At 71.6% G+C, this 112,292-nt stretch carries 109 protein-coding genes and 1 pseudogene (2 of these 110 cut by a window edge); 50 read left to right on the plus strand and 60 right to left on the minus strand.

The window, feature by feature from the left end; genetic code table 11:
* Positions 1-524: the 5' portion of an APC family permease gene (locus tag OG746_RS35290; RefSeq protein ID WP_266722189.1), read on the minus strand. It extends 1,447 nt beyond the left edge of the window; 524 of the gene's 1,971 nt are visible here — the first part of the coding sequence; its start codon is at positions 522-524; its stop codon lies off the left edge, out of view.
* A 159-nt stretch (positions 525-683) separates the two neighbouring features.
* On the opposite strand from OG746_RS35290, the gene OG746_RS35295 reads away from it, so the two are divergent.
* The 3 genes from OG746_RS35295 (at position 684) to OG746_RS35305 (ending at position 5,691) form a co-directional block, all read left to right on the plus strand.
* Positions 684-1,304 carry a YigZ family protein gene (locus tag OG746_RS35295; protein WP_266722191.1) on the plus strand — a complete coding sequence of 207 codons (621 nt, stop codon included), beginning with the start codon at positions 684-686 and terminating at the stop codon, positions 1,302-1,304.
* Between the two features lie 77 nt (positions 1,305-1,381).
* The gene (locus OG746_RS35300; RefSeq protein WP_266722193.1) at positions 1,382-2,548 is read left to right on the plus strand and encodes an exonuclease SbcCD subunit D; all 1,167 of its coding nucleotides are present in this window, start codon (positions 1,382-1,384) and stop codon (positions 2,546-2,548) included.
* Complete coding sequence (locus tag OG746_RS35305) at positions 2,545-5,691, plus strand: AAA family ATPase (RefSeq protein ID WP_266722195.1); 3,147 nt, start codon at positions 2,545-2,547, stop codon at positions 5,689-5,691. Before OG746_RS35300 ends, OG746_RS35305 begins: the two co-directional genes overlap by 4 nt.
* A 22-nt stretch (positions 5,692-5,713) precedes the next feature.
* Here OG746_RS35305 and OG746_RS35310 read toward each other — a convergent pair whose 3' ends face one another.
* The 3 genes from OG746_RS35310 to OG746_RS35320 all read right to left on the minus strand — a co-directional run bounded on the left by OG746_RS35310 (position 5,714) and on the right by OG746_RS35320 (position 9,098).
* Positions 5,714-6,811: a cobalamin B12-binding domain-containing protein gene (locus OG746_RS35310; RefSeq protein ID WP_266722197.1), complete on the minus strand. Its 1,098-nt coding sequence runs from the start codon at positions 6,809-6,811 to the stop codon at positions 5,714-5,716.
* 43 nt (positions 6,812-6,854) lie between these two features.
* The gene (locus OG746_RS35315; RefSeq protein WP_266722199.1) at positions 6,855-8,405 is read right to left on the minus strand and encodes a PP2C family protein-serine/threonine phosphatase; all 1,551 of its coding nucleotides are present in this window, start codon (positions 8,403-8,405) and stop codon (positions 6,855-6,857) included.
* Between the two features lie 243 nt (positions 8,406-8,648).
* Positions 8,649-9,098: a hypothetical protein gene (locus OG746_RS35320; RefSeq protein WP_266722201.1), complete on the minus strand. Its 450-nt coding sequence runs from the start codon at positions 9,096-9,098 to the stop codon at positions 8,649-8,651.
* Positions 9,099-9,161: 63 nt separating this feature from the next.
* Here OG746_RS35320 and OG746_RS35325 point away from each other — a divergent pair, with 63 nt between their 5' ends.
* Positions 9,162-10,013, plus strand: a complete 852-nt coding sequence (locus OG746_RS35325; protein WP_266722203.1) for an SDR family oxidoreductase — start codon at positions 9,162-9,164, stop codon at positions 10,011-10,013.
* Positions 10,014-10,016: 3 nt separating this feature from the next.
* On the opposite strand, the gene OG746_RS35330 is transcribed toward OG746_RS35325, so the two are convergent.
* Together OG746_RS35330 and OG746_RS35335 are read right to left on the minus strand one after the other, a co-directional pair.
* On the minus strand, positions 10,017-11,705 hold the full coding sequence (locus tag OG746_RS35330; protein ID WP_266722205.1) for a DUF885 domain-containing protein: 1,689 nt from the start codon (positions 11,703-11,705) through the stop codon (positions 10,017-10,019).
* A gap of 20 nt (positions 11,706-11,725) precedes the next feature.
* Positions 11,726-12,223: an Lrp/AsnC family transcriptional regulator gene (locus tag OG746_RS35335; RefSeq protein ID WP_266722207.1), complete on the minus strand. Its 498-nt coding sequence runs from the start codon at positions 12,221-12,223 to the stop codon at positions 11,726-11,728.
* Between the two features lie 51 nt (positions 12,224-12,274).
* On the opposite strand from OG746_RS35335, the gene OG746_RS35340 reads away from it, so the two are divergent.
* The gene (locus OG746_RS35340; protein WP_524540516.1) at positions 12,275-13,552 is read left to right on the plus strand and encodes a trans-sulfuration enzyme family protein; all 1,278 of its coding nucleotides are present in this window, start codon (positions 12,275-12,277) and stop codon (positions 13,550-13,552) included.
* Here the strand turns inward: OG746_RS35340 and OG746_RS35345 are convergent.
* The 3 genes from OG746_RS35345 to pdxR all read right to left on the minus strand — a co-directional run bounded on the left by OG746_RS35345 (position 13,452) and on the right by pdxR (position 18,000).
* Positions 13,452-14,753 carry a GNAT family N-acetyltransferase gene (locus tag OG746_RS35345; RefSeq protein WP_266722211.1) on the minus strand — a complete coding sequence of 434 codons (1,302 nt, stop codon included), beginning with the start codon at positions 14,751-14,753 and terminating at the stop codon, positions 13,452-13,454. The genes OG746_RS35340 and OG746_RS35345 overlap by 101 nt on opposite strands.
* A gap of 101 nt (positions 14,754-14,854) precedes the next feature.
* Complete coding sequence (locus tag OG746_RS35350; protein ID WP_266722213.1) at positions 14,855-16,435, minus strand: alkaline phosphatase D family protein; 1,581 nt, start codon at positions 16,433-16,435, stop codon at positions 14,855-14,857.
* 125 nt (positions 16,436-16,560) lie between these two features.
* Positions 16,561-18,000 (minus strand): MocR-like pyridoxine biosynthesis transcription factor PdxR, encoded by a 1,440-nt coding sequence (pdxR, locus tag OG746_RS35355; RefSeq protein ID WP_266722215.1) that lies wholly within the window; start codon positions 17,998-18,000, stop codon positions 16,561-16,563.
* A 115-nt stretch (positions 18,001-18,115) separates the two neighbouring features.
* Between pdxR and OG746_RS35360 the strand changes: the two are divergent.
* Positions 18,116-18,952, plus strand: a pseudogene (locus tag OG746_RS35360) (EamA family transporter); the annotation flags it as partial.
* Positions 18,953-19,012: 60 nt separating this feature from the next.
* Here the strand turns inward: OG746_RS35360 and OG746_RS35365 are convergent.
* Entirely contained in the window at positions 19,013-19,843 is an 831-nt protein-coding gene (locus tag OG746_RS35365) for an alpha/beta fold hydrolase (RefSeq protein ID WP_266722217.1), read from the minus strand.
* 158 nt (positions 19,844-20,001) lie between these two features.
* Here OG746_RS35365 and sigJ point away from each other — a divergent pair, with 158 nt between their 5' ends.
* Both sigJ and OG746_RS35375 read left to right on the plus strand, forming a co-directional pair.
* Positions 20,002-20,883, plus strand: a complete 882-nt coding sequence (sigJ, locus tag OG746_RS35370; RefSeq protein ID WP_266722219.1) for an RNA polymerase sigma factor SigJ — start codon at positions 20,002-20,004, stop codon at positions 20,881-20,883.
* 225 nt (positions 20,884-21,108) lie between these two features.
* Complete coding sequence (locus tag OG746_RS35375; protein ID WP_266722221.1) at positions 21,109-21,870, plus strand: GntR family transcriptional regulator; 762 nt, start codon at positions 21,109-21,111, stop codon at positions 21,868-21,870.
* Positions 21,871-21,951: 81 nt separating this feature from the next.
* On the opposite strand, the gene OG746_RS35380 is transcribed toward OG746_RS35375, so the two are convergent.
* The 3 genes from OG746_RS35380 to OG746_RS35390 form a co-directional block, all read right to left on the minus strand.
* Entirely contained in the window at positions 21,952-23,109 is a 1,158-nt protein-coding gene (locus tag OG746_RS35380; RefSeq protein ID WP_266722223.1) for an ROK family protein, read from the minus strand.
* Positions 23,110-23,239: 130 nt separating this feature from the next.
* Positions 23,240-23,890, minus strand: coding sequence for a response regulator (locus OG746_RS35385; RefSeq protein WP_266722225.1), 651 nt, complete (start codon positions 23,888-23,890; stop codon positions 23,240-23,242).
* 47 nt (positions 23,891-23,937) lie between these two features.
* Positions 23,938-25,155, minus strand: a complete 1,218-nt coding sequence (locus OG746_RS35390) for a sensor histidine kinase (protein WP_266722227.1) — start codon at positions 25,153-25,155, stop codon at positions 23,938-23,940.
* 108 nt (positions 25,156-25,263) lie between these two features.
* Between OG746_RS35390 and OG746_RS35395 the strand changes: the two genes are divergently transcribed.
* From OG746_RS35395 to OG746_RS35405, 3 genes are all read left to right on the plus strand, one after another.
* Positions 25,264-26,187 carry an ABC transporter ATP-binding protein gene (locus OG746_RS35395; protein ID WP_266722229.1) on the plus strand — a complete coding sequence of 308 codons (924 nt, stop codon included), beginning with the start codon at positions 25,264-25,266 and terminating at the stop codon, positions 26,185-26,187.
* Between the two features lie 12 nt (positions 26,188-26,199).
* Positions 26,200-26,943, plus strand: coding sequence for an ABC transporter permease (locus OG746_RS35400; RefSeq protein ID WP_266725630.1), 744 nt, complete (start codon positions 26,200-26,202; stop codon positions 26,941-26,943).
* A gap of 86 nt (positions 26,944-27,029) precedes the next feature.
* A complete protein-coding gene (locus OG746_RS35405; protein WP_266722231.1) occupies positions 27,030-27,827 on the plus strand; it encodes an SAM-dependent methyltransferase in 798 nt (265 codons plus the stop codon).
* Between the two features lie 9 nt (positions 27,828-27,836).
* Here the strand turns inward: OG746_RS35405 and mug are convergent, their stop codons facing one another.
* Positions 27,837-28,385, minus strand: coding sequence for a G/U mismatch-specific DNA glycosylase (mug, locus tag OG746_RS35410; RefSeq protein WP_524540548.1), 549 nt, complete (start codon positions 28,383-28,385; stop codon positions 27,837-27,839).
* On the minus strand, positions 28,382-29,821 hold the full coding sequence (gene purB / locus OG746_RS35415) for an adenylosuccinate lyase (RefSeq protein ID WP_266722232.1): 1,440 nt from the start codon (positions 29,819-29,821) through the stop codon (positions 28,382-28,384). The genes mug and purB overlap by 4 nt, the downstream gene beginning before the upstream one ends.
* Before the next feature lie 164 nt (positions 29,822-29,985).
* Between purB and OG746_RS35420 the strand changes: the two genes are divergently transcribed.
* From OG746_RS35420 to OG746_RS35430, 3 genes are all read left to right on the plus strand, one after another.
* A complete protein-coding gene (locus OG746_RS35420; protein WP_266722233.1) occupies positions 29,986-30,615 on the plus strand; it encodes a helix-turn-helix domain-containing protein in 630 nt (209 codons plus the stop codon).
* 56 nt (positions 30,616-30,671) lie between these two features.
* Complete coding sequence (locus tag OG746_RS35425) at positions 30,672-32,159, plus strand: peptide MFS transporter (RefSeq protein ID WP_266722234.1); 1,488 nt, start codon at positions 30,672-30,674, stop codon at positions 32,157-32,159.
* Between the two features lie 81 nt (positions 32,160-32,240).
* On the plus strand, positions 32,241-33,347 hold the full coding sequence (locus OG746_RS35430) for an NAD(P)/FAD-dependent oxidoreductase (protein WP_266722236.1): 1,107 nt from the start codon (positions 32,241-32,243) through the stop codon (positions 33,345-33,347).
* Between the two features lie 45 nt (positions 33,348-33,392).
* On the opposite strand, the gene OG746_RS35435 is transcribed toward OG746_RS35430, so the two are convergent.
* Positions 33,393-34,316 (minus strand): LysR substrate-binding domain-containing protein, encoded by a 924-nt coding sequence (locus OG746_RS35435; protein ID WP_266722238.1) that lies wholly within the window; start codon positions 34,314-34,316, stop codon positions 33,393-33,395.
* A gap of 169 nt (positions 34,317-34,485) precedes the next feature.
* Here OG746_RS35435 and OG746_RS35440 point away from each other — a divergent pair, with 169 nt between their 5' ends.
* The 5 genes from OG746_RS35440 to OG746_RS35460 all read left to right on the plus strand — a co-directional run bounded on the left by OG746_RS35440 (position 34,486) and on the right by OG746_RS35460 (position 39,893).
* Complete coding sequence (locus OG746_RS35440; RefSeq protein ID WP_266722240.1) at positions 34,486-35,496, plus strand: aldo/keto reductase; 1,011 nt, start codon at positions 34,486-34,488, stop codon at positions 35,494-35,496.
* A 35-nt stretch (positions 35,497-35,531) separates the two neighbouring features.
* Complete coding sequence (locus OG746_RS35445) at positions 35,532-35,951, plus strand: SRPBCC family protein (RefSeq protein ID WP_266722241.1); 420 nt, start codon at positions 35,532-35,534, stop codon at positions 35,949-35,951.
* A gap of 92 nt (positions 35,952-36,043) precedes the next feature.
* Positions 36,044-37,051, plus strand: a complete 1,008-nt coding sequence (locus tag OG746_RS35450; protein WP_266722242.1) for a LacI family DNA-binding transcriptional regulator — start codon at positions 36,044-36,046, stop codon at positions 37,049-37,051.
* Positions 37,052-37,174: 123 nt separating this feature from the next.
* Positions 37,175-38,494 carry a histidinol dehydrogenase gene (gene hisD, locus OG746_RS35455; RefSeq protein ID WP_266722244.1) on the plus strand — a complete coding sequence of 440 codons (1,320 nt, stop codon included), beginning with the start codon at positions 37,175-37,177 and terminating at the stop codon, positions 38,492-38,494.
* A gap of 43 nt (positions 38,495-38,537) precedes the next feature.
* A complete protein-coding gene (locus tag OG746_RS35460) occupies positions 38,538-39,893 on the plus strand; it encodes an MFS transporter (protein WP_266722245.1) in 1,356 nt (451 codons plus the stop codon).
* 6 nt (positions 39,894-39,899) lie between these two features.
* On the opposite strand, the gene OG746_RS35465 is transcribed toward OG746_RS35460, so the two are convergent.
* The 6 genes from OG746_RS35465 to OG746_RS35490 form a co-directional block, all read right to left on the minus strand.
* On the minus strand, positions 39,900-40,526 hold the full coding sequence (locus OG746_RS35465) for an RBBP9/YdeN family alpha/beta hydrolase (RefSeq protein ID WP_266722246.1): 627 nt from the start codon (positions 40,524-40,526) through the stop codon (positions 39,900-39,902).
* Positions 40,523-41,767 carry an MFS transporter gene (locus OG746_RS35470; protein WP_266722248.1) on the minus strand — a complete coding sequence of 415 codons (1,245 nt, stop codon included), beginning with the start codon at positions 41,765-41,767 and terminating at the stop codon, positions 40,523-40,525. The genes OG746_RS35465 and OG746_RS35470 overlap by 4 nt, the downstream gene beginning before the upstream one ends.
* Positions 41,768-41,814: 47 nt before the next feature.
* The gene (locus tag OG746_RS35475) at positions 41,815-42,681 is read right to left on the minus strand and encodes a TauD/TfdA dioxygenase family protein (protein WP_266722250.1); all 867 of its coding nucleotides are present in this window, start codon (positions 42,679-42,681) and stop codon (positions 41,815-41,817) included.
* Between the two features lie 39 nt (positions 42,682-42,720).
* Complete coding sequence (locus tag OG746_RS35480) at positions 42,721-43,692, minus strand: quinone oxidoreductase family protein (protein ID WP_266722252.1); 972 nt, start codon at positions 43,690-43,692, stop codon at positions 42,721-42,723.
* Positions 43,692-44,762, minus strand: a complete 1,071-nt coding sequence (locus OG746_RS35485; protein ID WP_266722254.1) for a beta-keto acid cleavage family enzyme — start codon at positions 44,760-44,762, stop codon at positions 43,692-43,694. Before OG746_RS35485 ends, OG746_RS35480 begins: the two co-directional genes overlap by 1 nt.
* Before the next feature lie 94 nt (positions 44,763-44,856).
* Positions 44,857-45,933 (minus strand): AraC family transcriptional regulator, encoded by a 1,077-nt coding sequence (locus tag OG746_RS35490; protein ID WP_266722256.1) that lies wholly within the window; start codon positions 45,931-45,933, stop codon positions 44,857-44,859.
* Positions 45,934-46,131: 198 nt separating this feature from the next.
* Between OG746_RS35490 and OG746_RS35495 the strand changes: the two genes are divergently transcribed.
* On the plus strand, positions 46,132-47,610 hold the full coding sequence (locus tag OG746_RS35495) for a long-chain-fatty-acid--CoA ligase (RefSeq protein ID WP_266722258.1): 1,479 nt from the start codon (positions 46,132-46,134) through the stop codon (positions 47,608-47,610).
* On the opposite strand, the gene OG746_RS35500 is transcribed toward OG746_RS35495, so the two are convergent.
* Complete coding sequence (locus OG746_RS35500) at positions 47,607-48,437, minus strand: aldo/keto reductase (RefSeq protein ID WP_266722260.1); 831 nt, start codon at positions 48,435-48,437, stop codon at positions 47,607-47,609. The two genes, OG746_RS35495 and OG746_RS35500, sit on opposite strands and share 4 nt — an antisense overlap.
* Positions 48,438-48,570: 133 nt before the next feature.
* Here OG746_RS35500 and OG746_RS35505 point away from each other — a divergent pair, with 133 nt between their 5' ends.
* Positions 48,571-49,497: an NADP-dependent oxidoreductase gene (locus OG746_RS35505; RefSeq protein WP_266722262.1), complete on the plus strand. Its 927-nt coding sequence runs from the start codon at positions 48,571-48,573 to the stop codon at positions 49,495-49,497.
* Positions 49,498-49,536: 39 nt separating this feature from the next.
* On the opposite strand, the gene OG746_RS35510 is transcribed toward OG746_RS35505, so the two are convergent.
* Positions 49,537-50,328 carry an SGNH/GDSL hydrolase family protein gene (locus OG746_RS35510; RefSeq protein ID WP_266722264.1) on the minus strand — a complete coding sequence of 264 codons (792 nt, stop codon included), beginning with the start codon at positions 50,326-50,328 and terminating at the stop codon, positions 49,537-49,539.
* A gap of 135 nt (positions 50,329-50,463) precedes the next feature.
* Here OG746_RS35510 and OG746_RS35515 point away from each other — a divergent pair, with 135 nt between their 5' ends.
* On the plus strand, positions 50,464-50,754 hold the full coding sequence (locus OG746_RS35515; RefSeq protein WP_266722266.1) for a holin: 291 nt from the start codon (positions 50,464-50,466) through the stop codon (positions 50,752-50,754).
* On the opposite strand, the gene abc-f is transcribed toward OG746_RS35515, so the two are convergent.
* The 4 genes from abc-f to OG746_RS35535 form a co-directional block, all read right to left on the minus strand.
* Positions 50,709-52,352 (minus strand): ribosomal protection-like ABC-F family protein, encoded by a 1,644-nt coding sequence (gene abc-f / locus OG746_RS35520; protein WP_266722268.1) that lies wholly within the window; start codon positions 52,350-52,352, stop codon positions 50,709-50,711. The two genes, OG746_RS35515 and abc-f, sit on opposite strands and share 46 nt — an antisense overlap.
* A gap of 64 nt (positions 52,353-52,416) precedes the next feature.
* Positions 52,417-53,430: a hemolysin family protein gene (locus tag OG746_RS35525; protein ID WP_266722270.1), complete on the minus strand. Its 1,014-nt coding sequence runs from the start codon at positions 53,428-53,430 to the stop codon at positions 52,417-52,419.
* Positions 53,427-54,875, minus strand: a complete 1,449-nt coding sequence (locus tag OG746_RS35530; RefSeq protein ID WP_266722272.1) for a hemolysin family protein — start codon at positions 54,873-54,875, stop codon at positions 53,427-53,429. The genes OG746_RS35525 and OG746_RS35530 overlap by 4 nt, the downstream gene beginning before the upstream one ends.
* Positions 54,876-55,107: 232 nt before the next feature.
* A complete protein-coding gene (locus OG746_RS35535) occupies positions 55,108-56,007 on the minus strand; it encodes a LysR family transcriptional regulator (protein WP_266722274.1) in 900 nt (299 codons plus the stop codon).
* Positions 56,008-56,220: 213 nt separating this feature from the next.
* On the opposite strand from OG746_RS35535, the gene OG746_RS35540 reads away from it, so the two are divergent.
* A complete protein-coding gene (locus OG746_RS35540; RefSeq protein ID WP_266722276.1) occupies positions 56,221-57,450 on the plus strand; it encodes a serine hydrolase domain-containing protein in 1,230 nt (409 codons plus the stop codon).
* Positions 57,451-57,551: 101 nt separating this feature from the next.
* Entirely contained in the window at positions 57,552-57,971 is a 420-nt protein-coding gene (locus OG746_RS35545; RefSeq protein ID WP_266722278.1) for a GNAT family N-acetyltransferase, read from the plus strand.
* A gap of 26 nt (positions 57,972-57,997) precedes the next feature.
* Here OG746_RS35545 and OG746_RS35550 read toward each other — a convergent pair whose 3' ends face one another.
* From OG746_RS35550 to OG746_RS35565, 4 genes are all read right to left on the minus strand, one after another.
* Positions 57,998-58,888, minus strand: coding sequence for an LLM class F420-dependent oxidoreductase (locus OG746_RS35550; protein ID WP_266722280.1), 891 nt, complete (start codon positions 58,886-58,888; stop codon positions 57,998-58,000).
* Between the two features lie 52 nt (positions 58,889-58,940).
* Positions 58,941-61,505: an ABC transporter permease gene (locus OG746_RS35555; RefSeq protein WP_266722282.1), complete on the minus strand. Its 2,565-nt coding sequence runs from the start codon at positions 61,503-61,505 to the stop codon at positions 58,941-58,943.
* Between the two features lie 2 nt (positions 61,506-61,507).
* Positions 61,508-62,284, minus strand: a complete 777-nt coding sequence (locus OG746_RS35560; protein WP_266722284.1) for an ABC transporter ATP-binding protein — start codon at positions 62,282-62,284, stop codon at positions 61,508-61,510.
* A gap of 106 nt (positions 62,285-62,390) precedes the next feature.
* Complete coding sequence (locus tag OG746_RS35565) at positions 62,391-63,623, minus strand: RNA polymerase sigma factor (protein WP_266722286.1); 1,233 nt, start codon at positions 63,621-63,623, stop codon at positions 62,391-62,393.
* A 141-nt stretch (positions 63,624-63,764) separates the two neighbouring features.
* On the opposite strand from OG746_RS35565, the gene OG746_RS35570 reads away from it, so the two are divergent.
* Entirely contained in the window at positions 63,765-64,004 is a 240-nt protein-coding gene (locus OG746_RS35570) for a toxin-antitoxin system HicB family antitoxin (RefSeq protein ID WP_266722288.1), read from the plus strand.
* Positions 64,005-64,065: 61 nt separating this feature from the next.
* On the plus strand, positions 64,066-64,404 hold the full coding sequence (locus OG746_RS35575; RefSeq protein ID WP_266725634.1) for a fic family toxin-antitoxin system, toxin component: 339 nt from the start codon (positions 64,066-64,068) through the stop codon (positions 64,402-64,404).
* Between the two features lie 24 nt (positions 64,405-64,428).
* On the opposite strand, the gene OG746_RS35580 is transcribed toward OG746_RS35575, so the two are convergent.
* From OG746_RS35580 to bioB, 4 genes are all read right to left on the minus strand, one after another.
* Positions 64,429-65,127, minus strand: coding sequence for a class I SAM-dependent methyltransferase (locus OG746_RS35580; RefSeq protein ID WP_266722290.1), 699 nt, complete (start codon positions 65,125-65,127; stop codon positions 64,429-64,431).
* A gap of 217 nt (positions 65,128-65,344) precedes the next feature.
* Positions 65,345-66,079, minus strand: a complete 735-nt coding sequence (gene bioD, locus OG746_RS35585; protein WP_266722292.1) for a dethiobiotin synthase — start codon at positions 66,077-66,079, stop codon at positions 65,345-65,347.
* A gap of 8 nt (positions 66,080-66,087) precedes the next feature.
* Positions 66,088-67,386: an adenosylmethionine--8-amino-7-oxononanoate transaminase gene (gene bioA, locus OG746_RS35590; RefSeq protein ID WP_266722294.1), complete on the minus strand. Its 1,299-nt coding sequence runs from the start codon at positions 67,384-67,386 to the stop codon at positions 66,088-66,090.
* Positions 67,379-68,527, minus strand: coding sequence for a biotin synthase BioB (gene bioB, locus OG746_RS35595; protein WP_266722296.1), 1,149 nt, complete (start codon positions 68,525-68,527; stop codon positions 67,379-67,381). The genes bioA and bioB overlap by 8 nt, the downstream gene beginning before the upstream one ends.
* 184 nt (positions 68,528-68,711) lie before the next feature.
* Between bioB and OG746_RS35600 the strand changes: the two genes are divergently transcribed.
* Positions 68,712-69,881 carry an 8-amino-7-oxononanoate synthase gene (locus tag OG746_RS35600; RefSeq protein WP_266722297.1) on the plus strand — a complete coding sequence of 390 codons (1,170 nt, stop codon included), beginning with the start codon at positions 68,712-68,714 and terminating at the stop codon, positions 69,879-69,881.
* Here the strand turns inward: OG746_RS35600 and OG746_RS35605 are convergent.
* Positions 69,865-70,074 carry a DUF397 domain-containing protein gene (locus tag OG746_RS35605; RefSeq protein ID WP_266722299.1) on the minus strand — a complete coding sequence of 70 codons (210 nt, stop codon included), beginning with the start codon at positions 70,072-70,074 and terminating at the stop codon, positions 69,865-69,867. The two genes, OG746_RS35600 and OG746_RS35605, sit on opposite strands and share 17 nt — an antisense overlap.
* Before the next feature lie 50 nt (positions 70,075-70,124).
* On the minus strand, positions 70,125-70,976 hold the full coding sequence (locus tag OG746_RS35610; protein WP_266722301.1) for a helix-turn-helix domain-containing protein: 852 nt from the start codon (positions 70,974-70,976) through the stop codon (positions 70,125-70,127).
* Positions 70,977-71,260: 284 nt separating this feature from the next.
* On the opposite strand from OG746_RS35610, the gene OG746_RS35615 reads away from it, so the two are divergent.
* On the plus strand, positions 71,261-71,698 hold the full coding sequence (locus OG746_RS35615; RefSeq protein WP_266722303.1) for an ATP-binding protein: 438 nt from the start codon (positions 71,261-71,263) through the stop codon (positions 71,696-71,698).
* On the opposite strand, the gene OG746_RS35620 is transcribed toward OG746_RS35615, so the two are convergent.
* The 4 genes from OG746_RS35620 to OG746_RS35635 all read right to left on the minus strand — a co-directional run bounded on the left by OG746_RS35620 (position 71,682) and on the right by OG746_RS35635 (position 74,166).
* A complete protein-coding gene (locus tag OG746_RS35620) occupies positions 71,682-72,155 on the minus strand; it encodes a DUF6328 family protein (protein ID WP_266722305.1) in 474 nt (157 codons plus the stop codon). The two genes, OG746_RS35615 and OG746_RS35620, sit on opposite strands and share 17 nt — an antisense overlap.
* 48 nt (positions 72,156-72,203) lie before the next feature.
* Complete coding sequence (locus OG746_RS35625; protein ID WP_266722307.1) at positions 72,204-72,677, minus strand: C40 family peptidase; 474 nt, start codon at positions 72,675-72,677, stop codon at positions 72,204-72,206.
* 539 nt (positions 72,678-73,216) lie between these two features.
* Positions 73,217-73,525, minus strand: coding sequence for a hypothetical protein (locus OG746_RS35630; protein WP_266722309.1), 309 nt, complete (start codon positions 73,523-73,525; stop codon positions 73,217-73,219).
* A 5-nt stretch (positions 73,526-73,530) separates the two neighbouring features.
* Entirely contained in the window at positions 73,531-74,166 is a 636-nt protein-coding gene (locus tag OG746_RS35635) for an ATP-dependent Clp protease proteolytic subunit (RefSeq protein WP_266722311.1), read from the minus strand.
* Between the two features lie 77 nt (positions 74,167-74,243).
* Between OG746_RS35635 and OG746_RS35640 the strand changes: the two genes are divergently transcribed.
* From OG746_RS35640 to OG746_RS35675, 8 genes are all read left to right on the plus strand, one after another.
* Positions 74,244-74,534: a type II toxin-antitoxin system Phd/YefM family antitoxin gene (locus tag OG746_RS35640; RefSeq protein WP_266722313.1), complete on the plus strand. Its 291-nt coding sequence runs from the start codon at positions 74,244-74,246 to the stop codon at positions 74,532-74,534.
* A gap of 212 nt (positions 74,535-74,746) precedes the next feature.
* Complete coding sequence (locus OG746_RS35645; RefSeq protein ID WP_266722315.1) at positions 74,747-75,049, plus strand: urease subunit gamma; 303 nt, start codon at positions 74,747-74,749, stop codon at positions 75,047-75,049.
* A gap of 16 nt (positions 75,050-75,065) precedes the next feature.
* Positions 75,066-75,377, plus strand: a complete 312-nt coding sequence (locus OG746_RS35650; protein WP_266722317.1) for an urease subunit beta — start codon at positions 75,066-75,068, stop codon at positions 75,375-75,377.
* Positions 75,370-77,091 (plus strand): urease subunit alpha, encoded by a 1,722-nt coding sequence (locus OG746_RS35655; RefSeq protein WP_266722319.1) that lies wholly within the window; start codon positions 75,370-75,372, stop codon positions 77,089-77,091. The genes OG746_RS35650 and OG746_RS35655 overlap by 8 nt, the downstream gene beginning before the upstream one ends.
* Before the next feature lie 31 nt (positions 77,092-77,122).
* Positions 77,123-77,797, plus strand: a complete 675-nt coding sequence (locus OG746_RS35660; RefSeq protein WP_266722321.1) for an urease accessory protein UreF — start codon at positions 77,123-77,125, stop codon at positions 77,795-77,797.
* A gap of 172 nt (positions 77,798-77,969) precedes the next feature.
* Positions 77,970-78,647, plus strand: coding sequence for an urease accessory protein UreG (gene ureG / locus OG746_RS35665; RefSeq protein WP_266722323.1), 678 nt, complete (start codon positions 77,970-77,972; stop codon positions 78,645-78,647).
* Positions 78,644-79,408 carry an urease accessory protein UreD gene (locus OG746_RS35670; protein ID WP_404081802.1) on the plus strand — a complete coding sequence of 255 codons (765 nt, stop codon included), beginning with the start codon at positions 78,644-78,646 and terminating at the stop codon, positions 79,406-79,408. The genes ureG and OG746_RS35670 overlap by 4 nt, the downstream gene beginning before the upstream one ends.
* A gap of 132 nt (positions 79,409-79,540) precedes the next feature.
* Positions 79,541-81,175: an alpha/beta fold hydrolase gene (locus tag OG746_RS35675; protein ID WP_524540517.1), complete on the plus strand. Its 1,635-nt coding sequence runs from the start codon at positions 79,541-79,543 to the stop codon at positions 81,173-81,175.
* Positions 81,176-81,194: 19 nt separating this feature from the next.
* Here the strand turns inward: OG746_RS35675 and OG746_RS35680 are convergent, their stop codons facing one another.
* Positions 81,195-82,229 carry an NAD-dependent epimerase/dehydratase family protein gene (locus OG746_RS35680; protein WP_266722329.1) on the minus strand — a complete coding sequence of 345 codons (1,035 nt, stop codon included), beginning with the start codon at positions 82,227-82,229 and terminating at the stop codon, positions 81,195-81,197.
* Between the two features lie 75 nt (positions 82,230-82,304).
* Positions 82,305-83,021, minus strand: a complete 717-nt coding sequence (locus OG746_RS35685) for a lysophospholipid acyltransferase family protein (protein WP_266722331.1) — start codon at positions 83,019-83,021, stop codon at positions 82,305-82,307.
* A gap of 244 nt (positions 83,022-83,265) precedes the next feature.
* Here OG746_RS35685 and OG746_RS35690 point away from each other — a divergent pair, with 244 nt between their 5' ends.
* Entirely contained in the window at positions 83,266-83,676 is a 411-nt protein-coding gene (locus OG746_RS35690; protein WP_266722333.1) for a subtilase-type protease inhibitor, read from the plus strand.
* Between the two features lie 19 nt (positions 83,677-83,695).
* Here the strand turns inward: OG746_RS35690 and OG746_RS35695 are convergent, their stop codons facing one another.
* The 5 genes from OG746_RS35695 to OG746_RS35715 form a co-directional block, all read right to left on the minus strand.
* Positions 83,696-83,854 (minus strand): hypothetical protein, encoded by a 159-nt coding sequence (locus tag OG746_RS35695; RefSeq protein WP_266722335.1) that lies wholly within the window; start codon positions 83,852-83,854, stop codon positions 83,696-83,698.
* A gap of 101 nt (positions 83,855-83,955) precedes the next feature.
* Complete coding sequence (locus OG746_RS35700) at positions 83,956-84,909, minus strand: cytochrome c oxidase assembly protein (RefSeq protein ID WP_266722337.1); 954 nt, start codon at positions 84,907-84,909, stop codon at positions 83,956-83,958.
* Positions 84,910-85,034: 125 nt separating this feature from the next.
* The gene (locus OG746_RS35705; protein WP_266722339.1) at positions 85,035-86,060 is read right to left on the minus strand and encodes a 6-phosphofructokinase; all 1,026 of its coding nucleotides are present in this window, start codon (positions 86,058-86,060) and stop codon (positions 85,035-85,037) included.
* Positions 86,061-86,237: 177 nt separating this feature from the next.
* The gene (locus OG746_RS35710; RefSeq protein WP_266722341.1) at positions 86,238-86,969 is read right to left on the minus strand and encodes a type 1 glutamine amidotransferase; all 732 of its coding nucleotides are present in this window, start codon (positions 86,967-86,969) and stop codon (positions 86,238-86,240) included.
* Positions 86,970-87,009: 40 nt separating this feature from the next.
* On the minus strand, positions 87,010-88,248 hold the full coding sequence (locus OG746_RS35715; protein WP_266722343.1) for a Mur ligase family protein: 1,239 nt from the start codon (positions 88,246-88,248) through the stop codon (positions 87,010-87,012).
* 141 nt (positions 88,249-88,389) lie between these two features.
* On the opposite strand from OG746_RS35715, the gene def reads away from it, so the two are divergent.
* A complete protein-coding gene (gene def, locus OG746_RS35720) occupies positions 88,390-88,944 on the plus strand; it encodes a peptide deformylase (protein ID WP_266722345.1) in 555 nt (184 codons plus the stop codon).
* Between the two features lie 13 nt (positions 88,945-88,957).
* Here the strand turns inward: def and OG746_RS35725 are convergent, their stop codons facing one another.
* Positions 88,958-89,611 carry a TetR/AcrR family transcriptional regulator gene (locus tag OG746_RS35725; protein WP_266722347.1) on the minus strand — a complete coding sequence of 218 codons (654 nt, stop codon included), beginning with the start codon at positions 89,609-89,611 and terminating at the stop codon, positions 88,958-88,960.
* Between the two features lie 162 nt (positions 89,612-89,773).
* Here OG746_RS35725 and OG746_RS35730 point away from each other — a divergent pair, with 162 nt between their 5' ends.
* Entirely contained in the window at positions 89,774-91,000 is a 1,227-nt protein-coding gene (locus OG746_RS35730; protein WP_266722349.1) for an acyl-CoA dehydrogenase family protein, read from the plus strand.
* A gap of 82 nt (positions 91,001-91,082) precedes the next feature.
* On the opposite strand, the gene OG746_RS35735 is transcribed toward OG746_RS35730, so the two are convergent.
* Together OG746_RS35735 and OG746_RS35740 are read right to left on the minus strand one after the other, a co-directional pair.
* Positions 91,083-92,360: an SWIM zinc finger family protein gene (locus OG746_RS35735; protein WP_266722351.1), complete on the minus strand. Its 1,278-nt coding sequence runs from the start codon at positions 92,358-92,360 to the stop codon at positions 91,083-91,085.
* Entirely contained in the window at positions 92,357-95,227 is a 2,871-nt protein-coding gene (locus tag OG746_RS35740; protein ID WP_524540549.1) for an SCO1167/SCO6262 family helicase, read from the minus strand. Before OG746_RS35740 ends, OG746_RS35735 begins: the two co-directional genes overlap by 4 nt.
* A gap of 273 nt (positions 95,228-95,500) precedes the next feature.
* Between OG746_RS35740 and OG746_RS35745 the strand changes: the two genes are divergently transcribed.
* Positions 95,501-96,556 carry a fatty acid desaturase family protein gene (locus tag OG746_RS35745; RefSeq protein WP_266722355.1) on the plus strand — a complete coding sequence of 352 codons (1,056 nt, stop codon included), beginning with the start codon at positions 95,501-95,503 and terminating at the stop codon, positions 96,554-96,556.
* A gap of 146 nt (positions 96,557-96,702) precedes the next feature.
* Complete coding sequence (locus OG746_RS35750; protein ID WP_266722357.1) at positions 96,703-96,885, plus strand: tail-anchor membrane protein; 183 nt, start codon at positions 96,703-96,705, stop codon at positions 96,883-96,885.
* A gap of 60 nt (positions 96,886-96,945) precedes the next feature.
* On the opposite strand, the gene OG746_RS35755 is transcribed toward OG746_RS35750, so the two are convergent.
* From OG746_RS35755 to OG746_RS35765, 3 genes are all read right to left on the minus strand, one after another.
* On the minus strand, positions 96,946-97,770 hold the full coding sequence (locus tag OG746_RS35755) for a hypothetical protein (RefSeq protein WP_266722359.1): 825 nt from the start codon (positions 97,768-97,770) through the stop codon (positions 96,946-96,948).
* A gap of 177 nt (positions 97,771-97,947) precedes the next feature.
* Positions 97,948-98,235 (minus strand): hypothetical protein, encoded by a 288-nt coding sequence (locus tag OG746_RS35760; RefSeq protein WP_266722360.1) that lies wholly within the window; start codon positions 98,233-98,235, stop codon positions 97,948-97,950.
* Between the two features lie 149 nt (positions 98,236-98,384).
* Complete coding sequence (locus OG746_RS35765) at positions 98,385-98,987, minus strand: class I SAM-dependent methyltransferase (protein ID WP_266722362.1); 603 nt, start codon at positions 98,985-98,987, stop codon at positions 98,385-98,387.
* Between the two features lie 230 nt (positions 98,988-99,217).
* Here OG746_RS35765 and OG746_RS35770 point away from each other — a divergent pair, with 230 nt between their 5' ends.
* The 5 genes from OG746_RS35770 (at position 99,218) to OG746_RS35790 (ending at position 104,015) form a co-directional block, all read left to right on the plus strand.
* The gene (locus OG746_RS35770; RefSeq protein ID WP_266722364.1) at positions 99,218-99,991 is read left to right on the plus strand and encodes an MHYT domain-containing protein; all 774 of its coding nucleotides are present in this window, start codon (positions 99,218-99,220) and stop codon (positions 99,989-99,991) included.
* Positions 99,992-100,059: 68 nt separating this feature from the next.
* Complete coding sequence (locus OG746_RS35775; protein ID WP_266722366.1) at positions 100,060-102,576, plus strand: sensor histidine kinase; 2,517 nt, start codon at positions 100,060-100,062, stop codon at positions 102,574-102,576.
* Positions 102,573-103,013 (plus strand): roadblock/LC7 domain-containing protein, encoded by a 441-nt coding sequence (locus OG746_RS35780; RefSeq protein WP_266722368.1) that lies wholly within the window; start codon positions 102,573-102,575, stop codon positions 103,011-103,013. Before OG746_RS35775 ends, OG746_RS35780 begins: the two co-directional genes overlap by 4 nt.
* A gap of 17 nt (positions 103,014-103,030) precedes the next feature.
* A complete protein-coding gene (locus OG746_RS35785; RefSeq protein WP_266722370.1) occupies positions 103,031-103,426 on the plus strand; it encodes a DUF742 domain-containing protein in 396 nt (131 codons plus the stop codon).
* On the plus strand, positions 103,407-104,015 hold the full coding sequence (locus OG746_RS35790; protein ID WP_266722372.1) for a GTP-binding protein: 609 nt from the start codon (positions 103,407-103,409) through the stop codon (positions 104,013-104,015). The genes OG746_RS35785 and OG746_RS35790 overlap by 20 nt, the downstream gene beginning before the upstream one ends.
* A gap of 18 nt (positions 104,016-104,033) precedes the next feature.
* On the opposite strand, the gene OG746_RS35795 is transcribed toward OG746_RS35790, so the two are convergent.
* On the minus strand, positions 104,034-104,462 hold the full coding sequence (locus tag OG746_RS35795) for a PPOX class F420-dependent oxidoreductase (protein ID WP_266722375.1): 429 nt from the start codon (positions 104,460-104,462) through the stop codon (positions 104,034-104,036).
* A gap of 118 nt (positions 104,463-104,580) precedes the next feature.
* Here OG746_RS35795 and OG746_RS35800 point away from each other — a divergent pair, with 118 nt between their 5' ends.
* A complete protein-coding gene (locus tag OG746_RS35800; RefSeq protein ID WP_266722377.1) occupies positions 104,581-104,994 on the plus strand; it encodes a roadblock/LC7 domain-containing protein in 414 nt (137 codons plus the stop codon).
* Between the two features lie 143 nt (positions 104,995-105,137).
* Complete coding sequence (locus OG746_RS35805; protein WP_266722379.1) at positions 105,138-106,001, plus strand: DUF6397 family protein; 864 nt, start codon at positions 105,138-105,140, stop codon at positions 105,999-106,001.
* Between the two features lie 60 nt (positions 106,002-106,061).
* Here the strand turns inward: OG746_RS35805 and OG746_RS35810 are convergent, their stop codons facing one another.
* Both OG746_RS35810 and OG746_RS35815 read right to left on the minus strand, forming a co-directional pair.
* On the minus strand, positions 106,062-106,934 hold the full coding sequence (locus OG746_RS35810; RefSeq protein WP_266722381.1) for an acyl-CoA thioesterase: 873 nt from the start codon (positions 106,932-106,934) through the stop codon (positions 106,062-106,064).
* Positions 106,935-107,016: 82 nt separating this feature from the next.
* Entirely contained in the window at positions 107,017-109,671 is a 2,655-nt protein-coding gene (locus OG746_RS35815) for a DEAD/DEAH box helicase (protein ID WP_266722383.1), read from the minus strand.
* Positions 109,672-109,723: 52 nt separating this feature from the next.
* On the opposite strand from OG746_RS35815, the gene OG746_RS35820 reads away from it, so the two are divergent.
* Positions 109,724-110,518 carry a metal-dependent hydrolase gene (locus OG746_RS35820; RefSeq protein WP_266722385.1) on the plus strand — a complete coding sequence of 265 codons (795 nt, stop codon included), beginning with the start codon at positions 109,724-109,726 and terminating at the stop codon, positions 110,516-110,518.
* 29 nt (positions 110,519-110,547) lie between these two features.
* Here the strand turns inward: OG746_RS35820 and OG746_RS35825 are convergent, their stop codons facing one another.
* Together OG746_RS35825 and OG746_RS35830 are read right to left on the minus strand one after the other, a co-directional pair.
* Positions 110,548-111,201 (minus strand): cupin domain-containing protein, encoded by a 654-nt coding sequence (locus OG746_RS35825; RefSeq protein ID WP_266722387.1) that lies wholly within the window; start codon positions 111,199-111,201, stop codon positions 110,548-110,550.
* Positions 111,182-111,775, minus strand: a complete 594-nt coding sequence (locus tag OG746_RS35830; RefSeq protein ID WP_266722389.1) for an RNA polymerase sigma factor — start codon at positions 111,773-111,775, stop codon at positions 111,182-111,184. Before OG746_RS35830 ends, OG746_RS35825 begins: the two co-directional genes overlap by 20 nt.
* A 120-nt stretch (positions 111,776-111,895) precedes the next feature.
* Here OG746_RS35830 and OG746_RS35835 point away from each other — a divergent pair, with 120 nt between their 5' ends.
* Positions 111,896-112,292, plus strand: partial view of a COG4315 family predicted lipoprotein gene (locus OG746_RS35835; protein ID WP_266722391.1) — the 5' portion only. It continues 137 nt past the right edge of the window; the window shows 397 of its 534 coding nt (coding positions 1-397); the start codon lies at positions 111,896-111,898; its stop codon lies beyond the right edge, outside the window.

Here is a 112,292-nt window from a genome sequence, read left to right on the forward strand (position 1 = left end):
GCGAGCGTGATCCAGGTGTTCTCACCGTCCAGCCCGGCGGGCGCGAACGGGTTCTCCACGACGTGCGCCGCCGCGTCTGCCGCCGACAACGTCATCGTGATCATGAAGTCGGTTGCGGCGAAGCCGAGCAGCACGAGGACGAACAGCTTCCCCGCCCACCAGGGCAGCAGCCGCTCCAGCATCGCGATCGACCCCTCGCCGTGCGGCGACTCCTTCGCGACCCTGCGGTACACCGGCAGGGCGCCCAGCAGGGTGAGCGCGATCAGGACGAGCGTCGCGAGCGGAGACAGCAGTCCCGCGGCGAGCGCCGCGATGCCCGGCTGATAGCCGAGCGTCGAGAAGTAGTCCACACCCGTCAGGCACATCACGCGCCACCACTTGTGGCCCTTGTGCTCCTCGGGGGCGTGCCCGTGCGGCCCCTGGTGGCGGGCCGTCTGCTCGCTCAGCCCCTCCAGCAGCCAGGAGCGGAAACGGCTCGTGGAGGCGGCGGGGGCGGCCGGGCTCTCGGCCTGGATGCCGGTCATGTGCGGTGCTTCCTGTCGGGCGACTCGGGCGACTCGGGCGACTCGGGTGACGGGGGCGACTTGGGCGACTGTCTGTGACGACGAGCGAGTATCCACCACATCGTCACCTGTGCCCCGGGCGGGGGCGAGTCCTGTGTCACCTGCGCATACGCTGGTCCGATGCAGGACGAGTACCGCACGGTGGCCCGCGAGGGCGTGCACGAGACAGAGATCAGCCGCTCCCGGTTCCTGTGCGCGCTCGCGCCCGCCGCGACCGAGGAGGAGGCCCAGGCCTTCGTCGCGCGCGTCCGCAAGGAACACCCGTCGGCCAACCACAACTGCTACGCGTACGTCATCGGGGCCGACGCCTCCGTACAGAAGGCGAGCGACGACGGCGAGCCGGGCGGCACGGCGGGCGTGCCGATGCTGCAGATGCTCACGCGGCGCGACATGCGCTACGTCGTCGCCGTGGTCACCCGCTACTTCGGTGGCGTGAAGCTCGGCGCCGGCGGTCTCATCCGCGCCTACGGAGGCGCGGTGGGCGAGGCCCTCGACGCGCTCGGCACGGTGACGCGACGCCGCTTCCGCCTCGCCACCGTGACGGTCGACCACGCGCGCGCGGGCAAGATGGAGAACGACCTGCGGTCCACCGGGTGCGAGGTCCGTGACGTCCGCTACGGGGAGGCGGTCACCATCGAGATCGGCCTCCCGGAATCGGACATCGACCGCTTCCAGGGCTGGCTCGCGGACGCGACGGCGGGCACGGCGGGCTTCGAACTGGGCGGAGAGGCGTACGGCTGAGCCGCCACTCCCACCGCAACAGGCATCCCGGGCATAACCACCCGCCATGTCAGACCCACCCGTTAGCCTCGTGTGTCATGAGGCTGCTCCACACATCCGACTGGCACCTGGGCCGCTCGTTCCACCGCGTGAACATGCTCGACGCCCAGGCCGCCTTCATCGCCCACCTCGTCGACACCGCCCGCGAGCGCAGCGTCGACGCCGTGGTCGTGTCGGGTGACGTGTACGACCGCGCGGTCCCGCCGCTCGCCGCCGTGGAGCTGTACGACGACGCACTGCACCGCCTCGCCGAGCTCGGCGTGCCCACCGTGATGATCTCCGGGAACCACGACTCGGCCCGTCGCCTCGGCGTCGGCGCGGGCCTCATCGGCCGGGCCGGCATCCACCTGCGGACGGCACCGGCCCGGTGCGGCGAGCCGATCGTGCTGCCGGACGCACACGGCGACGTCGCGTTCTACGGACTTCCCTACCTCGAACCGGCCCTGGTGAAGGACGAGTTCGGGGTGGCGAAGGCCGGGCACGAGCAGGTGCTCGCCGCCGCCATGGAGCGGGTGCGGGCCGACCTCGCCGCGCGCCCGGCCGGCACCAGGTCCGTCGTCCTCGCGCACGCCTTCGTGACCGGCGGCGCGCCCAGTGACAGTGAGCGGGACATCACGGTGGGCGGCGTCTCGGCGGTCCCGTCCGGCGTCTTCGACGGGGCGGACTACGTGGCGCTCGGGCACCTGCACGGCAGCCAGGTCATCAGCGACCGGGTCCGCTACTCGGGCTCCCCGCTGCCGTACTCGTTCTCGGAGGCGGACCACCGCAAGAGCATGTGGCTGATCGACCTCGACGCCGAGGGCGCGGTCACCGCCGAGCGCCTCGACTGCCCGGTGCCGCGTCCGCTGGTCCGCCTCCGCGGCGACCTCGAGGACCTCCTCGCCGACCCGGACCTCGCCCGGCACGAGGAGTCGTGGGTGGAGGCGACGCTCACGGACGCGATCCGGCCGGACGACCCGATGGCCCGCCTCGCCGACCGGTTCCCGCACACCCTCAGCCTGCTCTTCGACCCGCTCCGCACGGACGACGAGGAGCCGGACGCAAGCTACGCCGAGCGCCTCAAGGGGCGCGACGACCACGAGATCGCGGAGGACTTCGTGACCCACGTCCGGGGCGCAGGGCCCGACGAGAGCGAGCGGGTGGTGCTGCGGGCCGCGTTCGACGCCGTACGCGCGGACGATGTGGTGCGCGAGGTGGCCAGGTGAGGTTGCACACACTCACGATCACGGCGTTCGGACCCTTCGGCGCCACGCAGAAGGTCGACTTCGACGACCTGTCGGCGGCGGGACTCTTCCTCCTCCACGGGCCGACAGGCGCGGGCAAGACCTCCGTCCTCGACGCGGTCTGCTACGCGCTGTACGGGTCCGTGCCCGGCGCCCGGCAGAGCGGCAGCGGCCAGGGGCAGAACCTGCGCAGCGACCACGCCGAGGCGGGCGTGCGCACCGAAGTGTCCCTCGACCTGACCGTCGCGGGCCGCCGCCTGGAGATCACCCGGCAGCCGCCGTTCGCCCGCCCCAAGAAGCGCGGCACCGGCTTCACCACGGAGAAGGCGCAGAGCTGGCTGCGCGAGTACGACGCCGTGGCGGCGAAGTGGAAGGACCTCAGCCGCTCCCACCAGGAGATCGGCGAGGAGGTCACGCAGCTGCTCGGCATGAGCAAGGACCAGTTCTGCCAGGTGGTCCTCCTCCCGCAGGGCGACTTCGCGCGCTTCCTGCGGGCCGACGCGGAGGCCCGCGGCAAGCTGCTCGGCCGGCTCTTCGACACGCACCGGTTCGCCGCGGTGGAGCAGCGGCTCGCCGAGGACCGCAAGGCGGCGCAGAAGCAAGTGGCCGCCGGTGACTCGGAGTTGCTGGCGGATGCCCACCGTATGCAGCAGGCGGCGGGGAACGTCGTGGAGCTGGACCCCGTCGACGCGACACCGGGCGACCCCGGCATCGCGGACGCCGTACTGACCTGGGCGGCCACGGCCCGCTCGACCGCGCGCGAACACTTCACGCACGCCCATCTCGCCCTGGACGCGGCCGAGTCGGCGCGGATCGCGGCGCAGCACGACCTGTCCGACGTGACGGAGACCCACCGCCTGCAACTTCGCTTCGCGCAGGCCCGCGAGCGGGAGGCGGCCCTGGAGGAGCGGGCCGGGGAGCACCGCGCCCTCCAGGACCGGATGGACCGCGCCCGCAAGGCGGCGACGGTGGAGCCGGCGCTGGCCCTCCGGGACGAGTCGGAGGCGGCACACCGGGAGGCGTTGACGGAGGACGGTCGGGCCCGGCGGGAGCTGCAGGCGGCGTGGCCAGGCGCCTCGGGCGTCGGCGACTTCGGCTCGGGGGAGCCGTACGCGGCCGATGCCGATGCCGCTGCCGGCTCCGACGTCGATGCCGACACCGAGACTGACACCGGCACCGGCACCGGCACCGGCACCGGCATCCCGACCTCGCCGGAAGCGCTCACCGAAGCCGCCCGGCGTGTCGTTCAAGAGCTCGGTGGGCTCGACGCGGCGCGGCGGGCCGAGCGGCGGCTCGGGGAGCTCACCAAGGAGCGCACCGACCTCGACCGCGAGGAGCGCGCCGACACCGACCTGCTCGCCGACACCGAAGGCTGGCTCGACGGCTGGGAGGCCCGCCGCGCCGACCTCCAGGCCCGGGTCGACGAGGCCCAGGAGGCCGCCACCCGCGCCGAACACCTCGCGGGACAACTGGAACCGGCCCGCAAGCAGGCCCGCGCCGCCGTCGAACGCGACCGGCTGGCCGAGCGCGCCGAGACCGCCGACGCCGACGCGCTGCGGGCCCGCGAGCAGTCGGCGACCGCCCACGAGCACTGGCTCGGCCTGAAGGAGCAGCGGCTGCGCGACGTCGCCGCCGAACTCGCCGAGGCCCTCGTCGACGGCGAACCCTGCACCGTGTGCGGCGCCAGCGAACACCCCGCGCCCATGCGGAAGTCCGAGGGGCACGTCGACCGGGCCGCCGAGGAGTCCGCGCTCGTCGCCTACCGCGCCGCCGACGAGCGCCGCACCCGGGCCGAGCGCGCCCTGGGCGACGTACGGGAGGAACTGGCGGCGGCGAAGGCCGCGGCTGGGGAGGCCCCCGCCACGCAACTCGCCGGGACCGCCCGCGAATTGGCGGAGCGACACGCCGAGGCGCACGCCCTCGCGTCCACCGCGCATCCCGCCCGGGAGACCCTCGCTCGCGCCGACGGCGAGCGCGACCGCCGTCTCGCCGCCCGCCAGGAGGCCGCGCAGCGCACCGCCGCCCGTACTTCACTGCGTGACGCCATGGACCGTGAACAGGCAGGCCTGGAGCGGGAGTTGGCGAAGGCGCGGGGCGCGGCCGAGAGCGTCGAGGCGCGCGCGGAGCAGTTGGAGCGGCAGGGTGCGCTGCTCACGGAGGCGGCCGACGCGGCGCGCGCCGTCGAGGACACGGCGCGGCGCCTCAAGGAATCGGACGCGCGACTCGCCGACGCGGCGTTCCGGGCCGGGTTCGACACGCCGGAGGCCGCGGCCGCCGCGCTGCTCGACGACGCGCACCACCGGGAACTCCAACACCGCCTGGACGCCCGGCAGTCGGAGGAGGCCACCGTACGCGCGGTGCTCGCCGAGGAGGACACCGCAGAGGCCGCCCAGAGGCCCGCGGCCGACGTCGCCGCGGCCCGGGCCGCCGCGCAGGCCGCCGACGCGCGCGTACGGACGGCCGGATCCGCGCGCGACGCGGCCCAGCGGCGCTGCGCCGAACTCGACCGGCTCTCGCGCCGCGTCGCCACCGAGGCCCGCCGCCTCGGCCCGCTGCGGGAGACATACGACCGGGTGGCCCGGCTCGCCTCCCTCGCGGCCGGCACCGCCGCCGACAACGAGCGCAAGATGCGCCTGGAGTCGTACGTATTGGCCGCCCGCCTGGAGCAGGTGGCGGCCGCCGCGACCGCACGCCTGCGCCGCATGTCCTCGGGCCGCTACACCCTGGTGCACTCCGACTCCCTTGCAGGGCGCGGCCGTTCGGGCCTCGGCCTGCACGTCGTCGACGCGTGGACGGGCCGCGAGCGCGACACGGCGACGCTCTCCGGCGGTGAGACCTTCTTCGCCTCGCTCGCCCTGGCGCTCGGCCTCGCGGACGTCGTCACGGACGAGGCGGGCGGCGTCCGCCTCGACACCCTCTTCATCGACGAGGGCTTCGGCAGCCTCGACGACCAGACCCTCGACGAGGTCCTCGACGTCCTCGACTCCCTGCGCGAGCGGGACCGCAGCGTCGGCATCGTGAGCCACGTCGGCGATCTGCGGCGTCGGGTGCACGCGCAGTTGGAGGTCGTGAAGGGACGCGAGGGGTCGGTGGTGCGTCAGCGCGGGACCACGGGGCCGGCTTAGGGACTGATCCAAACGGCAGGCTCTAGCCGTGGGCGGCGGTGAGGATGGCGCTGGTGCGGGGGAAGTCCTTGAGTTGGTTGAGGAGTGAGTCCAGAGCGGGGAGCAGGCACCGCGCCGGAACGCCACGGGCGGTCAGAATGTCCGCGGTCCACGTGATGAACCCGGTGAAGAGGTCGGGGTCGTCGACGTAGAGGGCGGTGGCGAGGTAACTGACGATGTGGTGGATGTCCTCGACGGTGCGCTCCCGCTGGTACGCGCTGTACTGGCGCATCTCGGGAAAGCCCGTCTCGACGTCGGCGAGGGCCTGCTTGACCAACTGCGGTTTCGTGCGGTGGACCATGCTGTACTCCTGGTCGTCCAGATGCGGCAGGTCCACAGCGGGCAGGCGGGCCGCGTGCGCACCGGGCTGCGCCGGGTTCCGGTCGAGCAGGTCGGCCGCGCCGGCCGCGTCCTCGGCCCACTCGGCCCGCATCAGCCGGGCGTAGCGGCCCTGCGGACCGAACGCCCGCCCGCCGGCGAGTACCGGAACGCCGGCGGCCTGGCAGGAGTTGATCGCGTTGTGGGCGCCGGGCAGCAGCGTCGGGATGGACGAGGACAGCAGCACCGCCTGAGTACGGGTGTGGTGCATGTGGGCGACCAGATGCTCGGTGGGGACCTGGGCGCCGAGGTAGTCGACGCGCCAGCCCCGCAGCCGCAGCACCTCGCCGACCAGTCGTGCGGGCAGGGAGTGCCACTCGCCGTCGACGCACGCCACCAGGACCCTTCCCTTCGGCGCGTCCCTGAGGGCGGGGACGGTGGCGTCGGCGACGGCCGCGGCGCACCGCTCGCTGATGGCCGTCGCGGCGTGCTCCTGCGCCACCGTGATGTCATTGGCCGCCCAGGCCAGGCCGATCCGCTCCTGAGTCGGCGCGATCAGTTCGAGCAGGACCCGCTCACCCGCGGCACGCAGCTGTGCGGCGGCGGCCGAACCGTCCGTGGTGGACGACGTCCGCTCGGGCTCTGCCGTGTCGAGCAGACGACGCACCAGCGTGACCGCGCGCGTCTCGTCACCGTCACCGACCGCCCGCCACAGTTGCTCACGCGGCTCGGCCAGGGAGTTCGGGCTCATGGTGTCGGTCATGCGGTTCACCTTTTCCGGGGTGACTCGTTCACGGTTGTCGGATTCACGGTTGTCGGACGTTGTCGTGGTGCGCGCCGATCGCCAGGACGGCCATGTCGTCGTGCCGGCGCTCTCCCACCCACTGGGAGGCGACCATCTGCACGCGTTCGGTGACCACTTCGGGCGGCATTCCGGCGCACTGGCTCAACACGGTGCGCAGCCTGTCCTCGCCGAACATCGTGTCGCCCAGCGGTCCGCCGCGCGCCTCGGTGATCCCGTCGGAGTACAGCAGGCAGGTCTCGCCCGGGTTCAGGGTGACCTCGGCGGTCGTGAGCTCGATGTCGGCGAACGCGCCGATCAGTGTGCCGCGGGTCGGGGCCTCCTCGACGCGGCCGGTGGTGCGCACGACGAGCGGGGCGGGATGGCCCGCGCTCGAGAGGCGCAGCCGTACGTACGCGCCCCGGCGGACGGCGGTGGCCAGGACCATCGTGACGAACGGGGTCCGGTTCGCGGACAGGAGTGCCTTGTTGAGCAGGGTGAGCACGCGGGTGTGGTCGGCGGCGAACGGCACCAGCGCCTGAAGCACGTGACGAACCCGGCCCGCTGTGACCGCGGCCTCCAGCCCTTTGCCGCACACGTCTCCCAGCACCGCGACGGTCTCGGCCTCCGGCGTATCGGCGGGGAACAGGTCGTAGAAGTCGCCACCGACGCGTTCGCCCGCCACGGAAGCGCGGTAGCGGCCGGAGAAGCCGATGCCGTGCACGCGGTCGAGTGCGGGTGGCAGCAGGTCGCTCATCAGGACTTCGGTGGTGTGTGCCTGTCCGGCGTACCAGCGGGCCGTGGACAGTGCGGCGCCGGCGCGTGCGGCGAAGAACTGGGCGAAGGACTCCTCGGCGGGAGTGAACACCGCCTCCTGGCGGCGGCGCAGCAGGATGAGGCCCCCGGCCGGCGCGCCGTGACCCGGCAGCGGCACCACGGCGACGGAACCGATGTCGGCGGCGTCGTCCACGAAACCGAAGGGAAGGGCCCAGGACGGCACCTGGTGGGGATCGATCCACTGGGAGGGCACCGCGGGAAGTCCCGTCAACACCTCTGCCAGGCCCGGCAGTTGCCCGGGATCCAGGGCGATCCGCTCCCGGGTCAACGTCCCGTCGGCGGTGCACCGCGTCACGGGGAAGCCGTGTCCGTCGTCCGTCCCGACGACGACGGCCGCGTCCGCCAGATGCCGCGCCGCCCGTTCCACGATCACCGCCGTAAGGTGCTCGACGTTCAACGAGGCGAGCAGGTCGGAAGAGAGTTCCTGCAGCAGATGCGCTTTCGCCCGTTCGCGCACCAACTCCTGCTCCACGCCCGCCTGGGCACGGTCACTGACCAGCCACCAGGTCACCGCGCCGTCCACGTCCGGGCCTGGGAGCGCCTTCACGTGGTGGCCGTCGATCCGGCCGCTCGCCCAGGTCGACAGCGTCTCTCCCGTACCCCCGGTGCGCCGTATGTGTGCCTCGGCCAGCCAAGCGGGCGCGACCTTGCCGAACGCGACACCGACGCCGACCTGCGCCAGCAGCGCCCCGGCCTGGTCGTTGTGGGACAGCACGATGCCGTCCGCGCCGACTGTCACCACTGGATACGGGGCGCAGGGCTGCGCGGCGGGCCCCGCACCGCATGAGTTTCTCTGCTCTGGCAAGGAGGTCATCGATCTGGGACACGCTCGTACGGACCCCGCCATCCGTCCACTGCGAAGGCAGGAGACGGTTACGTTACCGACGGCATATGACTACTGTCCGTACTTTTCCCGTATCGGTGATATCCCAACCGGGGTGCTGAAGAATGCGCCCTGCGCCTGCGCGTCGACGTACGGCGGTCAGCGGGCACGCTCGGCGCGCCTGCCGAGCGCGGCCAACCGGCGGACCATCAGCACCCGATGCGCACCCGAGTCGATCACCAGGAGCCGGTAGACGCGCCCGAGCGGGCCGGGGAACGCCGCGTACGTACGGGCGCGCACCAGGGTGCCGCCGGGGCGCTCGGCCAGGTCGAAGGTCAACTCGTAGCGCGAGTACAGATGCCGTCCGACCAGGCGCGCCGAGCGTCCGGTGACCGCCTCCACCACGGCGAAGCCCGGCAGCGTCGAGCCCTCGGTGAGCGGCGCCCCGCTGGACCGCAGCGGCTTCGCGCCGATGAACCGCGCGTACAGGTCGAAGAGTCGGCCGCTGCTCCCCCCGAACTCTGTGGCCAGCGCGGGCCATACGCGGTCGGCGGGCGCGGCGACCACGATCCGGTGCTCGTCGATGAAGGGCGGGCGGGCGGTCTCCATGAGGGCAGGATAGGCGCGTAATTCACAGGAGGCGGGAGGGCGCTGTCGGGCATGATCCATGGCATGCCGAAATTGCCTCACCCCACGTCCGCCGAACTCCGCCGTGACCCCCTCCCGCTGCGCGGCCGCACCGCCCTGGTCACCGGTGCGAGCCGGCGCGGTGGCATCGGGTTCGCCGTGGCCCGCAGGCTCGCCGCGTACGGGGCGGGCGTGTATCTGCACCACCACGTGGCGCACGACGAGGCCATGCCGTGGGGCGCGGACCGGCCCGCCGAGGTGGCCGACGCGGTGCGGGCCGTGCGTGGCGTGCCGGATGCCGTCGTGGCGCACGGACCGGCGGATCTCACCGAAGCCGACGCCCCCGCGCGCCTGATCCGGGACGCCGCCGAAGCGCTCGGCGGGCGGCTGGACATCGTCGTCGCCAACCACGCCCTCAGCGGCGGCGACGGCACGCTCGACACCATCGACGCCGCCATGCTGGACGCCCACTGGGCCGTCGACGCCCGCTCCGTGGTGCTGCTCGTCCAGGCCTTCGCCCGGCACCGGGCGAAGGCCGAGGAGCCCCAGGAAGGCGGCCGCGTCGTCATGATGACCTCCGGTCAGGACATCGCCGACGGCATGCCCGGCGAGATCGCGTACGCCCTGCAGAAGGGCGCGCTCGCGTCGATCACCCGCTCGCTCGCCACCACCCTCGCCCCGCAGTTCGTGACCGTGAACACCGTCAACCCGGGGCCCGTTGACACGGATTACCTCGATGGCGAGGCGTACGAATCCATCGCCGAACTGTTTCCCGCCAAGCGGTGGGGGATGCCCGATGACCCGGCGCGGCTCATCGCGTGGCTGGCCACGGACGAGGCCGCGTGGATCACCGGGCAGGTCATCGGCTCGGAGGGCGGCTTCCGCCGAACCTCCTGAGAGTCACAACTTGGAGAGCTCGTCCACCAAGTCGTCGAGCCCCAGCGACCCCTGCGACAGCGCCGCCATGTGCCACGCCTTCGCGTCGAAGGTGTCCCCGTGCGCGGCCTGCGCGCCCGCCCGGCCGAGCAGCCACGCCCGCTCGCCCAACTTGTAGCCGATCGCCTGGCCGGGGATCGACAGGTACCGGGTCAGCTCGCTCTCCACGAAGTCCGCGGGACGGCTGCTGTGCGCGCCGAAGAACTCCTGCGCCAACTCGGGGGTCCAGCGCTCGCCGGGGTGGAACGGCGAGTCCGCCGGGATCTCCAGCTCCAGGTGCATGCCGATGTCGACGATGACCCGGCAGGCCCGCATCATCTGCGCGTCCAGGTAACCGATCCGGGTCTCCGCGTCCGTGAGGAAGCCCAGTTCGTCCATCAGCCGCTCCGCGTACAGCGCCCAGCCCTCCGCGTTCGCGGAGACGATGCCGAGCGTCGCCTGGTAGCGGGACAGGTCACCGGCGACGTGCGCCCACTGCGCGAGCTGGAGGTGATGGCCGGGGACGCCCTCGTGGTACCACGTGGACACCAGGTCGTAGACGGGGAAGCGGGTCAGGCCCATCGTCGGCAGCCAGGTGCGGCCGGGGCGCGAGAAGTCCTCCGACGGGGGTGTGTAGTACGGCGCGGCGGCGCTGCCGGCGGGCGCGATGCAGGACTCCACCTGCCGTACCCGGTCGGCGAGTTCGAAGTGGGTGCCGTCGAGCGCGCCGATGGCCTCGTCCATCAGATTCTGCAGCCACTGCCGCACCTCGTCGACGCCCTCGATGTGCCGCCCGTGCTCGTCGAGGTGCGCGAGCGCCACCCAGGGCGTCTCGGCGCCGGGCAGGATCTTCTCGGCTTCCGTGCGCATCTCGGCGAGCAGCCGGTGGAACTCGCTCCAGCCGTACGCGTACGCCTCGTCCAGGTCGAGGTCCGTGCCGTTGTAGTAGCGCGACCAACGCGCGTAGCGTTCGCGGCCCACCACGTTCGGCGCGCCCTCGACGGCGGGGGCGTACACGTCCCGCATCCAGTCGCGCAGCTCGACCGTCGCGGCGTCCGCGGTGCGCGCCGCCTCGGTCAGCTCGGCGCGCAGAGACTCGGGGCCCGCGGCCGCGAAGTCCTCGAACCAGCCCTGCCACTCGGCGAGTTGGCCGATGAAGGTCTCCGTCGGTCGCGGCGCCGCGCGCAGCTTCCGGTCCAGGCCGAGCGCGAGCGTCTCCCGGTAGCCGGCGAACGTCGCGGGCACCGCGCGCAGCCGCTCGGCGATCGCCGCCCAGTCCTCGTCCGTGTCGGTCGGGGTGACCGTGAACACCTCGCGGGCGTTGTGGATCGGCGAGCCGAGGTTGGAGACCTCGCGCAGGTGCTCGTCCGCCTCGTGCACCGCGAGCGAGGCGGTCAGGCGCTCGCGCAGCAGCCGGGCGCAGCGCCGCTCGACGTCGCTGTCGGCGCCGGGCGCGCGCTCCGCCTCGTCGAGCTTCGCGAGGGTCTCGCGGGCGAGGTCCGCGACGGCGGTGAGGCCGGCGGGGGACAGGTCGGGCAGCTTGCTGTGGGCCTCCCGGACGCCCAGGAAGGTGCCCTCCACGGGGTCGAGGTCGACCATCGCGTCGACGTAGGCATCGGCGATCTGCCGGGGCAGTAGGGCTGCGGAGTGCTGAGAGCTCGGGATGTGTGGCATGCGACACATCCTCGTACGAGTCAGGGGGTCGCGTCACCATGATTCGCCGCGGGCGGAAGCAGTGGCCCGCACTCCCACTGCTGGAAGATCAAACGGGTCTCGACGCGGGCCACTTCGGGGCGCGCTGTGAAGGAATCGAGCACGAGCCGCTGAAGGTCCGCCATGTCATGGACGGCGACGTGCACCAAGTAGTCGTCGGGGCCGGTCAGATGGAACACGGTGCGCGCCTCGGGCAGCGCACGGACCCGCTCCACGAACGGCCCGACGAGCTCCCTGCGGTGCGGGCGCACCTGCACCGACAGCAGCGCCTCCAGACCGCGCCCCAGCTTCGCCGGGTCGAGCCGCAGCACATGCCCGAGGATCACGCCGCCGCGCCGCAGCCTGTTCACCCGGTCCAGGCAGGTGGAGGGCGCGACACCGACCTGCGCCGCCAGATCCCGGTACGTGGTGCGGGCGTCGTTCTGCAGCAGCCGCAGTATGTCCAGGTCGACCGGATCGAGTACGACGGAGTCGGTCATCTGCCGAACGTAGCACGGGAGTTGAACCACGAACCCCGCCCGTTGTTCAGGATGCCGACCATGGAACCGCACTGGGACACGAGCGGGGCCCGCACCCGCGCCTTCGCCACCGAGGCCGTGCACGCGGGCCGCGACGACCTCGCCGCTCTCGGACTGCACGCCCCGCCCCTCGACCTGTCCACCACCTACCCGTCCGCCGACACCCGCGCGGAGGCGGCCCGCGTCGACGCGTTCGCCGCCGACGGCGCCCTCGACGGCGGCCCGCCTGTCTACGGCCGCCTCGGCAACCCGACCGTCGCCCGATTCGAGACCGCCCTCGCACGCCTCGAAGGCACGGACAGCGCGGTCGCGTTCGCGAGCGGCATGGCGGCGCTGACGGCCGTGCTCCTCGTACGCGTCGCGTCGGGCCTGCGCCATGTCGTCGCGGTCCGCCCGCTGTACGGGTGCAGCGACCACCTGCTGACGGCGGGCGCGCTCGGCTCGGAGGTGACGTGGGTCGACCCTGCCGGGATCGCCGACGCGATACGGCCCGACACCGGCCTCGTCCTGGTAGAGTCGCCCGCCAACCCGACGCTCGCGGAGGTCGATCTCGCGGCCGTCGCGGGCGCCTGCGGATCGGTGCCGCTGCTCGTCGACAACACGTTCGCGACACCCGTGCTGCAGCGGCCCGCGCAGAGCGGCGCCCGGCTCGTCCTGCACAGCGCCACGAAGTACATCGGCGGACACGGGGACGTCCTCGGCGGCGTCGTGGCCTGCGACGAGGCGTTCGCGCGGGAACTGCGCAAGGTGCGGTTCGCGACCGGCGGGGTGCTGCATCCGCTCGCCGGCTATCTGCTGCTGCGCGGGCTCTCGACCCTGCCGGTACGGGTGCGGGCCGCGTCCGCGACGGCCGCGGAACTCGTCCGGCGGCTCGCCGGGGACCCACGCGTCACCCGCGTCCACTATCCGCGGATCGGCGGCGCCATGGTCGCCTTCGAGGTCGCCGGCGACCCGCACGCGGTGACCGCCGGGGTCGAACTGATCACCCCGGCGGTCAGCCTCGGCAGCGTCGACTCACTGATCCAACACCCGGCCTCGATCAGCCACCGCGTGGTCGCCGCCGACGACCGCAGGGCGGCGGGCGTCGGCGACCGGCTGCTGCGGCTCTCGGTCGGTCTGGAGGACGTCGAGGACCTGTGGGCGGACCTGGACCGGGCGCTGGGCGCCGGAGCCGGGCCCGCCCACCCGGTCAGCCGTGCTGCTCGGCCCGCTCGTACTCGTCCTCGTACGCGGACGGAAGCGCGGACGGAAGCAGGGACGCCACCGGTGCCGCATCGAGCCGGGCGGTGATCACCAACGTGCCCTCCTCGATCTGGTAGTCGAGGGGCAGGCCGAGGCCGCGCATCGCCGCGACCATGCCCGTGTTGGCCGACTGCGTCACCGCGTACACGCTGGCGCAGCCCGCCTCGACCGCCATCGCGACCAGGCGGCCGAGGAGTTCGGCGCCGATGCCGCGGCGCTGCCAGTCGTCCTCCACGAGCAGCGCGATCTCGGTCTCGTCGCCGTCCCACAGCAGATGGCCGAGGGCGACGATCCGGCCGGATGCGGTCTGCGCGGCGAGGGTGCGGCCGTAGCGGGGGCTGAGCAGGTGGTTCAGATAGCGGTCCGCGTCGGCGACCGGCCCGTGGTACCGGCGGGACAACGTGGCCTGGGAGCACCGCTCGTGCATCGCCCTCGACAGGTCCAGGTCGCCGATGTCGGCGCGCCGCACCGTGATGTCGTTGCCCTCGGGCAGCGTCAGGACGTCCTCGCCGTTCGGCACCCGCGGGCCGAGCCGGGTGTCCAGCTCCACGAGGGCGCGGGCACGCGCGAACTCGGTGGGCGTGAACGGCAGATACGGCCGCTCCACCGCGATGACCCCGCCCTCCGGGGTGCGAAGCCGCAGCACGGTGTCGTCGAAGCCGCTCTCGACCGGCGCGCCGCCGGAGGCGGAGGCCGCCTTCGCCGGCAGCGACCTGATCGTGCAGCGGCCCAGCAACTGGCGCAGGGCGAGCGGGAGTTCGGCGGCGTCGAGCGCCGTGCGGGTGGCGAGGCCGAGGATGCGGGTCGGGGCGTCCACCAGGTCGTGGGCGTCCGCCCGCTCGACCCAGGTGTCGGCGCCGCCCGCGCCCGCGACGGCCTCGGTCAGCGCGCCCGAGGTCAACTCCTCGGGCGTACGCAGCAGGAACTCGTCGACGGTGCCGTCGGCGAGCGGGTGCGTCTGCAGGCTCAGGATGTCGACCCGCTCGTGGGCGAGGACCGTGCACAGCGCGGCCAGCGAACCCGGCTCGTCCCGCACGGTCGTCCGCATCCGCCACAGCGTGCTGCTCGCCGGGTCGAGCGGCCCGGCCGCGGCCTCAGGAGAGGCGGGCGGCCGGGCGCCGGTATCCGCCGTGGGTGGCGCGTGCTCCTGGCGTCGTGACCAGAGCAATCGGAACCCGGCGGCGGACGTGGCGAGCAGGACCGCGGCACAGCACAGGACAACAGCGACAACATGCGTCTCGTTAGTCATGCATCCACTGTGCAGGACCGGTGTTGCGTGATCACAAACGCTTTGTGACCGGCGGGTTAAGCGTGCTTATGTCTGTTTTCGGGTGCTGGACGGTCGACGGGTCACTGCCCCACCCGTCCCGGCTGCAACGTCTGCGAGAACAGCACGTCGCCGCCCTCCTGCCGCAGCCGTACGGTGAGTTCCCCGCTGCCGCCGTCGATCTCGACCTTCCCGAAGTACGGCGGGGTCTCGGCCGGCGAGGTGTTGTTCCGGTCCGGCGCCTTGATGAAGACCTGCCGCGGGCCGAACGTCCCGTCCAGCTTCAGCGCCTTGAACCCGCCCGCCGCGAGCGGCCCCGACACGAACTCCCAGAACGGCTCGAAGTCCTGATACGCGGCGTTCGACGGCTCGTAGTGCTGCGCGGACGTGTAGTGCACATCGGTCGTCAGCCACAGGGTGCCGGTGATCCGCTCGTGCTTGATGTGCCGCAGCAGCTCGGCGAGCTGAAGTTCACGCCCGAGCGGCGCGCCGGGGTCGCCCTGCGCCACCGCTTCGAAGTTCGTGCCGTCCGGGACGACGAGGCCCAGCGGCATGTCGGAGGCGATCACCTTCCACACGGCGCGCGAGCGCGACAACTCCCGCTTCAGCCAGGCGAGTTGCTCGGCTCCGAGAATCCCGGTGGTGTCGTCGGTCTGCCGCCCCGGCGAGTTCGCGTTCCGATACGTACGCATGTCGAGCACGAACACATCGAGCAGCGGCCCCTGCCGCAGCACCCGGTACACCCTCCCGTCGGCATCACCCGGCGGCAGCGTCGAGACCGGGAAGTACTCGCTGAACGCGCGCAGCGAGCGGGCCGACAGCACGTCGACGTTCTTCTCGGTGTAGCGCTCGTCGCTGAGGATCTGGCCGGGGTACCAGTTGTTGTGCACCTCGTGGTCGTCCCACTGCGTGATCGTGGGGATCTGGGCGTTGAAGCGCAGCAGGTTCTCGTCGAGCAGGTTGTAGCGGAACGCGCCACGGAACTCGTCCAGCGTCTCGGCGACCTTGGACTTCTCCTCGGTGGTCACATTGCGCCACACCCGCCCGTCCGGCAGCGTCACGCTGGGCAGGATCGGGCCGTCGGCGTAGATGTTGTCGCCGCTGCACAGGAAGAAGTCCGGGTCGAGGGCGCGCATGTCCTCGTACACGCGGTAGCCGCCACGGTCCGGGTTGATGCCCCAGCCCTGCCCTGCGATGTCGCCGGACCACAGGAACCGCACCCCGTCCCGGCGCGACACGGACGCCGTACGGAAGGTCCCCTCGACGGGCTCGCCGGTGCGCCGCGGGTCGTCCGGGTCGGCGAGCCGCACGCGGTAGTGGATCTGCTCGCCGGGCGGCAGGCCGCGCAGCCGGGTCGTCCCGGTGAAGTCGGTGTCGGGGCCGATCAGCGGCCCCCGCCATCTGGTGACCTTCTTGAACGACTCGGTGGGCGAGGTCTCCACGACCATCCGCGCGGGCCGGTCGGAGCGCACCCACACGAGGCCCGAGTGCGCGCCCACGTCACCTGCCTGGACGCCCCAGCCCGCCTTCGGACGCCCGGAGAGCGCGAACGCGGGCGCGGCGGCCCCGCCGATCGCAGGCAGGGCCAGCGCCGCCGACGTGGCGAGCGCGCCGCGCAGCACCCCGCGGCGGCCGGGCTCGGAAGTTTGCGGACGGTCTGACATGGACGCCTCCAGTGACGGTCTCGACGACAGCGCGGTGCCATGGCCTGCGCGCGGCGCCGCGCTGCCACTCTTACTGCCGTGCCACGGCGCACACGCGAACCCCCAGTGAACAACTGCCCCCACCATCAAGGGAACCTGGCGCGCAGGGCGGCCTGTGCCATGAGGCGTACCCCTTCGGTGATGCGGGCCGGGGACAGATGCGCGTAGCCGATCACCAGGGACAGGCCGCCGTCCGCGCCGCCGCCGTAGTGGCCGAGCGGGCGGACGGACACCCCGGCGGCCGCGCAGCGGTCCAGGAGCTCCTGGTGCGGGCCGAAGCGGTCGGGGAGCGTGGCGATGGCGTGCAGGCCCGCCGCGATGCCGGAGACCTCGGTGCCGGGCAGGTGCTCGTGCAGTGCCGCCACCAGGGCGTCGCGGCGTTCCTTGTACGCGCGTTGGCAGCGGCGCAGGTGGCGGTCGTAATCGCCGCGCTCGACGAAGCGGGCGAGCACCGCCTGGTCGAGGGCCGGATTACCGAGGTCCATGTAGCGCTTGCGCGCGACGACGTCGTCGGTCAGCGCGTCCGGCACGATCAGCCAGCCGAGCCGCAGCCCCGGCGCAAGCGACTTGCTCACCGACCCGGTGTACGCGACGTGCTCGGGGTCGAGCCCCTGTAGTGCGCCCACGGGCGCACGGTCGTAGCGGAAGTCCCCGTCGTAGTCGTCCTCCACGATCAGGCCGCCCACCCGTCTGGCCCAGGAGAGGAGTTGGGTCCTGCGGGGCGCCGAGTACGCGATGCCCGACGGGAAGTGGTGCGACGGAGTGGTGATCACCGTGCGGACCCCGGACTCCCGCAGAGGCCCCATGGCGAGCCCCTCCTCGTTCATCGGAAGGCGAACCGCCCGCGAGCCCACCGTCGCGAACAGGTCCTCGAACTGCGGGCTGCCGGGGTTCTCCACGCCGATGGCGTGCTGCCCCCGCGCGCGGAGCACGATGCCGAGCAGCGTCACCGCCTGCGTCACCCCGGAACACACGATGATCCGCTCCGGGTCCGCCACCACGCCGCGCCGCCGGACGAGCAGCTCGGCGAGGGCCGTACGCAGGCGGGGGAGGCCGCGCGGGTCCGGGTAGCCGAGGGTGTGGTGCGGCAGGTCGAGGAGCACCGCGCGCTGCGCCGCCGACCACGCCGCGCGCGGGAACAGCGACAGGTCCGGGGTTCCCGCGACGAAGTCGGCCCGGGCGCCGGTCGAAGGGCGTGGCGCCAGGTCGCTCGCGCCCGGCGCTGCCGCCCGCGCCGCCTCACCCACCCATGTCCCTGCGCCCCGCCCGGCGCGCAGATACCCCTCGGCGGTCAACTGCTCGTACGCCTCCGTGACCAGGCCCCGCGACACCCCGAGGTCCCGGGCCAGGTCCCGGCTCGACGGCAACCGGGTGTCGGGTGCGAGCCGCCCCGAACGCACCGCGTCCCGCAGCGTGGACTGCAAGGCGCGACCACGCGCGCGTGCCGGGGCGGACGACGCGGGCAGCAGCAACTCCCAGGCGGGGGTGGGTGATTCGCGGCTTCCCGGAGCGGGCGGCTGTGTCATACCGGGACCCTACGGTGGCCTCCCGGGTGTCCGTGACCGGTCCGTGATTGGTCCCCGATACGGCCGCGCGAATGGACCTCGTGACGGACCACCCACCGTCCCTAACGTCGCCTCCATGAACGCCACTTCACTCCGAGGCTCCCTGCTCGCCACCCTCGCCTGCGTCCTCGTGGGCGGCTCCTTCACCGCCAACAGCGTCCTGGGCCACTACCCGTACGCCGGCGGCCAGTTCATCCGCTACGCCGTCGCGTGCCTGCTGCTCCTGCCGCTGCTCGGGAAGGGCGGCCTGCGCCCGCTGCGGCTGCTCACGCCGCGCCAATGGGGCCGGCTCGCGCTGCTCGCCGCCGTCGGCATGGTCGGCTTCAACCTCGCGGTGCTCGCCGCGGAACGCTCCGCCGAACCCGCGGTACCCGGCGTCTTCGTAGGATGCGCGCCCGTCGTGGTCGCCGTACTGATGCCTCTGTTGAGCAGGGCACAGCCACAACGGGCCGTGCTGTACGGGGCGTTGCTCGTGGCGGCCGGGGCCCTGACGGTCCAGGGATGGGGGCGTACGGACGTCGCCGGAATCGCCTTCTCCGTATGCGCCCTCGCGGGCGAAGTCGGCTTCGCGGTGCTCGCCGTGCCGGTGCTGCGCCCGCTCGGCCCCCGGCTGCTGGCCTGCACGGTGTGCGGAATCGCCGCACTGGAGGCCGCCGTCGTGGGGATCGTCGTGGACGGCGGTTCCTGGCTGCGCAGGCCGGACGGCGCCGAGTTCGCCGCCCTGGCCTGGCAGGCCGTGGTCGTCACGGTCGTCGGCTTCGTGTGCTGGTACATGGGTATGCAGCGGATCGGCGCCGAGCGGGCCACGCTGTTCTCGGGGCTCATCCCCGTCGCGGCGGCCTGCACCGCGCCGCTGGTCGGCTCCGGGACGTACGGCATCGCCCAGGGCGCGGGCAGCGTGCTCGTCGCCGCCGGTGTCGCCCTGGGCTCGGGGGTGTTCGGTCGGCTGTCCCGTACGTCAGAGGCTGCCGCCTCACCGGCTCCCGTCGAGGATCACCCGCGAGACGAGCGCCGGGTCGTCGTTCATCGGGACGTGCCCGCAGCCGGGCAGCTTGATCAGGCGGGCCTGCGGGATGACGTGCTTGGCGCGGATGCCCTGGCGGCGCACGAGGATGCGGTCGCTGGTGCCCCACGCGATCGTGACCGGCAGCTCCTGGATGTCGTCCTGGAACAGCACCGCACGACCGGCCTCCAGGGTCTCCCGGAACCCGGTGGCCTCCCGCAGGGCCAGCGTCTCCGCGACGACCGCCTCGGGTGAACGGCGGCCGGGCCGCGCGTAGATGGTGCTGGTGAGCGCCGCGCGCCCCGCCGCGGAGCGGGAGAGCCGCTCGATCACCGGCACCGGCATGGCCCGCGCGCCCGCCCGCATCGCGAGCAGCGTCCCGAACGCGTAGCGCCGCTCGGCCCCCGTCCAGAACCCGGCGGGGGAGAGCGCCGTGACGGACCGTACGAGCTTCTCCCGGCCGAGGTCGAGGGCGAGCAGCCCGCCCAGCGAGTTCCCCGCCACATGCGGCCGCTCGACCCCTATGTGGCGGCAGAACGCGTCGAGGACGGGGACCACGCCCGCCAGGTCGTACGCGAGCCCGTCCGGCAGCGCGGGCGACCTCCCGAATCCCGGCAGATCGACCGCGATCACGTCCCGCTCCGCCGCGAGGATCGGCAGCACCGGCTGCCAGGCCTCCCAGTGGTGCCCGATCCCGTGCAGCAGAAGCAGCGGCTCACCGGTGCCCGTGCGCTCGTACGCGAGGCGCACGGTGTGGGTCCCTCCGGCGCTCTCGATGCTGAAGGACGCCTCTGTCACCATGTCGCTCGCTCCCTGTCCCCGTCGCGCCGCGACGGTTTCCTTAGACTCCTTGTCAGCAACAATTACCGGTCAGTAGCCCGCAGTTCAAGGGGCACAGCCGAACCGAAGTGGCGGGGCGCCCGCTGGACAGCGCCCGACGCGTCCTATGGGATGGACGGGTGGCCACCGACACAGAGATCGATGACTTCGAAGAGCACCGCCCAGTCCTCATGGGCGTGGCCTACCGCATGCTGGGCCGGGTCGCCGACGCGGAGGACGTCGTACAGGACGCCTGGCTGCGCTGGTCCCGCGCGGACCGGGCCGACGTCCGCGAACCGCGCGCCTACTTGGTGCGCATCACCACCCGGCTCGCCATCGACCGGCTGCGACAGGCCCAGTCGCGCCGCGAGTCCTACGTAGGTCCGTGGCTGCCCGAGCCGCTCGTCACCGACTTCGGGCCCACGGTGCCCGACACCGCCGAGCAGGCCGTGCTCGCCGACTCCGTGTCGCTCGCGGTGCTCGTCGTCCTGGAGTCACTCTCGCCGCTGGAGCGCGCGGTGTTCGTGCTGCGGGAGGCCTTCGGTCTGTCCTACGCGGAGATCGCCGGCACGCTGGAGCGCGGCGAGGCCGCCGTGCGGCAACTCGCGGCACGCGCGCGTAAGCACGTGGACGAGCGCCGGCCCCGCTTCGACGTCGACCCGGTCCAGCAGCGCGACCTCACCGAACGCTTCCTGGCCGCCGCCACCGAGGGCGACCTCGACGGGCTGATGGCCATGCTCGCCCCGGACGCCCAGCTCGTGGGCGACAGCGGCGGCAAGGCCAGGGCGCCGCTGCGGGTCATCGAGAGCGCCGACAAGGTGGGCCGGTTCGTGCAGGGCGCCGTGCGGCAGGGCGGTGCGGAGGGCTTCGAGCTGCACCTCGTGGAGTTCAACGGAACGCTCGGCGTGCTCGTCACCGCGAACGGCAAGCCGGACGCCGTCCTCCAACTCGGCCTGGGCGAAGGCCGGATCCAGCAGATCTACATCGTGCGCAACCCGGACAAGCTCGCGGCGCTCGGCTAGCCGCCGCTCCGCACACCTGGTCAAGGCCCGCTCCCGTGACGCAAACGGGGGCGGGCCTTCCGCGTTCCGCCCTGTGTGCGCCGCGTTCCGCCCTGTGAGAACCGGAGGCCGATTGGTATTGACCAAGTTCCGAGAGCAGTCCTACGCTCGCAGGGATAAGGCAGGAACCTTTAATAAACAAGGGCGATAAAAACCTGCCAGGGCGCGGCTGTTGCGGAGGACAGGGTGGGGACCACGCAGTTGGAAGCGGCTCCGGAGCCGAAGTACTGGCACCTGAAGACCGTGCTGACCGATGCGCTCGACTCCGAGTTCGCGGTGGGCGAGATCCTGCCGAACGAGCGGGACCTCGCGGCCCGCTTCGGCGTCGCCCGCGCCACACTCCGCCAGGCCCTGGAGCAGCTGGAGCTGGAAGGCCGGCTGCAGCGCCGCCGCGGCGTCGGCACGACGGTCGCGCCGCCCCGCATGGGCGTCGCCGTCGCGTCGAACGACCGGGACTGGCCCGGTGGCAGCGCGGACGCGTGGCAGGCCGTCGACTCCACGTTCGAGGTTCCGCCGGGCACTGTCGCCGCGGCCCTGGAGACCGCGCAGGACACCGAGGTGCACGTCCTGCGCCGCACGCGGGTCTCGCACGGCCAGCCGGTCGCCGCCGAGCTGCTGTACGTTCCCGTGGGCTCGGCCCCCGACCTGACGGCCATCGACGCCGCGTCCGGCGCCGCACGCGCGCGTGCGGTCGTGCGGGAGCTGCAGCGCCTCGGGCTCGACGGGGAGGACCGCGCGGTCGAGCTGGGCTCGGCGCGCGCCGACGACGCGAAGGAGCTCGACCGGCTGCCCGGCGCCCCGGTCCTCGTCGTCACGACCCGCTACTTCAGCCGCGGCACGACCGCCGCCGTCTCGGTGGCGACCTACCGCGCGGACACCTGCCGGCTCACCTTCGGCGACACGGCGGGCGTGGAGATCCACCACGCTCCGCAGACGCGGGCTTCGTAAGGGTCGGGCTTCGTAGGGCTCGAGCTTCGTAAGGCTCGGACTTCGTAAATATGCGGGCTGCGGTACGCCGCCCGCCGGTGCCTACCGGCGGGCCGTAACCGTGCTCTCCGTAGCGAAGAGTTCCTCTTCCACGTGGTCGAGCGCCAGCCGCAACGCCCCCGTGGCCACCGCCGCCTCGCCCAGCGTCGACAACGCCACCCGCGGGGGCCGCAGACAGTAGCGCTCGAGCTCCCGCCGCAGCGGTTCGAGCACGCCGTCGAGCCCCGCGGCCCAGCCGCCCACGACGACCAGTTCCGGATCGAGCGCGAGCACCAGCGCCGCGACATCGTGCACGAGCCGCTGAAGGAACCGCTCGACCGCGGCGGACGCCCGGTCGTCGCCCTCGCGCGCCAGCGTGAACACATGCGCCACGGCGAGCTCGTCCAGCGGGTGCAGCGGTTCGCCCGTGGTGGACAGCAGCGTCTCGGGCCGCACCTCGCGGCCCAGCAGGTGCAGCGCGCCGATCTCCCCTGCGGCGCCCCCGAAGCCACGGTGCAGGCGGCCGCCGATCAGGGCGCCGGCCCCGGGGCTGAGGCCCGCGAGGACGAACACCATGTCGTCGGTGTCCGCCCCGGCGCCCTGCCAGTGCTCGGCCACGGCCGCCGCGTTCGCGTCGTTCTCCACGAGGACCGGGCACTTGAAGGAGCGCCGCAGCCGCTCGCCGAGCGGAAGCCCGGTCCAGCCCGGCAGCGCGGTGCCGAGCCGCACCGTCCCGTCCGCCTGCACGATCCCCGGGCTGCCGACGCCGACCGCCCACAGCGAGCCACGGGCCACGCCCGCGCGGCGCAGCAGATCGGCGACGGTGCCGCGCAGTTTTTCGAGTCGCTCGTCCACCGACGCGGTCTCTTCGACCTCCTTGGACGCCGAACCGAGCACCCTGCCGTCGAGCGCCGAGAGCACCGCGGTCACCCGGTGCGCGCCGATCTCCAGGCCGAGCAGATGCCCGGCCTCGGCCCGGAAGCGGAACTTGCGCGCGGGCCGGCCCTGCCGCCGCGCGCCCGGCTCCTCGACCGTGGTCTCCACGACGAGCCCGCCCACGATGAGCCCCTCGACGACGCCCTCCACGGTGGGCCGCGACAGGCCGGTGACGCGGGTGACCTCGGTGAGCGTCGCGAAATCTGTGGAACGCAGCGCGTGCAGCACCACCGCGGAATTGATCCGCCTGAGCAGAGAGGGATCCCCGCCGGTCAGCCGCCCCACCGTCGTCCTCCCCGCAGTCGCGCGTGTTCGCCGGATGGTACCCGCAGCCACCGATACCGGCGAGAGTCGGGTGCACCTCTGTGACGTACGTTGCTCAGCCGCGCGCGCCCGGAACGGTGCAGGTCGGGCCTCAACTCGGTGCCACGAACCCCGACTCGTACGCCGCGATCACGGCCTGCGTCCGGTCCCGCGCGCCCAGCTTCGTCAGCACCGCGCTCACGTGGGACTTGACCGTCTCGGTGCCGACGACCAGGTCCGCGGCGATCTCCGCGTTCGACAGGCCGCGCGCCATGAGCCGCAGCACCTGCTCCTCGCGTTCGGTCAGCGCCGCGCGCTCCAGGGCCGCACGGGCCACCGAACTCCCGTACTCCGCCGCCAACTTGCGGACCGCGGCCGGGAATAGGAGCGACTCACCCGCCGCGACGAGGCGCACCGCGTGCACGATCTCCTCGGGGCGTGCCCGCTTCAGGAGGAAGCCGTCGGCGCCCGCGCGCAGCGCCCCGTACACGTACTCGTCGTTCTCGAACGTGGTGATCACGAGGATCTTGGGTGGCCGCTCCGCGCCGCGCAGCACCGCGCGCGTGGCCTCGATCCCGTCGAGCAGCGGCATCCGGACGTCCATGGCGACCACGTCGGGCCGCAGCTCGCGGACCAGGGGGACGACCGCCGCGCCGTCCGCGGCCTCGCCCACCACCGTGATGTCCGGCTGCGCTTCGAGCACCGCGCGCAGGCCCGCGCGGACCAGCGGTTCGTCGTCTACGAGCAGAACTGTGAGCGGCACGCCGCCAGACTAGGGCCTCTCCGGCGGATCTTGTCCCAGGTCCTGGATCACGCGACCGGCAGTTCGACGTGAACCTGCCACTCGTCGTGGACCGGGCCCGTCCGGGCGTGGCCGCCGAGCAGCGCCGCACGCTCCCGGATGCCGCGCAGGCCGCTTCCCGTGCCGCCATGTCCGGACCCGCGTTCCGGCGGCAGCGGATTGCGCACCTCCAGGACGAGGTTCTTGTCCGCGACCTGGAGGGTCACGGTGACCGGCACGGTTCCGCAGTGCCGCAGCACGTTCGTGAGCGCTTCCTGAAGGATGCGGTAGCCCTCGCGGGACACCGGCCCCGGCACCGTCTCCAGCGGGCCCGACACCGTCACCTCCACCTTCGCACCCGAGGCCCGCGCCGAATCGAGCAGCCGGTCCGCCTCCTGGAGGGTGGGGCGGCTGCCCGCCGGCTGCTCCGCCTCGCGCAGCACCAGCAGCACCCGCTCCAGATCCTCCAGGGCGGCCCGGCCGGTCTCCTCGATGGCACCGAGGGCCCGGTCCGTGAACGCCGGATCGCCCGCCGCCCGCGCCGCACCCGCCTGCACGACGGCGACGGTGAGCGCGTGGCCGATGGAGTCGTGCAGTTCGCGGGCGATGCGATTGCGCTCAAGGAGCTGCTCGGTGCGCTCCTCCAGGGCGGCGAGCCGCTCGGCCCCGGACGGGCCGAGGAGCACCAGGGCCGTGCGGGCCGTCAGCCACCCCGCGCCCGCCACCACGTACACCAGGAAGAGCAGGGCGAAGGGGATCGCCGCCGCACACAACCAGGGCGCCTCCGGCACCGGCAGCACCGACAGCTCGTCGACTCGCTCACCCATGGCCGCGCCCGTCAACTCCAAGGCCAGCGCGAACAGTTGACCCGAGAACAGGGCGACCGACAGCCCCAGGAACAGCCGGAACACCAGCCAGGCCGACGTCCTGCCGCGGTCCCGCCACGATGCCGAGGGCGCGACCGAGATCTCACGCTCCGCACCAGTGCCGGCCACGCGCGCGTGCTTCCCGGGAAACAGCATCATCCGCGCCTGCAGCCCCTCCGAACGCCGCATCACCGGAATCGCGCCGAGCACCAGGAGCAGCGGTGCGGGTATCACGTAGATGAGCACCCAGGCACCCACGGAGGGAGAGGAGAGCCCCGGGTAGACCATCGCGAACACGAAGGCGATCACCGACGAGCACAGCAGGTGCAGCCAGCGGGTGTAGGTGACCGCGCGCGCGAGCGGCCTCAGGAAGCGGGGCATACCGTCATCGTGCCAGCCGCCCCGCGCCCGACGGCTCCCCCGCACGGGGGAGGCGAATTCCACGGGCGGGGGAGGCCCGAGCCCCCTGGCGCGGACGATTCTGAGGTCATGACCAGTATCGACGTCCAGGACCTCACCAAGGAGTACGGGACGACGCGTGCCGTGGACGGGCTGACCTTCCAGGTCGGACCCGGCCGCGTCACCGGCTTCCTCGGCCCGAACGGCGCCGGCAAGTCCACCACGATGCGCCTCGCCCTCGGCCTCGACCGCCCCACCTCCGGGGCCGCGCTCGTCGGGGGCCGCCCGTACGCCACGTACGACGAACCGCTGCGCGTCGTGGGCGCCCTGCTCGACCCGCAGGCGGCGCACGGCTCCCGCACCGCGCGGGAGCACCTGCGGGCGCTCGCCGTCAGCAACCGGATTCCGGTGAAGCGGGTCGACGAAGTGCTTGAGCAGGCCGGGATCGCCACCGTCGCGAAGAAGCGCGTCAAGACGTTCTCGCTCGGCATGCGACAGCGGCTCGGCATCGCGGCGGCGCTCCTCGGCGACCCCGAAGTGGTGCTGCTCGACGAGCCGTCCAACGGCCTCGACCCCGAAGGCATCATCTGGATCCGGGAGTTGATGCGCGACCTCGCGCGCGCCGGACGCACGGTGCTGGTCTCCAGCCACCTCATGAACGAGACCGCGACCTTCGCCGACCACCTCGTCGTCCTCGGCCGCGGGCGGCTCCTCGCCGACACCCCGATGCCGGACTTCATCGCCGCGCACAGCGCACGCCGCGTACGGGTGCGCTCCACGGACCCCGCCCGCCTGCGCGCCGCACTCGTACGCGCGGGACACACGGTGACGCTCGCCGACGACGGCCGCTGCGACGTGGAGGGCGTCACCGCCGCCGACGTGGGCGCGCTCGCCGCCGCCGAGGGCGTCCCCGTCCTCGAACTCGCCGACGAACAGGCCTCGTTGGAGCAGGCCTACCTCGCCCTCACCGCGAACGACGCCGAATTCGCCGCCGCGCCCCTCCAGGAGGCCTGACCCATGACCGGCATGTCCGCCACGTCGACCACCGCCGTACTGCACTCCGAGTGGATCAAGATCAGATCGCTGCGCGGCAGCTTCGGCTCGCTGCTCGCCGTCTTCATCGCGACCCTCGCCGTCACGACCCTCGCCTTCGCGACCGTCGGCCAGGCCGAGGCCGACAACGGCGAGGACCTCTTCTTCGGCGCCTTCTATGCCCTCAACTTCGGCCAGATCGCGGTGCTCGCCTTCGGCGCCACGGCCGTCTCCTCCGAGTACCTGAACAACGCGCTGCGCGTCTCGCTCGCCGCGGTGCCGAACCGGAACCTCTTCTACGCCGCGAAGATGGCGGTCATCGGCGGCTGCGGGCTCGTCGTCGGCCTGCTCACGAGCTTCACCGCGTTCCTCGTCGGCCAGGCGTTCATGGGCCCGTACACGCTCGGCCTCGGTGATCCGGGGGCGCTGCGGGCCTGCGTCGGAGGCGGGGTGTATCTGGCGCTGATGGCACTGTTGGCGGCGGGGCTCACGGCCGTGCTGCGCAGCGCGGTGGCGGTGCTGAGCATCCTCGTGCCCTTCCTGCTGATCGTGTCCTTCGTCGTCGGGGACATCGCGGGCTCGGTCGCCGACTTCCTGCCCGACCGCGCGGGTCAGCAGGTCCTCTACCAGCACGCGGAGGGCTCCCTCGGTCCTTGGGCAGGGCTCGCCGTGACCGCGCTGTGGGCGGCGGCCGCGCTGCTCGCCGGATGGTGGGCGGTGCGGCGCAGGGACGCGTAGCGCGGCGGGCCCGTCGCGCACATCATCGAACTCCCGTGCCACTATGGGATCTTGAGTGGAGCCCAGCAACGTACGAGGGAGATCGCATGAGTGACGCCGACGGGAACCAGCCGGAGCAGCGGATCTCCAGCCACGTCGCGCACAACGCGCGCGTGTGGAACTACTGGCTGGGCGGCAAGGACCACTACGAGGTCGACGAGAAGGTCGGCGACATGGTGACGTCCATGTATCCGAGCATCGGCGAGGTCGCCCGCGCCGACCGCGCGTTCCTGGGGCGCGCCGTCGGCTTCCTCGCAGGCGAGGCGGGCATCCGCCAGTTCCTCGACATCGGCACGGGCCTGCCGACCGTGGAGAACACGCACGAGGTCGCCCAGCGGATCGCTCCGGACGCGCGCGTCGTCTACGTCGACAACGACCCGATCGTCCTCACCCACGCCCGCGCGCTGCTCACCAGCTCCGCCGAGGGCCGCACCAACTACGTGGACGCGGACGCCCGCGACCCGAGGGCGATCATCGAGGCGGCCTCCGAGACCCTCGACCTCGACCGCCCGGTCGCGATCATGCTCCTGGGCATCCTCAACTTCGTGCTCGACACGGAGGAGGCCACGTCCATCGTCCGTGAGCTCGTCGACGCCGTCCCCTCGGGCAGCTACGTCGTCCTCACCCACCCCACCCTCGAACTGGGCGGCGAGGGCAACACGGAGGCCATGGCGTTCTGGAACGAGAACGCGAAGCCGCCGATCACCGCCCGCACCGGCGCCGAGGTGGCGGCGTTCCTCGACGGCCTGGACCTCGTGGAGCCCGGCCTCGTCTCGTGCGCGCGCTGGCGCGACGAGGAGGGCACGCAGGTCGCCCAGTATGGGGCCGTGGCCCGCAAGCCGTGAGCCGAAAACCTAAGCGTCGGTGGCGGCCTCGCGGAGGCGTGCGTACTCCTCCGCCATGGTCGCCGCCGTCCAATGGGCGTTCAGACCACTGGGGTTGGGCAGCGCCCAGACCCGGGCGCCGCCGATCGTCCGCTCCTGCGGGCCGATTTGGGCCTTGGGCTCACCGAAGGCCGACCGGTACGCGGTCACGCCCACCACGGCGAGCCACGTGGGCCGCAGGAGCGCCACCCTCTCCTCCAGCAGCCGTCCGCCCTCCCGGTACTCCTCCGCACGCAGCTCGTCCGCCCGCGCCGTGGCCCGCGCGACGACGTTCGTGATCCCGAGCCCGTACGAGAGAAGCTCCTGCTGCTCGGACGGCTTCAGCTGCCGGGGCGTGAAGCCGGAGAGGTGAAGCACCGGCCAGAAGCGGTTGCCGGGGCGGGCGAAGTGGTGACCGGTCGCGGCCGTCATGAGGCCCGGGTTGATCCCGCAGAAGAGAACCCGAAGGCCGCTCGCGACGACGTCCGGAACCAGACGGTCGCGAGCGGCCTCCAGGTCCGCTTGAGTAATGCGGGTCAGAGGATCGCCCCCGGCGTGTAACCGGCGGCCTCCGGGTGCTGCTTCACGATCTCCTCGACGCGGGCCACGATCTGCGCGACCTGACCGGCGGCGGCGCCCGTGAACGACAGCTTGTCCGCCATCAGCTCGTCGAGCTGCGCACGGTCCAGCGGGATCCGGGAGTCGGCGGCCAGCTTGTCGAGCAGCTCGTTGCGCTCGGCGCCCTGCTCGCGCATCGCGAGGGCCGAGGCCACCGCGTTCTCCTTGATGGCCTCGTGGGCCTCCTCGCGGCCGACGCCCGCGCGCACCGAGGCCATGAGCACCTTCGTGGTGGCGAGGAACGGCAGGTAGCGGTCCAGCTCACGGGCGACGACGGCCGGGAAGGCGCCGAACTCGTCGAGCACGGTGAGGAACGTCTCAAGGAGACCGTCGAGCGCGAAGAACGCGTCCGGCAGCGCGACACGACGCACCACGGAGCACGAGACGTCGCCCTCGTTCCACTGGTCGCCCGCCAGCTCGCCGGTCATCGACGCGTAGCCGCGCAGGATCACCATGAGGCCGTTGACGCGCTCGCAGGAGCGGGTGTTCATCTTGTGCGGCATCGCGGAGGAGCCGACCTGGCCCGGCTTGAAGCCCTCGGTCACGAGCTCGTGCCCGGCCATCAGGCGGATCGTCTTGGCCGTCGACGAGGGGGCCCCGGCCAGCTGGACGAGCGCGGTCACGACCTCGTAGTCGAGCGAGCGCGGGTAGACCTGGCCGACGGAGGTGAAGGCCTGCGAGAAGCCGAGGTGCTGGGCGATCCGCTGCTCCAGGTCGGCCAGCTTGTCGGCGTCGCCGCCGAGCAGGTCGAGCATGTCCTGGGCGGTGCCGACCGGACCCTTGATGCCGCGCAGCGGGTAGCGGTTCAGCAGCTCCTCGACCCGGCCGTACGCGACGAGCAGCTCGTCGGTGGCGGTCGCGAAGCGCTTGCCGAGGGTGGTGGCCTGCGCCGCGACGTTGTGCGAGCGGCCGGCCATGACCAGCTCGCCGTACTCGCCGGACAGCTTGGCGAGGCGCGCGAGGACGGCGACGGCACGGTCGCGGACCAGCTCGAGCGAGAGGCGGACCTGCAGCTGCTCGACGTTCTCCGTCAGGTCGCGGGACGTCATGCCCTTGTGGACCTGCTCGTGCCCGGCGAGGGCGTTGAACTCCTCGATGCGGGCCTTCACGTCGTGCCGCGTGACCTTCTCGCGCTCGGCGATGGAGGCCAGGTCGACCTGGTCGAGCACGCGCTCGTAGTCGGCGATGGCGGCGTCCGGGACGTCGATCCCGAGGTCCTTCTGGGCCTTCAGCACGGCGAGCCAGAGCTGTCGCTCCAGCTTCACCTTCTCCTCGGGGGACCAGAGGGTGGCGAGCTCGACGGAGGCATAGCGGCCGGCGAGAACATTCGGGATACGGGGCTTTGCAGGCGCAGTCACGTGGAGGGAGTTTACCGGGCGTCCCTACAGGCTCCGAACCGTCGTCGGGATGTAGGAACGTACAGGTCAGGGGTCCTGCCGTGGGGCGGTGTCAAGCCCGTCCCGCTGTTTGGTATCGCTGTTTAGTATTGACGGCCTCTGTTTGGCGTGACTTAATTCCGCTCATGGTCGACAAGGAGCCGCCGGCGGAGCCGGTTGCCGGTGACGGCCCCAGCCGTCTGGTGGGGGCCGAGATCAAGCGGTTGCGCACCGAGCGCGGGCTGACGCTGCGGGTGCTCGCGGAACGCTGTGGGCTCTCGGCGGGCTTTCTCTCGCTGGCCGAGCGCGGCATCAACTCGCTCTCGCTCACCTCCCTCTTCGCGCTGGCCACCGCGCTGGACGTGGACGCGGTCGAACTGCTCGGCGCGGCCGGGCGGCGCGGCCGACAGGAGTACGCGATCGCCCGGCACGACGACGCGGACGTCGCGCGGCTGGCGATGGGCGAGCGCGAGTACCGGGTGCTCACGGCCGAACTTCCGGACCAGCGCATCGAGACGCTGGCCATGAAGGTGCGTCCGACCGCGGAGCCCTCGCCCGTGACACAGCACGAGGGCGAGGAGTTCTGCTACGTGCTCCGCGGTGAGCTGACATTCCTGCTGCCGGACGAGACCGCGGTGCTCGGTGCGGGCGACGCGATCCACTTCAAGTCCCGTGTCCCGCACGCCATTCACAACCGCGGCACCGACGTCGCGGAGGTGCTCTGGACGGTCGACCGCCCACTGTTGCGACGCCCCGACGGCACCACTCCCTGCTGATCCCTGCTGAACGCGCCTTCTGCCCTGTCGTGCACGCCACCCGTCGAGAGGCGGCCATGAGCGAACTGACGAAAGCCACGCAGGCTCCACCCGGCGACCGCGCCTTCTTCGGTCACCCGCGCAGCCTGGCCACCCTGTTCTCCCTGGAGATGTGGGAGCGGTTCTCGTACTACGGGATGTCCGCGATCCTCCTCTACTACCTGTACGACCGGACCTCCGACGGCGGGCTCGGCCTCGACAAGCCGACGGCCGCGGCCTTGGTGTCCGTGTACGGCGCGCTGGTCTTCATGTCCGGAGTCCTCGGCGGCTGGCTCGCCGACCGGCTGCTCGGCATGCGCCGCGCGGTGCTGGTCGGGGGCGTGGCCATCATGTGCGGCCATCTGGCGCTCGCCATACCCGGCGGGCTGCCCGCGCTGCTGGTGTCGATGCTCCTCATCGTGCTCGGCACCGGCCTCCTGAAGCCCAACGTGTCAAGCCTGGTGGGGGAGTTGTACGCCCCGACGGACAGCCGCCGCGACGCCGGGTTCTCCCTCTTCTACATGGGCATCAACCTGGGCGCCTTCATCGCTCCGTATCTGGTGGGCACCCTCGGCCAACAGGTCGACTACCACCTCGGGTTCGCCCTCGCCGCGGTCGGCATGGCCGCAGGGCTCGTGGGCTACGTCCGCGGACGGGCGCGACTCGGCGGGGCGGGGGAGGCCCCCACGAATCCCCTGCGGGCGGACGAGCGGCGCCAGTTGGTGCTCCGCGCGGCCGCGGGCGTCGCGGCGGTCGCCGTCGTGGTCGCGGTGCTCGGCGCCGCCGGCTCGCTGACCGTTGACGCTCTGATCAACGCGGTGTCCGTACTCGCGGTGCTGCTGCCGGCGGGCTACTTGGTCATGATGTTGCGCAGCCCGCACACCGACGCCGTGGAGCGGTCCCGGCTGATCGCCTACGTTCCGCTGTTCATCGGTGCCGTGTGCTACTGGGTGGTGAACGAGCAGACCGGTTCGGTCCTCGCCCAATTCGCCGACCAGCGCACCGACTTGGAGATCCTGGGCTTCGCGATCCCGTCGTCGTGGTTCCAGTCCCTGAACCCCATCGCCACGCTCGTCCTGGCCCCGCTCTTCGCCTGGCTGTGGATCAAGTGGGGCGACCGACAGCCGTCCACACCGCGCAAGTTCGGCACCGGACTGCTCCTCGGCGGCGCCTCGTTCGTGCTGATGGCCGGGCCCGGACTGCTGAACGGCGTGGACGAACCCGCCAGTCCGTGGTGGCTCGTCCTGAGCTACGTCGTGGTGATCTGCGGATCGATGTGCCTGTCGCCCGTCGGGCTCTCGGCCACCACCAAGCTCGCGCCGCGCGCCTTCCTGGCGCAGATGATGAGCCTGTGGTTCCTGGCCTCCGCGGCGGCGGGCGGCATCAACGCGCAGCTGGTGCGGCTCTACAGCCCCGCGACGGAGGTGCGGTACTTCGCCGGGGTCGGCGCGGTCGTCATGGGAGCAGGCATTGTCATGCACCTGATGACTCCGTGGGTGCGGAGGCGGATGGGAGGCGTGCGGTGAGCTTCGTGCGGTGAGCTGAAGCCGGTGGAGCGAGAAGTCGAACGGGAAGTCGAGCGAGAAGTCGAACGAGAAGGAGCAGGCATGCGCACAGTGATCGTCGGCAGCGGTATCGCCGGTGCGGCCGCCGGGTACGAACTGGCCCGGAACGGGGTCGACGTGACCCTGGTGGACTCCCGGATCGAGGGCCGCGCCACGTCCGCGGGCGCCGGCATCATCTGTCCGTGGTCGTCCCGGGTCGACGACCCGGACTGGTACCGCTTCGCGGTCGCGGGGGCGGATTACTACGAGGAACTGCGCGCAGCCCTCGCAGCCGACGGGGAGACCGATCTCGGGTACCGGAAGGTCGGCTCGCTGCGGCTCACCACCGAGGACGAGGCGGAGGACGTGCTGCGGCGCGTGTCCGAGCGTGCGGCCGGGTCCCCGCTGGCGGGCGACGTGGAGCTGGTCGACGCGGGCCGGGCCCGCGAGCTCTTCCCGCCGCTCGGGCACGAGGGCCCCGCCGTGCACATCCCCGGCGCGGCACGCCTCGACGGCCGCCTGGTGCGGGACGCGATGTGCCGGGCGGCGGCACGGCACGGCGCCCGGATCGTCGAGGGCACGGCCGCACTCGTCGTCGACGGGGCCGACGGAGCGGTGCGCGGCGTGCGGGTCGACGGAGAGACCATCGGCGCGGACTCCGTGATCGTGGCGGCCGGCGCCTGGGCGCCCGAACTGCTCGAACCGCTCGGCGTGCACGTACGGGTCGAGCCGCAGCGCGGCCAGATCATGCACCTGCGCCTGCCGGGCGCGGACACCATGAACTGGCCGGTCGTGCTGCCGATGTCCCGGCACTACCTGCTGGCCTTCGACGACTCGCGGGTCGTGGTCGGCGCCACCCGCGAGGACGGCGCCGGATTCGACCACCGGGTCACCGCGGCCGGTATGAAGGAGGTGCTCGACGAGGCGCTGGCGGTCGCCCCCGGCCTCGCGGACGCCACGCACGTGGAGACCCGCATCGGGTTCCGCCCGGTGGGACCCGACATCCGCCCGCTGCTCGGCGCGGTCCCGAAGGTCCCCGGCCTGGTCGTGGTCAACGGCCTCGGCGCGTCCGGCCTCACCATGGGCCCGTACGCGGGCTCGGTCGCGGCCCGCCTGGCGCGCGGGGCGGAGCCGGGGACGGACCTCACGGCGTTCGACCCGCTGCGCTGAGCGTCCCAACGGCCGTGCGGGGCCGCGGAGTTGACCGGCGGCACGTCAGTCGTCGGACTCCCCGGCCCCGGGCTCCCCGGCCCCGGTGGCCAGGACCGTCGTACGGAACGACGCGACGACCGGCCGCAGGTCGATCCGGTGCCACGTGGCCCACAGCCGAACGGACCTTTGGAACCAGGGGAGTTCGCGCACGGTGATCCCCGCCGTGCGGCCGGTCAGCATGCTCCGCTGGACGAACGCCATGCCGAGCCCCGACGCCACAAGCCCCACCGCCGTGAGCGGTTCGGGGGCCTCGAAGCGGATGTCCGGGGTGAACCCGGCGGCGGCGCAGGCCGCGACGAAGTCGTCCCGCCAGACGTGGTCCTGACCGTCCTCGACCGCGACCCACGGCAGGCCGTCGAGGTCCTCGGGCCGCACCTCGCCCGCTCCCGCCAGCGGATGGGTGCTGGGGACGGCCAGCAGCAGCGGGTCCTCCAGGAGGAGCGCGCTGCGCAGATCCGGATCGTCCTCGGGCGGCGCCTCCGGGGCCAGGGCGATGTCGAGGCTGCGCTGGCGCAGGCCCTCGAACTGCTCGTGCGCGGTCATGTCGTAGAGCGCGACGTGGATGCCGGGGCGCTCCTCGTTGAGGGAGCGCAGCGCTCTGGGCAGCAGGCCGGTGTGCATGGCGTCGCCGACGTAGCCGACGCACAGGCCGCCCTCCTCGCCGCGGCCGAGACGGCGGCCGAGGTTCTCCAGGCGGGCGGCGTGCCGCAGCAGGGCCGTCGCCTCGGTGAGGAAGACGCGGCCGTCGGAGGTGAGCCGGATGCGCTGCTGGCTGCGCTCGAACAGGGTCAGGCCGAGGCCCTTCTCCAGCTGAGCGATCTGCCGGCTCAGCGGCGACTGCGAGATGTGCAGCCGTTCGGCGGCACGGCCGACGTGCTCCTCCTCGGCCACGGCCACGAAATAGCGAAGTTGTCGCAGGTCAAGCATGTTGGACCTCGGGGGACTCAAGTATGTCCAAGTGAGTCTTGGACAGTCTTACCCATCGATCCTAACCTCGGAGGAGCAAGAGGCGCGGAGCAGGAGAAACCCAAAGAAATCTCCGCAAAGCCGCGCACACAGCAGTAGGCGTACAGCACCAAGGCAAGGAACGATCTCCATGGGTATCAAGTCCCTCCTCCCCGGCCGGCTCGGCTTCGGCACCGCTCCCCTCGGCAACATGTTCCGCGCGATCCCCGACGACGAGGCCCGCGCCACCGTCGAGGCGGCCTGGGACCACGGTATCCGCTACTTCGACACCGCCCCCTTCTACGGCGCGGGCCTGGCCGAGGAGCGTCTGGGCGAGGTCCTGTCCACCAAGCCGCGCGACTCCTACGTGCTGTCGACCAAGGTCGGCCGCGTCATCCTCGACGAGCACGAGACGGACGTCCCCGACTTCGGCGAGAAGGGCGGCCTGTTCGAGCACGGCAACCCGAACAAGATCCTCCACGAGTGGACCGCCGACGCCACCGAGCGCTCCATCGAGGGCAGCCTCAAGCGCCTCGGCACCGACCGCCTCGACATCGTCTGGGTCCACGACATCGCGCAGGACTTCCACGGCGACCAGTGGATCCAGAAGTTCGAGGAGGCCCGCACCGGTGCCTTCCGCGTCCTGTCCCGGCTGCGCGACGAGGGCGTCATCAAGGCCTGGGGCCTCGGCGTCAACAAGACCGAGCCCATCGAGCTGACCCTCGCCCTCGACGAGCCGCAGCCCGACGGCTTCCTGCTCGCCGGCCGCTACACCCTCCTCGACCACGAGCACGCCCTCACGCGCCTGCTCCCGATGGCCCAGGAGCAGGGCGTCGACCTGGTCGCCGGCGGCCCCTACAGCTCCGGGATCCTCGCCGGTGGCACCCACTTCGAGTACGCGGAGGCGCCCGCCGAGATCATCGAGCGCGTCGGCCGGCTCAAGGCCCTCACCGAGAAGCACGGCATCGGCATCAAGTCCGCCGCCCTGCAGTTCTCCCTGGCCCACCCGGCCTCCGCCGCCGTCATCCCCGGCGCCACCCGCCCCAGCCGCATCGCCGAGGACACCGCCGCCCTCGCCGAGGAGATCCCGGCCGCGTTCTGGACCGAGCTGCGCGCCGAGGGCCTCGTCAGCCCGGCCGCACCGCTCCCCAACGACGCCTGAACCCCCACCAGTTGACCGTGAAAGAGAGGCCCGCCATGGCTTCCACCACCGCATCCATCGACATCCCGCAGAGCCCCGACCGCGTCTGGCAGCTCATCGGCGGCTTCGACTCGCTGCCGGACTGGCTCCCGTACATCCCGAAGAGCGAACTCGGTGAGGGCGGCCGCGTGCGCCACCTCACCAACGCGGACGGCGGCGTCATCGTCGAGCGGCTCGTCGAGTTCAACGAGGCCGAGCGCCACTACAGCTACGCCATCGAGCAGGCCCCGTTCCCTGTCACCGGCTACCTCTCCACCCTGACCGTGCACGCCGTCCCCGGCCGCCCGGACGCCTCCCGCGTCGAGTGGTCCGGCTCGTTCACCCCGACCGGAGTGAGCGACGCCGAGGTCGAGGAGCTCTTCCACGGCATCTACGTCGACGGGCTGGCCGCGCTCCTGGAGACCGTCCAGGCCTGACGGACACGCAGACGCCGGGTGCCGGAGGCGGAATGCCTCCGGCACCCGGCGATCCGTATCCTTGCCTCGACCCGACCCGGAGGTAAGGACACATGGCGCGGCGGCCGACCGTCACCAGCGTGCAGATCGCCCGCGAGGCCGGAGTGGCGCAGTCGACCGTCTCCCGCGTCCTGAACGGCGGGAGCGTCGCGCCCGAGACGCGCCGCCGCGTGCTCGAAGTGGTCGCCAAGTACGACTTCCAGCCCAGCCAGGCCGCGCGCAGCCTCGTGGGCTCACGCTCCGGCCTGATCGGCGTGGTCATCCGCGATCTGACGAACCCGTTCTACCCGGTCATGGTCAAGGCGATGGAGCGCGTCCTGCACGAGCAGGGCATGCGCCTGACCCTGGTCACGGACGTGATGACCGCGGAGGAGGGGCTCGCGCAGCTGCGCCGCGAGGGTGTCGACGGGGTCGTGTTCACCTCGGCGCTGCAGGACGAGCCGCTGGCGCACCGCACCGCCGGGCACGGCATCCCCGTCGTGCTGGTCCACCGCACTCTCGACGACTTCCCCGCCGACCAGGTCGAGGCCGACAACCCGACCGCGGGCGAGCTGGCGGCCGAGCATCTGCTGGGCCTCGGGCACCGGCGGATCGCGATGGTCTGCGGTCTGGCCCGATCGAGCACGGCCCAGCAGCGCGGCCGCGGATTCCGCGACCGGGTGCGGGCCGCCGACGGCGTCGCCCTCACCGAGATCGACGGCGATTACGACTACGACACCGCCTACGCGGCGGTGCGGGCGCTGCTCGCCGCCCCCGAGCGGCCGACGGCGCTCTACTGCCACAACGACATCATGGCGTACGCGGCGCTGAACGCCGCCGCTGCCGAAGGCGTGGACGTGCCGGGGGAGTTGAGCGTGGTGGGCTGCGACGACGTGCCGCTCTCCGCGTGGGAGCGCATCGACCTGACGACCGTGCGCCAGCCGCTGGAGCGGATCGCGCAGGTCGGCGTGGAGCTGCTGCTCGGCCGGCTCGAGGACCCCGAGCTGCCGCACCGGCACGAGGTGCTGCCGGTGGAGTTCGTCGGACGCTCGACCACGGGCCCGGCGCAGATCCCCTCGTAGATCCCTTCCTGGATCTCTTCGTAAATCCCTCTTGAGAACCCTCTTGACCGTTCAACCCTTCGTCTTCCATTCTGTGGATACGTATCCAATGGATACGTATCCATCACGAGTGAGGAGCTGGGCGTGTCCCGCACCATCAAGGCCGCCACCACCCCGTCCACCGCGCCGTCCGGCAACGACACCGTCGGGCAGGCCGTCCGCGAGCTGATCGCCGACGTGCGCGGCCGCGGCGACGCGGCCGTCCGTGAACTGTCGGCGCGCTTCGACCGCTGGGAGCCGGAGTCCTTCCGCCTGGACGGCGAGCGGCTCACCGAGATCATCGGCACGCTCGACCCCCAGGTGATCGAGGACATCAAGACGGTCCAGGCCAACGTCCGCCGGTTCGCCGAGGCGCAGCGCGACTCGATGTCCGAGATCGAGATCGAGACCGCCCCGGGCGTCTTCCTCGGCCACCGGCACGTGCCGGTGCAGTCCGTCGGCGCCTACATCCCCGGCGGCCGCTACCCGCTGACCGCCTCCGCGCACATGACGATCGTGACGGCGAAGGCCGCCGGTGTGCCGCGCGTCGTCGCCTGCACGCCGCCGATCCGCGGCGAGATCCCCGCCGCGACCATCGCCGCCATGCACTTCGCGGGCGCCGACGAGATCTACGTCCTCGGCGGCGTCCAGGCGGTCGCCGCGATGGCCGTCGGCACGGAGACCGTCAAGCCGGTCGACATGCTCGCGGGGCCCGGCAACGCGTACGTCGCCGAGGCCAAGCGCCAGCTGTTCGGCGAGGTCGGCATCGACCTGTTCGCCGGGCCGACCGAGATCCTGGTCGTCGCGGACGACGCCGCCGACCCGTTCGTCGCGGCCGTCGACCTGCTCTCGCAGGCCGAGCACGGACCGGACTCGCCCGCCGCCCTGGTGACGACGAGTCAGCGGGTCGCCGACGAGGTGCAGCGGCACATCGACGAGATCCTGCCCGGCATGCAGACCGGCGACATCGCCGGCCCGGCCTGGCGCGACCACGGCCAGATCATCCTGGTCGACGACCTCGACGAGGCCTACCGCGTCGCCGACGGCTTCGCGTACGAGCACGTGCAGATCCTCACCGAGAACCCGCGCGAGGCCCTGGACAAGATGCACGCCTACGGCGCCCTGTTCCTCGGCGAGGGCACCTGCGTCTCCTACGGCGACAAGGTGATCGGCACCAACCACGTGCTGCCCACCCGCGGCGCAGCCCGCTACACCGGCGGCCTGTGGGTCGGCATGTATCTGCGCACCGTCACGTACCAGGAGGTGCGCGAGGAGAAGTCCTCCGCCGAGCTCGGGGAGCTGTGCGGCCGCGCGGCCCGCGTCGAGCTGTTCGAGGGGCACGCCCGCTCCGGCGACGTCCGCGCCGCCAAGTACGCCGGCGCCACGCTGCCGTGGACCGACCACTACGAGTCCGCCCGCTCCTGACCCCACAGGGCCGCCCCGCTCACCCCCGATCAACGGAGATCCCATGGCCACCGCCGCCACCCCGACACCGGAGCAACTCCGGCGCCGGTCACTGCAGTCCGGCACCATCGGCGCGATCGTCGAGTGGTACGAGTACACGATCTACGGCACCGCAGCGGCGCTTGTGTTCGGGCACCTGTTCTTCCCGAACCTGTCGCCCGGCATCGGCCAGATCGTCTCGCTCGCCTCGTTCGGCGTGGGGTTCCTGGCCCGCCCGATCGGCGCGTTCGTCGCCGGACACCTCGGGGACCGGATCGGCCGCAAGTCCACGCTGATCCTCACGTTCTCGATCATGACGGTGGCCACGGCGGCGATCGGCCTCGTGCCGACCTACGACCAAATAGGCGTCGCGGCACCGCTGTTGCTGTGCGTGCTGCGGCTCGCGCAGGGTTTCGCCGTGGGTGGCGAGTGGGGCGGGGCGGCCATCGTCGCCGTCGAGAACGCACCGAAGAAGCGGCGCGGCTACTTCGGCTCCTGGCCGCAGATCGGGGTCTCGGCGGGCCTGTTGCTGGGCACGGCCGCGGTGTCGCTCGCGTCGTGGCTCTCCGGTGACGCCTTCGACGAGTGGGGCTGGCGACTGCCGTTCCTGCTCAGCGTGATCCTCGCCGCCGTCGGCTTCTTCATCCGCCTGCGGGCCACCGAGAGCCCGGCGTTCCTCGAGGAGAAGCGCAAGATGGACGCCGAGCTGGAGCGCCGCAAGGCGCCCGCGGCGGTCGTCTTCCGCGACCACCGCAAGGCCCTGCTGATCACGATCTTCGGCCGCTTCGCGGAGGCCGGGAACTACTACCTGTTCACGACCTTCATCCTGTCCTACGTCACCACCACCCTCGGCGCGCCGAAGAGCTACGGCCTGACGGCGTCGATGATCGGCGCCGCGGTGAACATCGTGATGATCCCGGTGTTCGGGGCCGTCTCCGACCGCATCGGACGCGTCCGCACCTTCCTCATCGGCGGTGCGCTGATCGTGGTCACGACCTGGCCGGTCTTCGCGCTGGTGCACACCGGGCAGCTGTGGGCGATCGTCGCGGGAGTGGTGCTGTTCCTCGCCCTCGGCCACGCCATGGTGTACGCGCCGCTGCCCGCCCTGTACTGCGAGATGTTCCCCACGGCGGTCCGCTACTCGGGCATCTCCATCGGGTACCAGATGGCCTCGATCCTGCTGGCGAGCTTCACTCCGGCGCTGGCCGGCGCGATGGTGCTGTGGGCCGACGGGGGCCTCTGGATGGTGATCGCGTTCGCCATCGTGACGACGGTGATCGCCATGGTGGCCATCGCCTTCGCGCCGGACCTGCGGGACCGGGAGCTGGCGGAGGTCGGCGCGGCGCCGGAGCGGGACGCGCAGCCCGTGCCCGCGCACTGACCGGCCCTACGTGAAGGCCCTTTGCATGGCGCCGAGTTCGCTCAGCAGGTCCATGGAGCGGGGCCAACGTCCGTAACCGGAAGCGGGGTTGAGGTGGCCCACCGGGCCGAGGTCCACGAGGCGGCTGCCCCAGTAGGCGGCCAGGGAACTCGCCCGGTCGAAGGAGGCCAAGGGGTCGTTCCTGCTCGCGGCGACGATGCTGGGGAAGGGGAGCCGCTCGCGCGGGACCGGTGACCAGCCGTGCTCGCGCAGCTCCTTGCGGGAGGGGTAGCCGTCGGGCAGTTCGGCGTCGAAGTCGGGTGGGGCGGCGAGCAGCGCTCCGACGACGCGTGCGCGGTGCTGCCGTGCCCAGTGGACGGTGGTCAGCACGCCCGCGCTGTGCGCCACCAGGAGGACGGGTCCGGGCGTGTCCATCAACTCCCGTTGCAGTGCTGTCACTTGAGCGGCGCGGCCGAGGCGGTCGCGTTCCAGTGGTGGGACGGTGCGGGAGCGGGGGAGTTCGTGGGCGAGGTGGGTCTGCCAGTGGTCCGGGACGTGGTCCCGCAGGCCGGGGACGATCACCACGGTGGGCTGTTCCGGGTTGCTCATGCTGCTCAGGTTGTTCATGTTGCTCACGTTGCTCATGCTGTTCATGGGGAGGGCTCCAGGGAGGTCGGGCGGCGCAGGTCCTTCTCGTATGTGCTTCTGCCGATGGCGAAGGCCGTGGCGCCCAGGAGTGCGACCAGCGGGATCACGCGCAGCGCTCCGCCCAGGCCCAGGTGGTCGGCGAGCATGCCGGTCAGGGCGGGGCCGGGCGCCAGGCCGATGAGGCTGTTGGCGAGGGTGAGCGTGGCGAGCGCCGTCGCCGCGATGGCGGCGGGCGTCAGGCTCGCCACCATCGCCGCCGCGGGGCCCGACGTGCCACCCGCGAGCAGTGTGCCGAGGCCGACGAGCACGAGCTGTGCCGGTCCGGTCGGCAGCAGGAAACCGGTGGTCAGGAGGGTCAGTGAGCCGAGGCTGCAGACGATGGCCACGCTCCAGTTGCGGATCGGCGCCGCACGGCTGAGCCGGTCGGCGACGGCGCCGCAGGCGATCATCCCGATCCCGCCGATGAGGGCGAACACCCCCGCCGCCAGGCCCGCCTTGCTCGTCGGCAGCCCGTACGCCCGGTCCAGATAGCTGGGCATCCACGTCAGCAGCGCCATCGCCAGGAACATCTGCAGACCGCTGCCGACGTAGGCGCAGATGACCGAGACCGAGTTGAACAGGTGGGGCAACTGCGGGCGGACCGGCGCGCGTTGGGTGCGGCCGGAGCGCCGCTCGGTGCCGCCGATCCGGCGTTCCTTGACGACGAGTCCGTAGACGACCGCGAGCACGAGCCCGTACAGGCCCATCACGCCGAACGCCCAGCGCCAGCCGTGCGCCTGCGCCACGACGCCGCCGACCGAGACACCGAGGACGGACCCGAACGACCCCCCGGCCATGAACGCGCCGGCCAGCGTCGCCCGCAGGGCCACGGGGAAGACGCTGAGCACGACCGCGATGCCGACGCTGCCGTACGCCGCCTCTCCGATGCCGACCACGAAGCGGGCCAGGAACATCTCGCCGTAGCCCGCCGCGACGGCGCAGCCCAGGGTCGCCAGGCTCCACATCGACGCGGCCGCGACCAGGATCCGCACCCGCCCCCACCGGTCCGCGAGCAGGGACAGCGGGAACGTCAGCACGCCGACCATGAGGGCGACGACACCGCTCAAGGTGCCCAACTGGCCGTCGGACAGCAGCCATTGGGCCTTGAGCATCGGGAAGACGGCGTTGAGCACCTGCCGCGACATGTAGTCGGACAGCAGCAGCGCGAAACTCAGCGCGAACACCAGCCACGCGTAACGACGCGACACGACCGGAGGGGAGTCCACGGCCCCCGACGTCAGTACGGCCCCGGCCATCAGAACGGTCGGTCGCCGGTGATGCCGGCGCGCTCCATGCGGCGCACGGCGGGCCAGTAGTCCTGGACGGCGTAGTGCTGGGTCGAGCGGTTGTCCCAGATTGCGACCGAGTCCGGGCTCCAGCGCCAGCGCACCTGGTACTCGGGGACGGCCGCCTGGCTGATCAGATACCGCAGGAGGTCGGCGGCGCCGGGCGCGTAGTCCTGGCCGAAGCGCACGTTCTCGGGCCGGTGGTAGTTCACGAAGTGCGTGGTGAACGCGTTGACGAAGAGGATCTTCTCGCCGGTCTCCGGGTGTGTGCGCACCACCGGGTGTTCCGCGTCGGGGAAGCGTTCCTTGAGCGCGTGCCGCTCCGCCGTCGGCAGAGCCGCGCCGAACGTCGCCTCGATGCTGTGCCGGGCGCGCAGCCCCTCGATGCGCTGCTTGACCCGGTCGGGCAGGCGCCGGTACGCCTCGGCCATGTCGATCCACATGGTGTCGCCGCCGACCGCCGGGCCCTCGACGCAGCGCAGCACCGCACCCATGGGCGGGCACTCGCGCCACGTCGCGTCGCAGTGCAGGGCGTTCTCGTAGTGCTCGGGCTTGCTGTCGAGGTCCTTGTAGATGCGGACGAGACCGGGGTGCTCGGGGTCGCTGCCCGCCACCGGATGGTCCTCGAGCGGGCCGAAGCGAGAGGCGAAGGTGACGTGTTCGGCCCGCGACATGTCCTGGTCGCGCAGGAACAACACCTTGTACTGGAGGAGGAGTTGACGGATCTCGGCGAACAGCTCCTCGTCGCGGGCCGCGTCGCTGAGCTGAACGCCGTGCAGCTCGGCGCCGAGTGTGCAGGTCAGGGGTTCGACGGTGAGGGCGGTACGGACAGGCATGGGTACTCCCGGAGAAGCGCGGAGAGGTTCGGAGGAGGTTCAGAGGACGAAGACGGACGAGCCCGTCGTGCGGCCCGACTCCAGGGCGCGGTGCGCGTCCACCGCGTCCGGCAGCGCGAACCGCTGCGGGATCCGGACCGTGATCCGGCCGGCCGCCACGTGGTCGAACAACTCCCCGGCGAGGGCGGACCGTTCGGCCGGATCCGCGATGTAGTCGGCGAGCGCGGGCCGCGTCACGAACAGCGAGCCGTGGACGGCCAGTTGCATGGCGTCCAGCGGTGGCACACCCGACGCCGTGCCGAAGCACACCAGCAGTCCGCGGCGGCGCAGCGAGGCCATCGACGCCTCGACGGTGTCCTTGCCGATGCTGTCGAGGACGAGCGGAACGCCTTCTCCGTCAGTGAGTTCACGGACCCGCTCCGCGACGTTCTCGCGCCGGTACAGGATGGTGTGGTCGCAGCCGTGCTCGCGGGCGACGGCCGCCTTCTCCTCCGTGGAGACCGTGCCGATGACCCTGATGCCGAGCAGCTTCGCCCACTGGGTGAGGATCAGCCCGACGCCACCGGCCGCCGCGTGCAGCAGGATCGTGTCGCCCGCCTCCAACGGATGGATGCGGCGCAGCAGATACGCGGAGGTCAGGCCGCGCATGGTCATGGCGGCGGCCGTGTCGAAGCCGATCGCGTCCGGCAGTTTGATCAGGGACCCTGTGGGCATCACGCGCTCGGTGCTGTACGCGCCGAGCGGGCTTCCCGTGTACGTGACCCGGTCGCCCGCGGCGAACTCCGTCACGCCCGGCCCCACGGCCAGGATCACGCCCGCGCCCTCGACGCCGAGCCCCGCGGGCAGCGGCGCCGGGTACAGACCGGTGCGGAAGTAGGTGTCGGCGAAGTTCAGGCCGACCGCCTGATGCCGGATGCGCACCTCGCCGGGGCCCGGGGCGCCCACCGCGACCTGTTCCCAGCGCAGCACATCGGGGCCGCCGGTCTCGTGGAAGCGGACCGCGTACGCCATCAGTGCTTGCCCTCGGTCGCGACGGGACGCAGCATCGAACCCCGTTGTCCGGGGCGGCGGTTGGGCACCATGCCGAGCTGCGCGAGGGTCTCGTCCGTGCCGTCGTACCACTCGCCGAGCCGGTAGATCTCCCGCGCCTCGGGACCGGACGCCACCTCGCGGCCGACCGCGTCGGCGATCCGCACCATCTGCTCGACCTGCTGCACCGACGACATCCGCTCGCCCTTGCGGCTCCACAGGTTGTCCTCGTTGCCGACGCGGACGTGGGCGCCGAGCGCGATCCCGACCGCGTTCATGGGAGCCACCGCGCGCATCGACGCCTCGATGGTGAGCACGGCGCCGTCCGGCACGCGACGGATGAACTCGACCAGGTCGGCGGGGTGCCGGCCCGCGAACCCGCCGCCGATCGCCACGTAGTTGAGGACGAGCGGGCCGTGGTACTCGCCCTTGCGGATGAGGCGCTCGACCGTCTCCAGCTGGGACAGGTTGGCGAGTTGGAAGTGCGGCTGGATGCCGTTCGCCCGCAGCCGCTTCAGGTGCTCCAGATAGAACTCGGGGCCCGCCTCGACGACCATGTCCCGGTACGCCTTGTAGTAGCCCGGCTTGGCGATGGACGTGCCCTCGATGTCGGCGTCGTCGAAGATCTCGACGATGTTCATCTGGTTGGTGTTGATCGCGATGGTGACCTGGTCGGGGCTCGGCGAGACCTCCGCCAGCATGTGGCGGGTGTCGTAACTGAGCCACTGCGCGTCGCCGCCCTCGTCCTCGGGGGCGAAGGAGATCGAACCGCCGATCTGGAGCACCATGTCCGGTACGGCCTCGCGCAGCCGGCCCATCAGCTCGTTGAACATCGACAGGCGCTTCGAGCCGTGCCCGTCCAGTTCGCGTACGTGGATGTGCAGCACGGTGGCGCCGGCGTTGTAGCAGTCCACGGCGGCCTGAACGTGCTCGTCCATGGTCATCGGAAGGTCGTCGGCGTCGCCGGGCAGCCACTCGGGGCCGTACGGCGCCGCCTGGATCACCAGCTTCTGCTGGTTCTCGGGGTAGAGGGAATCATCGTGGAAATGCATGGTTTTACGCCCTTTCGGTGCGGTTTCTCGCCTACCACCGCCACGTTAAGGACGGGTTACGTGGCCCGCTTAACCGAAAGGGACAGCCAACTTGTCACTTGGGGACAGGAGTTGATCTCACCGCTGTTTCCGAACTTCCCGTAGGTTCCGAACTCCCCGTACGTTCCGAACTCCCCGTACGCCGGGCCCGCCAGGCCCGCGGCGTACAGCCGAACTGCTCGCGGAACCAGCGCGAGAAGCCGCTGGGCGCGGAGAAGCCGAGGAGGAGCGAGACCTCGGTCAGCGGATGGCGCGGATTCGCCACCAACTGCTCGGCGAGGCGGGCGCGGGTGGCGTTGAGCAGCGAGGAGAACGTGTGCCCCGCCGACGCCAGATGCCGGTGCACCGTCCTGCGGTCCACACCGAGACTGTGCGCGACCTCCTCGATGGAGCAGCGTCCCGTCGGCAGCAGCGCCTCGATCAGCTCCCGCACCTGGTCGACGAGGGCGGCCCCGCGCGGCTCGGTGACCGAGTCGAAGTACTGGCGGGCGTAGGCGTGCAGGAGCGGGTCCGAGTGCGGGTTGGGGGCGTCGAGGTCACGCGCGTGCAGCACCAGGCCGTTGAACGCGCGGCCGAACTCCACGGCGGGGCCGAACAGGCGGTGGTGTGTGCCGGGTTCGGTGGGCGCCGGGTGTGTGAAACAGATGGCGGCAGGGCGGCAGCGGTCGCCGAGGATCTCCCGTACGACGTGGTGGAAGACGCCCACGGCCAGCTCCGTGGCCTGCCGCGCGGGCGTCGGCTCACCCGATTCGAGCCACACCTTCAGCACCGACCGCCCCTCCGACTCGTCGAGCCGGCCGTGCAGCATCTCGTTGTACGCGTCCTCGTGGCGGATCAGCAGGTCGAGCGCGCTGCGCAGCGTCGGCTCCTCGCGCGCCACCAGGCTGATCGGTCCCAGGTTCGCGAACCGGCGCCGTCCGGCGAGCAGCAGCCCGAAGTCCTCGCGGCCCGCCACGGCGGCCGACCGTTCGAGCAGCCGGGTCACGGCGGGCCCGGGGATCCACCGGTCCTGTACGGAGAGTTCGGCGGGGCGCAGGCCCACCTCGCGCAGCAGCGGTTCCGGCGCGATGCCGAGCGAGCGGGCGAGCGGGACGTAGCCGCTGAGCGCGGCGCTGCGGACTCGGGGCTTCATGGGCACGCTCCTTGCCTGTCCCCGTTGGATAAGTCGCACGTCACGAGGAGGCAAGCGGGGGACCGGACCGCGACCTAGCGTTGCAGCGCCGCGACGGTCCCCGAGGCCACCCGGTCACGGAGTTACCGAACGCCAGGAAACCGGCCGGACAGCGCGTTGACAAGGCACCGGCCGAAGATCAGCCCTCGAAGGAGCCGCATGACCAACCTTGCCACCCTCCTCGTCGCAGCCGCCCGGGAGCACGGCGACCGGCCGGCCGTGCGGCAGGGCGGGGACCGTCTCACGTACGAGGAGCTGGGCGACGCATGTGCCCGGTTCGCCGCGCTGCTGGGGGAGAGGGGCGTGCGGGCCGGTGACCGGGTGGCCATGGCCGTGCCCAATGTCGTCGACTTCCCTGTCGCCTACTACGGCATCCTCGCCGCGGGCGCCGTGGTGGTCCCGCTGAACCCGCTGCTGAAGTCCCGGGAATTCGCCCACGTGCTGGGGGACTGCGAGCCCCGTGCCGTGGTGACGGCGGCATCGTGTGCGGCCGAGGTCGCTGCCGCCGCCGCGCCGACCGGCACCCCCGCTCTGACCGTGGGGACGGAGGAGTTCACCCAACTGCTGCGCGACACCGAGCCGTTGAGGGCGGTCGTCGAGCGCGCCGACCACGACACGGCCGTGATCCTCTACACCTCGGGGACGACCGGAGCGCCCAAAGGGGCCGAGCTCACCCATCGCAATCTCGCCGCCAACGCGCGCACCGTCGCGCGCGACATCCTCCGGATCGGCCGGGACGACGTGGTCTTCGGCGGGCTCCCGCTGTTCCACGCGTTCGGCCAGACCTGCGCGCTCAACGCCGCCGTGAGCGCGGGCGCGACGCTCACCCTGCTGCCCCGGTTCGACGCCGGGGCGGCACTGGAGACCATGGCACGCGACGGAGTCACGCTCTTCCTCGGTGTGCCGACGATGTACGCGGCCCTGCTCCATGGAGGCGTGGGGGTACGGCCCGGAAGGCTGCGGCTCGCCGTCTCGGGCGGCGCCTCCCTGCCGGTCCAGACGCTGCACGCCTTCGAGCGTGCGTACGGGGTGCCGATTCTGGAGGGCTACGGGCTGTCCGAGACGTCCCCGGTCGCCACGTTCAACCCGCCGGACGGGCCCCGCCGACCCGGCTCGATCGGGCTGCCGGTCGACGGCGTCGCGCTCCGCCTCCTCGACGACGCCGGGCAGCCCGTCGAGGCCGGCGAGGTGGGCGAGATCGTGATCCGCGGCGACAACGTCATGAAGGGCTACTGGAACCGCGCGGCGGCGACCCGCGAGGCCTTCACGGACGGCTGGCTGCGCACCGGGGACCTCGCCCGCGTCGACGACGACGGCTACTACTACGTCGTCGACCGGAAGAAGGACCTCATCATCCGCTCCGGCTACAACGTCTACCCGCGGGAGATCGAGGAAGTGCTCCACGAGCATCCCGCCGTCGCGGAGGCCGCCGTGCTCGGCGTCCCGCACGAGACCCACGGCGAGGAGGTCGTCGCCGTCGTCAGCCTGCGCGCCGGTGAGCGCGCCGAGGCCGATGCCATACGGGAGTTCGTCCGGGAACGGGTCGCCGCCTACAAGTACCCGCGCCGCGTGCGGATCGTGGCCGCCCTGCCGAAGGGGGCGACCGGCAAGATCCTCAAGCGCGAGCTGGCGGACTAGTTGAGCTCGTCCGGGTGCGGACCCGTGCGCAGGTCGCGGTCGAGGGTGGCGATGGAGGCAAGCTCGTCGTCCGTGAGCGTGAAGTCGAAGACGTCGAGGTTCTCGCGGATGCGGGCCGGCGTCACGGACTTGGGGATCACGACGTTGCCGAGCTGGAGGTGCCAGCGCAGCACGACCTGGGCGGGCGACTTGCCGTGGCGGGCGGCGATCGTGGTGATCGCCTCGTCGCCGAGGACCGCGCCCTGCGCGAGCGGGCTCCACGCCTCGGTGGCGATGCCGAGGTCGGCGTGCACGGCGCGCAGCTCGCTCTGCTGGAGGCCCGGGTGCAGCTCGACCTGGTTGACGGCGGGTACGAGCGGCGAGTCCGCGAGGAGCCGCTCGAGGTGCGCGGGCTGGAAGTTGGAGACGCCCGCGGCGCGGATCCGGCCGTCGGCGACCAGCTTCTCGATGGCCTTCCAGGTCTCGCGGTAGAGGTCGCGCTCCGGGGTCGGCCAGTGGATGAGGTACAGGTCGACGTAGTCGAGGCCCAGCTTCTCCAGCGAGGCGTCGAAGGCCGCGAGCGTGGCGTCGTAGCCCTGGTCGGCGTTCCACAGCTTGGTCGTGATGAACAGGTCCTCGCGGGCGATGCCGGAGGTGGCGAGCGCGCGGCCGACGCCGGTCTCGTTCCCGTAGATCGCCGCGGTGTCGATGCTGCGGTAACCGGCCTCGAGCGCGGCGGTCACGGCCGCGGTGGTCTCGTCGTCCGGCACCTGGAAGACGCCGAAGCCCAGCTGGGGGATCTCGACGCCGTTGTTGAGGGTGACGGTGGGGATGGTGGACGGTGCCATGGTGTGAGTGGCCTCTCGGGTGGTACGGGCCCTACGGGTGCTTACGTCGCCCGACGGTAATTGCAGGCGCGGGTTAAATGCAAACGCACGTATCACGGGCTTGCATTTACCGCCGTGTGCAACCATTGTCCGGATGAAGGCCATCACTCTGAACGAATACGGCGGCCCTGACGCGCTGCGGCTCACCGACCTCCCCGACCCGAAGGTCGCACCTGGTGAGGTGCTGATCCGGGTCCGGGCCGCCGGGGTCAACCCGGTCGACTGGAAGCTCGCCGCGGGCGGCCTCGACCCGATCATGGAAACGCACTTCCCCCTCGTCCCCGGCTGGGACGTGGCCGGAGTGGTCGAGCGCGTCGGCTTCGACGTCGAGGAGTACGCGCCCGGGGACGAGGTCTTCGGCTACATCCGCAAGGACGCCGCCCAGCTCGGCGCCTACGCCGAATACGTCTCCGCGCACGTGCGCATGCTCGCCCGCAAGCCCGCCGCGCTCTCCTGGGAGCAGGCCGCGGGCGTCCCGCTCGCCGGGCTCACGGCCTACCAGGCCATCAAGCGCGTGGGTGTCGGCACGGGTGACACGGTCCTGGTGCACGCGGCCGCGGGCGGCGTCGGCTCGTTCGCCGTCCAGATCGCAGTGGCGCTCGGTGCCCGCGTGATCGGCACGGCGAGCGCCCACAACCACGACTTCGTACGGGAGTTGGGCGCGGAACCCGTGGCCTACGGTCCCGGACTCGCCGACCGTGTCGCGGAGTCGGCGCCCGAGGGCATCGGCGCGGCGCTCGACTTCGTCGGTGGCGAGGAAGCCGTCGAGACCTCGCTGCGGCTGCTCGACCGGCCCGACCGGTTCGCCTCCATCGTCGAGGCGGAGGCCGCGGAGAAGGGCGGCCACTACGTGTGGGTCCGCCCGGACCCGGCCGATCTCACGGCGCTCGCCGACCTCGCCGACGCGGGGAAGCTGACCGTGCCTGTCTCGCGGGTGCTTCCGCTGGCCGAGGCGGCACAGGCCTGGCGGCTCAACGCCGAGGGACACACGCGGGGCAAGCTCGTGCTGTCCGTGGACTGAGCTGCTGCGCCGCGTTGAACCTCGGGGTCTGCGGGCCGCTTACGCGGTGCGGTCCCGCGGCTCGTCCGCGTACGGGGCCAGCTCCGCCCGCTTCGGTGCCCGGCCGTCGCCCGACGACCTTCCCGTCAGGCGGCGGCCGATCCACGGCACGAGGTGCTGCTTGGCGAAGCGGGCGTCGGCCACCCGGCGCTCCACCCAGTTCGGCGGGAGCGAGGGCGGCAGCTCGGCGCGCCAGTCGGACTCCGCCTCGTGGCCGAGGCCCTGCCAGATCGCCTCGGCGACCCGGCGATGGCCCTCCGCCGTGAGGTGCAGCCGGTCCACGTCCCACATGCGCTGATCGCCGAGGACCGGCGCCCCGTACAGGTCGACGACGAGGGCGTCGTGCTTCGCCGCCAGTTCGTCGATGCAGGTGAACAGCTCCTCCATGCGCGGCCGGAACCGCTCCATCACCGGGCCGTTGCGGCCGGGGCTGCGCATCAGGACGAGCTGCTCGCAGGACGGGGCCAGCGTCTCCACGGCCTGCGTGAGCAGATCGCGGACGCGGACCATGTCGCACTTGGGGCGAAGGGTGTCGTTGAGGCCGCCGACCAGGGTCACGACATCGGCCTTCATCGCGGCGGCGACATCGATCTGCTCGTCGACGATCTGGCCGATGAGCTTGCCGCGCACGGCGAGATTCGCGTAGCGGAAGTCCTCGGTGCGCGCGGCCATCCGGGCGGCGAGGAGATCCGCCCATCCTCGGTAGGAACCGTCCGGCAGCAGGTCCGACATGCCCTCGGTGAAGGAGTCGCCGACCGCGACGAGGCTGGTGTGGTGGGGGTTCGTGTGCATGACTGCCCAGATCGTATCCCGAGGCAACGAAGTGGTGGGCGCCGCGGGTCTGGGCAGCGGCGCCCGGCGGCGGTATGCCAGGAGCGCGTACCGGCTCGCCCGGTCGGGCGGGCGCGACGAACGGGGGAGCGGGTCATGTGGAGCATCGGATTCTGGAAGGCCACCGCCGAGCGGGCGATCCGGACGTTCGCGCAGGCGCTCGCGGCGGTGCTGGTCGCGGGCGCGACGAACCTGCTGGACGTCGACTGGGCCGCGGCCCTCGGCACCGCGGGGCTCGCCACGCTGCTCGCGGTTCTCACGGCGGTCGGCACCGCGCGCATCGGGCCGCACGGTCCCGGCATCCTGGAGGCCCCGACGCCGGAGCCCGCGGCGCCGCGCCCTCAGCCCAAGAAGCCCACGACCGACCCGCCCGCCACACGCACCTGACGGCCCTCGAAGCGGGCCCGCAGCCTGCGGTCGTGGGAGACCACGACGAGCGTGCCCGCGTAGCCGGCCAGCGCCTCGTCCAGGTCCTCCGCGAGCGCGGGCGAGACGTGGTTCGTCGGCTCGTCCAGGAGCAGCAGATCGGCGGGGCGGGTGACCAGGCGGGCCAGATCGAGGCGGCGGCGCTGGCCGACGGAGAGGTCCCGCACCGGCACGGCCAGGTCCTCCTCGCGGAAGAGGCCCAGCGCCAGCAGGGTCCCCGCGTGTTCCTCGGGCAGCCCGTCGAGCCCGGCCGCGAACGCGTCGAGGAGCGGCTGCGCGGTGCCGTCGTGCGCGACCTCCTGCGTCAAGTAGCCGATGCGGGGCGGGCGTTGGACCGTTCCGCGATCCGGCGCGAGGTGCCCGGCGAGCAGGGCGAGCAGCGTCGACTTGCCCGCACCGTTCGGCCCGGTCACCAGGGTGCGCGACCCGGGCTCCAGCACAAGGCGTTCGACCGTGAGCCGTCCCTCGACGGCGACGTCGGTCACCTCCACGGGGCGCAGGAAGGGGTGGTCGCCACCTTCCGGAGCTCCGCCTTCCGGGCCCCCGCCCACCCGGAACCGCAACGGCTCCGGCGGCTTCGGGACCGGGTCGGCGCGCAGCCTCCGCAGCCGCTCCCGCGCGTTGCGGACGACGCCGGAGACCTGGCCCTCCACGGAGCGCTGGTGCTTGGAGAACTTGGCGAACGCGCTGCTGTCCCGCATCCGCCAGCCGCCGGAGAGGCGGGCGGAGGCGTCCTCGGCGATCCGCTCCTGCCGGTCCACCTCGTCGGACCACGCCCGGTACCGCTCCTCCCAGCGGCGCCGCGCCGTGCCCCGCTGTTCCAGGTAGCCGTCCCAGCCGTTGCCGTAGCGGGCGACGGAGTGCCGGTCGCCGTCGACCTCGACGATCGCGCCGGCCACCCGGTCGAGGAAGACGCGGTCGTGGGTGACGGCGACGACGGTGCCGCGGTGTGCCCGGAGCCGCTCCTCCAGCCAGCTCAGCGCCTGGTCGTCGAGGTGGTTCGTCGGCTCGTCCAGGAGCAGCAGCTCGGGTCGCGGGGCGAGGACGCAGGCCAGGCCGAGCCGCGCCGCCTCGCCGCCCGACAGGGAGTCGAGCGTGCGGGTGCGCTCCAGGTGCGGGACGCCGAGCCCGTGCAGGGCCGCCTCCAGACGGGCGTCGGCGCGGTAGCCGTCGCGCGCCTCGAAGGCCGCCACCAGATCGGCGTACTCGGTCAGCGCGCCGGGCCCGGCCGAACCGAGGGCCGCCTCCGCCTCGGTGATCCGCCGCTCCAGGTCGCGCAGCTCGGCGAGCGCCGCGTCGACGGCATCCCGCACCGTGGCGTCGGGCGGCAGCGGCTGCGTCTGGGCGAGGTAGCCGGTGCCGCCGTCGGCGCCGACCACGACGGAGCCCTCCGAGGGGATCAGCTCGCCCGCGAGCAGCCGCAGCAGCGTCGACTTGCCGGAGCCGTTCTCACCGATGACGCAGGCCTTCTCGCCGGGCCGCACCGACAGCGAGATCCGGTCGAGTACCGGCCGGTCCGGGTATCCGTACGACACGTCCTTCAGGACGAGCTGACTCATGCCTCCCCTTTCCCGGCCCCGCGAGGTTCCTGGCCCCGCGAGGTTCCCGGCCCCCGTGAAGGGCTCACACCGGCTGGCCGAACAGCTCCCGCAGCACGTCCTCCATCGTCACGAGCCCGGCCAGCCGGCCGTCCGCGCCGAGCACCGCCGCGACGTGCGTACGGCTGCCGCGCATCGCGGTCAGCACGTCGTCCAGCGGCGTCGTCTCCCGCACGCGCGCGATGGACCGCATGTCCGGCACCCGGAACGGCAGGTCGCGCGGCATCGCGTCCAGGGCGTCCTTCACGTGGAGGTAGCCGACGATCCGCCGGCCCTCGTCCACCACGGGGAAGCGCGAGAAACCGGACTCGGCGGAGAGCCGCTCCAGCTCCTCGGGCGTGACGCCCACGCGCGCGTAGACGACCTTCTCGATCGGCAGGACGACGTCCTTGACGGGCCGCCGGCCCAGTTCGAGCGCGTCGTGCAGACGCTCCTGCGCGCGGTCGTCGATCAGGCCCGCGGCGGAGGCGTCCTTGACCATGCGGGCCAGCTCGTCGTCCGAGAACGTCGCCGTGACCTCGTCCTTCGCCTCCACGCGGAGCAGCTTGAGCAGCCCGTTCGCGAAGGCGTTGATCGCGAAGATCACCGGGCGCAGGGCGCGCGCGACGGCGACCAGCGGCGGGCCGAGCAGCAGCGCCGAGCGGACCGGCTCGGCGAGCGCGATGTTCTTCGGCACCATCTCGCCGAGCAGCATGTGCAGATACGTTGCCACGGTCAGCGCGATCACGAACGAGATCGGGTGGACCAGGCCGTGCGGCACGCCGACCGCGTCGAACGCGGGCTCCAGCAGATGCGCGATGGCCGGCTCGGCGACGATGCCGAGCACCAGCGTGCACAGCGTGATGCCGAGCTGCGCCGCGGCGAGCAGCGCCGACACGTGCTCAAGACCCCACATGACGCTGCGCGCGCGCCGGTCGCCCTCCTCGGCGTACGGCTCGATCTGGCTGCGGCGCACCGAGATCAGCGCGAACTCGCCGCCCACGAAGAAGGCGTTGACGAACAGCGTCGCCAGGCCGATGAGCAATTGGATCGCGGTCATCGGGCCGCCCCCTTCTCCTGAGAGGCCTTGTCGGCCTTGCTCGCGGCCCTGGCCTTCTCGGCCTTGCCCGCCGTCCTGGCCTTCGCGGCCGTCCGGCCGCTCCTCGTCTCCTCCGCCGTCCCGCTGTCCTCGGTGTCCGGGACCAGCGGCGCATGCAGCAGCACGCGGGCCGCGCGATGCCCGTGCGCGTCCACGACGTCGAGTCGCCACCCGGCGACGTCGACGCTGTCGCCGATGTCCGGGATCCGGCCCAGCTCCGTCGCGACGAGCCCGGCCAGCGTCTCGTACGGTCCGTCGGGCGCACGCAGTCCGACCCGCGCGAGCTGGTCGGTGCGGGCGGCGCCGTCGGCGGAGTAGAGCGTCCGGCCCTCCGGGTCGGTTCCCGCGGCCGCGATGTCGGGGGTCTCGTGCGGGTCGTGCTCGTCGCGGACCTCGCCGACGACCTCCTCGACGATGTCCTCCAGGGTGGCGACACCGGCCGTGCCGCCGTACTCGTCGATGACCACGGCCATCGTCCGCTTGCCGGAGAGCCGGTCGAGCAGCCGGTCCACGGTCAGCGTCTCCGGCACCAGCAGCGGCTCGCGCAGCAGATCGGTGACGCCCTTGCGGGACCGCTGCTCGTCGGGCACGGCGAGGACGTCCTTGATGTGCACGACGCCGACGACCGAGTCGAGGCTGCCGCGGTAGACGGGGAAGCGGGACAGTCCCGTGGCCCGCGTCGCGTTCGCCACGTCCTCGCAGGTGGCCTGGAGGTCGAGGGCCATGACCTGGACGCGCGGCGTCATCACGTTCTCCGCGGTCAGGTCGGCGAGGTTCAGGGTGCGCACGAACAGCTCGGCGGTGTCCGCCTCCAGCGCGCCCGCCTTCGCGGAGTGCCGGGCGAGCGCCATCAGCTCCTGCGGGCCGCGCGCGGAGGCCAGCTCCTCGGTCGGCTCGATGCCGAAGCGGCGCACGAGCCGGTTCGCGGTGTTGTTGAGGTGCGTGATGAACGGGCGGAACGCGGCGCTGAACCAGCGCTGCGGCGTCGCCACCTTCTTGGCCACGGCCAGCGGCGAGGAGATCGCCCAGTTCTTCGGCACCAGCTCGCCGACGACCATCAGGAACACGGTCGACAGGGCGGTGCCGAGGACCAGGGCGACCGAGGAGGAGGCCCCCTCGGACAGCCCGATGGACCCCAGCGGCCCCGCCAGGAGCTTGGAGATGGACGGCTCGGCGAGCATGCCGACGACCAGGTTGGTGACGGTGATGCCGAGCTGGGCTCCGGAGAGCTGGAAGGTCAGGTTCCGTACGGCCCGCAGGGCGCCGGCCGCGCCGCGCTCACCGCGCTCGACGGCCTCTTCGAGATCCGCGCGCTCGACGGTCGTGAGCGAGAACTCCGCGGCGACGAACGCGCCGCAGGCCAGCGACAGCAGGACTGCGACGGCGAGCAGCAGTACTTCGGTCATCGGGGCGTCACCTCCGTCCCATGATCGGCCAGGGCCGGGACGGATGCGCGCTCGCGGGGGCCGCGCGGGGGGACGGAGCAGGGAGGAGTCCCTGTCGGACTGGGAGGCTCGCCCATGGGCGGACGCTCACACCTTTCGTAGGAGTTCGGATGACTCATCCATGTTAAAGCGTCGGCAAAGGGTGTCGGTCCGTCGTACGGGTGCCCCCGCTCGCGGGCCCGTACGCCCCCGCTCACCGGCTGCCGTCACCCTCGGCGAGGGAGCGCAGCAGCTCGACGAAGGCCGGCACGAGCGGCGCCGGGGCGGCGGCGGGCAGCAGCACGCCGTAGTCAAGCGTCGGACCGTCCCGGAACGGAACGAAGGCGACGCCGGGCCGGGCGTGGTAGTCGGCGATGCGGGCCGCCACGATCGACGCGCCGAACCCGGCGGCGACCAGCACGGGGATCTCGTACCAGGAGGTGTAGGAGGGGCCGCGGGGGATGGGGCGGCCCATCGGTGTGGTCGGGGGGAAGTGGAAGTCCATCTGGGGTTTCGGATGGTCCCCCTGGAGCCGGAGCAGTGGCACCTCGGCCAGGTCCTCCAGGGACACGGTGTCGGCGTCGGCCATGGGGTGGTCGGCCGGCAGCATCAGCGCGCGACGTTCTTGCAGCAGCACCGGGCCTGCGGCGAGGCCCGGTTCGAACACGGGGAACTCGGTGATCTGCAGCTGGAGTTCACCGCGGTGCAGCGGACCGTAGAGATCGTTGAACTGGATCTCCTGGATCCGTACGGACCAGCCGGGGTGCCGGCCGCGCAGCTCCTGCGCGGCCCGCAGCAGCAGTTCGGCGCACCAGGGGCCGGAGTAGCCGACGCGCAGTTCGCCGGCCTCGGTCCGCCCCTCGGCGGCGGTCCTGTCGAGCGCCTGGAGGATGCGTCGGTGGGCCGGGAGCAGCTCGTCGCGCAGTCGTTGGCCGGGAGGGGTGAGCCGCACCGTGCGCGAGGTCCGCTCGAAGAGCTGCACGCCGAGCCGGCGCTCCTGCTTCTTGATGACATGGCTGACCCGGGACGGGGTGATGTGCAGCCGCTCGGCGGTCCGCCCGAAGTGCAGCTCGTCCGCCAGCGTCAGAAAGATCTCGATGTCCCGCAGCTCCATCGGCCCCCGCCTCCCCAGTGAGCGTGAACCTAGCGGTCAACTGTGCGGTGACACAATGCGCATTGATGCTTCGGAGGACAACACAGCCTTGCCGAACTCATTGTTGATCACCCGTCGGGCCCGGCGCAGGCTGAGGGCGAGGGGCCCGGACGTCTCCGGGCCTGCGAGCCGGACGAGAGCGGGCCGCGCGGGCGGGTCCGCGAGGGGTGGGCGATGGGACACATCAGCGGCGGTTTCTCCGAGGCAGGGCAGCGCAGGGTCCGTGACCTGCTGGCGCGGCACGTCGAGTCCGGGCGGATTCCCGGCGTGGTCGTGCTCTACAGCCGGGGCGAGGAGACGTACGTCGAGACGCTGGGGACGATGCGTCAGGACGGCGGCGATCCGATGCGCCGGGACACGATCTTCCGGATGGCGTCCACCTCCAAGCCGGTCTCGATCGCGGCGGGCATGGTGCTGCTCGACGAGTGTCGGCTGCGCCTCGACGACACGGTCGAGGAGTGGCTGCCGGAACTGTCCGACCGGCAGGTGCTGAAGCGGGTCGACGGACCGCTGGACGACACCGTCCCCGCGCGCCGGCCGATCACCGTGCGGGACATCCTGACGTCCACGTTCGGGCTCGGCATGGATATGACCGCGATCGGCACCCCGGTCTTCGGGGCGATCGCCGAGCGGGGGATCATCCCGAACCTCCCGGAGCCGATGCCCGAGCCCGACGAGTGGATGAAGCGCCTGGGCACGCTGCCGCTGATGCATCAGCCCGGAGAGTGCTGGCAGTACCAGATCGCCAGCGACCTCCTCGGCGTGCTGGTCGCCCGGGTTTCAGGGCAGTCGTTCGACACGTTCTTGCGCGAGCGCATCTTCGAGCCGCTCGGCATGAAGGACACCGGGTTCCACGTGCCCGCCCAGGACATGCACCGGCTCCCTCCGCTGTACGCCCCCGATCCGGCCACCGGCGAGTTCCAGGTCTGGGACGAGTCCGAGGGCGGACGCCACAGTGTGCCCCCGGCCTTCCCCGGCGGTGGCGGCGGTCTCAACTCCACCGCCGACGACTACCACGCCTACTTCCGGATGCTGCTGAACGGCGGAGTGCACGGCGGCGAGCGCGTCCTGTCGAAGCCGGCCGTGCGGCTCATGACCACCAACCGCCTCAACTCCGAGCAGCAGGCGGCCCGGACGGCCCTCGCCACCGAGAACGTCCATGTGTCGTTCGGACAGGCGCAACAGGGCGGCTGGGGCTTCGGCATGGCGGTGCGCACCTACATCGGCGACTACGCGCCGCTCGGCCAGTTCGGCTGGGACGGCGGCAGCGGCACCTCGACCTACGCCGACCCGGTCAACGATGTCACCGGCATCGTCCTCACCCAGGTCGGCGCGTCGGTGGGGCACGCGATCCGGCTGCACAACGACTTCTGGACCACGCTCTACCAGGTGATCGAGGACTGAGGCCGCCACCGAGGGGCCGGCCGCGGGGACGGCCATCGCCTCAGCCTTCGCCCGGCCAAAAGACCTTGGCCGGGCGGAGGCAGCCGTGTTCGAATCCGGGGGTGACTGATCTGAACATGCGCCCCGCGACCCCCGACGACATCGACGCGGTCCTCGCGTTCTGGCGCAAGGCGGCCGAAGGCACGAGCATCTCCGACGACCACGACGGGGTGGCGCGGCTCATCGCCCGCGACGCCGAGGCCCTCATCCTCGCGGAACGCGACGGGCAGCTCGTCGGCACCGTCATCGCCGGCTTCGACGGGTGGCGCTGCTCGGCCTACCGGCTCGCCGTGCACCCCGACCACCGTCGGAAGGGCATCGCGTCGGCGCTCCTGGAAGCGGCCGAACGGCGCTTCGCCGCGCTCGGCGGCCGTCGCGTCGACGCCATGGTCCTGGAGTCCAACACACGGGCGCACGGCGCGTGGTCCGCTTCCGGATACCACCGTGAGGACCACTGGCGCCGCTGGGTGAAGTCGCTGTAGCCCACGCGCCTTTGGCGTACCGGCTCTCAGCGCCCCCGCAGCGCCTCGATCACCGGCGCGAGCGCCTCCATGGACGGCTCCAGGACGGTGATGTACGAAAACCCGAACCGCTCGCGGCGCTCCAGCAGTTGCTCGGTGATCTGCTCGACCGTGCCGACGAGTAGCAGCGGGGAGTCGAGGGCCTGCTCCTCGGTGAGCTGCGGCAGATGTTCGAGGAGGGGCCGGACGGCGGCGGGCCGGTCGTCCGTCACCGCCACCATCTGTACGAGCAGGTTGAGTTCGGCGCTCTCCGCTCGGTCGGCGGCGAACTTCCGGTAGGTGGCCACCCGCTCCTCGAGCTCGTCGCCGGTCAGCGGTTCGAGTCCGCCCGCGTTCCCCGCCGGCGCGCGGGCCCCGGTGAACGCGGCGATGTCGGCGTGCTCGGCGGTGATCCGCAGCATCCGGTCGCCGTTGCCGCCGATCAGGAGCGGGGGCTTGGGGCCCTGGTCGGGGGCGGAGAGCAGCCGGTCGAGCTCCGTGACGGTGCGCACCAGGTGGTCGACGCGGCTGCCGGGCGTGCCCCACTCCAGGCCGGCCTGCTCGAACTCCTCGCGTACGTAGCCGGTTCCGAGGCCCAGTTCGAGACGGCCGCCGGTCAGGGCGACGGTGGTGGTGACCTCGCGGGCGAGCAGCACCGGGTTCCAGAACGCGCAGTTGAGCACGAACGTGCCGACCTTCGGCCGGCTCGTCGCGTCGGCCGCCGCCACGAGCGAGGGGAACGGCGACGGGGCGCCCAGATGGTCGGGCACGAGGATCACGTCGTAACCGATCTCCTCGGCACGCCGGCACTTGGCGCGCCACGCGTCGTCCGGCGCGGGGGTCACCAGATTGACGCCGAAGCGGAACGGGCGCGCCGCCTGGGAACCTGCCGTACTCATGAACTCTCCTCAGAACGTGGACAGTTGCCGCACCGACCCTACGTCCGGCCCGCTATTCGTGCGCGATCGCCGCCAGCACGTTCAGCCGCGAGGCCCGCAGCGCCGGCAACAGCGCCGCCGCGAGGCCCACGAGCACCGAGCCGACCACCACCGTGGCGATCGTCGTCCACGGGATCGCCAGCGCCTCCATGCCCTCCAGGGCCAGCACCCGCTGCGCGACCACGCCCCATACGAGCCCGAGCGCGAGCCCGAGCACCGCCCCGAACACGGCGATCACCACCGACTCCAGGCGGATCATGAGCCGCAACTGGCGCCGCGCGAGCCCGATCGCCCGCAGCAGCCCTATCTCCCGCGTGCGTTCCACGACCGACAGGGCAAGGGTGTTGACCACGCCGAGGACCGCGATGACGATCGCCAGGCCGAGCAGCGCGTACACCAGATACAGGAGCACCGCGATCTGCCCGTGGATCAGCTCCTTGTAGTCGGCGAGGTCGCGCACCTGCACCTGCGGATACGGGTCGAGCGTCTTCTCCAGGCGCTCGCGCAGCACGTCGGGTGAGGTGCCGGAGGAGGCGTTCACGTACACCGCCGAGTCCTGGCCGCCCGGCGCGTACTTCACCAGTGTGGACAGGCCCATCGCGAAGCCGCCGGTCATACCGAAGTCGTTGGCCTCCTGGTCGGTCAGGGCGCCCACGGTCAGCTCGGTGCGCTTCCCGCCGGGGAACTCCACGGGCAGCACGCTGCCGATCCGCGCCCCGTGCTCGGCCGCGAACTCCTTCTGCAGCAGCAGGCGTCGGGGTGCCAGGCCCGTGGCGCTGCTGCCCCGCGCGTACGTGACGTGCGCGACCTCGTCGACCCGCCGGTCCCACCCGGCAGCCGTCGTCTTCACCCGCTTCCCGTCCGGCATGCGCACGGCGAGCGCGCTGAACCGCTGGCGCACCACCAGACCCACGCCGTCCGTCGCCCGTATCTTCCGGGTGACCTCCTGCGAGAACGGCATGAAGTTGGCGTTCTGCACGGTGAAGTCGGCGCCCAGCGTCTTGTCGATCTGCTCGTCGAACGACTTGCTCATGGACGCGCTCGCCACGGACATCCCCGCCACGAGGGCAAGGCCCACCATCAGGGCGGCGGCGGTGGCTCCGGTGCGGCGCGGGTTGCGCAGCGCGTTGCGCTGGCTCATCCGGCCGATCGAACCGAACACGGCGGGGAACGCGCCGCCGAGGACCCGGATCACGGGCCGTACGAGCAGGGGCCCCGCGACGACCGTCGCGAGCAGCGTGAGGACGATGCCGAGGCCGAGCAGCGAGGACGCGGGCCCCGTCTCGTCCGCCATCCAGCAGCCGATCAGGGCCGCGGCGCCGGCCGCGCCGATCACCGAACCCACCAGCGCCCGCACCTTCAACGGCCGCCCCACACCCGCGATCTCGGCGTCGGCGAGCGCGGCCATCGGGGAGACGCGGGCCGCGCGCCGCGACGGCAGATACGCGGCCACGAACGTGACCCCGACGCCGACCACGAACGAAATCACGGGAGTGGTCCAACCCACCGCCATTTCCGTGGACTTGATGTTCATGCCGAAGACGCTCATCACCTTGATGAGCCCGACGGCGAGCCCCACGCCGAGGGCGAACCCGGCCGCCGAACCGACGAGCCCGAGCAGCACCGCCTCCGTCAGGACGGAGCGCCGCACCTGCCGACGGTCCGCACCGAGCGCCCGCAGCAGTCCCAACTCCCGGGTCCGCTGGGCGATCAGCATCGAGAACGTATTCACGATGAGGAACACGCCGACCAGGACGGCGATCCCGGCGAAGGCGAGCATCACGTACTTGATGACGTCGAGGAACCCGCCCAGGTCGTCCGTGGCCGACTTCGCGTCCTCGTCGGCCGTCTTCAACTCGTAGGCGCCGCCCAGCTCTTGGCCGATCCGCCGCTTGAGGGTCGTGTCGGCGACGCCCGGCGCCGCGTCCACCGCGATGCTCGAGGCGCGCCCGGTGCCGCCGAGCAGCCTGCGCTGCGCGGTGCCCGTGTCCAGGAAGACGAGGGCCGCGCCCGGGTTCGTCGTACGGAACGTGGCGATGCCCACGACCTCGACCTTGAACGAACCGGGCTCGGCGAGGACGGTGAGCGGGTCCCCGATGCCTACGTGCTTCTTGTCGGCGGTGTCCGCGTCGAGCAGCGCCTGGCGGGGTCCGCGCGGCGCGTGCCCCGACGTGAGGCGCAGCGGACTGCGGTCCGTAGGCTCCCAGTTGGTGGCGATCGTGGGCGCACCGGTGGTCGGTCCGACCGACTTGTTGTGCCGGTCGACGACGGTGATGTTCTCGACCCCGGCGTCGATGTGCGTGGCGGCCACGCCGTCGACCCGGTCGATCCGCCCGGCCAACGAGGCGGGCACCGTACGCACCGTGCCCGACGGCACGGACTCGTCGAAGTCGTCCTCCTGGGGTCCCACCCGCACGTCCGCCGACGTCGAAGCGAAGAGCCGGTCGAAGGTGCGCGACACGGTGTCGGAGAAGATCAGGCTGCCCGCGACGAACGCCACCGACAGGACGACGGCGAGCGCGGACAGGACGAGGCGCCCCTTGTGCGCCAGGAAGCTCCGTAAGGTCGCTTTCAACATGGCTAACCCCGGGGGCCGGGCTTTTCGGCGACAACCTGGCGCACGACGTCGAACTGTTTCATGCGCTCCAGGACGGACTCCGCGGTCGGTTCCCGCATCTCGTCCACGACGCGGCCGTCACCGAGGAAGAGGACCAGGTCGGCGTGGGCGGCGGCGCCCGGGTCGTGGGTCACCATGACCACGGTCTGACCCAGCTCGTCGACCGACTGGCGCAGGAATCCGAGCACTTCGAGCCCGGCCCGCGAGTCCAGGTTCCCCGTCGGCTCGTCCGCGAAGATCAGCTCGGGGCGCGCGGCGAGCGCCCGCGCGCACGCGACGCGCTGCTGCTGCCCGCCGGAGAGCTGAGCGGGGCGGTGCTTCAGCCGGTCCCGCAGGCCGAGCGTGTCGATGACCTGCTCCAGCCACTTCTCGTCCGGGTCCTTGCCCGCGATGTCCATCGGCAGCGTGATGTTCTCCGCCGCGTTCAGCGTGGGGATCAGGTTGAAGGACTGGAACATGAAACCGATGCGGTCGCGCCGCAGTCGCGTCAGTTCGCGCTCCTTCAGTCCCGTGATCTCCGTTTCCCCCAGCCACACCTGTCCCGCCGAGACGGTGTCGAGGCCCGCCAGGCAGTGCATCAGCGTGGATTTGCCCGAGCCCGAAGGGCCCATCACGGCCGTGTACCGGCCGCGCGCGATGTCCACGTCGACCGCGTCGAGAGCGAGCACCTGCGTCTCGCCGGAGCCGTACGCCTTCGTCAGGCCCCTGGCCCGCGCGGCGACGGCGGTCTCCTTGGCCACACCCGTTCCCCCCACCCCAACTCCCTTACCTAGTAAGCCAGTTGTGCATCGGGCTTCGAGGCTCGATATCGGGTCCGAGGATAGCCGGTCGCTCTGACAACGGGTCTCAGAGCGCGTCGGCGCCGCTCACCTTCCAGCCGTCGGAGGTGCGGCTCATGGTCATCCGGACCCGGTTGAGGTCCACGAGATCCGCGTGCTGCGGGTCGACGTCGTCTTGCGGTACTCGCCGCCGAAATCGCCGGTCTGTGCGTTCAGGTCGACGATCAACCGGCTGATGCAGGCGATCCGTACGGGGTCGAGGCCGGAGGGCTTCAACCGGCCCACGGGGGAGGGGCGGGCGATCCGTCGCGGCGGGGGCGGACTTCTTTCGGGCAGGTGCGGGTGACTGTGGTGGGTTGCTCCCAAGTGCAGGCAGCGACACCGTCACTCTCAGCACCGAAACGGACGGCAGCGCCACCGTCGGCAACCACCGCGTAGGACCCTCCTCGGTGGAACCCGAACGCTCCGGACCCGGCTCCGTGCGCAGGGGCGACGCGACGTCCCGGTGCTGCTCGCCCCGCGCCTCGCGCGCACGGGGAATCGCGGAACCGGAACCCGCATCGCCCACCGGCCGCACATCCCCCGTGTTCGCCCCGGCCACCCGCGACTCGGTCACCCGCGGCTCAGCGGCCCCGTGCTTCACGGCGTCCGGCACCACGAACCCCGCCACCACAAGCCCCGCCGTCGCGGACGACACCACGACGGCCTGCGCGGGCCCGCTCGCGACGAGCTTCCCGCGGCCCCACAGGAAGAGGGCGAGCCCCAGCGTCCCCGCCAAGGTGCTGCGCAAGGTGCGGCGGGCTCGCGCCAGCAGCGATTCGACGGTCCGATAGCCGAGCCGCATCCGCAGGGCGACCTCTCCCACGTCGAGGCCCTCGGCCTTCAGCCGCAGCGCCTCCGCCTGGCGCTCGGGCAGCCGGGCGCTGCGGGCGGCCAGCCAGCGCGCCTCGTCCCGGTCGCACACGGCCTCCTCGACGGGCACGGGGCCCGGGACCGTCAGCGTCGGGCTGCGGTGCACCTCGGCCTCCCGCGTGACCTGCCGGTGCCGGTCGACGCACAGCCGCATCGTCACCGTCGTGAGCCAGCCGCCGAGCCGCTCGTCATCCAGGCCCGGACGCTCCGCCGCGCGCAGCATCGCCTCGTGCACCGCGTCCTCGGCGTCCTCCGGGGTGACGGATCCGCGCCGGGCGACCCTGAGCAGCTCCTCCCGGTGGCTCCACACGCGCAGCCAGCGCTCGGAGTGCGTGCCACGGCCCGCGGCCGCGGCGACATTCGGTGTGTCCGGCATGTCCATCGGCATGAGGGCCCCTTCGCGCTCATCCGCCGGTCCTGTCCCGTCCGGCCCGCGAGAGTACAGCCGTAGATCAAAGGTGTGGAGAGGCGCAGACGATCGATCGTCCGCACCTTGCCGGTGCTAGCACATCGGCGCTAGCTTGGAGGCATGGCCAAGACGCAGCTGAACGTCAGGGTGGAAGAGGGCACCGCCCGCGCCGCCCGCGAGCGCGCGCTCGCCCAAGGGGTGAGCGTGAACCGGTACATCGAGGAGCTGGTGCGGCGTGACGCCGGCGAGCAGGGGCGGACGTTCGTCGACGCCGCCGCCGACTTCATGAAGCAGTACGAGTCGGTGTTCGCCGAGGAGTTCGGCTCGGACACCGAAGGCCGGCGTCGCCCCGTTGAGTGATTCGTCGAATGAACCGCTGAACGAACCGCCGCATCTCACCATCGACCTCGCCTGGCTGCTCATGGTCGCGGAGCAGAAGACCCCCGGTGATCCGCAGGTCACCGACTGGGGCGCCCTCGTGGGCGCCGTCGCCCGCCACCGGGCCGCGATCTTCGACGTGCCGGTCTACGACTCGGCGCACGCGCGCGCCGCGTCGCTTCTCCAACTCCTCATCCATGTACCGGCGTTGGAGCGCTCGAACGCGATGTACGCGACGGCTGTCGCCTACGCGTACCTCGTCGCCAGCGGGCTGAAGATCGTCACGTCGCCCGAGCAGATCCGCGATCTGGCGCGCCTGGTGAAGACGGGCACGGCGACGGTCCACGACATCGAGAAGGAACTCCGCACCTGGAGCCTGTGAGGCGGCGGCCCGGAGCCCGTGCGGCTACGCCTGGTCCCCGTCGCGTGCGGGCCGCCTGGCCGTGCCGAGCACGCAGTACGACATCGGCTGCCGGGGCCCGTGCCCCGGCATGGTCAGCGCCCGGTGGTCGCCGAGCTCGAAGCCGGCCGCGCGCAGCGAGCCGATGGCGTCCCGCCGCAGGTGGCAGCCGCCGACGCAGAGCGGCCACAGAGTCCGGTCGAGGGCGCCCTGGACGAGGCGCATGCCGCACCCCGGAGCCCGCACATGTTCGAAGAATCGCACCTCACCGCCCGGCCGCAGCACGCGCCACACCTCGCCCAGGGAGCGTTCCACGTTCCGTACGCTGCACAGCACGGTGCTGAGCACCACGGCGTCGTACGCCTCGCTCTTCACGGGCAGTGCCTCCGCGGCGCCCGGAACCACGTCGACCGGCACGTCCACGCGCTGCGCCGCGTCGACGGCGATCCGGCGCAGGGAGCGCTCCGGTTCGATGGCGACGACCTCGGAGACGGTGGTCGGATAGTGTCCGAAGCCGATGCCGGTCCCGGCGCCGATCTCCAGTACGCGTCCGGAGAGCCCGGCGACGAGCTCCCTCCGTATGGGGGCCATGACGGGCTCGACCCGCTCGACGACCTGCGCGTAGTACCGGGCGAACACGGGATGCCGCACGGCGTCCCGCCCACCGCGCCGGGCCGCTTTGCCGACCAACGATGCCTTGTCCACGACGGGGCCTCCTTCACTGGGCGCGCCCCCACCTCCAGTCTTCCCCGCCGCGGAGCCCTGGACCCTACGCCCGAGGCTCCGCCCCGGCCCCCGCGCCTCAAACGCCGGCGGGGCTTTAATTGCACGGCACCGGCCGCCCCCGCCTTGGGCAATCTGCCGCCTTGGGCGGCAGGGTGGGCAAGGCGGCCCCCGGTGCCGCGCGCCCCTCACGAAGGCGTCAACCCCGGAAAGCCTCGGGGCGCTCGCTCTCCGCAAACGCACCCCCGTCCCACACCCCGCCCAACTCCGGCCCCAGCCACCCCTCCGCCCCGGCCCGGAACGCCCCCGGTGACAGCGCCCCGGCCCCCGCCGGCACCGCCCCCAGCAGCTCCGCCCCCGCCACCACCGGCAGGTCCGCCACGTTGCAGCGTTCCGCGAGCCCCGGGTCGCGGGGCCAGCTGCCGATGACGACCCCCGCCTGGCGAAGGCCGCGCGACCGCAACGCCTCACCCGTCAACTGCACGGAGTTCAACGTCCCGAGCCCCGCCGCCGCGACCACCAGCACCGGCGCCCCGAGCAACCCCGCCACATCCGCCAACGTCGCGCCCTCCTCGTCGAAGCGCACGAGCAGCCCACCCGCACCCTCCACCAGCACGAGGTCGTGCGACGCCGCCAACTTCTCGACGGCGTCGGCCACTTGCCCCGGCCGCACCGGCGCAAGCCCGGCCCGCGCCGCCGCCGTCCCGGGCGCGAGCGGCTCCGGGTACCGCGCCAGCTCGACCCCCGTCACCGCGTCCCCCGCGAGCCGCACCACCTCGTCCACGTCTCCCGGCTCCCCGGGCGCGACGCCCGTCTGCGCCGGTTTGAGCACGGCCACCGAACGCCCGGCCCGCGCCGCGACGGCCGCAAGCGCCGCCGTCGTCACGGTCTTGCCCACCTCGGTCCCGGTCCCGGTCACGACCAGCACACTCATCTCGGCACTCACCTTTCACCTGAAGCGGCGGCAGCGACCGCGCACACCGCACGAGCGATCCGTGCCACGTCCTCGTCACTCGTGACGTACGGCGGCATCGTGTAGACGAGGTCCCGGAACGGCCGCAGCCACACACCCTCCGCGACCGCCGCCCGCGTCGCCGCCGCCATGTCGACCTCGCGATCGAGCTGCACGACGCCGATGGCGCCGAGGACGCGCACATCCCGCACCCCGGCCAGCTCCACAGCCCCCGCCAGCCCCTCGCTCAGCCCCGCCTCGATCCGCTTCACCTCACCGCGCCAGTCCTGCTCCAGCAGCAGATCGATCGACGCGCACGCGATCGCCGACGCCAGCGGGTTCCCCATGAACGTCGGCCCGTGCGCGAGCACCGGCACCTCGCCCCGCGAGATCCCCTCGGCGACCCGCGCCGTGCACAGCGTCGCCGCCATCGTCAGATAGCCACCGGTCAACGCCTTCCCGATGCACATCACATCGGGCGACACCCCCGCGTGCCCGGCCGCGAACAGCTCCCCGGTCCGCCCGAACCCCGTGGCGATCTCGTCGAACACCAGCAGCACATCGTGTGCGTCGCACGCCTCCCGCAGCACCCGCAGATACGCGGGGGAGTGGAACCGCATCCCGCCCGCGCCCTGCACCACCGGCTCCACGATCACGGCCGCCACCTCGTGCGCGTGCCGGCCGATCGCCTCCCGCAGCTGCTCCGCGTACGCCTCCTCGTAGGCGTCGAAGCCGCTCGGCGGCTCGGGCACGAAGATCTGCTCCTGCAACACGCCCGCCCACAGCCCGTGCATCCCGCCCTCCGGGTCGCACACGGACATCGGCTGCCAGGTGTCACCGTGGTAACCACCGCGCCACGTCAGCATGCGCCGCTTCTCGGGCCGGCCGAGCGAGCGCCAGTACTGCAGACACATCTTCAGGGCGACCTCGACCGACACGGACCCCGAATCGGCGAGGAAGACGTGCTCCAGGCCCTCCGGTGACATATCGACAAGGCGTTCCACGAGCCGTACCGCCGGCTCGTGCGTCAGGCCGCCGAACATCACATGGCTCATCCGATCCAACTGGCCGCGCGCCGCCTCGTCGAGCACCGGGTGGCCGTAGCCGTGGATCGCCGACCACCACGACGACATCCCGTCCACCAGCTCACCGTGCCCCGTGACCCGAAGCCGCACCCCGGCCGCCGACTCGACGACCAGGGGCTGTTGCGTTCCGGGCATCGGACCGTACGGGTGCCAGACGTGGCGCCGGTCCAGGTCGAGCAGTTCGTCCAGGTTCAGTTCAGGCATTGGGCGCGAGATCCGTCCCCGCACCCCGGCGACGTACGGTGACGAGATCGGTCCGCGCCTCATCGGGCCCGACCTCGGTGGCGGCCTCGCTCCCGGTCTCCGGCGAAGGCGCACAGGTCGACCCGCAGCCACCCCCGGCCCGGTGCTCCGGCAGCGTCACCTGCTCGGCGCCCTCCACCTCGAACCCCGCGTCCGCGATCATGTCGAGGTCGGCCTTCCCGGCCTGGCCCTCGCTCGTCAAGTAGTCACCCAGGAAGATGGAGTTGGCGATGTGCAGCGCGAGCGGCTGCATCGACCGCAGGTGCACCTCGCGGCCACCCGCGATCCGCACCTCCACGTCCGGGCACACGAACCGCACCATGGCCAGGATCCGCAGACACCGCTGCGGCGTCAGGTTCCACTCCTTGGCCAGCGGTGTCCCCTCGAACGGGATCAGGAAGTTGACCGGCACCGAGTCGGGGTCGAGTTCGCGCAGCCCGTAGACGACATCGACCAGATCCCCGTCGCTCTCGCCCATGCCCGCGATGAGGCCGGAGCAGGCGGAAAGCCCCGCCGCGTGCGCCTTCTTCACGGTCTCGACGCGGTCCGCGTACGTGTGCGTCGTGGTGATGTCGCCGTACGTCGCCTCGGAGGTGTTGAGGTTGTGGTTGTACGCGTCCGCCCCCGCGCCGCGAAGGCGCTCCGCCTGCCCCTCGTCGAGCAGGCCGAGGCAGGCGCACACCTCGACGTCCTCGTTCTCGGACTTGATCGCGTCGATGGTCTTCGCGACCCGGTCCACGTCCTTGTCCGTCGGGCCGCGCCCGCTAGCCACCAGACACACCCGCTTGGCGCCGCCCGCGACCCCGGCGGCCGCCGCCTTCGACGCCTCGTCGGGCTTCAGCCACGTGTACTTGAGGATCTCCGCCTTCGAACCGAGGCGTTGCGAGCAGTACGAGCAGTCCTCCGGGCAAAGCCCCGATTTGAGGTTCACCAGATAGTTGAGTTTCACCCGCCGCCCGAACCATTGGCGGCGCACCTTGCCGGCCGCGGCCACCACATCGAGCAGTTCGTCGTCCGACGTCGCGAGTACCGCGAGCGCCTCTTCACGGCTCGGCAGTTCGCGCCGAAGCCCCTTGTCCACCAGCGTGTTCAGCAGGTCCATGGGCCCTGATCCTTACCTATCCCGTGCTCTCGGGGAAAGGAGACTCTCTACAAAGGACGGCGCACGTCGTGTGGGTATTGCCACATCCTGCCCGAGTGGCGCGGGCGCTAGTGTCTGTGCATTACCTACAAAGCACCGCACCTACAAAGCACCGCTCGCCCATTGCCGGACTCGCAGAGGACTCATGGCCACGCCCCACACACCCGCGTTCGGCTGGATCGGCGAACAGCGGCGCGCCCGCGAGGCCGCCGGGCTCGTCCGTACCCTGCGCCCGCGCCCCGCGGACAGCCCGATGCTCGACCTCGCGAGCAATGACTATCTGGGCCTCGCCCGGCATCCCGAGGTCGTCGAGGGCGCGGCCGGGGCCGCGCGCAGGTGGGGCGGCGGGGCCACCGGGTCCCGTCTGGTGACGGGCAGCACCGAGCTGCACGCCCAACTGGAGCGGGAACTGGCGGAGTTCTGCGGTTTCGAGGCGGCCCTCGTCTTCTCCTCCGGATATGCGGCGAACCTCGCAGCCGTCACCGCGCTGGCCCCGCACGGATCACTGATCGTGTCCGACGCGGGCAACCACGCCTCGCTGATCGACGGCTGCCGGCTCGCCCGCGGGGCCACCCAGGTGGCTCCGCACGCGGACCCGGAATCCGTCCGCAAGGCACTCGGCACGCATGAAGGGGCGGCCGTCGTCGTCACCGACTCGGTCTTCTCGGTGGACGGCGACCGGGCGCCGGTCGTCGAACTTGCGCAGGTGGCACGGGAGTTCGGGGCGGGTCTGATCATCGACGACGCGCACGGGCTCGGCGTCGTGGGTACCGGCGGGCGCGGCGTTCCGTACGCGGCGGGGCTCGCGGGCGCGGCCGACACCGTCGTCAGCGTCACCCTCTCCAAGTCCCTCGGCAGTCAGGGCGGCGCGGTGCTCGGCCCCGCCCATGTCATCGACCATCTCGTCAACGCGGCCCGCACGTTCATCTTCGACACGGGCCTCGCCCCGGCCGCGTGCGGTGCGGCCCTCGCGGCGCTGAGGCTGTTGCGCCGCGAGCCGGAACGCGCCGCGCGCGCACGGAACGTAGCGACATCCCTGCATCAACTGCTGCAAAATGAAGGCCTGTTGGCCGTCCGTCCCGATGCCGCGGTCGTCTCCGTGCGTGCCCCCTCGCCCGATGCGGCGGTCCGCTGGGCGGCGGACTGCCGGGACGCGGGCCTTTCGGTGGGGTGCTTCAGGCCGCCTTCCGTGCCCGACGGCATCGCGCGGCTGCGGCTGACCGCCCGCGCCGACCTCACGGAGACCGAGGTCGCCGAGGCCGTCCGAGTGATCAGCCGCACCGCTCCCAACGGGGCTTCTACCGTAAGGAGTTGACGAACGTCCGCCAGCTCGTGGACGTGAACAGGAGCGCGGGCCCCGTCGTGCGCTTGGAGTCGCGGACGGCCAGCAGGCCGACCGGCGAACCCGGCCTCAACGAGGCTGTCTCCACGCAGTTGTTGGCGCCCGTGCTGCGGCTGCTGCGCCGCCATCGGACACCGCTCAGCGACGTACTGCGGGCAATGGCCATGATGCCTCCTCACGCGGTGCCGGCGCACGACGAGGTGTCGGCGTCCTCGCTTACCCGGCAATCTTCGCGATGAATTCGAGTGAATCCTCGGGTGACCTGGCATGGAGCAGAAGAGCGTCGAAGGCGTCGGTGTACGCCTTGAGGTCTTCTTTCCGTTCGAGGTAGAGGCTACTCGTCAAATGGTCGAGAACAACCACATCCAGATCAGATGTGTTCGGAAAAGAGAACACAACGAAAGGTCCCGTCAAGCCGATATGGCCACCCGACGAGAACGGAAGCACATGGATCCGGACATGTGGCATTGATGCGGCCTCGGCCAGATGTGCCAATTGCCGCCGCAGCACTCCGTTCCCGCCCACCTCCCTGCGCAGCACCGCCTCGTCGAGCACGGCGGTGAGCCGCAGCGGCGGATCGGCGCGCAGCACGTCCTGGCGCGCGAGCCGCACCTCCACCAGCGCGTCGATGTGCTGGTCCGGCGCCCCGTTCAATACCGAACGTGTCACCGCGTGCGCGTACTCGGGTGTCTGCAGAAGCCCCGGTACGACGCTCGTCTCCAGGGTCCTGATGCGGCACGCCTGGGACTCCAGGCTGATGAAATCGCGGTACGCGGGCGGCAGTAGACCGCGGTACGCGTGCCACCAGTGGTGTCCGCCCACCTCGTCCCCGCCGGCCAGTGCGACCACCAGTTCGCGCAGTCGGGGATCGCGGGCCTCGAAGGCGTCGAGCAGCCGCAGCACGTCCGAAGGCTTCACGCCGCTGCGTCCTGTTTCGATCCTGCTCACCTTCGACTGGTGCCAGCCGACGAGCCGTGCCGCCTCCCCGCTCGTGAGGCCGGCCTGGACGCGCAGCGTCCGCAATTCGGCACCGAGCTTGCGACGGCGTACGGCGGGACCGTATTTCATGGGGGACTCCTCGGGCTCCTCGCGCCACCCGGCCGGACTCCCTCCCGGCCCGCACGGGGCGCGTGTCTGAGCCGACGGTAGAGGACGGAGCGTGCCTCGGCCCAAATACGGTCCACCGTCGCAGAGTTCACCGCATCGAGCGACAGATATATGCATATCTTGGGGGATCGGCACCACAGTGGTACGTCCAAGTGGCAATCTGGCGCGAAGCAGTTGCCGGGGGCCGCGCGGGAGCGATCCGCGAGGCCGGACGAGCCACCTCGGCGGGAAAGGGACACGTCGCCATGGCAGACCACCAGGAAGCATCCGTCACGCTGCCGAGCGATCCCGCCTCGGTCTCGGCCGCCCGAAGGTATGTCGCCACCGTCCTCGCGGAGTGGGGCATGGCGGCGGGGACCGACGCGGCGGACACCATCCGCCTGATCGTGTCCGAGCTCGCGACGAACGCGGTGCAGCACACCCTCGGGCAGTCACCCACGTTCACCGTCGACATCGAGCTGGAGCGCGACGAGCAGCTGCGCATCGGCGTCACCGACAGCCACCCGCGCTACCCCAAGCGGCTGCCGGCCGCCGTCCAGCAGGACAACGGCCGGGGCATGGTGATCATCCGCTGCCTCATCAAGGAGTTCGGCGGCACGCTGACGGTGCGACCGACCCCCGAGGGCGGCAAGACGGTGCTGATCACGCTGCCCTGGGTGGCTCCGGTCACCCGACCCGCCTGAGAACCGCTCGCCGCAACAGCCACGGCAGCAGCCCCCACAGGCCCGTACAGACGCAGAACGTCCCCACGCCCGCCGCGATCCCGCCGGCCCTGCCGACCGTCACATCGACCACGAGCAGCACGGACCCGCTCAGCGCGAGCACGAGCGCCACCATCCCGTACGCCGCGAGCCGCGAGGACACCCGCACTATCTGCGGTTTCGCGCCCAGGCTGAACAGCATCCGGTGCACCGCGGCCGGCGCCGTGAACAGCGTGGCCGCGATGACCGTGAGGAGCAACGTCGTGACGTACGTGGTCCGTTGGACCGTGTCGAGCGACGGAAAGCGCGACGTGAACGCCAGGGTCAACAAGAACGCGAACAGGAACTGCACGCCGGTCTGGATGACCCGGAGCTCCTGAAGGAGTTCTCCGAAGTTCCGATCGGCGCGCTCCAGCGGCGTCTCGTTGCGCTCGTGCATCCCCTACGAGTATCCGCTCGCGGCACGCTCACGCGCGAGCGCTGCGGCTCACCGCACCCGGCCGTACGACACGCTGTTCGTCCAGATCCGCTCGAGACGTACCACGGCGCCGGTCTTCGGGGAGTGCCAGATGCGGCCCTTACCGGCGTAGATGCCCACGTGGTAGATACTCCGGCCGGAGCGGAAGAACACCAGGTCACCGCGGGTGCGGTGAGACCTTGAGATGTGCTTGGTCCTGTTGTACTGCTGGGCCGCGGTGCGCGGCAGCTTCTTGCCCGCCCGCTTGAACGAGTAGAGCGTGAGGCCCGAGCAGTCGAACCGGTGCGGCCCGGTGGCGCCCCACTTGTACGGTGCACCCTTCTTGGACGCGGCGACGTGCAGTGCCTTGACGGATGCCGTGGCCGCTGATGCCTCGGAAGCGGCGCCGGGGACCATGAGCCCCGCGCCGGCGACGGCGATGGAGAGGGCGGAAGCGGTACCCGCCCGGGTCAGCAGCGACGGAACACGATTCAGCGCAGTCATGCGCAACCCTTCGTCAGCCGCCTGTGAAGGATGACCTGTCGGGTTCGGGCCGGCGAAGTTGCCCGGCCGCAAGCTGCGGCTTCACCCCAAGGACCGTCCGTCGCGGCCTCTGACGAGGCGCGGCGGGGGCCCGTCGTGCTCGGGTCCTCCACTCCTGCCGATGCACTCCTGTCGACCTGGCATCCGCACGGCGGCAGGACTCGGCGTCCGTGCGGACCGCCCCGCCGCGGTGGCGGGGGCTTGTCGTCGCAACGGATCTTCACGCACGGCGGGGGCGAAAACCGAGGTGAACCGGCGGTAAGTGAGTCTCGTCACCCTTGACCCGTTCAGGTGGACGGTGCGGCTTTCGCCCCGGACCGACGAGCCCCGACGAGCCCCGCACCAGCGACGGAACGCCGAATTCCGACAGCCGCCTACGGCTCGTGCGCAACTTTGCCGGGCTCATCGACGGACCGGAGGTTGGGCCGTACGGGGTACCTCGTTCGGGGCGTTTGGATCGTGCCGTAGCGGTTCGGGATGTCCAGTGAACAGTCCCGACTTCAACTGATCGGTTCTGAGGGCAAAGTGACCCGCTTGGTGCGCCGCTCCCCGTCCAGGACGCGCAGCGCCCGCGCCAGCGTTGTCGCGTGCACCCGGCTCTCGCCCCGCTGGTGCATCAGGTTCAGCGCGTCCCGCAGCTCCACCGCCCGGCTCACCAGCGCCTGCGCCGCGCGCAGCCCGCTGTAGGTGTTGTCGCCCCGGGCCGGGTTGATGCGCGCGATGAGGTCGACCACCTCCAGATAGCGGTCCACGAGCTCGCACTCGGCGCGGGTCATCGCGGGCAGCGGCGGAAGTTCGGGCGGGTACATCGGCATCACCTCGCGTCGGGGGAGCGCAGGGTGGCGGTCCGGTTCTCCACGATGTGGTCCACCAGGCCGTACTCAAGGGCCTGTTGCGCCGTCAGCACGGTGTCGCGCTCGATGTCGGCGCCGACCTGTTCCTTGGAGCGGCCGCTGTGCAGGGCGAGGAACCCCTCCAACTGGTCGCGCATGCGCACCAGTTCGCTCGCGTAGATCTCCAGGTCGCTCGGCTGTCCCTGGGCCGGCTCGGGCAGTGAGGGCTGGTCGATCACCACGCGCGCGCCGGGCAGCATCATCCGCTTCCCCGGCGCCCCTGCCGCGAGGATGACCGCGGCCACGGACGAGCACTGCCCCAGACAGGTCGTCGCCACGTCGCAGCTGACGTACTGCATCGTGTCGTAGAGCGCGGTCATCGCACTGAACGAGCCGCCGGGAGAGTTGATGTACAGGGAGATGTCCTGGTCGGGCGCCAGGTACTCGAGGTACATGAACTGCGCCATCACATCGTTCGTCGAGATGTCGTCGATCGGTGTCCCGAGGAAGACGATGCGCTCTTCCAGGAGCTTCGAATACGGGTCGAAGGTGCGGCTCCCCGAACTGGTGCGCTCGGTGAACTCGGGCAGGACGTAGCGGCCGGACGGACGGGTCATGGTGCCTCCTCAAGGCGCTGCTGCGGGACCTGCTTCTCCAAAAATGTACAGGACGTACATGACGTACGATGGGGAGCATGGCCTACGAGATTCCGGTGACGCAAGCCAGGGCTGAGCTCGCCGACCTGATCAACCGCGTCGTGTACGGAAGTGAGCGCGTGGTCGTCACCCGGCACGGCAAGCCGCTCGTCGCCCTGGTCTCGGCCGCGGACCTGGAGCGACTCGAGGCGATGAGCGAGTCCGCCGGAGATGTCGTGGATGAACCGGTGATCACGTCCGTGTCACGAATTGGCACCCTGACGTCCGCTCCCGGCGAACAGCAAAGGTTTGGTATTGCCGCGGAACATCGCGGCCCCGAGATGAGGTAGCGCGCTCGGCGTTCAGCAATAAGACGGTCAAGCGTCGGTTAACGCCGTTGAAACTCCGCTGAATTACCCTCCAGTCCCAGGTCATCGGCCGCTTTTCGCGGCAGGGGTCGGCACGGATGTGCGCCTTTGTTGTGTGTTACATCTAGACCCGTCGCGGTGGCCGCGGCAGCCGGGCCCGCATGGCCCGGCGTGAAGGACTGTGAGGTGGATTCGTGCAACTGACCCCGCACGAGCAGGAGAGACTGCTCATCCATGTGGCTTCTGACGTCGCCGAGAAGCGTCGGGCCCGGGGTCTCAAGCTCAATCATCCCGAGGCGATCGCGCTGATCACTTCGCACATTCTCGAAGGCGCCCGGGACGGGCGCACGGTCGCCGAACTCATGGCATCCGGCCGCAAGTTGCTCACCCGCGACGACGTCATGGACGGCATCCCCGAGATGATCCACGACGTGCAGGTCGAGGCGACGTTCCCGGACGGCACCAAGCTCGTGACCGTTCACGAGCCGATCGTCTGACGGGGGAGCGGAAGTCATGATTCCCGGAGAAATACTCTTCGCCGACGAACCGGTCGCATACAACGAGGGCCGCGACGTCATCCGTATGACGGTGCTCAATGCCGCCGACCGCCCCATCCAAGTGGGTTCCCACTACCACTTCTACGAGGCCAACCCCGGCCTCGACTTCGACCGCGCCGCCGCCCGCGGCAAGCGGCTGAACATCGCCGCGGGCACCGCCGTTCGCTTCGAGCCCGGCATCCCCGTAGACGTCGAACTCGTAGCCCTCGCAGGCAATCGCATCGTCACCGGCCTGCGCGGCGAGACCGGAGGTGCCCTCGATGCCTGAGCTGTCCCGCGCCGCATACGCCGACCTGTTCGGCCCCACCACCGGCGACCGCATCCGGCTCGCCGACACCGATCTGCTCATCGAGATCGAGGAGGACCGCTCCGGCGGCCCCGGCCTCTCCGGCGACGAGTCCGTCTTCGGTGGCGGCAAGGTCATCCGCGAGTCCATGGGCCAGTCACGCGCCACCCGCGCCGACGGCACCCCGGACACCGTCATCACCGGCGCCGTGATCATCGACCACTGGGGCATCGTCAAGGCCGATATCGGCATCCGCGACGGCCGCATCACGGCGATCGGCAAGTCCGGCAACCCGGACACGATGTACGGCGTCCACCCCGACCTCGTCCTCGGCCCGGACACCGAAGTCATCGCGGGCAACGGCAAGATCGTCACCGCCGGCGGCATCGACACCCATATCCACTTCATCTCGCCGACCCAGTTCGACGAGGCCCTCGCCTCCGGCGTCACCACGCTGGTCGGCGGCGGCACGGGTCCCGCTGAGGGCTCCAAGGCGACCACCATCACCCCCGGTTCCTGGCACCTCGCCCGGATGTTCGCGGCGATGGAGAACAGCCCGGTCAACATCGGCTTCCTCGGCAAGGGCAACACCATGTCGAAGGAGTCCATGCGCGCCCAGCTGCGCGGCGGCGCCATCGGCTTCAAGATCCACGAGGACTGGGGCGCGACCCCGGCCGTGATCGACGCCTGTCTCGACATCTGCGAGGAGTCCGGCGTCCAACTCGCCGTCCACTCCGACACGTTGAACGAGGCCGGCTTCGTCCAGGACACCTTCGACGCGGTCGCCGGGCGCACACTGCACGCCTTCCACGTCGAGGGCGCGGGCGGCGGGCACGCGCCCGACATGATCACCGCGGTGTCGCTGCCCAACATGCTGCCGTCGTCCACCAACCCGACGCGGCCGCACACCGTCAACACCGTCGAGGAACACCTCGACATGCTGATGGTCTGCCACCACCTCAACCCGACGGTGCCCGAGGACCTGGCCTTCGCCGAGTCCCGCATCCGGCCCACCACCATCGCGGCCGAGGACATCCTGCACGACCTCGGCGCCATCTCGATCATGTCCTCGGACTCGCAGGCCATGGGCCGCGTGGGCGAGGTCATCATGCGGACCTGGCAGACCGCGCACGTGATGAAGCGCCGCCGCGGCTTCCTGCCCGGCGACACCCGCGCAGACAACGCGCGCGCCCGCCGCTACGTCGCCAAGTACACGATCAACCCGGCCGTTTCGCAGGGCATCGAGCACGAGGTCGGCTCGATCGAGTCCGGCAAGCTCGCCGACCTGGTGCTGTGGGACCCGAAGTTCTTCGGCGTGAAGCCGCAACTCGTCGTCAAGGGCGGACAGATCGCGTACGCGCAGATGGGCGACGCCAACGCGTCCATCCCCACGCCGCAGCCGGTGCTGCCGCGCCCGATGTACGGGGCGTACGGCAAGGCGCCGCAGGCCAACTCGGTCAACTTCACCAGCGAGTGGGCGATCGAGGACGGGCTGCCGGAGCGGCTCGGGCTCGGGCGGCAGTTCGTGCCGATCCACTCCACCCGCGGGCGCGGCAAGTCCGACATGGTCAACAACGACGCCCTGCCGCGCGTCGAGGTCGCCGCCGACTCGTTCGCCGTGACCATCGACGGCGAGCTCGTCGAGCCCGCCCCGGCCGCCGAACTGCCGCTCGCGCAGCGGTACTTCCTGTTCTGATGCGGGTGCTTACGAGCCGGGTGCGTACGTCATGACGCGCGCCGCACTGCTCGTCCTGGCCGACGGCCGCTTCCCCGCCGGAGGGCATGCCCACTCCGGCGGGGCGGAGGCCGCCGTCAAGGCGGGGCGCATCACCGGCGCGGCGAGCCTTGAGGACTTCTGCCGGGGCCGCCTGTACACCAGCGGCGCCGTGACCGCCGCCCTCGCCGCGGCGGCCGCGCTCGGCATCGACCCCGGCACGCTCGACGAGGCAGCCGACGCGCGTACGCCGTCGGCCGCGCTGCGGGTCGCTGCCCGCAAGCTCGGGCGGCAGATGATGCGGGCCGCGCGCGCCACCTGGCCGCATCCCGAACTCGACGCCCTGGCGCGGCAGTTCCCCAAGGGGGCGCATCAGCCCGTCGTGCTCGGGCTCGCCGCGCGGGCCGCCGGGCTCGGGGCGGAGGACGCCGCGTACTGCTCCGCGTACGAAGGGGTGGGTGGGGCGGCGACCGCCGTGGTGCGGTTGTTGAGCCTCGACCCGTTCGATGCGACCGGAGTTCTGGCGCGGCTTGCGCCTGAGGTGGACCGGGTGGTCGCGGATGCCGTGGAGGCGGCGCGGCGGGCGGTCGACCTGGGTGTCGATGCGTTGCCTGCCGGGTCGGCCCCGCTGCTGGAGATCGGCGCGGAGGCGCATGCGGCTTGGCCCGTGCGGCTGTTCGCGTCCTAGCGGGAGTCGCCCCCGCCGCCCCTTCCCATTCCCGACCCCTGGGGGCTTCGCCCCCAGACCCCCCTTGTCGGCCTGAACGGCCTCGTCCTCAAACTCCCCCAGCTAACGCTGGGGGTGCCCCCTGGACGGGCTGGATTGAACGGCCGATCAGACATCTGGAGCCGTGATTTCTATGCACCTTGGACACTCCCACGACGAAGCCTCCGCCGTTTCCGCCGACGCTCAGCGGCCCGACGGTACGCGGCGTGCCCTGCGGATCGGGCTCGGTGGGCCCGTCGGTTCGGGCAAGACTGCCACCGTCGCCGCGCTGTGCCGCGCGCTGCGCGAGGAGCTCTCGCTCGCCGTCGTCACGAACGACATCTACACGCGCGAGGACGCCGCCTTCCTGCTGCGCGAGGCCGTGCTGCCGCCCGAGCGGATCACCGCCGTGGAGACCGGCGCCTGCCCGCACACCGCGATCCGTGACGACATCTCCGCGAACCTGGAGGCCGTCGAGGACCTGGAGGACGAGGTCGGCCCGCTCGACCTGATCCTCATCGAGTCCGGCGGCGACAACCTCACCGCCACCTTCTCCAAGGGGCTCATCGACGCGCAGATCTTCGTGATCGACGTCGCGGGCGGCGACGACATCCCGCGCAAGGGCGGCCCCGGCGTCACCACCGCCGACCTGCTCGTCATCAACAAGACCGACCTCGCCCCGCACGTCGGCTCCGACCTGGCGCGGATGGAGGCCGACGCCAAGGAGGCGCGGGCCGAACTCCCCGTCGTGCTGCAGTCCCTGCGCTCCGAGGTCGGCGTCGGGGACGTCGCGGCCTGGGTGCGGGCGCAGCTCGCCGCGTGGACCGCGTGAGCGCCGGAGTCCGGTCCACCGCCCGGATCGTCGCGCGCGGCGACGGGCGGGGCGCGACCGCGCTGCCCGTCATGGAGGGCGAGGGCTCGTTCGCGCTGCGCCGTACGCGGGGCGCGAGCGCCGACGAGGCCCGCGTCATGCTCGTCGGCGCCATGAGCGGCCCGCTCGGCGGCGACCACCTCACCGTGGAGGCGCGCGCCGAGGAGGGAGCCCATCTGCACGTGGGCTCCATCGCCGCGACCATCGCCCTGCCGGGGCAGAACAAGGGCGAGGCCCACTACGACGTACGGCTCGACGTTGCCGACGGGGCCCGCCTCGACTGGCTCCCGGAGCAGTTGATCTCGGCGGGCGGAAGCGATCTACGGGTGAACACGCGCGCCGAACTCGCGCCGGGCGCGCGGCTCGTGCTCCGCGAGGAGCAGGTGCTCGGGCGCGTGGCGGAGGAGCCGGGTCGGCTCACCAGTCGGCTGACCGTGTACCGGGCCGGGCGTCCGCTGCTCGACCAGGAGCTGGCCTGCGGACCGGGCGCGCCCGGCGGCTGGGACGGTCCCGCCGTCCTCGCCGGCCATCGAGCCCTCGGCCAACTGGTCGTCGTACGCCCGGAGTTCGAGACGGAGAAGCCGTCCGCCGCCCTCCTCGACGAGGCCGGAACGGCCGCGCTCACGCCCCTCGCGGGCCCCGCCGTGCTGGTCACGGCGGTCGCGCCGGACGCCCTGCAACTGCGCCGGACACTCGACGAGGTGCTCGGCCGACTGGCCTGAACCGCTCACCGGGGCGAGTTATACCGTTTATCGGATTGGTAAAGAACGCCCGCTGTCCCTGTTGCCGGGGACCCCGCACGCGTCAGGATCCGCGTACCGATCAGCAACACGATCGACGTACGGATCGAATCGATGTGCGGGAGGCCTCACTTGAGACGGACCAGACAGACAGCGCGCGGCAGCCGAAAGGCGGTGATCGGCTCCGCGGGCGCGTTCGCAGCGGCGGCGCTGATAGCGGGCGCGGTCTCCGCCCCCGCCGCGCAGGCCGACGCATCCAAGTCCGGCAGCAGCACCGCCGACCGCCAGGCGCGCGGCGCGGCCTTCGCCGCTGCCAAGGCCGCGAAGGCCGGCGTCGACTGGAAGGACTGCCCCGAGGACTGGGGCCTCGCCAAGCCCATCCAGTGCGGTTGGGTCAGCGTGCCGCTCGACTACGCGAAGCCGAACGGCAAGCAGATCAAGCTCGCCGTCGACCGCATCGGCAACACCGGCACCAAGGGCGAGCGCCAGGGCTCCCTCGTCTACAACCCGGGCGGCCCCGGCGGCTCCGGCATGCGCTTCCCGACGCGGGTGACCACCAAGAACCCGATCTACGCCAAGATGGCGAAGGCCTACGACCTCGTCGGCTTCGACCCGCGCGGCGTCGGCCACTCCGCGCCGATCTCCTGCATCGACCCGCAGGAGTTCGTCAAGGCGCCCAAGGCCGACCCGGTCCCCGACAGCGAGGCGGACAAGCTCGGCCAGCGCAAGCTCGCCAAGGAGTACGCGGACGGCTGCTACGAGAAGAGCGGCGAGATGCTGCCGCAGATGACGACGCCGAACACCGCGCGCGACCTCGACGTCATCCGTGCCGCCCTCGGTGACAAGAAGCTCAACTACCTCGGCGTCTCCTACGGCACCTACCTGGGCGCCGTCTACGGCACGCTCTTCCCGGGCCACGTCCGCCGCATGATCGTCGACAGCGTGGTCAACCCGGCCAAGAGCAACATCTGGTACGAGGCGAACCTGAACCAGGACATCGCCTTCGAGGGCCGCTGGAAGGACTGGCAGGACTGGGTCGCCAAGAACGACGCGACCTTCCACCTCGGCGACACCCGCGCCAAGGTGCAGCAGCAGTGGGAGACCCTGCGCGCCGCCGCGAAGAAGAGCCCCATCGGCGGGGTCGTCGGCCCGGCCGAGCTGATCTCCTTCTTCCAGAGCGCGCCGTACTACGACTCCTCGTGGGTGCCGGTCGCGCAGACGTGGAGCAAGTACGTCGCCGGTGACACGCAGGCCCTGGTCGACGCCATCGCCCCCGACATGTCGGACACCGCGGGCAACGCCGCCTCCGAGAACAGCAACGCGGTCTACACCGCCGTCGAGTGCGCCGACGCCAAGTGGCCCACCAGCTGGTCCAAGTGGGACAGGGACAACACCGAGCTCCACAAGAAGTACCCGTTCATGACGTGGGCCAACGCGTGGATGAACCTGCCCTGCGCCACCTGGAAGACCAAGCAGCAGACGCCGCTCGACGTGAAGACCGGCAAGGGACTGCCGTCGGTCCTGATCGTGCAGTCCGAGCGCGACGCCGCCACCCCGTACGAGGGCGCCGTCGAGCTGCACAAGCGCTTCAAGGGCTCCCGCCTGATCACCGAGAAGGACGCGGGCTCGCACGGCGTCACCGGTCTCACCAACCCCTGCGTCAACGACCGGGTCGACAGCTACCTGCTCACCGGCAAGACCGACAAGAAGGACGTGACGTGCGCCCCGCACGCCACGCCCAAGCCGTAGTCGTAGCCGTTCAGTAGGCCTACGCGGCCGAGGACGCCAGCCAGGCGTCCTCGGCCGCGTAGTCGAAGATGCCGGTCGTGTACGAGGCGACCATCTTCGGGAAACCGGTCTCCCAGTCCTGCTCCCGCAGCCGCGCGGCCAGCCACTCGACCGTCTCCGGGAGCGCGTCGGCGTACGTCGTCACCGGCTTGTACCCGAGCTCCCGCTCGGCGGCCGACATGTCGAGGATCAGGGGGAGCGGCACCGACCAGGGGCTGTCCCCGACGTTCGGCGCCGGGGGAGGACCGTCGACGAGCACCGTCTCGGTCTCCACGCCCATCACCTCGTCGATCATCGCGCCGATCTCGGCGACCGAGGGATGGTCGGGGTCCGCCGCGTTGAGCACCCGGGATCCGGGCCGCGCCGCCGCGAGCCGCACCAGCTCCGCCAGGTTCCGGGCGCTCGCCGGATGGAAGCGGCTCTCACCGTTGTACGCGAGCAGGCGTGTACGCCGGCCGTCCAGGTTCCGCTTGACGAAGTACAGCTCCCGGGGCGTGCGGCAGTACGGGCCGTGCACGGCGGACGGCCGCAGCACGGTCGTCGGCAGCCGGTCACCGAGAGCCAGCAGATCCTGCTCGATCCGCACCTTGCGCGCCCTGGATCCGTCGCCGGGTGACGCCGTCCGCTGCGTCTCCGGGATCGGCACGGGATAGCGCGGCCAGCCGTCCGGCTGCTCCTGCGTGTGGAAGCCGCGCCCCTGCTCGTCCTCGTACACCGCCGCGCTGGAGGCCACGACCGCCGAACCGATCCGGTCGGCGAGCCCCGCGAGCTGCTGTCCGTGGGCCGGAGTGAAGGCGATGAGGTCCACGACGAGGTCGACCCCGTCCCCGACGAGCGCCGCGACGGAGTCCCCGTCCTCCCGGTCGAGCGCCACCGCCCGCACGTCCCCCGGCCAGCCCGCGTCCCGCCCGCCACCGCGCGAGGCCGCCGTCACCTGCCAGCCGTCCGCCGCGAGCGCCCGCACCGTGGGCCGCCCGATCTGCCCTGCCGCACCGATCACCAATGCTTTCTTCATGACCGGACCGTACGTCGGCGGGGGCCGCCCGGACCCGGGAATCTGCTCAGCGCAGAGCGCGGAACCCCGGGGAGGTCAACTCAGCGGCAACCGCGGGAACTTCCGGGCCTTCTCCTCCTCGGCCTCCGCCTTCACCAGGGCCGCGTACTTGTCGACGTACTCCTGCCCGGACAGCTCCAGGATCGCGTACATGATCTCGTCGGTGATCGCCCGCAGGATCGCCTTCTCGCCGTCCATGCCGTCGTAGCGCGAAAAGTCGAGCGGCTTGCCGAACTTGATGGTCACCCGGCGCATGTTCGGGATCTTCTGACCCGGCGGCTGCGCCTCGAACGTGCCGATCATCGCGCACGGGACGACCGGCGCCCCCGCCTTGAGCGCCATCGCGGCGACGCCCACCTTGCCCTTGTACAGGCGCCCGTCGTGCGAGCGCGTGCCCTCCGGATAGATGCCGAGCAGCTCCCCGCGGCGCAGCACGCCGAGGCCCTCGCGGATCGCCGCCTTCCCGGCCTCCTTGCCCGACCGGTCGACCGGGATCTGGCCCGCGCTGCGGAAGAACGTGGCGGTGAGGCGGCCCCTGATGCCGGGACCCGTGAAGTACTCGGCCTTCGCCAGGAACGTGATCCGCCGCTTGATGATCGCGGGCATCAGGAAGTGATCGGAGAACGACAGATGATTGCCCGCGACGATCGCGGCGCCGGATTCCGGTATGTACTCCAGGCCCTCGATCCGGGGCCGGAAGAGCAGCCGCAGCAGCGGCCCGAGGATCACGTACTTGAGCAGCCGGTAGAACATCCCGATCGCCTTCCCCCACAAACCACTTGGACCACTTGTACTGCCGCTTGTACCGCCGCGTGCTTGCGCACAGTAACCAATCGGCAGCGTCGGCGCGAGAGCCCGATCGGGCCCTCTCCCGGGCCCGCACGGCGCGTCCGCTTGGCGGCGGCGGCCCCGGCGGGTGCTCTGTTCCCACCCTGACGTCCCACCGAGACGTCCCACCCCGACGTCCCCTGATGTCACAGCACCGGAGGTCTTCCGTATGCGTTCCCTCTACGTAGCCGCGGCCGCGTTCCTGTCCCTGGCCGCGGCCGCCCCGGCCGCCCACGCCGTGACCACCGGGCCCGTCGGGTCTGTCGGGTCCGAGCAGCCGCGGGGTCTGTTCCTGACGGTCTCCGGAGCCGAGAACACCTGGGTCCGGGGTGTCCTCCTGCGCTGCACGCCCAAGCCCTCGGGCCACCACCCGTACGCCGCCGAGGCCTGTGCCGACCTCAGGGCGGCGGGTGGCGACCTGGACGCGCTGCCGGTCGAACAGCGGATCTGCACCAAGCAGTACGACCCGGTCACGGTCGCGGCCACCGGCACGTATCGCGGCAAGGCGATCTCCTGGCACAAGACCTTCGGCAACGCCTGCGAGATGGACGCGTCGACGGGCCACGTCTTCCGCTTCTGACCCCCCGAGGTGCCGGCCGTCAGTTGCTGCGTGACGCCACCATCGCCACAGTGAGCAGGCCGAGCACCACCCAGCCGAACCACAGCCACCCGTTGCTGCCGAGCGCCACCGTGTAGGCGGTCACGGCCACCAGGCCGCCCACGGTGAACGCACCCATCGTCTTCGTGGAACCGGGCATGACACCCTCCTCCCAGCGGCCGGACGGAGTCCGAGCCGCGACCAGGAGGCCATATTCACCCGTAACGGGGTAGTGGCGCTACTGCCGCGCGCGGGGTGGCGCTACTGGCCGCGCGCGTTGAGGGAGGCCAGGTAGGCGTTGTACGCCGCCAGCTCCTTGTCGCCGTCCCGGTCCGCGGCCCGGTCCTTGCGGCGCGCCTGCCGGTCCTCCGACTTCTTCCACTGGAAGAGCAGGGCCAGCAGCACAAGCACTGAAGGCACCTCGCTGAACGCCCAGGCGATGCCGCCCGCCGCCGTCTGGTCGGCGAGCGGATCGATGCCCAGCGAGGCCGGCGGATTCTCGAACGTGCCGACCATCGTCGTCGACGCCATCATCAGCGCGATCCCGAAGAAGGCGTGGAACGGCATGCCCGCGAACAGCTCCAGCATCCGCATCACATAGCCGGGCCGGTTGGGCCCCGGGTCCACGCCCATGATCGGCCAGAAGAACACCAGGCCGACGGCGAGGAAGTGCACCATCATCGCGAGGTGGCCGACCTTGGACCCCATGAGGAAGTCGAAGAGCGGCGTGAAGTAGAGCGCGTACAGGCTCGCGATGAACAGCGGGATCGTGAAGGCCGCGTGCGTGATGATCCGCATGTACCGGCTGTGCAGCAGCGCGAGGAGCAGCTCGCGCGGCCCCTTGTTGCCGCGCTTCGCGGACACCGGCAGCGCCCGCAGCGCGAGCGTGATCGGGGCGCCCATCAGGAGCAGGATCGGCGACAGCATGCTGATGACCATGTGTTGCACCATGTGCACGCTGAACATGACCATGCCGTAGTCGTTGAGCTTCGTGCACATCACCAGACCGATGGTGAGCACGCCCACGACGTACGCGATCGTCCGGGACACCGGCCACGCGTCACCGCGCCGGGCCAGGCGCAGCACGCCCCATCCGTAGAGGGCGAGCGCCAGCAGGCACCCGACGAGGAAGAAGGGGTCGGCCGACCATTGAAGGCCACGCCCCAGCGTGAACGGCGGCAGATCCATGTTCATGCCGTGCCCGCTGTGATCCATCCGCCGGCTCCTGTTGCTCGTTTCGTACGGATTGTGCGCACCCAGAGTAGAACTGCCCCCGGCCGCTGTTTCGGCCGGGGGCAGTTCTGTGTGTCCTGGAGCGGGTGTGGATCAGCGGGTGTGGATCAGAGCACGCACTCGGCTTCGGCGTACCGCTCGTCCGGGACCGTCTTCAGCGTCTCCACGGCCTCGGCCAGCGGCACCATCAGGATGTCGGTGCCACGCAGCGCGGTCATCTTGCCGAACTCGCCGCGGTGCACGGCCTCCACGGCGTGCCAGCCGAACCGCGTCGCGAGCACGCGGTCGTACGCGGTGGGGGTGCCGCCGCGCTGCACATGACCGAGGATCACGGGGCGTGCCTCCTTGCCGAGGCGCTGCTCCAGCTCGATGGAGAGCTGGCGGGCGATCCCCGCGAAGCGCTCGTGGCCGTAGACGTCCTTGCCGCCCTCGTCGTACTCCATCGAACCGGCCCGCGGCTTGGCGCCCTCGGCGACGACCACGATGGCGAACTTCTTGCCGGCCTCGAACCGCTCACCGACCTTCTTGGTCAGCTCGTCGATGTCGAAGGGGCGTTCCGGCACGACGACGGCGTGCGCGCCCGCGGCCATGCCGGAGTGCAGCGCGATCCAGCCGGTGTGCCGGCCCATGACCTCGACGATCAGCACGCGCTGGTGCGACTCGGCGGTGGTCTTGAGGCGGTCGAGGGCCTCAGTGGCGACGCCGACGGCCGTGTCGAAGCCGAACGTCACGTCGGTGACGGCGATGTCGTTGTCGATCGTCTTCGGTACGCCGACGATCGGGAGGCCGTTGTCCGAGAGGAGGCGGGCCGCCTTCAGGGTGCCCTCGCCGCCGATCGGAATGATCGCGTCGAGACCGAGGTCCGCGACGTGCTCCTTGGCCCGCTCGATGCCGTCACGCAGATGCGCGGGCTGTACGCGGGAGGAGCCGAGGATGGTGCCGCCGCGGGCGAGGATGCCGCCCACCGCGTCGAGGTCCAGCTTGCGGTAGTCGCACTCGAGCAGGCCCTTCCACCCGTCGTGGAAGCCGATGACCTCGTCGCCGTGGTCGACGACGGCACGGTGCACGACCGAACGGATCACGGCGTTCAGGCCGGGGCAGTCGCCGCCTGAAGTGAGGACACCAATACGCATAAGCCCGGATTACCTTTGCAGACGTGGGCCGATGGCCGGACTGCGTCGTCCGCCTTGACCCCCGTACCTTATCGGCGGCCGGGGGCCCGACCGCACCGGGCGTCCGACTGGTGGACTGGCCTGCTCACATGGGCGCGTGGGTGCCCTAAAGGGCCCTGGGGGAGGGCTCCGAGAGGATCAGGCGGGCTGCGTCGTAGCAGCCGCGATCCGCTCGCTGCGGAGCTCCTCGTACCAGTGGTCGTTCACCGGCGGCAGCGCGTTCACATCGAGCGCCAGCTTGATCAGCAGGTCGGCGATCTGCGGATTGCGCGCGAGTACGGGCCCGTGCATGTACGTGCCGAAAACGGTGTCGTTGAAGGCGCCTTCGGTGCCGTCCCCCGTGCCGTTGCCCTTGCCCATCCGGGTCCGGGCGAAGGCCCGCGCCGTGGGGCCGAGGTGCGTGACGCCCTGGTGGTTCTCGAAGCCGGTCAGCTCCGGCAGGCCCAACGACGGGTCGATGTCGCCCAGTACGTCACCGACGCAGCGCTCGCCCTCGCCGCGCGTCGAGACGACGTCGAGCAGGCCGAGGCCGGGCTCGCGCTCACCGAGGTCGTTCACGAACTCGTGGCCGAGGATCTGGTAACCGGCGCACACGGAGAAGACGATCGCGCCGTTGGCCACCGCGCGCTCCAGGCCGCCGTCGCGGCGCAGCCGCTCCGCCGCGAGGCGCTGCGGACGGTCCTCGCCGCCGCCGATGAGGTAGATGTCGCCGGAGGTCGGCACGGCCTGGTCGCTGCGCACGTCGTAGCGCTCGACCTGGAGGCGGCGCTGCTGGGCGCGGCGCTCCACCACCAGAGCGTTGCCCTGGTCGCCGTAGGTGCTCAGGAGGTCGGGGTAGACCCACACGAGACGCAGGCTGTTGTCACTCATGCTCATGATCCTTCGCTGTTCGCGCTCTGTGTGGGGCTCGTCAGTTGCCCACGCGGCGGCGGACGTCCTGGAAGGCGGTGTAGTTGGCGATCAGCTCGATCCGCCCGGGGGGCGACATCTGCACCGCCTCGTCGAGCGTTTCGCAGACCCGGAAGTCCAGGCCCGCGACCTCGAGGCGGACCGCGAGGTCGAGCCGGCGGTCGCCGATCACGCAGATCGGGTGCCCGGCCAGGCGCGTGTAGTCGACGTCCCACAGCCAGGAGGTGTCGGTGCCGTCGGCGCCCCGCGCGTTCACCGAGAGGATCACCGGGGTCGGCGGCGGGTCGATCAGAGTGAACGTTTCGAGCCAGCCCGCCGGGTTCTTGGCGAGCAGCAGCCGGAGGTCGCGCTCCTGGAACTGCACGACGTCGTAGCGCCCCGCCACGGCCTGCACCTGGTACATGCGCTCCAGGGCGACCTGCGGGGGCACCCCGAAGCAGGCGGCCACGGCCGCGGACGTCGCCGCGTTCGCCTTGTTGGCGCGGCCCGGCAGTTGGAGGTTGATCGGCCATGCGGAGCCGTGCGGGTCGATGACGTGGTCGCCCTGGAGCGCCCAGCTCGCGAGCGGGCGGCGGAAGCCGCACTCGCCGCAGAACCAGTCGTCACCGGGGCGCTGCATCACGCCGCCGCACGCCGGGCAGGACCAGGCGTCGTCCTTCCACTCCTGGCCCGCGGCGACCCACACCACGTTCGGCGAGGAGGAGGCGGCCCAGACGATCAGCGGGTCGTCCGCGTTCGCGATCACGATGGCCTTCGAACCGGACAGGCCCTCGCGCCACTTCTCGGCGAGCATGCGGGTCTCGCCGGCGCGGTCCAGCTGGTCGCGCGAGAGGTTGAGCAGCGCGATCGCCTTCGGGTCGGTGTCGCGGGCGACACCGGCCAGGTACTTCTCGTCTACTTCGATCACGCCGTACTTGGCCTCGCCGCCGCCGGCCAGGGCGGAGGTGATGCCCGCGGGCATGTTCGCCCCCAGCGCGTTCGAGACGACGGGGCCGCTGGCGCGCAGTGCCTCCGCGAGCAGTCGCGTGGTCGTCGTCTTGCCGTTCGTGGCCGAGACGAGCACCACGTCCAGGTGCTGGGCGACCCGCGCGAGCAGCTCGGGGTCGAGCCGCAGCGCGACCTTGCCGCCGATCACTGATCCGCTGCCGCGGCCCGCCGCCCGCGACACCGCGGCCGCGGCCCTGCCCGCGGTGACGGCCAGCTTGGCCCGCGGAGTCATCGGCTCCGAGTTGCCTGACATCTTCCTGGGTCCTCCTTGCGTACCGCGCCGCGCCTGCCCCCGGCATCGATTGTGGGCTCAGCCTATCGAGATCCTCTGACAAGCCCGAACAGTGGCACCACCAGCACTTCGTGGTGCGTACTGGACCGTACCCTTACCGGCATGCGACACGGCTCGATCCCGGGCGCCTCAGGGCGCGTACGACCCCTGACCCTGCTCGGTGAAACCGTGCTGCACCAACCCTGCGCCCAGGTAACGGACTTCGGCCCGGACCTCGCGCGCCTGGTCGAGGACATGTTCGCCACGATGTACGCGGCGCAGGGCGTGGGCCTCGCCGCGAACCAGGTCGGCGAGGGACTTCGGGTCTTCGTCTTCGACTGTGAGGATGACGACGATGTGCGCCACGTCGGCCACGTCGTGAACCCGCGTCTGGTCGAGGCCGACGGCGACGTGATCCGCGGCCCCGAGGGCTGCCTGTCGCTCCCGGGCCTCGAGGCGGGCACGCCCCGCTTCGACCACGCGCGCGTGGAGGGGTACGACCTCGGCGGCGAACCTGTGGTGATCCACGGCACGGGCTGGTTCGCCCGCTGCCTCCAGCACGAGTGCGACCACTTGGAGGGTCGTACGTACACGGAGCGGGTCACCGGGTGGCGCCGCAGGAAGGTGCTGCGGCAGGCTGCCAGGGCGCCTTGGGCGTCAGGGTCCGTTCCGTCCTGAGGCGTCGGCCCGGTCAGAAGCCGGGGCCGCCCACCTTGTCGCCCGCCGCGGCGAGGCGCCCCCACAGCAGATCGGCCAGTGCGCGCACCAACTCGGCGCGCTCGCACGGGCGGTCACCGAGCCACCAGTCACCGGCGGCGTGCATCATGCCGACGATCCCGTGCCCCCACACACGCGCGAGTTGCTGGCTGCCGGGGCCGAGGTCCACGCGCTCCTCGATGACCTCGGCCAGCTCCTCGCCCATCCGGCGCAGCAGCGGCGCCGAGTGCCGTCCGACGTCGAACCCGGATTCGGCGGGGGCGCCCTCCGACGGATGCATCAGGAAGCGGTAGACCTGAGGGCGGGCCTCGATCGCCGCCAAGTAGGTGTCGAGCGTCGCCTCCACGCGCTCGCGCCGCTCCGCGGGCGCGTCCAGGGCGGCCCGCAGCGAGGCGAGCAGCGCGTCCGTGTGGCGCATGGCGAGCGCGGCGTAGAGGCCGCCCTTGTCGCCGAAGTGCCGGTACAGGATCGGCTTGGTGATCCCGGCCTCGGCCGCGATGGCGTTCATCGAGGCGCCGGGGCCGTCCCGGAGCACCACCCGGTCCGCGGCCTCAAGCAGCTCGCGGCGCCGACGCTCGGCGGCGGACTGTTGGTCCGCGCGCTGATCGTTCCGTTGTGTGGTCTCCATGAGCTCTCCCCACCCCCGTGCGATTGCCTGACGCACGCGAAAGGTAACACCCGATGGCCATCCGGTATCGAACGCGCACTCGGAGGTTGACAGGGGCTACTCGCCAGTAACAGACTCGAGTTACCTTAAGTAACACAGTATTGCGTGCGCCCTGGAGGGGTTATGGCCGAGTTCACCATGGATCTCAGCGACGAGCAGAAGGAAGTCCGTGACTGGCTGCACGGCTTCGCCGCCGATGTGATTCGCCCCGCGGCCGCCGAGTGGGACGAGCGCGAGGAGACCCCCTGGCCGGTCATCCAGGAAGCGGCCAAGCTCGGAATCTACTCCCTGGACTTCTACGCGCAGCAGTTCTTCGACCCTTCGGGCCTCGGCATTCCGATGGCCATGGAGGAGCTGTTCTGGGGCGACGCGGGCATCGGCCTGTCCATCGTCGGCACGGGCCTCGCCGCGGTCGGCGTCCTCGCCAACGGCACCGAGGAGCAGATCGGCACCTGGATCCCGCAGATGTACGGCGACGCGAACGACGTGAAGGTGGCCGCCTTCTGCTCCTCCGAGCCGGACGCCGGCTCCGATGTCGCCGCGATGCGCACGCGTGCCGTCTACGACGAGGCCAAGGACGAGTGGGTCCTGAACGGCACCAAGACGTGGGCGACGAACGGCGGCATCGCCAATGTCCACGTGGTCGTCGCCTCCGTGGACGCGGAGCTCGGCTCCAAGGGGCACGCCTCCTTCATCGTGCCGCCGAACACCCCCGGTCTGTCCCAGGGGCAGAAGTTCAAGAAGCACGGCATCCGCGCCTCGCACACCGCCGAGGTCGTCCTGGAGAACGTCCGGGTGCCCGGCTCCTGCCTGCTCGGCGGCAAGGACAAGCTCGACGAGCGCCTGGCCCGCTCGCGGGAGAAGGCCAAGAAGGGCGGCGAGCGCGTGAAGAACGCCGCGATGGCCACCTTCGAGGCCTCGCGTCCCGCCGTCGGCGCCATGGCGGTCGGCACGGCCCGCGCCGCCTACGAGGAGGCCCTGGAGTACGCGAAGACGCGCGAGCAGTTCGGCCGCCCGATCATCGACAACCAGGGCGTGGCCTTCCAACTCGCCGACATGCGCACCCAGATCGACGCCGCGCGCCTCCTGGTGTGGCGTGCCTCCTGGATGGCGTCCACGGGCAAGAAGTTCGAGAACGCCGAGGGCTCCATGTCCAAGCTGTTCGCGAGCGAGACCGCCAAGAAGGTCAGCGCCCAGGCCGTCCAGATCCTCGGCGGCAACGGCTTCACCCGCGAGTACCCCGTGGAGCGCATGCACCGCGACGCCGCGATCTACACGATCTTCGAGGGCACGAGCGAGATCCAGCGCCTGGTCATCGCCCGCACCCTCTCGGGCATGCCGATCCGCTAGCGGGTTTCGCGGTGGCCTCACCGATGTCGGAGAGGCCACCGCGGGACTGCGCCCGGTGGGACTGTGCCCGGCGGGACTCCGCCTACCCGTCCTCGTCGGCGGAGCCGAGGGCTCCGGCCAGCGCGGAGGCGGGGTCGGACGCCGAGGGCCCGGCGGGAGCCCAGCGACCGCGCTGCTTGCGGTAGGGCCACCAGCGACCGTCCCGGCCGAGCCGCAGTTGGGCCTGCCCGTCGGCGGTGCTCCAGCGGCCGCGGGCGGCCTTGAGTGCGGGGCGCTCGTCGTCGTCCCAGGCCGCGTCGAGCGCGGCACGCGCGCGTACCAGGCCTTCCGCGTCCGGGGTCCGGTCCTCGTCCAGTACGTCGAGCGCGGCGGCGCCCCCGTACTCCCAGGCGTGCACGGCGAGCGTCAGGCCCTCCCGGCCGCGGCCACCGACCTCGGCGAGCCGTGCCCGGATGTGCGGCACGGGGGACGCGGAGGCCAGGCGTACGGCGTCCTGCGGCACGGTCAATTCCGGTGGGGCAGGGCGCTGTTCGTGCCCGGGGGACAGTGCCTCCGCGAGCAGCCGGTGCGCTTCGGTCGCCGCCTGCGCGCCGAGGAAGCCGAGCGCGTCGACGTCCGTGCCCGCGGGTGGTGCCGTCTCCGTGTCGAGCGACGGCGGCAGGCCGGGCTCGTCGGGCAGCGGCGGCGGACCCGGCAGCGGTGGCAGCACGATCGCCGACGCGTACGCCTCGGCCGCGTCCACCCCCTCGGCCTCCCGGGCTTCGTGCGGCGCCTCCGGTTCGGTGCGTACGGTGCTGCGCACCTGAAGCTCGTCGAGCAGCGCGCGCTCGCCGCGCCCGCGCAGCAGGAGCAGCACGAACGGATCCTGGTCCAGCAGACGGGCGAGCTGATAGCTCAGCGCCGCCGTGTGCGCGCAGTGGTCCCAGGCGTCGCAGTCGCAGCGCGGCTCCAAGTCGCCGATCCCCGGCAGGAGTTCCACACCCGAGGCCGAGGCGTCCTCCACGAGGTGCGGCGGCATGTCGCGGTCCAGGAGCGCCGCGATGTGCCCGGCCCGCTCGGCCGCCATCGTCAGGAAGCCGTCCCACTCGTCCTCGTCCAGGCACTGCAGCAGCACGTCCGAGCGGTGTGTGGCGCCGCCGCGGTCCTCCACCACCGCGGTGATGCGACCCGGCCGGACCGACACCGCGCCCACCGCTCCCGCGCGCGCGAGCCTGCGCCCCGCCTTCAGCTGCGCGGTGTCGAGCGCGGTGTCCTCCAGGGCCTTCAACCAGGCCTGCCCCCACCAGGTCTCGGCGAAGGCCCGCCCGCGCGCGGGCGGCAGTGCCGCGAACGTGCGCATGTCGTCTTCCATGTGGCTCATCGGGTGCCCCCTCGCAACTCGACCAGGTCCGCCAGTTCCGCGTCGGTGAGTTCGGTCAGCGCCGCCTCACCGGAACCGAGCACCGCGTCCGCCAACTCCTGCTTACGGAGCAGCATTTCCGCGATCCGGTCCTCGATCGTGCCCTCGGCGATCAGCCGGTGCACCTGCACCGGCCTGGTCTGCCCGATCCGGTACGCGCGGTCGGTGGCCTGCGCCTCCACGGCCGGGTTCCACCAGCGGTCGTAGTGCACGACGTGCTCCGCGCGCGTGAGGTTGAGGCCCGTGCCCGCAGCCTTCAACGAGAGAAGGAACACGGGCACTTCGCCCTCCTGGAAGCGCCGCACCATGGCCTCGCGCTCCGCGACCGGGGTGCCTCCGTGGAGGAACATCACCGGCACGCCGCGGGCCACCAGATGTCGCTCCACGAGGCGGGCCATCTGCACGTACTGCGTGAAGACCAGCACGCCGGCGTCCTCGGACAGGATCGTGTCCAGGAGCTCGTCGAGGAGTTCCAGCTTCCCGGAGCGGCCGGTGATGCGCGGCTTGTCCTCCTTGAGGTACTGCGCCGGGTGGTTGCAGATCTGCTTGAGGCCGGTGAGGAGCTTGACGATCAGACCGCGCCGCTCGAATCCCGCCGCCCCGGAGATCTCCGCGAGCGTCTCCCGCACCACGGCCTCGTACAGGCCCGCCTGTTCGGCGGTGAGGGACACCGCGCGATCCGTCTCGGTCTTGGGCGGCAGCTCCGGGGCGATGCCGGGATCCGACTTGCGTCGACGCAACAGGAAGGGCCCCACGAGCTTGGCCAGACGCTCCGCGGCCGCCGGGTCCTTGCCGCCCTCGATCGCCCGGGCGTAGCGCGTACGGAAGGTGCCGAGGCGGCCCAGGAGACCGGGCGTCGTCCAGTCGAGCAGGGCCCACAGCTCGGAGAGGTTGTTCTCGACCGGGGTGCCGGTGAGCGCCACGCGCGCGCGTGCGCCGATGGTGCGCAGTTCCTTGGCCGTCGCCGAGTAGGGGTTCTTCACGTGCTGCGCCTCGTCGGCGACGAGCATTCCCCAGGACGCGGTGCCGAGTTGGGTGGCGTCGAGGCGCATCGTGCCGTAGGTGGTGAGTACGAACTCGCCGTCGGCGAGGTTCTCCAGGGAGCGGCGCCCGCCGTGGAAGCGGCGTACGGGGGTGCCGGGCGCGAACCTCTCGATCTCGCGCTGCCAGTTGCCCATCAGGGATGTCGGGCAGACCACGAGCGTCGGTCCCGCGCTCTCCGGGGAGCTCTGGCGGTGCAGGTGCAGCGCGATCAGCGTGATCGTCTTGCCGAGGCCCATGTCGTCGGCGAGACAGGCGCCGAGGCCCAGCGAGGTCATGTGGGCGAGCCAGTTGAGTCCACGCAGCTGGTAGTCGCGCAATTCGGCGTCGAGCGCGTCCGGTTGGCCTACCGGCGTCATGCCCTCGGGGTCCGCGAGACGGTCCCGCAGGGCCGTGAGCCAGCCCGTCGGCCGTACGTCGACCCGGCGGCCCTCGACCTCCGTCGAGCCCGTGAGAACGGCGCTCAGCGCGTCGACCGGGGTGACCTTGCGGTCCTGGTGCGAGCGGGCGCGGCGGGCCTCCGCGGGGTCGATCAGCACCCACTGGTCGCGCAGCCGTACGACGGGACGGTTCGCCTCGGCGAGCACGTCCAGCTCCGCGCGGCTCAACTCCTGGTCGCCGAGGGCGAACCGCCAGTCGAACGCCAGCAGGGCGTCGGCCGACAGGAAGGACGGGCCGTCGGAGGAGAGCCCGTCGGGGGCCTCGCCATCGGCCGGGCCGATCACCGCGCGGGCCGTCAACTTGCGGGCCAGCTCCCTGGGCCAGTGCACCTCGACGCCGGCCGCGGACAGCGCCCGCGCGCCCTCGCCGAGCAGCTCCGTGACCTCCTCGTCGGCCAGTTCGACGGCGTCCGGCACGGTCGCGGAGAGCAGCGGCGCGAGTGGTGTCCACGCGCGCGTGGCGCGGCGCAGTGCCAACAACGCGTCCATACGGGCACGGTCGCCGAAGGCGCGCGCCGAGGATCCGCCCCCGGCCCACACTTGTGCCGCATCCGCGACCAGGGTGGGATCGCTGACGCTGTGCAGTTGAAGCACCGCGCGGAACGGGGAGCGGGGCTCGTCGTCCGTGATCTGCTCGAGTCCGGGGACCTCCACGCGCAGCGAGATCCGCACACCCGCGTCGAGCCCCGCCGCGACATCCCCCGCCCAGGGGCGCAGTTCGGGCACGCGCTGCGGTTCCCGCGCGGCGAACGCCGGTCCACCGGCGGCGTGCGCGGCGGCGGGGGAACGCGGCAGGGCGTCGGCCACCGCGTCCAGGAACGCGCGCAGCAGTCGTTCCGGGGCGTGCAGGCGCGGCGCTTCGGTCCCGTCCAGCGGCACGGCGTGTGCCTCGGGCGGCATCGCGGCGGCCAGCTCCCTGACCCGGTCGAGGTCGCCGGCCCCCAGCGGTCCTGCGCGCCACGCGTCGTGGCCTTCGGCGCTCACTCCCGGCAACAGCAGCCCACGGGCGACGAGTTGGAGCGCCAGGAGGCCGGCCGCGCCCCAGAAGGTCGCCGTCGGGTCGGCGTCCGCGGTGGTACGCGCGCGGGTGAGCACCGGCAGCGCGGCGCGCATGGGCAGGGTGACGGCCGGTACGGTCACCGGCTCCACGGCGTCCTCACCGGGCAGCGCGAGGCGCAGTTCGGTGCGGGTGCCCGCGTCCGGCAGCGGCGGCTCGCCGCCTTCGGGTCGCCAGAAGGCCACGGTCGACGTGCGGGCCGGGTCGGCGGGGGTGAACACGACGCCGCAGCGCGCGAGTTCGGTGGTCTCGGAGGGGGTGGGCGGAGCGGTGTGGGTGTGCTCGGAGATGGCGACGTCCTCGTATTCATCAAACTTGACTACTCACCCTGGAGGCGCCGAGGGTACACCTCCCGATCAGCCGGACGCGCCTCCATGTGTCGTGATCTGGATCACCTGACCCTTAAGGGTGGGGCTTACCCCCCTGTCGTGGTGGGGTGCGCCCAGGCGGTACTCGGGTGGTGGCGCCATGGCCGATGAAGGTCCGTGATCCATAGGTTCCTAGTGGTCGGGCGACGCGTAGCCCGCCGCATCGACCTCACCCACCACAGACCGGAGACCGCCATGCCCTCGGCCGTCGGAACCCTGCCGGAGCCCACCACCGGGCCGGCCTCCCCCGAAGGGGGAAGCGAGTTCACGCCACTGCTGCGCGCCATCAAGGGGCAGGGGCTGCTGGAGCGGCGCACCGGCTGGTACGTACGCACCATCCTGGTCAACGCCCTGTGCCTCGGCGCCGTCGTCACGGGCATGGCTCTCATCGGCGGCTCCTGGTGGGTGCTCGCCCTGGCACCGGTCCTTGCGGCGCTGTGCGCACGCACCGCCTTCATCGGACACGACGCGGGCCACGCCCAGATCACCGGGAACCGCTCGGTGAGCCGGCTGATCGGCCTGGTCCACGGCAACCTGCTGCTCGGCATGAGTTACTCCTGGTGGAACGACAAGCACAACCGGCACCACGCCAACCCGAACCACATCGAGAAGGACCCCGACGTCGCCGCCGACGTACTCGTCTTCACCAGCAAACAGGCCGCCACGCGCGCGGGGTTCCGCGGCTGGCTCACCCGCCACCAGGCCTGGCTCTTCTTCCCGCTCACCCTGCTCGAGGGCCTCGCCCTGAAGATCTCCGGATTCCAGGACCTGCGCCGCCAGGGCGGCCGCGAACGCCTCGTGGAGGGCGCGTTCCTGGTCGCGCACGTGGCCGGTTACCTGACGCTGCTCCTCACCACCATGCCGCTCGGCCACGCGCTCGTCTTCGCGGCCCTCCATCAGGCCCTGTTCGGGCTGCATCTGGGTATGGCGTTCGCCCCCAACCACAAGGGCATGGAGATGCCGGACCCGGACGGCGACAAGTGGGGCCACCTGCGCCGCCAGGTCCTCACCTCGCGCAACATCAAGGGCAGCGCGCTGACCGACTGGTTCCTCGGCGGCCTCAACTACCAGATCGAGCACCACCTGTTCCCGAGCATGCCCCGCCCCCACCTGCGCCTCGCCCAACCCATGGTGAAGGCCCACTGCCGCGGGCTCGGCATCCCCTTCGTGGAGACAGGGCTTGTCGACTCCTACCGCCAGGCGCTGCGCCACATGTATGAAGTGGGAGAGCCGCTACGGGTCGACATCTGACGGCCTCCCCGCCATGTGCGGGGCGTGGAATCAGGGATGTCTCAGGGTTGCCGGACGGAACTGCGGGCGACGTGGGCCCGTTTCTCACAGCAGAGGCGGGTCCGCTCCACTCAGGCGAGGGCGGGCCGCCCCGAAGGAGGCCACACATGTCGAAGAGCGCGAAGATTGCCGTGGGAGGTGTGGCGGCCGGCATCATCCTGTTGATCTGGCTGCCCTGGTGGGCGGCCCTGCTCATCGTGCTGGGCGCGCCCGCCGCCGCATACATGTTGCTCGACCCCTCGCAGCGGCGCCGGCTGCGCCGCGCCTCGCGCAAGGAGCTGGGGCGCTGAGGGGACATCGTGACCATCGGAGCCGCACGGGACGTTCGCGCCCCGCGCGGCTCCGTCGATTCACGTAGGGCGTACGGCCATCTTGTCGAGCGCTTCGAGCAGGCTCGGCAGTTCCCGGCCGCGGCCGACCGGCAGCACTTCGCCCGGCTCGTCGTCGAGGAGCACGAAGGCGATGTCGTCGGTCCGCGCGACCATCGACCAGCCGGGCCCGTCGGCGCGCAGCGTCCGGGCGTCGCCGGAGGCGAACGAGGAGCGCACGCGACCCAGGGGCGGCGGCGCGTCCACGTATCCGCGTACCTCCGAGAGGACCCGCCGGATGCCCGTCTGGGTGCCGCTCGGCTCGCCCTCCTGAGGCGCCTCGGCGTCCTCCTCCGTGGCGAACTGGGAGTCGTCGAGCTGTTCCCGCCACACGGCCCACTGGAGCGCTATCTCGTCCGCCCCCAGGCGCCGTTGGGCCGGGCCCCACGTCTCCGTGTCGGGCGGCGTCAGCGGCGGTGTGTCGGCGTACTCGGGGTCGGGCTCGGGATCGTGCGGCGCGGGGACGCCCGGGGCGGCCACGGCGAGCGAGAGCGGCCAGCCGGGCAGCGCGGCGACCATGCTGTCCTCGTCGGGCGAGAGCTCGTACTCCATGCCGCAGTCCCACGACGCGATGGCGACGGCGACCAGCGACACGTCGTCGACCACGACGGTCCACCGAGCGCCCTGCCCGTCCTGGCCGAGCACCAGACCGTATCCCTCGGCCAACGGCGCGAGCCCCAGGGCCCCGCAGGCCTCCGGGTAGTCGTCACCGAGCACGCTCGGGAACTTCGCAGGCGTCAGCAACACCGCCGTCAGCACGTACAGCGCGTCGTCCCCATCGACCGCCGCTTCGTCCACTCCGGTCACGCCGGCCTCCCCTGAACTTCGTTCCACCGGCGAGACCTTAGTCAGTGCCCGATGCCGTCGTACAGGGGGGTCCACACTCGATGACCAGGAAAATCGACAACAATCCAGCCCCTGCACCCCTCCCGTGAGCAAACTGTCAACATCCCGTGCCCACCATGTGCGCCTCGCGCACGTTGCTCAGCCGGCCGGCAGCCCAAGAAGGGCGCGAGCGACGGTCCGTGGCGGCTCGTCGCGTTCCCGCGCGAGGGCGATGACGGCCCGGCAGGCGAGCTCGTTGACCCCGAAGGCCAGCGCACTCGGCTCGACCCAGCCCGCCGCCTCGTCGGCCCGCTCCTGGTCATCTTCGACGCCCGCCACCACATAGGTGGCAGCCGCCTCGAACAGATTGTGCGCCCGCTCCTTCTTGCTCGGCGTACCACCGTCCTCGCGCCACGTCCTCCACGCCTTACGGACCCGATCGATCATGGACGCCACCGTCCCCCTACCCGTAACCCCCGACGTGTGTCACGGAGTTCCGGCCATCGTGACAGACCCGCCCACGCAACGGATCCCGTGCGGCGGGGGTCAGTGGGCCTCGGTTCCAGGCGGCCGCCTTCCAGTGTTGTTGGCGCGGCTCAGCCCTCCTCCCGCACCGCGAGTGCCAGGAAGCGGTCGTCCTCGTCGGCGTACGAGGTCATGCGCCAGCCGGCGGCGGCGAGGAGTGGGCGCAGGTTGGGCTCGGCGCGCAGGTCGTCCGGGGTGAGGGCGCGGCCGTGGCGGGCGGCGAGGGCGGCCCGGCCGATCGGGTGGAACAGTGCGAGCAGCCCGCCGGGGCGTACCACGCGCGCCAACTCGCGCAGATTCTCGGACGGTTGCGGCAAGTGCGAGATGAGCCCGGCCCCGAACACCGCGTCCAGCACGCCCGCGCGCAGCGGCAGTCGGGCCACGTCCGTGAGCAGAAGCCGCCCCTCGGTGTCCCTGCCCGCCCGTACGGCCCGCTCCAGCATGGCCGCTGTCAGGTCGGCGCCCAGGACCACCCCGGAAGGCCCCACGGCCGCGCGCAGCGGTGACAGCGCCCGCCCCGTGCCGCACCCGGCGTCGAGCACACGGTCACCGGGGCGCAGTTCCAGCGCGGCCACCGCGGACGCGTAGGCCGGGCCGTCGTCGGGGAAACGGGTGTCCCAGTCGGCGGCTCTGGCCGCGAAGAACTCCTGCACACGTGTGGCGTCATCGCTCATGCGCTCCATGATTGCGCAGCGCACTGACAGCGGCGCCCAGGCGCGTCCCGTGACACGAGTGGGGGACGAAGGATCGAAAGGTCCCGTTCTTCGTCGAAGACATCGCATGCACGTGCGGTGCGCATGTTCGACTTTCCGGCGACCGTTCCGCACCGTATCTCCTTCGTATTCCAAAACCTTTCGAACTGCGCCCCTGTTGTACGCCCCCACGGGCCTACCGTCCCTGACTCATGGGACACCTGGACCACGCCGCCTTCGGCTGGCTTACCCCCGTGCTGTCGTACGCGATGGCCTGCATCGGCGCCGCGCTCGGACTGCGCTGCACCGTACGCGCCCTGAACACCACGGGGAGCGCACGACGCAACTGGCTGCTCACGGCCGCTTCCGCCATCGGCACCGGCATCTGGACCATGCACTTCGTGGCGATGCTCGGGTTCACCGTCACCGGCACCGAGATCCGCTACAACGTCCCGCTGACCATCCTCAGCCTGGTCGTCGCGGTGACCGTCGTCGGTGTCGGCGTCTTCGCCGTCGGTCACCACAGCGAGCGCGGGCGCGCGCTGGTCCTGGGCGGCCTCACCACGGGCATCGGCGTGGCCAGCATGCACTACCTGGGGATGGCGGCCCTGCGCCTGCACGGGAAGGTCAGTTACGACCCGCTGCTGGTCGCCCTCTCCGTGGTGATCGCCGTCGTCGCGGCGACCGCCGCGCTGTGGGCCGCCCTCAACATCAAGTCACCGGGCGCCGTCGCGGTCGCCTCCCTCGTCATGGGCGGCGCCGTGAGCAGCATGCACTACACCGGGATGATGGCGGTGAGCGTGCGGGTGACCCCCTCCACGGCGGAGCTCGCCGGGGCCACGGCGATGCAGTTCATCTTCCCGCTGGCCGTGGGGCTCGGTTCCTACCTCTTCCTGACCTCGGCGTTCGTCGCGCTGTCCCCGACCGCGGACGAGAGGGAGGCCTCCACGTCGGCGCAGCGCCCGCTGGAGCACCAGACTCCCTGACCGCCCCCGCACCGCCACCGGCCCGGCACCAGGAGCGCGAAGGTGCCCCGACCCCGATCGAGGAGGCCATGCGCCCGCCCCGCAGAACCCCCAGCTCCGGCCCTCCGCACGAGACTTCGGCCCCCGCGCGCGGACGGCGTGCGCACGCCGGGCTGCCCGCCGACGAGGACGTCATGGTGGAGCCGGAGCCCGGCAGTGCGTCCCCCGCGCGCGGGGGAGCCATGCATCTGCGTCCGCGTACGGTCCGGGCGAAGATCATCTGCCTCCTGATGGTGCCCGTCGTCTCGCTGCTCGCCCTGTGGGCCTTCGCCACCGTGAGCACCGCCCAGGACGTCGCGCGGCTACGGCAGTTGCAGCGGGTCGACGAGACGGTGCGCGCACCCGTGGGCGCGGCCGTCGCCGCCTTGCAGGCCGAACGCACCGCAGCAGTCGCCTACGCCACCGAACCCACCGCCGGCCGCGCCGACGCCCTCACACGCCGTGCCGCCACCACCGACCGCGCCGTCTCCGCCCTGCGCATCGGCAAGGACGGCACGGTCGCCGACGGAGCCGACCTCCCGCGCGCGGTGGCCGGCCGACTGGACTCGTTCGTCGGCGGCGTCGAGCACCTACGAAGTGTGCGCAAGGCCGTGCAGGAACGGCGCACCGGCTGGGACGACGCATACGGGCAGTACACCAGGACCGTCGACAGCGCCTTCGCGGTCAGCGGTTCACTCACCGGCATCCAGGACTCCGAACTCGGCTCCGACGCGCGCGTACTCCTGGAGTTCGGCCGCTCCGGCGAGATGCTCGCCAGGGAGAACGCGGTGCTCGTCGGCGCACGCCTCGCCGGTTCCCTGGACGGCGAGCGGCTGCGGCTGTTCACCGGGGCGGTGGGGACCCGCGGGAACCTGATCGGCACGGCCGCGAACGACCTGCGCGGGCCCGAACGGGCCGCATGGAAGCGCCTGGAGGCAAGCCGCGCCTACGGAGACGTACGCGCCGTCGAGGACCGCACCCTCATCGCGGACCCGGGCGGGAAGGCGCTCGCCGCCGCGTCCGCCGACGCCTGGAACACGGCGTACGCGACCGTGCAGGACCAGATGCGCGCCATCGAGACGGACGCCGCACGTGGCGCCGCTGTCCGCGCGGACCCGCTCACCCGCGGACTGCTCACCCCGGCGGGAGGGGCCGTCCTGCTCGGACTCTTCGCCGTGGCGGCCTCGCTGGTGATCTCCGTGCGCATCGGCCGCGGCCTCGTCGTCGAACTGGTCAGCCTGCGCAACACCGCGTTGGAGATTGCCCGCCGCAAACTGCCCGACACCATGCGCAGGTTGCGGGCCGGCGAGGAGATCGACGTGGCGGCCGAAGCCCCCCAGGGCCCGCCCGCGGAGGACGAGACCGGCCAGGTCTCCGAGGCGCTCACCACGGTGCACCGCGCGGCCCTGTACGCCGCCGTGGAGCGCGCCGAACTCGCCAGCGGCATCTCCGGGGTCTTCGTCAACCTCGCCCGCCGCAGCCAGGTCCTCGTCCACCGTCAACTCGGCCTCCTGGACGGCATGGAGCGCCGCGCCGACGACCCGAGCGAACTCAGCGACCTGTTCCGGCTCGACCACCTCACCACACGGATGCGCCGCCACGCGGAGAGCCTGATCATCCTCTCCGGAGCCGCGCCGGGCCGCGCCTGGCGACAGCCCGTCCCGCTGACGAACGTCGTGCGGGCCGCGGTCTCCGAGATCGAGGACTACGCGCGCGTGGAGGTGCGCCACCTCTCCGCCGCCCAGGTCTCCGGTGCCGCTGTCGCCGACCTCACCCACCTCGTGGCCGAACTCGTCGAGAACGCCGCGCAGTTCTCGCCCCCGCACACCAAGGTGCGCATCAGCGGCGAGCCCGTCGGCAACGGGTACGCGATCGAGATCGAGGACCGCGGCCTCGGCATGGGCAAAGAGAGCCTCGAAGAGGCCAACCAGCGCATCGGGCACTCGGAGGCCCTCGACCTGTTCGACAGCGACCAGCTCGGCCTCTTCGTAGTCAGCAGGCTCGCCAAACGCCACGACATCAAGGTGCACCTGCGTACGTCCCCGTACGGAGGCACCACCGCCGTCGTCCTCCTGCCAACCCCCCTACTGCACAAGGACGGCGAGATCGGGCCGAGCGCCCATGACGCGCACCAACTGTCCCAGGAAGAGCGCCGCTACGCGCGCGTGCCCGAGCCCGAAGCGGGGCCGATGAACGACAGCCACCCCGTCCCCGCGCCGGCGCCCCGCCCGGCGCTCGCCCCCTCGACGGAGCCCGAGAGGCCCCGGCACCCACCGGGCGTCACCGCACTGCGCCTGCGCACCTCACCGGAGCCCGCGCTCCCCGAACACCCCGGGGACGACACGGACCCACCCACCGACGGCCTCCCACGCCGCGTACGCCAGGCCAGCCTCGCGCCCCAACTGCGCGAGCGGCCGGCCGAACCCACGTCTCCCGCGCGCGTACCCGCACCGGACGAGCGCACCCCCGAACAGGTCCGGGCCCGGATGGCCTCCTTCCGGGACGGCTGGGCCAGAGGCGGTGGCCGACCGCCCGGCCCCGACACCCATGAAGGAGATCGCGCATGATCAAGGAACCGAGCACCACGGGGACGGCCCACGGTGCCGGCGAACTCGACTGGCTCCTTGATGACTTGGTGCTGCGAGTGCCCGAACTGCGGCATGCCGTGATCCTCTCCAACGACGGCCTCGCCGTCGGCTCCTCCAGCGGCCTGCGCAGGGAGGACGCCGAACACCTCTCGGCCGTCGCCTCCGGCTTCAACTCCCTCGCCAAGGGCACAGGGCGGCACTTCGGCACGGGCGGAGTGCGGCAGACCATGGTCGAGATGGATGAAGGTTTCCTCTTCGTGGCGGCCGCAGGCGACGGTTCCTGCCTCGCCGTCCTGAGCACCGGCACCGCCGATATCGGGCTCGTCGCCTACGAGATGGCGCGCCTGGTCAGAAGGGTCGGCGAACACCTCTACACGGCCCCGAGAGCCGCCGGGCAGCCGCCCGCCGCGGGCTGACGGGCACGGTCGGCGACATGAACGACAACGACCCCGGCAGCCAGTGGTTCGACCAAGAGGCCGGGCCCCTGGTCCGCCCCTACGCGATGACCGGTGGACGGACCGCGCCGGGGCCCCAGGGAGCGCACTTCGACCTGATCGCCCTGGTGTCGCTCGACACCGCGGCACCCGGCACCCACGACGACACCGCCCTCGGTCCCGAGCACCGGTCGATCATCGAGCTGTGCCGCACGGAGACCCAGACGGTCGCCGAACTGGCCGCGGGCACCGACGTACCCGTGGGCGTGGTCCGTGTGCTCCTCGGCGACCTGCTCGAACTGGCCTGCGTGAAGGTCAGCAGGCCGGTGCCGCCCGCACAGCTACCTGACGAGAAGATCCTGAGAGAAGTCATCGATGGGCTCAGAGCACTCTGACACCACGGCCGACGGCCCCACCACGGCCCTGGCCCTGAAGATACTGGTCGCGGGCGGATTCGGGGTGGGCAAGACCACCCTGGTCGGCTCGGTCAGCGAGATCAGGCCGCTGCGCACCGAGGAACGCCTGAGCGAAGTGGGCCAGCACGTGGACGACACCGGGGCGGTCGAACGCAAGACGACCACGACCGTCGCCATGGACTTCGGCCGCATCACCATCAGGTCCGGCCTGTCTCTCTACCTGTTCGGCACGCCGGGCCAGGACCGCTTCTGGTTCCTGTGGGACGAGCTCTCGCAGGGCTCGCTCGGCGCCGTGGTCCTCGCGGACACCCGGCGGCTCGAGGACTGCTTCCCCGCCGTGGACTACTTCGAGCACCGGCACATTCCGTTCGTCGTGGCGGTGAACTGCTTCGCGGACAGCAAGGCCTTCGGAGCGCACGAAGTGGCCCGCGCCCTGGACCTCGACCGCGGGACACCCGTGGTGCTGTGCGACGCGCGCGACCGTGACTCGGGGAAGGAGGTGCTGATCAGACTGGTCGAGTACGCCGGGCGCATGCACTCCGCCCGGCTGCTCGACTCTGTGGGCTGACGCGGGTGGCCGGCCGGTTCAGCCGGCCATGTCGCCCAGCGCCACGACCTTCTCGACCCGTACGCGGACGACGAGTTCACCCGGCACCGCGTTGCGCCGGCCGAACTCCTCGGCGCGCTCCTGGCCCATGTACCGGCCGCCGATCCTGGTGGCCGAATCCAGCAACTCGTCCGCGTCCTCGCTGAGCTCGGCGCGGCCCTGGATCGACACGAACGAGAACGGGGGCCGCTCGTCGTCGACGCAGAGGGCGACCCGCTCGTCCCGGGCGAGGTTGCGTCCCTTGACCGTGTCCTTGCCGGTGTTGAACACGATGTCGTCGCCGTCGAGGACGAACCAGACGGGAGCGATGTGCGGGCTGCCGTCGGCCCGCACGGTGGACAACTTGGCGGTGTGAGTGCCCTCGGAGACGAAGGCCTTCCATTCCTCATCGGTCATCTTGTGTGCCATGCGCCCATCCTCCTTGCCCGGATGCCCACCGTGGGGAAGGCTTGCGAGTGAATCCTCCGGCCAGGGGAGCGGATCCCCTCCGGGGCGGGGAGCCACAGGGAAGCGGGGACAGGGGACCATGGGGCAGTACGAAGGACTCGGTTGGCTGCTGGACGACCTGACGCAGCGCGTCGAACATGTGCGGCACGCTCTGGTCCTGTCCAACGACGGCCTGGTGACGGGGGCGAGCACGGGCCTGCGCCGCGAGGACGCCGAGCACCTCGCCGCGGTCTCGTCCGGACTGCACAGCCTGGCCAAGGGATCCGGAAGGTACTTCGGCACCGGCGGAGTGCGCCAGACCATGGTCGAGTTCGACGACGCGGTGCTGTTCGTCACCGCGGCGGGCGAGGGCAGCTGCCTGTGCGTGCTCAGCGCGGCCGAGGCCGACATCGGGCAGGTCGCGTACGAGATGACGCTGCTGGTGCACCGGGTCGGCGAACGTCTCACCGTCGACCCGCGCAATCCGGAGCGAGGTCCGCTCGCAGACCTCTGACCTGCGGCGATGCGGGGGTCGGAAGGGTTATCCACAGGCTCGCACGGGCCTGGCCGATCCGAGCTACGGTTCTCTCGAGTGGTCACGGAGAGTGACTGCGTCTGATTCGTAGACGGGGGAGAACCATCGTGCAAGGCGACATCATGACCAGGCCTCAGAGCAGCGCGGCGCGGGAACTGGGGCTGAAACGGGGCGAGTTTGACCTCGCCGTCCGGCTGGGCCGCATCCGTACCGTTCCGGCACCGGGCGGCGGCCGACGCCGTGTCCCGCGCGAGGAGATCGTCCGCATCCGTGAGGCCGAAGGGTTCCCCAACACGCTGCTCGAGCAGGTCAAGGTCGTGGGCACGGCGGAGGGCGCCATGCTCATGGACATCCCGTCGAGCCGGTTCACCAGGCTGGCTCGCGCCGGGATGCTGACGCCCGCGAAGTTCTACGTCAACCGGTACCGCACGGTGGTGTGGCTGTATCTCGCCCAGGAACTACGGGAGTTCGCGGGGGCAGAGGTCAACGGGCCGCTCCTGACGGGGCGGGCGCCCGACAGGGTGCGCGCCAGGCTGCAGGACGGTGCGGATCTGCGGCCGAAGAACTGGCGGGCCAGGCACGCCGGATATCTGCTCGGGCAGGCCGACGGGCCATGGGACCGGGCGGCGGCCGTCGCCACGCTCCTGGACCCGACGCAGCTCGCGGAACTCGTCGTGAGCCCCTACGAGCGGGCCCATCTGCAGCGACTGCGGCCCGACGAGTTCTGGTACGGAGCACCGGAGTCGCCCAACGCCGCGATCGTCCAGCGCATCCTGACCGCCGACGACCCGGACGAGATCAGCTGGCTGCGCGGGAACCTGCTGCTCAACCTGGAGGAGGCCCGCAGGCGGAGCCCCGCACCACGGCCCGCCGGGCACATGGAGCCTGCGGCGGCGCTGCCGCAGGCCCCGCCGGAGCCCGTCGCCGAGCCTCCGGAGGTGCGGCCGCGGAGCCTGTGGGCCCGCCTCGTCGGAAGAGGAGCCTGAACCGCCGCACGGCCCGCGCCTGTTCGGTCGCCCGGCGCGGAGCGCCGGCCCCGCGCCCGGTCAGCCCTCGAGCTTGCGGAACAGCCCCTCTTGGACCACGGAGACCAGCAGGCGGCCCTCCGTGTCGTAGATGCGGCCACGGGCAAGGCCACGGCCGCCCGTCGCGATCGGCGACTCCTGGTCGTACAGGAACCACTCATCGGCACGGAAAGGACGGTGGAACCACATGGCGTGGTCGAGCGAGGCCATATCGAAGCCGCGCGGACCCCACAGCGGTTCGACCGGCAGCCGCACGGCGTCGAGCAGCGTCATATCGCTCGCGTAGGTGAGCGCGCACGTGTGCACGAGCGGATCGTCGCCGAGGGGGCCCACGGCACGCATCCACACCGCGCTGCGCGGCTCGGCCGCCTCGATGTCCTCGGGCGACCAGCGCAGCCGGTCGACGTAGCGGATGTCGAAGGGCTGCCGGCGAGCCATCCGCTCCAGGGCGTCGGGCAGCGCGCCCAGATGGCCCCGCACCTCGTCGGCGATCGTCGGCAGCGAATCCGGATCCGGCACCTGCCGGGCCGGCGGCAACTGGTGCTCGAAGGCACCCTCTTCGGGCTTGTGGAAGGAGGCGGTGAGATTGAAGATCGTGCGGCCCTGCTGCACGGCGGTGACGCGCCGCGTGGTGAACGAGCGCCCGTCGCGCATTCGCTCGACCTGGTACACGATCGGCACGCCGGGGCGGCCGGGGCGAATGAAGTACGCGTGCAGCGAGTGCACGGGGCGGTCGCCCTCGGTGGTGCGTCCCGCCGCCACCAGGGCCTGGCCCGCGACCTGTCCGCCGAAGACGCGCTGGAGGGACTCGTCCGGGCTGAGTCCGCGGAAGATGTTGACCTCGATCTGCTCCAGGTCGAGCAGGTCGACGAGCCGCTCCGCAGGATTCGTCATGGGTGGATCTCTCTCGTGTGTGCGGCCGGAGGGGACCGGCGCAGGGGCGCGGCCGGAATCTACCGTCCGACCGTCCTTGGAATTACAACTGACCGACGTCCGTGACCCGGACGACGGCACGGCCCTCGGTGTCGGATGCCGCGAGGTCGACCTCGGCGCTGATGCCCCAGTCGTGGTCGCCGTTCGGGTCCGCGAAGGTCTGGCGGACCTTCCACAGCCCGTGCTCCGGGTCCTCCTCGATCATGAGCAGCTTGGGGCCGCGCGCGTCCGGGCCGGTGCCGAGGTCCTCGTACTCGTCCCAGTACTTGTCCATCGCGTCGCCCCAGGCGTCCGCGTTCCAGCCCGAGTCGCCGTCCAGCTCGCCGAGTTCCTCGACGTTGTCGAGCGCCGCGAGTTCGACGCGGCGGAACATGGCGTTGCGGACGAGGACCCGGAAGGCGCGCGCGTTCGCCGTGACCGGCTTGACCTGGTCGGCCTTCTCCTGGGCCTCCTCGGCGGTCATCTCACCCGGGTTGGCGAGCTGCTCCCACTCGTCCAGGAGGCTGGAGTCGACCTGGCGCACCATCTCGCCGAGCCAGGCGATCAGGTCCTCCAGGTCCTCCGACTTCAGGTCGTCGGGCACCGTGTGGTCGAGCGTCTTGTACGCGCTCGCCAGGTAGCGCAGGACGATGCCCTCGGTCCGGGCGAGCTCGTAGTGGGACACGAACTCCGTGAAGGTCATGGCGCGTTCGTACATGTCGCGGATCACGGACTTCGGGGACAGCGGGTGGTCGCCGACCCACGGGTGGCTCTGCCGGTAGGTGTCGTAGGCGTGGAAGAGCAGCTCCTCCAGGGGCTTCGGATACGAGATGTCCTGGAGGCGCTCCATCCGGTCCTCGTACTCGACCCCGTCCGCCTTCATCTGGCCGACGGCCTCGCCGCGCGCCTTGTTCTGCTGGGCGTGCAGGATCTGCCGCGGGTCGTCGAGCGTGGACTCCACGACGGAGACCATGTCGAGGGCGTACGAGGGCGACTCCTGGTCGAGCAGGTCGAACGAGGCGAGGGCGAACGTCGACAGCGGCTGGTTGAGCGCGAAGTCCTGTTGCAGGTCGACGGTCAGGCGCACGATGCGGCCGGTCGGATCCGGCGTGTCCAGCTTCTCGACGATGCCGCCGTCCAGGAGCGAGCGGTAGATCGCGATGGCCCGGCGGATGTGCCGCAGCTGCGCCTTGCGCGGCTCGTGGTTGTCCTCGAGGAGGTGCCGCATCGCGTCGAAGGCGTTGCCCGGGCGGGCGATGACCGACAGGAGCATCGTGTGCGTGACACGGAAGCGCGAGGTGAGCGGCTCCGGGTCGGAGCCGATCAGCTTCTCGAAGGTGCTCTCCGTCCAGGCGACGAAGCCCTCCGGGGCCTTCTTGCGGACCACCTTGCGGCGCTTCTTGGGGTCGTCGCCTGCCTTGTTGAGCGCCTTCTCGTTCTCGATGACGTGCTCGGGTGCCTGCGCCACGACGAAGCCCGCAGTGTCGAACCCGGCGCGACCTGCACGACCCGCGATCTGGTGGAACTCTCGCGCGCGCAGCGTCCGCACGCGCGTGCCGTCGTACTTGGTGAGGGCGGTGAACAGCACTGTGCGGATGGGCACGTTGACGCCGACGCCGAGGGTGTCGGTGCCGCAGATGACCTTCAACAGGCCAGCCTGGGCGAGCTTTTCCACCAGGCGGCGGTACTTCGGCAGCATGCCGGCGTGGTGCACACCGATGCCATGGCGTACGTAACGGGAGAGGTTGCGGCCGAACTTGGTGGTGAACCGGAAGTTGCCGATCAGCTCGGCGATCTGGTCTTTCTCCTCGCGCGTGCACATGTTGATGCTCATCAGCGCCTGCGCGCGCTCGACGGCCTGCGCCTGCGTGAAGTGCACGATGTAGACGGGCGCCTGCTTCGTCTCCAGGAGCTCCGTCAGCGTCTCCGTGAGCGGCGTGAGCCGGTACTCGTACGAGAGCGGTACGGGGCGCGTCGCCGAGCGGACCACCGACGTGGTCCTGCCGGTGCGGCGCGTGAGGTCCTTCTCGAACATGGAGACGTCGCCGAGCGTCGCCGACATCAGGATGAACTGCGCCTGCGGCAGTTCGAGCAGCGGAATCTGCCAGGCCCAGCCGCGGTCCCCCTCCGCGTAGAAGTGGAACTCGTCCATCACGACCTGGCCGATGTCGGCCTGCGCGCCGTCGCGCAGCGCGATGGAGGCGAGGACCTCGGCGGTGCAGCAGATGACGGGCGCGTCCGAGTTCACGGAGGCGTCGCCGGTCAGCATGCCGACGTTCTCCGTGCCGAAGAGCTTGCACAGCTCGAAGAACTTCTCGGACACCAGCGCCTTGATCGGCGCCGTGTAGAAGGTGACCTCGTCCCGGGCCAGCGCGGCGAAGTGCGCACCGGCGGCGATCATGGACTTGCCGGACCCGGTGGGCGTCGAAACGATCACGTTCGCGCCCGACACCACCTCGATCAGCGCCTCCTCCTGGTGGGGATAGAGGGTGAGCCCGCGCTCCTCGGACCACGACTCGAAGGCGTCGTAGAGGGCGTCCGGGTCGGCGGTCTTCGGGAGCTGATCGATAAGGGTCACGGAACCATCTTGCCTGCCATCCGGCTCGATCCGGCAATCGGATGTCGGAGCGAAGATCACGAAGGCTACGCTGGGTCGCCGACGGGGCGTCAGCACGCGCGCGGCCCTCACGGGGCAACTCGGCGCAGCAACAAGCGACATGTCGGTACATCGCGCGCGGCCGGCACAACAGAAACAGGGGCGGAACACAGCCATGATGGGACCGGCACACTCGCTGTCAGGAGCGGCGGCCTGGCTGGGGGTGGGGGCGGCGACAACGGCGGCCGGGTACCCGATGCCGTGGCCTGTCCTCCTCGTCGGAGCGCTGATCTGCGCGGGCGCCGCGCTCGCCCCGGACCTCGACCACAAGTCGGCGACCATCTCGGGCGCCTTCGGCCCGATCTCCCGGGGCCTTTGCGAGATCGTCGACAAACTCTCGTACTCCGTCTACAAGGGGACCCGGATGCAGGGCGACCCCCGGCGCTCGGGCGGTCACCGCACGCTCACCCACACGTGGGTCTGGGCGGTCCTCATCGGGGCGGGCGCCTCGGCCCTGGCGATCTTCGGCGGCCGCTGGGCCGTCCTCGGGATCCTCTTCGTGCACATGGTGCTCGCCATCGAGGGCCTGCTGTGGCGGGCGGCCCGCGGTCACAGCAGCGACCTCCTCGTATGGCTGCTCGCGGCGACCAGCGCGTGGATTCTCGCGGGCATCCTGGACCAGCCCGGCAACGGCTCGGACTGGCTGTTCACCGACCCCGGCCAGGAGTACCTGTGGCTGGGCCTGCCGATCGTGCTCGGCGCCCTCATGCACGACATCGGGGACGCGCTCACCGTCTCGGGCTGCCCGATCCTGTGGCCCATCCCGATCGGCCGCAAGCGCTGGTACCCGATCGGGCCGCCGAAGCTGATGCGGTTCCGCGCCGGCAGCTGGATCGAGCTGAAGGTGCTCATGCCGGTGTTCATGCTGGCCGGCGGCGTGGGGTGCGCGGCCGCGCTCAACTTCATCTGACCGAGGGCCGGCTCCGCGATGGGCGGGCGTCAGCCGTCCAGGTCGGCGGACGCCCAGACCCGACCGCTGGCGTCCACCAGGTCGACCCGGTCGATCGAGCTCGCCGCTCCGTCGGCGATCCAGGTGGCCCGCCCGGACGACGGCAGCCACCAGTGGCCCGCGTCGCGGACGGAGCCGTCCTTCAGCAGGAGCCGGCACGTGTAGTAGCCGCCGGCGCCGCTGTCGGCGAGCTGCATGACCACCACGCGCCGGTCGCCGACGCGGCTGGGCTCGACCGTGCCCACCGCCGTCCCGGAGCCGGTGACGAGCGCGGCCCCTTGGTCGCTCGCGGTGACCGTGGGCGGGTTTCCCCCGCCGAGGTGGCCGAGGACCGTGGCGCCGGCGCCTCCCGCACACACGCCGGCGAGCACGGCCGCCGCGACGAGCAGGGCCGGCCGCCGCAGCGCGCGGCGCCGCGTCGGTCGGTGCACGTCGAGGCGTTCAAGGACCCGTGCGTCGAACCCTGCCGGGGCGGCGAGCACGGGCGTCGCGGGCAGCACACTGTCGACGGCCGCGGACAGGTCGTCGTAGGCGGAGCGGCAGTTCGAGCACAGGGAGAGGTGGCGCAGCAGCTCGTCCTGCCCACCGGGGAGCGTGCCGAGCGCGAGGGCGACCAGCTCGTCCTCATCGGGGTGGTGTGCCATCGCGGCTCTCCTCCTTCGACGCCTCACGCAGCCTCCGCAGGCCGGTCCGGATCCGGGTCTTGGCGGTGCCGAGCGGGATGTCCTCGTGGCGGCCCACCTCCTGCGCCGTGCACCCGCCGAGCACCGCGAGCGCGACCGCGCGGGCCTGCTCGACCGGCAGGGCGCGCAACCGTCGGACGGCACGTTCGCTTTCGATGGAGACCAGGGCGAGGCGCTCCGGGCTCTCGCTCTGCAGGGTTACGTCGAGCAGCCGCTCCAGGGTCTCGGCCAGCACCGGCACGGGCCTGCGGGCGCGTACGGCGTCGATGGCGGCATTGCGCGTGATCGTCAGTAGCCACGTGAGGGCCGAGGCGCGGCGGGCGTCGTAGCTGCCCGCGGCCCGCCAGGCCCGGACGAACACCTCCTGGCTCACGTCCTCGGCCAGCGCGGAGTCGCGGGTGACCGACAGCGCGAGTCCGTACACCGCGTCCTGGAAGCGGCGCACGAAGGCGACGGCCGCCTGCTCGTCGCCCAGGGCGAAACCGGCGACGAGCGAGGCGTCGTCGGCGCGATCCGCCCGCGAGAACAGTTCCACGCCCCCTTATACGTACGAGAGAGGTGAAGGGATTGCATGCAGTGTCGGTGTTCCGTCGGGTGGCGCAATCCATCGGCGTCCCCCGCTCGTACAACCTCCGCGAGAAGGGACGGAGTGATCATGAAGAACTTCAGGATCGGCGTGGCCGGGTTCGCGCTCGTGGCGGCCTTCGGGCTGGCGGGCTGCGGGGGTGGAGGCGGCTCAGGTGGTGGCGGCAGTTCGGACGGCGGCACGCCCGCGGCCAAGGACGCCTCCACGTTGAGCACGACCGATTCACCGATGGGCAAGATCCTCGTCGACGGCAAGGGACGCACGCTCTACCTGTTCACCAGCGACGGCAAGAACAGCAACTCCATGAAGTGCGATGCGAAGTGCCTCACGGAGTGGCCGCACATGGAGGGCAAACCGAAGGCGGGCGCCGGGGTCCGGGCGAACCTGATCGCCACGACGAAGGGCAGCGGCACAGCGCAGGCGACGTACGCCGGACACCCGCTCTACTACTACGCCGACGACCACA

The organism is Streptomyces sp. NBC_01016 (assembly GCF_026341035.1).
GTDB lineage: Bacteria > Actinomycetota > Actinomycetes > Streptomycetales > Streptomycetaceae > Streptomyces.

Coding starts and splice junctions, on each gene's coding strand:
- OG746_RS35510 (WP_266722264.1), bottom strand. CDS start 50,328: ATGCACACGAACCCCCACCACACCAGCCTCGTCGCGGTCGGCGACTCC.
- OG746_RS35330 (WP_266722205.1), bottom strand. CDS start 11,705: ATGCCACACATCCCGAGCTCTCAGCACTCCGCAGCCCTACTGCCCCGG.
- OG746_RS35525 (WP_266722270.1), bottom strand. CDS start 53,430: ATGACCGCGATCCAATTGCTCATCGGCCTGGCGACGCTGTTCGTCAAC.
- OG746_RS35660 (WP_266722321.1), top strand. CDS start 77,123: ATGACGCGCGCCGCACTGCTCGTCCTGGCCGACGGCCGCTTCCCCGCC.
- OG746_RS35365 (WP_266722217.1), bottom strand. CDS start 19,843: ATGGTGACAGAGGCGTCCTTCAGCATCGAGAGCGCCGGAGGGACCCAC.
- bioD (WP_266722292.1), bottom strand. CDS start 66,079: ATGAGTGTGCTGGTCGTGACCGGGACCGGGACCGAGGTGGGCAAGACC.
- OG746_RS35770 (WP_266722364.1), top strand. CDS start 99,218: ATGGGACACCTGGACCACGCCGCCTTCGGCTGGCTTACCCCCGTGCTG.
- OG746_RS35745 (WP_266722355.1), top strand. CDS start 95,501: ATGCCCTCGGCCGTCGGAACCCTGCCGGAGCCCACCACCGGGCCGGCC.
- OG746_RS35710 (WP_266722341.1), bottom strand. CDS start 86,969: ATGAGTGACAACAGCCTGCGTCTCGTGTGGGTCTACCCCGACCTCCTG.
- OG746_RS35805 (WP_266722379.1), top strand. CDS start 105,138: ATGACCAGGCCTCAGAGCAGCGCGGCGCGGGAACTGGGGCTGAAACGG.
- OG746_RS35565 (WP_266722286.1), bottom strand. CDS start 63,623: ATGCCGATGGACATGCCGGACACACCGAATGTCGCCGCGGCCGCGGGC.
- OG746_RS35600 (WP_266722297.1), top strand. CDS start 68,712: ATGGCCACGCCCCACACACCCGCGTTCGGCTGGATCGGCGAACAGCGG.
- OG746_RS35540 (WP_266722276.1), top strand. CDS start 56,221: ATGGGACACATCAGCGGCGGTTTCTCCGAGGCAGGGCAGCGCAGGGTC.
- OG746_RS35555 (WP_266722282.1), bottom strand. CDS start 61,505: ATGTTGAAAGCGACCTTACGGAGCTTCCTGGCGCACAAGGGGCGCCTC.
- OG746_RS35735 (WP_266722351.1), bottom strand. CDS start 92,360: ATGAGCCACATGGAAGACGACATGCGCACGTTCGCGGCACTGCCGCCC.
- OG746_RS35620 (WP_266722305.1), bottom strand. CDS start 72,155: ATGCACGAGCGCAACGAGACGCCGCTGGAGCGCGCCGATCGGAACTTC.
- def (WP_266722345.1), top strand. CDS start 88,390: ATGCGACACGGCTCGATCCCGGGCGCCTCAGGGCGCGTACGACCCCTG.
- OG746_RS35490 (WP_266722256.1), bottom strand. CDS start 45,933: ATGAAGCCCCGAGTCCGCAGCGCCGCGCTCAGCGGCTACGTCCCGCTC.
- OG746_RS35480 (WP_266722252.1), bottom strand. CDS start 43,692: ATGGCGTACGCGGTCCGCTTCCACGAGACCGGCGGCCCCGATGTGCTG.
- OG746_RS35435 (WP_266722238.1), bottom strand. CDS start 34,316: ATGCTTGACCTGCGACAACTTCGCTATTTCGTGGCCGTGGCCGAGGAG.
- OG746_RS35395 (WP_266722229.1), top strand. CDS start 25,264: ATGACCAGTATCGACGTCCAGGACCTCACCAAGGAGTACGGGACGACG.
- OG746_RS35350 (WP_266722213.1), bottom strand. CDS start 16,435: ATGTCAGACCGTCCGCAAACTTCCGAGCCCGGCCGCCGCGGGGTGCTG.
- OG746_RS35650 (WP_266722317.1), top strand. CDS start 75,066: ATGATTCCCGGAGAAATACTCTTCGCCGACGAACCGGTCGCATACAAC.
- OG746_RS35550 (WP_266722280.1), bottom strand. CDS start 58,888: ATGAGTACGGCAGGTTCCCAGGCGGCGCGCCCGTTCCGCTTCGGCGTC.
- OG746_RS35800 (WP_266722377.1), top strand. CDS start 104,581: ATGGGGCAGTACGAAGGACTCGGTTGGCTGCTGGACGACCTGACGCAG.
- OG746_RS35320 (WP_266722201.1), bottom strand. CDS start 9,098: ATGGAGACCGCCCGCCCGCCCTTCATCGACGAGCACCGGATCGTGGTC.
- OG746_RS35535 (WP_266722274.1), bottom strand. CDS start 56,007: ATGGAGCTGCGGGACATCGAGATCTTTCTGACGCTGGCGGACGAGCTG.
- OG746_RS35725 (WP_266722347.1), bottom strand. CDS start 89,611: ATGGAGACCACACAACGGAACGATCAGCGCGCGGACCAACAGTCCGCC.
- OG746_RS35730 (WP_266722349.1), top strand. CDS start 89,774: ATGGCCGAGTTCACCATGGATCTCAGCGACGAGCAGAAGGAAGTCCGT.
- OG746_RS35425 (WP_266722234.1), top strand. CDS start 30,672: ATGAGCGAACTGACGAAAGCCACGCAGGCTCCACCCGGCGACCGCGCC.
- OG746_RS35615 (WP_266722303.1), top strand. CDS start 71,261: ATGGCAGACCACCAGGAAGCATCCGTCACGCTGCCGAGCGATCCCGCC.
- pdxR (WP_266722215.1), bottom strand. CDS start 18,000: ATGACACAGCCGCCCGCTCCGGGAAGCCGCGAATCACCCACCCCCGCC.
- OG746_RS35785 (WP_266722370.1), top strand. CDS start 103,031: ATGAACGACAACGACCCCGGCAGCCAGTGGTTCGACCAAGAGGCCGGG.
- OG746_RS35630 (WP_266722309.1), bottom strand. CDS start 73,525: ATGTACCCGCCCGAACTTCCGCCGCTGCCCGCGATGACCCGCGCCGAG.
- OG746_RS35685 (WP_266722331.1), bottom strand. CDS start 83,021: ATGTTCTACCGGCTGCTCAAGTACGTGATCCTCGGGCCGCTGCTGCGG.
- OG746_RS35430 (WP_266722236.1), top strand. CDS start 32,241: ATGCGCACAGTGATCGTCGGCAGCGGTATCGCCGGTGCGGCCGCCGGG.
- OG746_RS35325 (WP_266722203.1), top strand. CDS start 9,162: ATGCCGAAATTGCCTCACCCCACGTCCGCCGAACTCCGCCGTGACCCC.
- OG746_RS35700 (WP_266722337.1), bottom strand. CDS start 84,909: ATGGATCACAGCGGGCACGGCATGAACATGGATCTGCCGCCGTTCACG.
- OG746_RS35340 (WP_524540516.1), top strand. CDS start 12,275: ATGCCGACCATGGAACCGCACTGGGACACGAGCGGGGCCCGCACCCGC.
- OG746_RS35345 (WP_266722211.1), bottom strand. CDS start 14,753: ATGACTAACGAGACGCATGTTGTCGCTGTTGTCCTGTGCTGTGCCGCG.
- OG746_RS35575 (WP_266725634.1), top strand. CDS start 64,066: ATGGTCGCGGAGCAGAAGACCCCCGGTGATCCGCAGGTCACCGACTGG.
- OG746_RS35460 (WP_266722245.1), top strand. CDS start 38,538: ATGGCCACCGCCGCCACCCCGACACCGGAGCAACTCCGGCGCCGGTCA.
- OG746_RS35810 (WP_266722381.1), bottom strand. CDS start 106,934: ATGACGAATCCTGCGGAGCGGCTCGTCGACCTGCTCGACCTGGAGCAG.
- OG746_RS35775 (WP_266722366.1), top strand. CDS start 100,060: ATGCGCCCGCCCCGCAGAACCCCCAGCTCCGGCCCTCCGCACGAGACT.
- OG746_RS35605 (WP_266722299.1), bottom strand. CDS start 70,074: ATGGCCATTGCCCGCAGTACGTCGCTGAGCGGTGTCCGATGGCGGCGC.
- OG746_RS35750 (WP_266722357.1), top strand. CDS start 96,703: ATGTCGAAGAGCGCGAAGATTGCCGTGGGAGGTGTGGCGGCCGGCATC.
- OG746_RS35485 (WP_266722254.1), bottom strand. CDS start 44,762: ATGCATTTCCACGATGATTCCCTCTACCCCGAGAACCAGCAGAAGCTG.
- OG746_RS35300 (WP_266722193.1), top strand. CDS start 1,382: ATGAGGCTGCTCCACACATCCGACTGGCACCTGGGCCGCTCGTTCCAC.
- OG746_RS35795 (WP_266722375.1), bottom strand. CDS start 104,462: ATGGCACACAAGATGACCGATGAGGAATGGAAGGCCTTCGTCTCCGAG.
- OG746_RS35310 (WP_266722197.1), bottom strand. CDS start 6,811: ATGACCGACACCATGAGCCCGAACTCCCTGGCCGAGCCGCGTGAGCAA.
- OG746_RS35760 (WP_266722360.1), bottom strand. CDS start 98,235: ATGATCGATCGGGTCCGTAAGGCGTGGAGGACGTGGCGCGAGGACGGT.
- OG746_RS35610 (WP_266722301.1), bottom strand. CDS start 70,976: ATGAAATACGGTCCCGCCGTACGCCGTCGCAAGCTCGGTGCCGAATTG.
- OG746_RS35680 (WP_266722329.1), bottom strand. CDS start 82,229: ATGAAGAAAGCATTGGTGATCGGTGCGGCAGGGCAGATCGGGCGGCCC.
- OG746_RS35465 (WP_266722246.1), bottom strand. CDS start 40,526: ATGAACAGCATGAGCAACGTGAGCAACATGAACAACCTGAGCAGCATG.
- OG746_RS35475 (WP_266722250.1), bottom strand. CDS start 42,681: ATGCCTGTCCGTACCGCCCTCACCGTCGAACCCCTGACCTGCACACTC.
- OG746_RS35405 (WP_266722231.1), top strand. CDS start 27,030: ATGAGTGACGCCGACGGGAACCAGCCGGAGCAGCGGATCTCCAGCCAC.
- OG746_RS35780 (WP_266722368.1), top strand. CDS start 102,573: ATGATCAAGGAACCGAGCACCACGGGGACGGCCCACGGTGCCGGCGAA.
- ureG (WP_266722323.1), top strand. CDS start 77,970: ATGCACCTTGGACACTCCCACGACGAAGCCTCCGCCGTTTCCGCCGAC.
- OG746_RS35635 (WP_266722311.1), bottom strand. CDS start 74,166: ATGACCCGTCCGTCCGGCCGCTACGTCCTGCCCGAGTTCACCGAGCGC.
- OG746_RS35570 (WP_266722288.1), top strand. CDS start 63,765: ATGGCCAAGACGCAGCTGAACGTCAGGGTGGAAGAGGGCACCGCCCGC.
- OG746_RS35505 (WP_266722262.1), top strand. CDS start 48,571: ATGAAGGCCATCACTCTGAACGAATACGGCGGCCCTGACGCGCTGCGG.
- OG746_RS35495 (WP_266722258.1), top strand. CDS start 46,132: ATGACCAACCTTGCCACCCTCCTCGTCGCAGCCGCCCGGGAGCACGGC.
- OG746_RS35705 (WP_266722339.1), bottom strand. CDS start 86,060: ATGCGTATTGGTGTCCTCACTTCAGGCGGCGACTGCCCCGGCCTGAAC.
- OG746_RS35675 (WP_524540517.1), top strand. CDS start 79,541: ATGTGCGGGAGGCCTCACTTGAGACGGACCAGACAGACAGCGCGCGGC.
- OG746_RS35625 (WP_266722307.1), bottom strand. CDS start 72,677: ATGACTGCGCTGAATCGTGTTCCGTCGCTGCTGACCCGGGCGGGTACC.
- bioA (WP_266722294.1), bottom strand. CDS start 67,386: ATGCCTGAACTGAACCTGGACGAACTGCTCGACCTGGACCGGCGCCAC.
- OG746_RS35640 (WP_266722313.1), top strand. CDS start 74,244: ATGGCCTACGAGATTCCGGTGACGCAAGCCAGGGCTGAGCTCGCCGAC.
- OG746_RS35400 (WP_266725630.1), top strand. CDS start 26,200: ATGTCCGCCACGTCGACCACCGCCGTACTGCACTCCGAGTGGATCAAG.
- OG746_RS35295 (WP_266722191.1), top strand. CDS start 684: ATGCAGGACGAGTACCGCACGGTGGCCCGCGAGGGCGTGCACGAGACA.
- OG746_RS35825 (WP_266722387.1), bottom strand. CDS start 111,201: ATGGCACACCACCCCGATGAGGACGAGCTGGTCGCCCTCGCGCTCGGC.
- OG746_RS35390 (WP_266722227.1), bottom strand. CDS start 25,155: ATGCCCCGCTTCCTGAGGCCGCTCGCGCGCGCGGTCACCTACACCCGC.
- OG746_RS35440 (WP_266722240.1), top strand. CDS start 34,486: ATGGGTATCAAGTCCCTCCTCCCCGGCCGGCTCGGCTTCGGCACCGCT.
- OG746_RS35445 (WP_266722241.1), top strand. CDS start 35,532: ATGGCTTCCACCACCGCATCCATCGACATCCCGCAGAGCCCCGACCGC.
- OG746_RS35690 (WP_266722333.1), top strand. CDS start 83,266: ATGCGTTCCCTCTACGTAGCCGCGGCCGCGTTCCTGTCCCTGGCCGCG.
- OG746_RS35815 (WP_266722383.1), bottom strand. CDS start 109,671: ATGTCGCTTGTTGCTGCGCCGAGTTGCCCCGTGAGGGCCGCGCGCGTG.
- OG746_RS35715 (WP_266722343.1), bottom strand. CDS start 88,248: ATGTCAGGCAACTCGGAGCCGATGACTCCGCGGGCCAAGCTGGCCGTC.
- OG746_RS35695 (WP_266722335.1), bottom strand. CDS start 83,854: ATGCCCGGTTCCACGAAGACGATGGGTGCGTTCACCGTGGGCGGCCTG.
- OG746_RS35820 (WP_266722385.1), top strand. CDS start 109,724: ATGATGGGACCGGCACACTCGCTGTCAGGAGCGGCGGCCTGGCTGGGG.
- OG746_RS35790 (WP_266722372.1), top strand. CDS start 103,407: ATGGGCTCAGAGCACTCTGACACCACGGCCGACGGCCCCACCACGGCC.
- OG746_RS35335 (WP_266722207.1), bottom strand. CDS start 12,223: ATGACCGACTCCGTCGTACTCGATCCGGTCGACCTGGACATACTGCGG.
- OG746_RS35765 (WP_266722362.1), bottom strand. CDS start 98,987: ATGAGCGATGACGCCACACGTGTGCAGGAGTTCTTCGCGGCCAGAGCC.
- OG746_RS35530 (WP_266722272.1), bottom strand. CDS start 54,875: ATGACCGAAGTACTGCTGCTCGCCGTCGCAGTCCTGCTGTCGCTGGCC.
- OG746_RS35420 (WP_266722233.1), top strand. CDS start 29,986: ATGGTCGACAAGGAGCCGCCGGCGGAGCCGGTTGCCGGTGACGGCCCC.
- OG746_RS35450 (WP_266722242.1), top strand. CDS start 36,044: ATGGCGCGGCGGCCGACCGTCACCAGCGTGCAGATCGCCCGCGAGGCC.
- OG746_RS35515 (WP_266722266.1), top strand. CDS start 50,464: ATGTGGAGCATCGGATTCTGGAAGGCCACCGCCGAGCGGGCGATCCGG.
- bioB (WP_266722296.1), bottom strand. CDS start 68,527: ATGGACCTGCTGAACACGCTGGTGGACAAGGGGCTTCGGCGCGAACTG.
- abc-f (WP_266722268.1), bottom strand. CDS start 52,352: ATGAGTCAGCTCGTCCTGAAGGACGTGTCGTACGGATACCCGGACCGG.
- OG746_RS35655 (WP_266722319.1), top strand. CDS start 75,370: ATGCCTGAGCTGTCCCGCGCCGCATACGCCGACCTGTTCGGCCCCACC.
- OG746_RS35500 (WP_266722260.1), bottom strand. CDS start 48,437: ATGGCACCGTCCACCATCCCCACCGTCACCCTCAACAACGGCGTCGAG.